This window comes from Pseudomonas sp. GW821-FHT09C09 (genome assembly GCF_059418105.1).
On record NZ_JBWKPF010000004.1, the window covers coordinates 114264 to 229606 of the forward strand.

97 protein-coding genes and 2 tRNA genes (2 of these 99 cut by a window edge) are annotated in these 115343 nt (G+C 61.0%); 37 read left to right on the top strand and 62 right to left on the bottom strand.

The annotated features are described in order from the left end of the window. The 6 genes from AC07NR_RS14075 to ureC form a co-directional block, all read left to right on the top strand. Positions 1-299, top strand: the final stretch of a protein-coding gene (locus AC07NR_RS14075; protein WP_248738490.1) for an urease accessory protein UreD. It extends 541 nt beyond the left edge of the window; 299 of the gene's 840 nt are visible here — the last part of the coding sequence; its start codon lies off the left edge, out of view; it ends in the stop codon at positions 297-299. A 33-nt stretch (positions 300-332) separates the two neighbouring features. Then, on the top strand, positions 333-635 hold the full coding sequence (ureA, locus tag AC07NR_RS14080; RefSeq protein WP_248738491.1) for an urease subunit gamma: 303 nt from the start codon (positions 333-335) through the stop codon (positions 633-635). A 9-nt stretch (positions 636-644) separates the two neighbouring features. Then, positions 645-1178, top strand: a complete 534-nt coding sequence (locus AC07NR_RS14085; protein ID WP_495078797.1) for a GNAT family N-acetyltransferase — start codon at positions 645-647, stop codon at positions 1176-1178. A 5-nt stretch (positions 1179-1183) separates the two neighbouring features. After that, positions 1184-1717 carry a GNAT family N-acetyltransferase gene (locus AC07NR_RS14090; protein ID WP_119429414.1) on the top strand — a complete coding sequence of 178 codons (534 nt, stop codon included), beginning with the start codon at positions 1184-1186 and terminating at the stop codon, positions 1715-1717. Continuing rightward, positions 1717-2022 carry an urease subunit beta gene (locus tag AC07NR_RS14095; protein WP_495078798.1) on the top strand — a complete coding sequence of 102 codons (306 nt, stop codon included), beginning with the start codon at positions 1717-1719 and terminating at the stop codon, positions 2020-2022. Before AC07NR_RS14090 ends, AC07NR_RS14095 begins: the two co-directional genes overlap by 1 nt. A 149-nt stretch (positions 2023-2171) precedes the next feature. Continuing rightward, entirely contained in the window at positions 2172-3872 is a 1701-nt protein-coding gene (ureC, locus tag AC07NR_RS14100; RefSeq protein WP_248738495.1) for an urease subunit alpha, read from the top strand. A gap of 49 nt (positions 3873-3921) precedes the next feature. Here ureC and AC07NR_RS14105 read toward each other — a convergent pair whose 3' ends face one another. Continuing rightward, entirely contained in the window at positions 3922-10962 is a 7041-nt protein-coding gene (locus AC07NR_RS14105; RefSeq protein ID WP_495078799.1) for an NEL-type E3 ubiquitin ligase domain-containing protein, read from the bottom strand. Positions 10963-11140: 178 nt separating this feature from the next. On the opposite strand from AC07NR_RS14105, the gene AC07NR_RS14110 reads away from it, so the two are divergent. Next, positions 11141-12268: a sensor histidine kinase gene (locus tag AC07NR_RS14110; protein ID WP_248738497.1), complete on the top strand. Its 1128-nt coding sequence runs from the start codon at positions 11141-11143 to the stop codon at positions 12266-12268. A gap of 5 nt (positions 12269-12273) precedes the next feature. On the opposite strand, the gene AC07NR_RS14115 is transcribed toward AC07NR_RS14110, so the two are convergent. Together AC07NR_RS14115 and AC07NR_RS14120 are read right to left on the bottom strand one after the other, a co-directional pair. After that, on the bottom strand, positions 12274-12579 hold the full coding sequence (locus AC07NR_RS14115; RefSeq protein WP_119429418.1) for a chaperone modulator CbpM: 306 nt from the start codon (positions 12577-12579) through the stop codon (positions 12274-12276). Positions 12580-12602: 23 nt separating this feature from the next. After that, entirely contained in the window at positions 12603-13553 is a 951-nt protein-coding gene (locus AC07NR_RS14120; RefSeq protein ID WP_248738498.1) for a DnaJ C-terminal domain-containing protein, read from the bottom strand. 292 nt (positions 13554-13845) lie between these two features. Here AC07NR_RS14120 and AC07NR_RS14125 point away from each other — a divergent pair, with 292 nt between their 5' ends. Next, positions 13846-15120, top strand: a complete 1275-nt coding sequence (locus tag AC07NR_RS14125; RefSeq protein ID WP_495078800.1) for an Hsp70 family protein — start codon at positions 13846-13848, stop codon at positions 15118-15120. Between the two features lie 61 nt (positions 15121-15181). Here AC07NR_RS14125 and AC07NR_RS14130 read toward each other — a convergent pair whose 3' ends face one another. From AC07NR_RS14130 to AC07NR_RS14140, 3 genes are all read right to left on the bottom strand, one after another. Continuing rightward, positions 15182-16195: an AI-2E family transporter gene (locus AC07NR_RS14130; RefSeq protein ID WP_085711192.1), complete on the bottom strand. Its 1014-nt coding sequence runs from the start codon at positions 16193-16195 to the stop codon at positions 15182-15184. Positions 16196-16293: 98 nt separating this feature from the next. Continuing rightward, positions 16294-16599: a PsiF family protein gene (locus AC07NR_RS14135; RefSeq protein ID WP_065258819.1), complete on the bottom strand. Its 306-nt coding sequence runs from the start codon at positions 16597-16599 to the stop codon at positions 16294-16296. A 63-nt stretch (positions 16600-16662) separates the two neighbouring features. After that, positions 16663-17457, bottom strand: coding sequence for an AraC family transcriptional regulator (locus AC07NR_RS14140; RefSeq protein WP_085711295.1), 795 nt, complete (start codon positions 17455-17457; stop codon positions 16663-16665). Positions 17458-17555: 98 nt separating this feature from the next. Here AC07NR_RS14140 and AC07NR_RS14145 point away from each other — a divergent pair, with 98 nt between their 5' ends. Further along, positions 17556-18449 (top strand): DMT family transporter, encoded by an 894-nt coding sequence (locus tag AC07NR_RS14145; RefSeq protein ID WP_248743049.1) that lies wholly within the window; start codon positions 17556-17558, stop codon positions 18447-18449. Here AC07NR_RS14145 and AC07NR_RS14150 read toward each other — a convergent pair. From AC07NR_RS14150 to AC07NR_RS14160, 3 genes are all read right to left on the bottom strand, one after another. After that, on the bottom strand, positions 18446-19336 hold the full coding sequence (locus AC07NR_RS14150) for an alpha/beta fold hydrolase (protein WP_495078801.1): 891 nt from the start codon (positions 19334-19336) through the stop codon (positions 18446-18448). The two genes, AC07NR_RS14145 and AC07NR_RS14150, sit on opposite strands and share 4 nt — an antisense overlap. 91 nt (positions 19337-19427) lie before the next feature. After that, a complete protein-coding gene (locus AC07NR_RS14155; protein WP_011332220.1) occupies positions 19428-19733 on the bottom strand; it encodes a DMT family transporter in 306 nt (101 codons plus the stop codon). Next, a complete protein-coding gene (locus tag AC07NR_RS14160; protein ID WP_495078802.1) occupies positions 19734-20372 on the bottom strand; it encodes an FMN-dependent NADH-azoreductase in 639 nt (212 codons plus the stop codon). 108 nt (positions 20373-20480) lie between these two features. Between AC07NR_RS14160 and AC07NR_RS14165 the strand changes: the two genes are divergently transcribed. Both AC07NR_RS14165 and AC07NR_RS14170 read left to right on the top strand, forming a co-directional pair. Next, positions 20481-21410: a LysR substrate-binding domain-containing protein gene (locus AC07NR_RS14165; RefSeq protein ID WP_432218422.1), complete on the top strand. Its 930-nt coding sequence runs from the start codon at positions 20481-20483 to the stop codon at positions 21408-21410. Positions 21411-21501: 91 nt separating this feature from the next. Further along, positions 21502-22032 (top strand): ferritin-like domain-containing protein, encoded by a 531-nt coding sequence (locus tag AC07NR_RS14170; RefSeq protein ID WP_085711185.1) that lies wholly within the window; start codon positions 21502-21504, stop codon positions 22030-22032. 101 nt (positions 22033-22133) lie between these two features. On the opposite strand, the gene AC07NR_RS14175 is transcribed toward AC07NR_RS14170, so the two are convergent. After that, positions 22134-24209 (bottom strand): AsmA family protein, encoded by a 2076-nt coding sequence (locus AC07NR_RS14175; protein ID WP_085711184.1) that lies wholly within the window; start codon positions 24207-24209, stop codon positions 22134-22136. A 375-nt stretch (positions 24210-24584) separates the two neighbouring features. Between AC07NR_RS14175 and AC07NR_RS14180 the strand changes: the two genes are divergently transcribed. The 7 genes from AC07NR_RS14180 (at position 24585) to AC07NR_RS14210 (ending at position 29703) form a co-directional block, all read left to right on the top strand. After that, positions 24585-25049: a hypothetical protein gene (locus AC07NR_RS14180; protein ID WP_114881238.1), complete on the top strand. Its 465-nt coding sequence runs from the start codon at positions 24585-24587 to the stop codon at positions 25047-25049. Between the two features lie 174 nt (positions 25050-25223). Beyond that, the gene (locus tag AC07NR_RS14185; RefSeq protein WP_007950628.1) at positions 25224-25856 is read left to right on the top strand and encodes a TetR family transcriptional regulator; all 633 of its coding nucleotides are present in this window, start codon (positions 25224-25226) and stop codon (positions 25854-25856) included. Positions 25857-26059: 203 nt separating this feature from the next. Beyond that, entirely contained in the window at positions 26060-26560 is a 501-nt protein-coding gene (ureE, locus tag AC07NR_RS14190) for an urease accessory protein UreE (protein WP_085711182.1), read from the top strand. Then, positions 26557-27231: an urease accessory protein UreF gene (locus tag AC07NR_RS14195; RefSeq protein WP_495078803.1), complete on the top strand. Its 675-nt coding sequence runs from the start codon at positions 26557-26559 to the stop codon at positions 27229-27231. Before ureE ends, AC07NR_RS14195 begins: the two co-directional genes overlap by 4 nt. Positions 27232-27254: 23 nt before the next feature. Next, positions 27255-27869 carry an urease accessory protein UreG gene (ureG, locus tag AC07NR_RS14200; protein ID WP_007950645.1) on the top strand — a complete coding sequence of 205 codons (615 nt, stop codon included), beginning with the start codon at positions 27255-27257 and terminating at the stop codon, positions 27867-27869. A 27-nt stretch (positions 27870-27896) separates the two neighbouring features. Beyond that, positions 27897-28469: a HupE/UreJ family protein gene (locus AC07NR_RS14205; protein ID WP_495078804.1), complete on the top strand. Its 573-nt coding sequence runs from the start codon at positions 27897-27899 to the stop codon at positions 28467-28469. Positions 28470-28569: 100 nt separating this feature from the next. Then, positions 28570-29703, top strand: a complete 1134-nt coding sequence (locus AC07NR_RS14210) for an AGE family epimerase/isomerase (RefSeq protein ID WP_495078805.1) — start codon at positions 28570-28572, stop codon at positions 29701-29703. A 39-nt stretch (positions 29704-29742) separates the two neighbouring features. On the opposite strand, the gene AC07NR_RS14215 is transcribed toward AC07NR_RS14210, so the two are convergent. The 10 genes from AC07NR_RS14215 to AC07NR_RS14260 all read right to left on the bottom strand — a co-directional run bounded on the left by AC07NR_RS14215 (position 29743) and on the right by AC07NR_RS14260 (position 40761). Further along, the gene (locus AC07NR_RS14215) at positions 29743-30648 is read right to left on the bottom strand and encodes a cation diffusion facilitator family transporter (RefSeq protein ID WP_495078806.1); all 906 of its coding nucleotides are present in this window, start codon (positions 30646-30648) and stop codon (positions 29743-29745) included. Between the two features lie 130 nt (positions 30649-30778). Next, entirely contained in the window at positions 30779-31543 is a 765-nt protein-coding gene (locus AC07NR_RS14220; RefSeq protein ID WP_007950653.1) for an SDR family oxidoreductase, read from the bottom strand. Positions 31544-32290: 747 nt separating this feature from the next. Further along, positions 32291-33007, bottom strand: coding sequence for an ABC transporter ATP-binding protein (locus tag AC07NR_RS14225; RefSeq protein ID WP_007950655.1), 717 nt, complete (start codon positions 33005-33007; stop codon positions 32291-32293). Next, a complete protein-coding gene (locus AC07NR_RS14230) occupies positions 33004-33876 on the bottom strand; it encodes an ATP-binding cassette domain-containing protein (protein ID WP_065258801.1) in 873 nt (290 codons plus the stop codon). The genes AC07NR_RS14225 and AC07NR_RS14230 overlap by 4 nt, the downstream gene beginning before the upstream one ends. Continuing rightward, positions 33873-35174 (bottom strand): high-affinity branched-chain amino acid ABC transporter permease LivM, encoded by a 1302-nt coding sequence (livM, locus tag AC07NR_RS14235; protein ID WP_114881230.1) that lies wholly within the window; start codon positions 35172-35174, stop codon positions 33873-33875. Before livM ends, AC07NR_RS14230 begins: the two co-directional genes overlap by 4 nt. A gap of 3 nt (positions 35175-35177) precedes the next feature. Beyond that, a complete protein-coding gene (locus tag AC07NR_RS14240) occupies positions 35178-36092 on the bottom strand; it encodes an ABC transporter permease subunit (RefSeq protein ID WP_007950661.1) in 915 nt (304 codons plus the stop codon). A gap of 145 nt (positions 36093-36237) precedes the next feature. Further along, positions 36238-37371: a branched-chain amino acid ABC transporter substrate-binding protein gene (locus AC07NR_RS14245; RefSeq protein WP_248738512.1), complete on the bottom strand. Its 1134-nt coding sequence runs from the start codon at positions 37369-37371 to the stop codon at positions 36238-36240. A gap of 364 nt (positions 37372-37735) precedes the next feature. Next, on the bottom strand, positions 37736-39019 hold the full coding sequence (gene amaA / locus AC07NR_RS14250; protein ID WP_495078807.1) for an L-pipecolate oxidase: 1284 nt from the start codon (positions 39017-39019) through the stop codon (positions 37736-37738). An 88-nt stretch (positions 39020-39107) separates the two neighbouring features. Then, on the bottom strand, positions 39108-40598 hold the full coding sequence (gene amaB, locus AC07NR_RS14255) for an L-piperidine-6-carboxylate dehydrogenase (protein ID WP_475274627.1): 1491 nt from the start codon (positions 40596-40598) through the stop codon (positions 39108-39110). A gap of 10 nt (positions 40599-40608) precedes the next feature. Then, positions 40609-40761, bottom strand: a complete 153-nt coding sequence (locus AC07NR_RS14260; RefSeq protein ID WP_170931610.1) for a hypothetical protein — start codon at positions 40759-40761, stop codon at positions 40609-40611. Between AC07NR_RS14260 and AC07NR_RS14265 the strand changes: the two genes are divergently transcribed. After that, complete coding sequence (locus AC07NR_RS14265) at positions 40760-41665, top strand: LysR family transcriptional regulator (RefSeq protein ID WP_495078808.1); 906 nt, start codon at positions 40760-40762, stop codon at positions 41663-41665. The genes AC07NR_RS14260 and AC07NR_RS14265 overlap by 2 nt on opposite strands. Positions 41666-41707: 42 nt before the next feature. On the opposite strand, the gene AC07NR_RS14270 is transcribed toward AC07NR_RS14265, so the two are convergent. Next, the gene (locus tag AC07NR_RS14270; protein WP_495078809.1) at positions 41708-42517 is read right to left on the bottom strand and encodes a helix-turn-helix domain-containing protein; all 810 of its coding nucleotides are present in this window, start codon (positions 42515-42517) and stop codon (positions 41708-41710) included. A 176-nt stretch (positions 42518-42693) separates the two neighbouring features. Here AC07NR_RS14270 and AC07NR_RS14275 point away from each other — a divergent pair, with 176 nt between their 5' ends. From AC07NR_RS14275 to nadE, 5 genes are all read left to right on the top strand, one after another. Beyond that, positions 42694-44154 carry an alanine/glycine:cation symporter family protein gene (locus AC07NR_RS14275; protein WP_495078810.1) on the top strand — a complete coding sequence of 487 codons (1461 nt, stop codon included), beginning with the start codon at positions 42694-42696 and terminating at the stop codon, positions 44152-44154. Positions 44155-44290: 136 nt separating this feature from the next. Then, the gene (locus AC07NR_RS14280; protein WP_495078811.1) at positions 44291-44560 is read left to right on the top strand and encodes a hypothetical protein; all 270 of its coding nucleotides are present in this window, start codon (positions 44291-44293) and stop codon (positions 44558-44560) included. Continuing rightward, positions 44553-44783, top strand: coding sequence for a hypothetical protein (locus AC07NR_RS14285; protein ID WP_495078812.1), 231 nt, complete (start codon positions 44553-44555; stop codon positions 44781-44783). The genes AC07NR_RS14280 and AC07NR_RS14285 overlap by 8 nt, the downstream gene beginning before the upstream one ends. A 79-nt stretch (positions 44784-44862) precedes the next feature. Beyond that, entirely contained in the window at positions 44863-46086 is a 1224-nt protein-coding gene (gene pncB, locus AC07NR_RS14290) for a nicotinate phosphoribosyltransferase (RefSeq protein ID WP_495078813.1), read from the top strand. Between the two features lie 4 nt (positions 46087-46090). Beyond that, entirely contained in the window at positions 46091-46918 is an 828-nt protein-coding gene (nadE, locus tag AC07NR_RS14295) for an NAD(+) synthase (RefSeq protein WP_007950678.1), read from the top strand. 56 nt (positions 46919-46974) lie between these two features. Here the strand turns inward: nadE and azu are convergent, their stop codons facing one another. Then, a complete protein-coding gene (azu, locus tag AC07NR_RS14300; protein WP_065258792.1) occupies positions 46975-47421 on the bottom strand; it encodes an azurin in 447 nt (148 codons plus the stop codon). A 339-nt stretch (positions 47422-47760) separates the two neighbouring features. Here azu and AC07NR_RS14305 point away from each other — a divergent pair, with 339 nt between their 5' ends. Then, positions 47761-48348, top strand: a complete 588-nt coding sequence (locus AC07NR_RS14305) for a cytokinin riboside 5'-monophosphate phosphoribohydrolase (RefSeq protein ID WP_085711171.1) — start codon at positions 47761-47763, stop codon at positions 48346-48348. A gap of 68 nt (positions 48349-48416) precedes the next feature. Continuing rightward, on the top strand, positions 48417-48596 hold the full coding sequence (locus AC07NR_RS14310; protein WP_085701299.1) for a hypothetical protein: 180 nt from the start codon (positions 48417-48419) through the stop codon (positions 48594-48596). 69 nt (positions 48597-48665) lie between these two features. On the opposite strand, the gene AC07NR_RS14315 is transcribed toward AC07NR_RS14310, so the two are convergent. The 11 genes from AC07NR_RS14315 to rnr form a co-directional block, all read right to left on the bottom strand. Beyond that, the gene (locus AC07NR_RS14315; RefSeq protein WP_495078814.1) at positions 48666-49559 is read right to left on the bottom strand and encodes a transglutaminase family protein; all 894 of its coding nucleotides are present in this window, start codon (positions 49557-49559) and stop codon (positions 48666-48668) included. Continuing rightward, positions 49559-52045 (bottom strand): circularly permuted type 2 ATP-grasp protein, encoded by a 2487-nt coding sequence (locus tag AC07NR_RS14320; protein WP_495078815.1) that lies wholly within the window; start codon positions 52043-52045, stop codon positions 49559-49561. Before AC07NR_RS14320 ends, AC07NR_RS14315 begins: the two co-directional genes overlap by 1 nt. 88 nt (positions 52046-52133) lie before the next feature. After that, positions 52134-55409 carry a transglutaminase family protein gene (locus AC07NR_RS14325; protein ID WP_495078816.1) on the bottom strand — a complete coding sequence of 1092 codons (3276 nt, stop codon included), beginning with the start codon at positions 55407-55409 and terminating at the stop codon, positions 52134-52136. Between the two features lie 210 nt (positions 55410-55619). Next, positions 55620-57932 (bottom strand): YgiQ family radical SAM protein, encoded by a 2313-nt coding sequence (locus AC07NR_RS14330; RefSeq protein ID WP_495078817.1) that lies wholly within the window; start codon positions 57930-57932, stop codon positions 55620-55622. Positions 57933-58044: 112 nt separating this feature from the next. Beyond that, positions 58045-59442 carry a replicative DNA helicase gene (gene dnaB / locus AC07NR_RS14335; RefSeq protein WP_495078818.1) on the bottom strand — a complete coding sequence of 466 codons (1398 nt, stop codon included), beginning with the start codon at positions 59440-59442 and terminating at the stop codon, positions 58045-58047. A 120-nt stretch (positions 59443-59562) separates the two neighbouring features. Next, positions 59563-60009, bottom strand: coding sequence for a 50S ribosomal protein L9 (gene rplI, locus AC07NR_RS14340; protein WP_003186385.1), 447 nt, complete (start codon positions 60007-60009; stop codon positions 59563-59565). Positions 60010-60028: 19 nt separating this feature from the next. Then, the gene (locus tag AC07NR_RS14345) at positions 60029-60919 is read right to left on the bottom strand and encodes a YybS family protein (protein WP_085711164.1); all 891 of its coding nucleotides are present in this window, start codon (positions 60917-60919) and stop codon (positions 60029-60031) included. A gap of 37 nt (positions 60920-60956) precedes the next feature. After that, complete coding sequence (gene rpsR, locus AC07NR_RS14350) at positions 60957-61187, bottom strand: 30S ribosomal protein S18 (protein WP_002551829.1); 231 nt, start codon at positions 61185-61187, stop codon at positions 60957-60959. Between the two features lie 28 nt (positions 61188-61215). Further along, positions 61216-61644, bottom strand: coding sequence for a 30S ribosomal protein S6 (gene rpsF / locus AC07NR_RS14355; RefSeq protein WP_007950702.1), 429 nt, complete (start codon positions 61642-61644; stop codon positions 61216-61218). A gap of 307 nt (positions 61645-61951) precedes the next feature. Further along, on the bottom strand, positions 61952-62719 hold the full coding sequence (rlmB, locus tag AC07NR_RS14360) for a 23S rRNA (guanosine(2251)-2'-O)-methyltransferase RlmB (protein ID WP_007967448.1): 768 nt from the start codon (positions 62717-62719) through the stop codon (positions 61952-61954). Next, the gene (gene rnr, locus AC07NR_RS14365; protein ID WP_495078819.1) at positions 62716-65346 is read right to left on the bottom strand and encodes a ribonuclease R; all 2631 of its coding nucleotides are present in this window, start codon (positions 65344-65346) and stop codon (positions 62716-62718) included. The genes rlmB and rnr overlap by 4 nt, the downstream gene beginning before the upstream one ends. Positions 65347-65571: 225 nt before the next feature. Here rnr and AC07NR_RS14370 point away from each other — a divergent pair. The 4 genes from AC07NR_RS14370 to AC07NR_RS14385 all read left to right on the top strand — a co-directional run bounded on the left by AC07NR_RS14370 (position 65572) and on the right by AC07NR_RS14385 (position 68691). Then, positions 65572-65658, top strand: a tRNA-Leu gene (locus AC07NR_RS14370). A gap of 182 nt (positions 65659-65840) precedes the next feature. Further along, positions 65841-65927, top strand: a tRNA-Leu gene (locus AC07NR_RS14375). Positions 65928-66115: 188 nt separating this feature from the next. Next, positions 66116-67126 carry an extracellular solute-binding protein gene (locus AC07NR_RS14380; protein WP_423204786.1) on the top strand — a complete coding sequence of 337 codons (1011 nt, stop codon included), beginning with the start codon at positions 66116-66118 and terminating at the stop codon, positions 67124-67126. Next, complete coding sequence (locus AC07NR_RS14385) at positions 67126-68691, top strand: ABC transporter permease (protein ID WP_495078820.1); 1566 nt, start codon at positions 67126-67128, stop codon at positions 68689-68691. Before AC07NR_RS14380 ends, AC07NR_RS14385 begins: the two co-directional genes overlap by 1 nt. 41 nt (positions 68692-68732) lie before the next feature. On the opposite strand, the gene AC07NR_RS14390 is transcribed toward AC07NR_RS14385, so the two are convergent. From AC07NR_RS14390 to AC07NR_RS14445, 12 genes are all read right to left on the bottom strand, one after another. Next, positions 68733-70667: a methyl-accepting chemotaxis protein gene (locus tag AC07NR_RS14390; RefSeq protein ID WP_495078821.1), complete on the bottom strand. Its 1935-nt coding sequence runs from the start codon at positions 70665-70667 to the stop codon at positions 68733-68735. Positions 70668-70807: 140 nt separating this feature from the next. Further along, positions 70808-72097: an adenylosuccinate synthase gene (locus AC07NR_RS14395; RefSeq protein ID WP_085711159.1), complete on the bottom strand. Its 1290-nt coding sequence runs from the start codon at positions 72095-72097 to the stop codon at positions 70808-70810. A 54-nt stretch (positions 72098-72151) separates the two neighbouring features. Next, the gene (locus tag AC07NR_RS14400; protein WP_114881212.1) at positions 72152-73339 is read right to left on the bottom strand and encodes an ATP phosphoribosyltransferase regulatory subunit; all 1188 of its coding nucleotides are present in this window, start codon (positions 73337-73339) and stop codon (positions 72152-72154) included. A 313-nt stretch (positions 73340-73652) separates the two neighbouring features. Further along, entirely contained in the window at positions 73653-74522 is an 870-nt protein-coding gene (gene hflC, locus AC07NR_RS14405) for a protease modulator HflC (RefSeq protein ID WP_027611416.1), read from the bottom strand. Then, complete coding sequence (gene hflK, locus AC07NR_RS14410; RefSeq protein WP_085711157.1) at positions 74522-75694, bottom strand: FtsH protease activity modulator HflK; 1173 nt, start codon at positions 75692-75694, stop codon at positions 74522-74524. The genes hflC and hflK overlap by 1 nt, the downstream gene beginning before the upstream one ends. Before the next feature lie 96 nt (positions 75695-75790). Next, a complete protein-coding gene (gene hflX / locus AC07NR_RS14415) occupies positions 75791-77092 on the bottom strand; it encodes a ribosome rescue GTPase HflX (protein WP_064379099.1) in 1302 nt (433 codons plus the stop codon). A 12-nt stretch (positions 77093-77104) separates the two neighbouring features. Further along, complete coding sequence (hfq, locus tag AC07NR_RS14420; RefSeq protein WP_007902656.1) at positions 77105-77365, bottom strand: RNA chaperone Hfq; 261 nt, start codon at positions 77363-77365, stop codon at positions 77105-77107. 93 nt (positions 77366-77458) lie between these two features. Beyond that, on the bottom strand, positions 77459-78430 hold the full coding sequence (gene miaA / locus AC07NR_RS14425) for a tRNA (adenosine(37)-N6)-dimethylallyltransferase MiaA (protein WP_495078822.1): 972 nt from the start codon (positions 78428-78430) through the stop codon (positions 77459-77461). After that, positions 78430-80337 carry a DNA mismatch repair endonuclease MutL gene (gene mutL, locus AC07NR_RS14430; RefSeq protein WP_408986443.1) on the bottom strand — a complete coding sequence of 636 codons (1908 nt, stop codon included), beginning with the start codon at positions 80335-80337 and terminating at the stop codon, positions 78430-78432. Before mutL ends, miaA begins: the two co-directional genes overlap by 1 nt. After that, positions 80334-81719, bottom strand: coding sequence for an N-acetylmuramoyl-L-alanine amidase (locus AC07NR_RS14435; RefSeq protein ID WP_371320912.1), 1386 nt, complete (start codon positions 81717-81719; stop codon positions 80334-80336). The genes mutL and AC07NR_RS14435 overlap by 4 nt, the downstream gene beginning before the upstream one ends. A gap of 51 nt (positions 81720-81770) precedes the next feature. After that, positions 81771-82241 carry a tRNA (adenosine(37)-N6)-threonylcarbamoyltransferase complex ATPase subunit type 1 TsaE gene (gene tsaE / locus AC07NR_RS14440; RefSeq protein WP_119429449.1) on the bottom strand — a complete coding sequence of 157 codons (471 nt, stop codon included), beginning with the start codon at positions 82239-82241 and terminating at the stop codon, positions 81771-81773. Beyond that, the gene (locus tag AC07NR_RS14445; protein WP_495078823.1) at positions 82229-83728 is read right to left on the bottom strand and encodes an NAD(P)H-hydrate dehydratase; all 1500 of its coding nucleotides are present in this window, start codon (positions 83726-83728) and stop codon (positions 82229-82231) included. Before AC07NR_RS14445 ends, tsaE begins: the two co-directional genes overlap by 13 nt. A 63-nt stretch (positions 83729-83791) precedes the next feature. Between AC07NR_RS14445 and queG the strand changes: the two genes are divergently transcribed. Next, positions 83792-84874 carry a tRNA epoxyqueuosine(34) reductase QueG gene (gene queG, locus AC07NR_RS14450; protein ID WP_248738528.1) on the top strand — a complete coding sequence of 361 codons (1083 nt, stop codon included), beginning with the start codon at positions 83792-83794 and terminating at the stop codon, positions 84872-84874. Positions 84875-84896: 22 nt separating this feature from the next. Here queG and AC07NR_RS14455 read toward each other — a convergent pair whose 3' ends face one another. The 6 genes from AC07NR_RS14455 to orn all read right to left on the bottom strand — a co-directional run bounded on the left by AC07NR_RS14455 (position 84897) and on the right by orn (position 95161). Then, on the bottom strand, positions 84897-89615 hold the full coding sequence (locus tag AC07NR_RS14455; RefSeq protein WP_495078824.1) for an RHS repeat-associated core domain-containing protein: 4719 nt from the start codon (positions 89613-89615) through the stop codon (positions 84897-84899). Between the two features lie 119 nt (positions 89616-89734). Continuing rightward, positions 89735-90682: a hypothetical protein gene (locus AC07NR_RS14460; protein WP_248738530.1), complete on the bottom strand. Its 948-nt coding sequence runs from the start codon at positions 90680-90682 to the stop codon at positions 89735-89737. A gap of 288 nt (positions 90683-90970) precedes the next feature. Then, positions 90971-92341: a leucine-rich repeat domain-containing protein gene (locus AC07NR_RS14465; RefSeq protein ID WP_495078825.1), complete on the bottom strand. Its 1371-nt coding sequence runs from the start codon at positions 92339-92341 to the stop codon at positions 90971-90973. Between the two features lie 364 nt (positions 92342-92705). Next, complete coding sequence (locus tag AC07NR_RS14470; protein WP_248738532.1) at positions 92706-93737, bottom strand: hypothetical protein; 1032 nt, start codon at positions 93735-93737, stop codon at positions 92706-92708. Positions 93738-93861: 124 nt separating this feature from the next. Then, a complete protein-coding gene (locus AC07NR_RS14475) occupies positions 93862-94473 on the bottom strand; it encodes a trimeric intracellular cation channel family protein (RefSeq protein ID WP_064379088.1) in 612 nt (203 codons plus the stop codon). Between the two features lie 145 nt (positions 94474-94618). Continuing rightward, positions 94619-95161: an oligoribonuclease gene (gene orn, locus AC07NR_RS14480; protein ID WP_423204780.1), complete on the bottom strand. Its 543-nt coding sequence runs from the start codon at positions 95159-95161 to the stop codon at positions 94619-94621. A 107-nt stretch (positions 95162-95268) separates the two neighbouring features. Here orn and rsgA point away from each other — a divergent pair, with 107 nt between their 5' ends. Then, on the top strand, positions 95269-96300 hold the full coding sequence (gene rsgA / locus AC07NR_RS14485; RefSeq protein WP_085711151.1) for a small ribosomal subunit biogenesis GTPase RsgA: 1032 nt from the start codon (positions 95269-95271) through the stop codon (positions 96298-96300). A gap of 48 nt (positions 96301-96348) precedes the next feature. Here the strand turns inward: rsgA and motB are convergent, their stop codons facing one another. Both motB and motA read right to left on the bottom strand, forming a co-directional pair. Then, complete coding sequence (gene motB / locus AC07NR_RS14490; protein ID WP_495078826.1) at positions 96349-97425, bottom strand: flagellar motor protein MotB; 1077 nt, start codon at positions 97423-97425, stop codon at positions 96349-96351. 3 nt (positions 97426-97428) lie between these two features. Next, positions 97429-98280, bottom strand: a complete 852-nt coding sequence (gene motA, locus AC07NR_RS14495; protein WP_169428596.1) for a flagellar motor stator protein MotA — start codon at positions 98278-98280, stop codon at positions 97429-97431. A 166-nt stretch (positions 98281-98446) separates the two neighbouring features. On the opposite strand from motA, the gene AC07NR_RS14500 reads away from it, so the two are divergent. From AC07NR_RS14500 to asd, 3 genes are read left to right on the top strand one after another with little or no spacing between them, the layout of a single operon-like run. Next, on the top strand, positions 98447-99985 hold the full coding sequence (locus tag AC07NR_RS14500; RefSeq protein WP_495078827.1) for an HDOD domain-containing protein: 1539 nt from the start codon (positions 98447-98449) through the stop codon (positions 99983-99985). 39 nt (positions 99986-100024) lie between these two features. Next, positions 100025-100840 (top strand): rhodanese-like domain-containing protein, encoded by an 816-nt coding sequence (locus AC07NR_RS14505; RefSeq protein ID WP_495078828.1) that lies wholly within the window; start codon positions 100025-100027, stop codon positions 100838-100840. A gap of 18 nt (positions 100841-100858) precedes the next feature. Next, positions 100859-101719, top strand: coding sequence for an archaetidylserine decarboxylase (gene asd / locus AC07NR_RS14510; RefSeq protein ID WP_495078829.1), 861 nt, complete (start codon positions 100859-100861; stop codon positions 101717-101719). Positions 101720-101779: 60 nt separating this feature from the next. Here the strand turns inward: asd and AC07NR_RS14515 are convergent, their stop codons facing one another. Continuing rightward, positions 101780-102181: a lectin OAA family protein gene (locus tag AC07NR_RS14515; protein ID WP_495078830.1), complete on the bottom strand. Its 402-nt coding sequence runs from the start codon at positions 102179-102181 to the stop codon at positions 101780-101782. Between the two features lie 221 nt (positions 102182-102402). Between AC07NR_RS14515 and AC07NR_RS14520 the strand changes: the two genes are divergently transcribed. Next, entirely contained in the window at positions 102403-104157 is a 1755-nt protein-coding gene (locus AC07NR_RS14520; protein WP_495078831.1) for a cyclic-di-GMP receptor FimW-related protein, read from the top strand. Between the two features lie 39 nt (positions 104158-104196). Here AC07NR_RS14520 and serB read toward each other — a convergent pair whose 3' ends face one another. Then, positions 104197-105411 (bottom strand): phosphoserine phosphatase SerB, encoded by a 1215-nt coding sequence (gene serB, locus AC07NR_RS14525; protein ID WP_495078832.1) that lies wholly within the window; start codon positions 105409-105411, stop codon positions 104197-104199. 134 nt (positions 105412-105545) lie between these two features. Between serB and AC07NR_RS14530 the strand changes: the two genes are divergently transcribed. After that, positions 105546-107057, top strand: a complete 1512-nt coding sequence (locus AC07NR_RS14530; protein ID WP_495078833.1) for an AhpA/YtjB family protein — start codon at positions 105546-105548, stop codon at positions 107055-107057. Between the two features lie 237 nt (positions 107058-107294). On the opposite strand, the gene AC07NR_RS14535 is transcribed toward AC07NR_RS14530, so the two are convergent. From AC07NR_RS14535 to cpdA, 7 genes are all read right to left on the bottom strand, one after another. Beyond that, positions 107295-108005, bottom strand: a complete 711-nt coding sequence (locus AC07NR_RS14535) for a PqiC family protein (RefSeq protein WP_085711143.1) — start codon at positions 108003-108005, stop codon at positions 107295-107297. A gap of 231 nt (positions 108006-108236) precedes the next feature. Further along, on the bottom strand, positions 108237-110501 hold the full coding sequence (gene parC / locus AC07NR_RS14540; RefSeq protein ID WP_085732649.1) for a DNA topoisomerase IV subunit A: 2265 nt from the start codon (positions 110499-110501) through the stop codon (positions 108237-108239). A 7-nt stretch (positions 110502-110508) separates the two neighbouring features. Then, a complete protein-coding gene (locus tag AC07NR_RS14545) occupies positions 110509-111033 on the bottom strand; it encodes a retropepsin-like aspartic protease family protein (protein ID WP_134825277.1) in 525 nt (174 codons plus the stop codon). After that, positions 111030-112019, bottom strand: coding sequence for an esterase-like activity of phytase family protein (locus tag AC07NR_RS14550; RefSeq protein WP_495078834.1), 990 nt, complete (start codon positions 112017-112019; stop codon positions 111030-111032). The genes AC07NR_RS14545 and AC07NR_RS14550 overlap by 4 nt, the downstream gene beginning before the upstream one ends. Then, positions 112019-113926: a DNA topoisomerase IV subunit B gene (gene parE / locus AC07NR_RS14555; protein ID WP_114881197.1), complete on the bottom strand. Its 1908-nt coding sequence runs from the start codon at positions 113924-113926 to the stop codon at positions 112019-112021. Before parE ends, AC07NR_RS14550 begins: the two co-directional genes overlap by 1 nt. Before the next feature lie 51 nt (positions 113927-113977). Then, on the bottom strand, positions 113978-114586 hold the full coding sequence (locus AC07NR_RS14560) for a YqiA/YcfP family alpha/beta fold hydrolase (protein ID WP_085711138.1): 609 nt from the start codon (positions 114584-114586) through the stop codon (positions 113978-113980). 96 nt (positions 114587-114682) lie between these two features. Further along, positions 114683-115343, bottom strand: partial view of a 3',5'-cyclic-AMP phosphodiesterase gene (gene cpdA / locus AC07NR_RS14565; RefSeq protein ID WP_305833221.1) — the 3' portion only. It continues 155 nt past the right edge of the window; 661 of the gene's 816 nt are visible here — the last part of the coding sequence; its start codon lies off the right edge, out of view; the stop codon is at positions 114683-114685.

Sequence of the window (115343 nt, forward strand, 5' to 3'; positions counted from 1 at the left end):
AACGCCAGCGCATCGTCGGCGCTGACGGCTTGCTTGATTCGCCGATCGGACTGGACGGCCATCCGGTGTTTGCGACGTTGCTGGTCACCGGCGAGATTGATGCTGAATTGCTGGAGCGCTGCCGCTCGCTGGGGCATGAAGTGCGCGGGGATCTGACGCAATTGCCGGGGTTGCTGGTTGCGCGTTGTCTGGCCAGTGAAGCGTTGCTGGCGCGGGCCTGGCTGATCGAACTCTGGCGATTACTCAGGCCTGCGCTGCTTGGCCGCGAAACCCTGCCTCCCCGAATCTGGAACACCTGATTTTCTTCAACTGCCGACAATGGATTTCAAACGATGGACCTGACCCCACGCGAAAAAGACAAGCTGCTGATCTTCACCGCCGGCCTCGTGGCCGAGCGGCGACTGGCCCGCGGCGTGAAGCTCAACTACCCGGAAGCGATGGCCTACATCTCCGCGGCGCTGCTCGAAGGCGCCCGCGACGGCCAGACCGTGGCCGAGCTGATGCACTACGGCACCACCCTGCTGGCCCGCGAGCAGGTAATGGAAGGCATCCCGGAAATGATCCCGGAGATCCAGGTCGAAGCGACGTTTCCCGACGGCACCAAACTGGTCACCGTCCACCAACCGATCGTCTGAGGCCGCGCCATGACTTACACCATCCGCGATGCCCTGCACGCCGACCTGCCGGCGATCCGCGACATCTACAACGACGCCGTGCTCAACACCACGGCGATCTGGAATGAATCCGCCGTCGATCTCGGCAATCGTCAGGCGTGGTTCAGCGCCCGCCTGGCTCAGGCTTATCCGATCCTGGTGATCGTCGACGCCGACAACACCACCCTCGGCTACGCTTCGTTCGGTGACTGGCGGCCGTTCGACGGTTTCCGTCACACCGTCGAGCATTCGGTCTACGTGCGCAGCGACCAGCGCGGTAACGGCCTCGGCCCGCAATTGATGACCGCGTTGATCGAACGCGCAAAAACCTGTGGCAAGCACGTCATGGTCGCCGCCATCGAAAGCGGCAACGCGGCGTCGATCCGCCTGCACGAGCGCGCCGGTTTCATCACCACCGGGCAGATGCCGCAGGTCGGCACCAAGTTCGGCCGCTGGCTCGACCTGACCTTCATGCAACTGACCCTCAATCCTGGCGCGGAGCCGCCGCCCGCCAACAAGGAGTGACACCGATGAACCCCGCCCAACTGCGACGCGTCAATGCTGAAAGTTTTGCGCACTATCGTCAGGGCCTGATCGAGCTGCTGCTGGACGCTGTGGGTTATGGCGCCAGCGTCGGCTTCATGGCCGATCTCGATGCCGCGCAGGCCCGCGCCTATTTCGATGAAGTGCAGGACAACCTGAACAAGGGCAACGTCTTGCTGTGGGTGGTGGTCAAGGACGAACAGGTGCAGGCCAGCGTACAACTGGGTCTGTGCCAGAAGGCCAACGGCCTGAACCGCGCCGAAGTGCAGAAACTGCTGGTGCGCGAACAGGCCCGCCGGCGCGGCCTCGGCCAGCAGTTGATGGAAGCGCTGGAACTGACGGCCCGCCAGTACAAGCGCGGCATGCTCTACCTCGACACCGAGGCCGGCTCCCCCGCCGAAGATTTCTACAAGGCCCTGGGTTACACCCGCGCCGGGGAAATCCCCGATTACGCCTGCGACCCGAACGGTACCTATCGCCCGACGGCCCTCTATTACAAAGTCCTGCAAGGAGCGAACTGATGATTCCCGGCGAATACCGGATCCAGCCCGGCGACATCGAACTCAACGTCGGTCGCCGCACGATCAGCCTGAAAGTGGCGAACAGCGGCGACCGACCGATCCAGGTCGGCTCGCACTACCACTTTTTCGAAACCAACGACGCCCTGACCTTCGACCGCGACGCCAGCCGCGGCATGCGCCTGAACATCCCGGCGGGCACCGCCGTGCGCTTCGAGCCGGGCCAGAGTCGCGAGGTGGAACTGGTTGATTACGCCGGGCATCGCCGGGTGTTCGGGTTTGCCGGGCGGGTCATGGGTGACCTCTGAATTTTGCAGTGCCCCCATCGCGAGCAGGCTCGCTCCCACATTAAACCGAGTTCCTCCAGCTGGAATCCGATCCCCTGTGGGAGCGAGCCTGCTCGCGAAAGTGAGCGCAGCGAACGATCTCAAAACCAATTGAATTCCAAGGCGAACACATGAAGATCTCGCGTCAAGCCTACGCCGACATGTTCGGCCCCACCGTCGGCGACAAGGTGCGCCTGGCCGACACCGAGCTGTGGATCGAGGTCGAACAGGACTTCACCACCTACGGCGAAGAAGTGAAATTCGGCGGCGGCAAAGTGATCCGCGACGGCCAGGGCCAGAGCCAGTTGCTGGCCGCCGAAGTGGTCGACACGCTGATCACCAACGCGCTGATCATCGACCACTGGGGTATCGTCAAGGCCGACGTCGGCCTCAAGGACGGGCGCATCGCCGCCATCGGCAAGGCCGGCAACCCGGACGTGCAGCCCGGCGTGACCATCGCCATTGGCGCCAGCACCGAAGTGATTGCCGGCGAAGGCATGATCCTCACCGCCGGCGGCATCGACACCCACATCCACTTCATCTGCCCGCAGCAGATCGAAGAAGCGCTGATGAGCGGTGTCACCACCATGATCGGCGGCGGCACCGGGCCGGCCACCGGCACCAATGCAACGACCTGCACTTCCGGGCCGTGGCATCTGGCACGGATGCTTCAGGCGGCGGATGCGTTCCCGATGAACATCGGCCTCACCGGCAAGGGCAACGCCAGCCTGCCGGAGCCGCTGATCGAACAGGTCAAGGCCGGCGCCATCGGCCTCAAGCTGCACGAAGACTGGGGCACCACCCCGGCGAGTATCGACAATTGCCTGAGCGTCGCCGACCAGTACGACGTGCAGGTAGCGATCCACACCGACACCCTCAACGAATCCGGTTTCGTCGAAACCACCCTCGGCGCGTTCAAGGGCCGCACCATCCACACCTATCACACCGAAGGTGCCGGTGGCGGCCATGCGCCGGACATCATCAAGGCCTGCGGTTTCGCCAACGTGCTGCCGAGTTCGACCAACCCGACCCGGCCGTTCACCCGCAACACTATCGACGAACACCTCGACATGCTGATGGTCTGCCACCACCTCGACCCGAGCATCGCCGAAGACGTGGCGTTCGCCGAAAGCCGCATCCGCCGTGAAACCATTGCCGCCGAAGACATCCTCCACGACCTCGGCGCGTTCTCGATGATCAGCTCCGACAGCCAGGCCATGGGCCGCGTCGGCGAAGTCATCACGCGCACCTGGCAGACCGCCGACAAGATGAAAAAACAGCGCGGCCCTCTGCCTCAGGACGGAGAAGACAACGACAACTTCCGCGCCAAACGCTACATCGCCAAGTACACGATCAACCCGGCGATCACCCATGGCATCAGCCATGAAGTGGGTTCGGTGGAAGTCGGCAAATGGGCGGATCTGGTGCTGTGGCGCCCGGCGTTCTTCGGCGTGAAACCGACGCTGATCCTCAAGGGCGGCGCCATTGCCGCGAGCCTGATGGGCGACGCCAACGCCTCGATCCCGACCCCGCAACCGGTGCACTACCGTCCGATGTTCGCCAGTTACGGCGGCTCGCTGCACGCCACCAGCCTGACCTTCATCAGCCAGGCGGCTCAGGAATCCGGGCTGCCCGAAGCACTGGGCCTGAAGAAGAAAATCGCCGTGGTCAAAGGTTGCCGCGACGTGCAGAAAACCGACTTGATCCACAACGATTACCTGCCGAACATCGATGTCGACCCGCAGACCTACCAGGTCAAGGCCGACGGCGTATTGCTCTGGTGTGAACCGGCCGAAACCCTGCCGATGGCCCAGCGTTACTTTCTGTTCTGATGTCTGGCCCCGGTCTTCGAGCCTTTCGACGACCGGGGCTGCCAACGCCTCAGCGGGTTGAAGTGTCCATCGAGTACCGCGAAGTTCCGGGCCGCTCATCGTCGAGCCCGACCATCACCGGCTCGCCTGTTTCCAGGCGCGACAGGGCAATCAGTTGCTGGTTGCGCTCAATACTGCGCTCAACCTCAAGTATCTGTACCGCCTCCTGGTACGCCATGCTGGTCACGTCTTCGTATTCATCCTCGAGTCGTTGCAGCTTTTCATCCGCGTTGCGCTTGAGCGCGTCAAGTTCAGCCGGGTATTTCTCGGTCAGGTACTGAACCCAGTAATCACGGCTGATCAGTTCTTCATAAAACTGCTCACTCGTTTCGGCTCGCATGACCGCCGCGCGGGCCGCTACCAGATCATCGCCCCTGAGCGGCCGGGCAAACCGCATGTGACTGGGTTGCCCCGGCAGTTGCAGACCGTCCTCCCAGCCTGACGTCAGACCGATTCGATACTGCAGACGCACTTCCGCCGGATCGGCGTGACGGCCCATGCGGCGGGCCGCGAGTTTTTCCACCTGCCCCAGGCGAAACAGTTGACGCGACAAATCGAGCAACGCCCGACCTTTCGCTGCAAGACCTGGCTGCAGGTGCCGCAAGGCGTTGTACTCATACACCTTGACCTCGATCTCGCTGAGCGCCAGGGTTCGCCCGTCGACACAGGTCGTGTGCGTGGTCGCCATGGAAAACAGCGTGTCACGCAGCTCCTGACTGTCAGCGGCCGCCTCGACGATTCCCCAGACCCGTCGGGTCAGATCGGCGCGAAAAACCCGGAACTCTTCGGTGTCCGGCATCCGGGAAAGCAGATGGAAGAAGGCTTCGTTGTCGGGTTCGGCAGCCAACCGCTGCCACATCGCCCGATAACGCCCGGCGTCCTCCTCGGGGAGGTTTTCAATCCACGGAGTCACTTGCTGCTCAAGGACCGTTTCGGCCAGTGCCGGAAGGACCTCATCAGGTTCGCTTTCGACCTCCAGCTCTTCGGCATCGCTTTCGGTGGTGCTGTCCATGTCATCGATCATCCGGTCGATGTCGGCATACGTCAGGCCCAGCACGTCACGCCGTCCATGGGCATCGGCGTATTCACGCAGCCTGAGCAGACTTTGTTGCGATATCTCGTAGTTTTCCGCCAGGTTGCTTCCGGCCAATAAAGCCGCATGGCTGCCGTCATACAACGCTGTGGGGATCGATGCGATTTCATTGTTGCTCAAGTCGAGCATTTGCAAGCGTGGGGCTTGCAATAAGCCCTCCGGCCAGGCGGTAAGCAGGTTATCGCTCAGATCCAGCCGCTCCAGCTGCCCGAACCCCGTGACACTGAAGGAACGCAGGCTGTTGTGGCTCAGGTCCAGCCACTGCAACTGTGTAAGCGTCTCCAGCGCCAGCCCCGCAGCAGCGGAGTCCGCAAGGCCGGTGAGCGACAGTTCCAGCTGCTCCAGCTGAAGCATTTGTGTCACCGGCTCGGGCACCGCCGGCAGGTGATTGCCGCTGAGGCTGAGGCGGCGCAGGTGAGTGAATGCCCTGAGAAAACCGCTGGAGCCTTGCGAAGTAAGTTTGACACCCCCGAGATTCAGGCTATTCACCGCCGCGAACGTTGCGCCCGGCTCGGGCAGGTTGCCCACCTGCAGACCGTTGAGGTCCAGCTCGCGATCCGCAACACCATTCCAGTCGACCGTGCCTTCGCGCCAGCATTCCATGATGCGCTGTGCGGCAAGTTGGCGGGTGCGCGATGACACGACCCAATCCATGCCCCGGGTTTCATGGGTGAACAGCCAATCGTTCAGACGCCGCGTCAGGGACTCGAAGTCGCGGTCCCATGCGTCGATTTGCTCACCAATCTGCACCTCGGTCAGTCCCGCGACCTGCATCCGCTCGATGGCCTGTTGCGCCCGGGCGCTGTCGTACTGCGGGCGCAGGCGCTGGACGCGTGCGACCCAGCCCGCCGGGCCTTCGACTCCCAGCGACGGCGGTAACGGCAGCAATCGTCGGGCAATGACCGAGCCACTTTCGGTGGGCGGTGTACGGTGACGCGTCTCTTCCAGCGCAAAACGCTGCAATGAACCGGGAACCAGGCCTCGATTCTCTTCAATCCTCTGCCGCGCAGTGGCAAGAGCTGCTTTGGCTTGCGGATTCAACGGAGTGCCGGTCAGGCTGGTATCGAGCAGTAATGCATCACGCGCCAGCAGCGCATCCGGCAGCGAGGTCAACCGGCTGTCACTGAGGTCCAGCCAGGTCAGTTCCGGCAGCTCCTCGATACCGCTCGGCCATTCGCGCAGGGCCGTGGCACTCAAGTCCAGCGCCATCAGGCGATTCATCCCGCGTACGTCGATCCTGCTCAACGGGTTGTCATGCAGATTCAACGTTTCAAGCGCCGGCAGATCACCAGGCTCCAGTGGCAGCGCCGACAAATCGCAATGGCTCAGGTCCAGGGTATCGACATTGCGAAACGTACGGATGAACCCGCGCAGTTGATCAACCGGAGCCTGCAATCCTGCCAGGTGCAAGCTTCTGACGTGGGTGAAACCTTCAGCGGACAAGGTCGGCAGGCTCTCCACCGGCGAGCCGAGAATATCCAGCACCGAGGCATCATTGGGCAGGCTCACATACAAGTTGTAGAACAGGCTTTCGGTGCGCGCGCCATAGCGCTGGAACAACCCGCTGCGCCAACTGCTTCTCAACGCCTCGGCCACCGCCGAGCGTGCTGCACCGCCATTTGACACTGTCGGCTCGGAGCCGACCCATTCCTGAAGCCGGTTCAGCTCACTGAATTGCTCACTCAAGGTTTCGATCGCGGCGAAACGACTGCCGACGTCCGTCCACTGCGCCTTGAACCCGGTACTCAAGACATCGAACAGGCTCGGTTCCATGCCGACAAAACGCTTGAGTTCGCCGCGACAGTAGTCGGCGACCATTTCATCCAGGTCGAGCAGATGCCGAGGCTGATTCCGGACAAACTCATAGATCGGCTTGAACACCCGACGCGGAAATTTCGACCAGTCCAGTGACAGACCGGACAACAGTCGTTGATGGCCTTCATAGATTTCCATCGGCAGGGTATTGATCGCGGTCGATCGCAGATTCAGGCGCTCCAGTCGCGGCAGATCGAGAACCCCCTGCGGCCATTGGTGCATCTGCGGACTGCCGACTACGAGCCGGCGCAACTGCCGCATGCCGCCGACATCGAGTGTCATCGGCACCACCGGATTCACTCCGCTGGCGGTACAGCGCAGTTCCAGTTCTTCCAGCCGGGTCAGCTCCCGCACACGCGACGCCACCTGGCCGGTAATCGGCGTGGAGAGTTTCAGGCGGGTCATGTGTCGCAGTGTTTTCAATGTCGCGAGCACTTTGTCGAACTCCGCCACACTCGCGCTCAGGGCGAGTTTCTCGACATTGGGAAACGCTGCAAGCGTATCGCCGACCAGCGGGGTATGCAGTGTCAGTTCACGAACGTGGGTAAAGTCCGCCGTCAATGACGGCAGAGGTGCGTCACTGACCAGCGTCAGGCGGGCCGCGTGCGGACTGTGTTCGGCCAGCGGTGCATTGCGCCAGCAGTCCTTGATGCTTTGCACCACGTTGACGAACTCGTCACGGGTAGTGCGCAAACGCAGGTTCTGCGCCATCAACCATTGATCGAGTGTTGTCTCCAGCTCCCGCCACTCGCTCAACCGGTTGTTGAGCAGATGAAAAATCTGTTGATCACTCCTGCCCGCCCGCCATTGTTCAAGAATGAAACCTCGGGCCTGGGCGTCATTCAAGCCCGGATAAACGTTCTGCACGTGAACGGTCAACGCCTGACTCGGCCCCGGGCCGTCGCCACTGGCGGGATAACCGAGCACGCCGGGTGCGATGCGTCGCGGTGGTTTGAACCATGGTTTGTCGACGCTGCCCACCCGTAGAGTCCGGGCCGACTGGCTGCGTTCGGCGAGCGCCCGTTCGATGATCGTGCGTTGCAGATCGTTGCCCTGCCAGGCATTCGGCAGGCCCAGCCCATGACGTGCCTCATCGGGCAAGGCATGCATCAACGAAGCGTAAAAATTGTCGCCTTTGTGCGGGATGCTGTTGAGCGGCTCGTCACGTTCATTGACAGCCTGATAGGCATCTCCGTACTTGACCAGGTACTTGCGAGTCGAGGCGGTTTCGCTGCCGATGGCGTCCAGCATCGGGCCGTTGATGCTGCCCTCACGGATTTCCAGACGCACATCATTGGACCAGCCTGGCAGTCGTCCCAACGTCTGCAACGCGAGATGGCGGCTGTCGGCAGAAGCCATGGTTTCACTGCGCAACCCGGCCAGAGCCCGGGTCAGGCGACCTGTCTGGCCATACCAGCGACCGAGCTCCTGCAAATGCAACGGAATCTTCGCGGTGCTGTCCAGCCTCGCCAGCTCTCCTGCGCTCGCCTGACGCAGGACAGCGGATGCCCCTTGCTCGGTCAGGGCGGGGAAAATCCGTTGCAGCTTTGCCGTCCGGGCTGACACCGGAGCAGCACCTTTGAGCAGGCTGTCGAACAACGCAGGCTGACGGGCGCTGGCAAAGTCGGCAATTTGTCCGGCGAGTTCCTGCGTCCGAGCCGCCCGAACGCGTGCAGGCTCGCCACCCAACAGACGAACCGTCTCGGCTTCATCCAGCGCCGCGAGAATTCGCGCCGGCAACGCACCGCTCAGCACCTCGGCCCGGCTGATCCGGATCGGTGCCTTGCCCCCGCGCTTCACCCCGTAGCCGTGCGCAGTGCCCGACAGATCGGCAGCATCGTAGACCTTCAACTGCCGCCCCCACGGCCAGCGTGGCATGTCGGGCAGCAGCGGCAGCACCTGCAGATAGCGATCATCAATGGGTTGTCGTCCTGAAATCTGCTCGACGATCAGTCCGGCATCCCGCTCGGTGTTGAACAGGCGCATGGCCTCCACCAGCTCCGGGGGTGGCAAGGCATTGTCCAGGTGCATCTTGCGCAGGGCGCCATCGCTGACACCGGCCATATCGGCAAGGGTCAGCAACTGCTCGTCAGCGAAAACATCAGTGCTGTGGCCGATGCGCCGCAGGAGTGTCAGCCGGTCCCACTCCTGCGGACGCTCGAGCGTATGTCGCCAGGCGCCGGCGCCGTTGTGGGCCAGCGGCGGTTGATAAGCCTGCGGATCGTCCGGGTGATTGATTCGCCATGCCTTGAGCGACTCGTCGTAAGTCTGCCGGTACGTCTTGCCTTCAAGCCGAATGTAGTGGTTTTGCCCGACCCGGTACTGCCCCAGTGCGTTTGGTGCCGCACGCGAGTCCAGAGTGACCGGACTGTCGTAGCCGTGCAGGTCAGGCTTCCACAATCGGGTCGTGCCGTCTGGCATCTGTACCTGATGCAGGTTCTCGATGACCGGTGTCGATCTGGCAGCAGTCAGCCGGGCAAGCCCCTTGCCGGCCCCCGCCATCAAGGCAATCAACGCGAGGTTTTGCGCGACATCGATCAGGTGTCCCTTTGCAGCCTTGCGATCCCCCTCACTCCACTCGATGGCGCCTTCAAAGGTTTCTTCGAGCAGTTGCCCGGTCATCACCACCATCATCACTTCGCCCAATACCGGCACGAACATCGAAATGCCGGTCAGCACCAGCATGCCGATGTTCAGCAGCGCGGCGAGCTTTTCCGAGCGCACTCTGGCATCGACATCCGCCGTGGGTACCGCATGGCTGCGAGCATCGGCAATCAGGCGCTCACGATGCTGGTCGAACAGGTAATTCCACAGATCGACATTATCCGCCCAGATCCCGTGGCCCTTGCGGGACAGGTCCACCGGATTCAGATATGGATCCACATTCGGCACCTGCGCGACCGGTGACGCCGGCGGCAACTCACGAATCCCGGTAAGCGCCGCGTTGATCGGGTTGAGGGCCTTGAAAATCTCATTGAACAGCGGAGCGTGGGGCTCCAGTCTCTGTGCGAATGTCCGGTCGGGCGTGTCGTCGGTGAACTGACTGAAAAAGCGTGGCCGGTCAGCATAGGCGACGAACTGGCTGAAAAAGCGCTGGTAGGCATTCGGCTCTGCGGGATGTGCCTGACTGGCGTCTTGCGCGGTGAAGCGCTGCTTGAACATCGCCTCCATCTCCCGGCCCTTGTAGCGTTTGAGCGGGTGGAAAGGATCGCTCGGGACATAGAGGATCGAGTCGTCGCTGTAGCGGTACTTTTCGCAGATCGTGAACAGTACGCAGCCGGTCATGCGCCGGCCCATCAGTCCCAGATCACGAAACCAGATCTGCCGATGACCCTGACGGGGCGACAGCTCGCCATTGAGGACCGAGCGAATCGAAGCGTAGTCTTCGCGCCCGATGTCGCCCTTGACCAGGGCCAGTTCGGAAGCCGCACGCAGGGCGGTCTTGTGCGCGTCGATGAATTTGTCGCGCAGCACATGTTCGGCCACCGCATCCCTGGGGTGCAGGAAGTCCTTGAGATACGCCTGATACTTCGCCCCGATGTCCAGTGAACGGCACAAGCCGGTGAACTGTTCGACCGTGAGACGGGTACTCAACGGTTCCAGGGTTCCTGGTGTCGAGGTTTCGAGGCGAAATCCCGATGTGCGATGAAAGGCCCCGTTTTTACATTCACGGGCTTCGAAGTTATGCAGGGCTGCCTGTAGCAAGGGCAGCTTCAAGACTTCGAAAAAATCGATTTCAATGGCGAAAATGCCCATCTCCACCGGTTTGTTCAGGACCAGCCAGGTCTTGTTGACATCCAGCGTCACGTTGAAACGGTCCTTGAGCGCCTGGGTCAGCAATGGCGCGGCGAAGCTGTCGATGTCCTGAAAGGTCGACATGGCCTTGTCCAGGCGCGACCGGGCGGCGAGGCTGGCGGCCGCAGCATCACCCACGGCCTTGCGTTGCTCGCGGGAGGCGCGCCTGGACCATTCCGGCGGGACGGCGTCGGCATTCTTCAATGCCTCGCGCTGACGCATAGGTGCATTGATCAGCCACTCGGGGCTGGACTGCTGAAGCCAGCCGGCGTGCAGGCTTTGCGTCACGAACGGACCCGGCGGTGCAAGATTGTCCGGAGAAGGTGAAGCGGCGGGGATTTCGGACATGGTTTCGCTCCTTGAAATGGAGCGAAAGCAGACCATGGAGAACCGCCGGGGCTGAGGTACATATGTCTTGTCGCAAGACGTCTTGTCAGCGGAAATTTCAGACCCGAGCGGCGCTTTCATTCCCGCGCAAAGGGGCTAATATTCGAACGCCCCGCCTTGAATTTCCAGGAACCCGGACATGCGTTTATCCGAATTCATCCGGCAACACGCGGATCACATCGTCGAGGAATGGGAACAGTTCGCCAGGACCATCACTCCGGCGGCCGACACTCTGGACCAGGCGGCGCTGCGCGACCATGCCCGGGCGATTCTGCTGGCCGCCGCACGCGACATGGAAACCGCACAGACCGCCAGCGAGCAGCTCGCCAAGGCCAAGGGCGAAGGGCCGGAGAAAACCCCGAGCCTCGACGAGGCCGGCGCCAGCCACGGTGAGCTGCGCCATACCGTGGGCTTCGACCTGGTGCAGATGACTTCGGAATTCCGCCACCTGCGCGCCTGCGTGATCCGCTTGTGGGTCGGCACGTTGCAGTCGCCGGACATGGCGTACTTCCAGGACATGATCCGCTTCAACGAAGCCATCGACGAAGCCCTCGCCGAATCGACCGCCGCCTACGCCGAGCAGGTCAACCGCTCGCGCGACATTTTTCTCGCGATCCTCGGCCACGACCTGCGCGCACCGCTGCAAGCGGTCAGCATGTCGACCGAGCTGCTGATGCGCAAAACCACTCTGGAAGGCGATGCGCTGACCTGCGCATTGAATATCAAACACGGCGCGCGGCACATGGCGGCGATGGTCAGCGATCTGCTGGAACTGGTGCGCAGCCGCCTCGGCAAGAGCCTGCCCATCGAACCGGCGCCGATGGATCTGGCCGACACGGTGCGAGCGGCCATCGCCGAAGCCTGCGCCGGTAATCCCGAATGCGATCCGACCCTGAAGATCGACGGCGATACCCGAGGTGTCTGGGATGCCGGGCGGCTGGATCAGTTGCTGCAGAATCTGATCGGCAACGCCCTGCAGCATGGTTCGAATCCGCGAGAAGTGATCGTGACCCTGCGCGGCGAGAACGACGCGGTGCATCTGTCGGTGCACAACTATGGCGAGCCGATCCCGGATGAAGCCATCGGCACGATTTTCGATCCGCTGGTACGCAGCGCCGACGAAGAACTTGGCCAGCCATCGACCAGCCTCGGTCTGGGGCTGTTCATCGTCAAGGAAGTGGTGACCGCCCACGGCGGGACGATCGAAGTCAGCTCAAGCGAAACCGAAGGGACGCTGTTCAGCGTAATGCTGCCAAGGAAGACCTGAAGCGGTCACTCGACCACCAGCCGCCCCAACCGCTGACGGAGCATGCGGTTCTCGGCCCGCAGTTCCTGCACTTCTTCCAGCAGGTCCAGCGCCAGGGCGACGCCTTCCCATTCCAGCTCCAGGTCGCGCCGCAGCTTGGCGGCGCGTTTGGCCAGGGCCAGTTCGTAATCGGTGAAGCGCCATTCCCGGGGCTGTGCGCCCTGAGGTTCGAGGATGCCGTGTTCGACGATTTCGATCACGTAGACGTCCGACAGATCGGCCGCCTCACAGAATTCTGCCATGTCCAGTTGAACGATCAGGGGGCTGCTCATGATGGGCTACTCCGTCGTCAGTATCAGAAGTTCTCTCGCGGATTGAAGGCGGCCTTCTTCGCCAGTTCCTGCCACAGCGCCTTGACGTCATCGCCGGCGGCCTTCGGCATCACGGCCTTGAGCTGGACGAACAAGTAACCGCGTTCGCCGGCCTTGTTCTGCAGACCGTGGCCCTTGGCGCGCATGCGCTGACCGTTCTGGCTGCCGGCCGGCACCTTGAGGTTGATCTTGCCGGTCAGGGTCGGCACGGCCACTTCGGTGCCCAGCGCCAGTTCCCACGGAGCCAGCGGCAAGGTGATGATCAGGTTTTCGCCTTCGACATCGAATTTCGGGTGCGGCGCAAAACGGATGGTCAGGTACAGATCGCCATTGGCGCCGCCACCGATGCCCGGTGCGCCCTGGCCCTTGAGGCGGATGCGCTCGCCGTCGGTCACGCCCGCCGGGATCTTCACGTTCAGGCTCTTGCTGGTGTTGCTGACGTGCTGGCCGCTGGCGTTGTATTGCGGCACCTGGAAGCTGATCTTTTTCGATTCGTTCGACAGGGTTTCTTCCAGGAAAATCGGCAGTTCCAGTTCCACGTCTTGCCCTCGGCGCCCGGCGCTGCGGGATTGCCGGCCAGCGCCGCCACCGAAACCGGGGCCGCGATTGCCAAAGATCGAACTGAAGAAGTCCGAGAAATCACCCGTTTCGCCACCACCGCCACCGAAGCCGCCACGGCTCTGCCAGCCCGGCGGGCCCTGGAACGGCTGACCGTGCTGGCCGTAGCGACGCAGGTCGTCGTATTCGGCGCGCTTGTCGGCACTTTTCAGCGCTTCATAGGCTTCCGAGGCGTCCTTGAACTTGGCCTCGGCGTCTTTTTCCTTGCTGACATCGGGGTGGTATTTGCGCGCGAGCTTGCGATAGGCAGCCTTGATTGCCTTGTCGTCAGCCGTCGGCTCCACGCCGAGTATCTTGTAATAGTCTTTGAAGTCCATCGAAGGAATCACCATCCGTTATCGATTTCGCGCCGTTGCCAGCATGCGCCGATTCGCGCAAGGCTGGTTGACCGATCTCAAGGTTGTGACCGGGTGGCGCAGCAGAAGTTTATCGGCAGTGGACGGCGGTTCTTGCGACCGCCGGTGTGTCTGCCGGCCCATGCCAGCAAGTTTGGGGCAAAGCGCCGACTTTCAAGCAAGCTTAGACGCGAAATAGCGGATGACCGGCCTTCGAATCTGTCGCGCACTGACATACACTGCGCGGCCGTTTTTTTGACCGGAACCGAAAGACATGAAAGACGCCTCTCCAGCCCGTGCCTGCGGCATCGACTTTGGCACGTCCAACTCCACCGTCGGCTGGCTGCGCCCCGGCATGGAAACGATGATCGCGCTGGAAGACGACAAGATCACCCTGCCGTCGGTGGTCTTCTTCAACATCGAGGAACGCCGCCCGGTCTACGGTCGCCTGGCGCTGCACGAATACCTGGAAGGCTACGAAGGCCGGCTGATGCGCTCGCTCAAGAGCCTGCTCGGTTCCAAGCTGATCAAGCACGACACCAGCGTCCTCGGCACCGCGATGCCGTTCAAGGACCTGCTCGGGCTGTTCATCGGCCAGCTCAAGAGCCGTGCCGAAGCCGCCGCCGGTCGTGAGTTCGAGCAGGTGGTGCTGGGCCGCCCGGTGTTCTTCGTCGACGACGATCCGCTGGCCGACCAGGAAGCCGAAGACACCCTGGTGGAAGTGGCGCGCAAGCTCGGTTTCAAGGACGTGTCCTTCCAGTACGAGCCGATTGCCGCGGCCTTCGACTACGAGTCGACCATCGAAAAGGAAGAACTGGTACTGATCGTCGACATCGGCGGTGGTACGTCGGACTTCTCGCTGGTGCGCCTGTCACCCGAGCGTCGGGGCATGGATAACCGTCACGACGACATTCTCGCCACCGGCGGCGTGCACATCGGCGGGACCGACTTCGACAAGCAACTGAGCCTGCAGGGCCTGATGCCGCTGTTCGGCTACGGCAGCCGCATGAAGAGCGGCGCATTCATGCCGACCAGCCACCACATGAACCTGGCGACCTGGCACACCATCAACTCGGTGTATTCGCAGAAATCGACCCTGGCCCTGGGCAGCATGCGCTACGACATCGAGGACACCGGCGGCATCGACCGTCTGTTCAAGCTGATCGAACAGCGCGCCGGGCACTGGCTGGCGATGGAAGTGGAAGAAACCAAGATTCATCTGACCCACAACGACAGCCGCCACGTGCCGCTGGACCGGATCGAGTCCGGGCTGAACGTAGAGTTGACCCGCGCCCTGTTCGAGTCGGCCATCGAGGCGCAGCTTGAGCGGGTGCGCGGCAGCGTCACGCAATTGCTGGCGGACGCCGATGTGGCGGTGGGTCAGGTCGATACGGTGTTCTTCACCGGCGGTTCCAGCGGTATCCCGGCGCTGCGCAACAGCGTTTCGGCGATGTTGCCGAACGCGCGGCATGTGGAAGGGAACATATTCGGCAGCATCGGCAGCGGTCTGGCAATTGAAGCCATGAAGCGTTATGGCTCGATGAACTGACACCACGCTGAGGGTTCCCACGCTCTGCGTGGGAACCATCTGACAAGGATCTTCGCTGTCCTTAAACCATCCCGCCCAGCTTCAACTCACTCTTCAGATACGCGTAATAGATCGGCCCCGCCACCACCCCCGGCAGGCCGAACGCGGCCTCGAACACCAGCATCGCCAGCAGCAACTCCCAGGACTTGGCACTGATCTGCCCGCCGACGATGCGCGCGTTGAGGAAGTATTCGAGCTTGTGGATAAAGATCAGATAACCCAGCGCGGCAACCGCCACCCAGATCGACAGCGACAGGCCGACGATGGTGATCAGCGTGTTCGACATCAGATTGCCGATCACCGGCAGCAGACCGAGCAGGAACGTCAGCACGATCAGGGTCTTGGTCAGCGGCAGCTTGATCCCGAACAGCGGCAGGATCACCGCCAGGAAGATCCCGGTGAAGAAGGTGTTGAGCAGGGAAATCTTGATCTGTGCGAAGACGATGTTGCGAAACGCCTGAACCAGCAGGTGCAGACGGTCGAACAGTGCGGCCGCCAGCGGCTTGCGCTTGGTGACGTCCGGCACACGCTGCAAGGCAATGATTGCGCCGAGCACCATGCCGATCAGCAGGGTCACGAACATATGCGCCGCGTCCTTGCCCACCAGTTGCAGCTCGGACAGATGCTTGCTCGCCCATTCACCGATGGCCACGCGGAACTCGGCGGCGCTGGCGGGCAGGTAGCTGTCAAGGAACGGCGGTAGTTGCCCGCGCGCACGGTCAACCACACCCATGAATTTGTCGAGGGAAGCCCCGGGATTTTCCGCCTCGTGCAGCAGGAAACTGATGGCCCCGGCAAAGATCAGCGCCAGCACACTCACCACCAGCGTGCCCAGCAATGCCACTGCCAGCCAGCGCGCACGGCGGCCTTCGATCAGCCGTTGCAGTTGCGGAGTGAGCATGTTGACCAGCTCGAACACCAACAACCCGGCCAACAGACTGGGCAACAAGCGCAGCGGCAATACCAGCAGCAAACCGCCGAAAATGATGATGCAACTGACCCAGAACACAACATGACGCTCAGAAAACGTTGGCATACAGCCTCAAAACGAACGGCGTAAAAGGATTGGCAGTCTGCCAGCGATCCGGCGCCGAAGCGAGCGGATGCCCTGCCGCTCGCTGCGATCTGTCGATCTTATTTTTTCTTCAGGCAATCACTCATGAATGCCTTGCGCGCGTCGCCGGTCAGCGCCTTGGTCTTGGCGTCGGCATTACAGGTCTTCATCTTTTCCTGCTGCGGGGTCAGGGTCTTGGCGTCATTGGCCGCCGGCGCTGCCTTCAGGCAAGTGCTCATGAAGGCTTTGCGCTCGTCGCCCTTGAGGCTCTTGGCCGTGGCGTCGGCGTTGCAGGTGGTCATCTTGTTCTGTTGCGCCGTGGCGGCGAAACCCTGGGAGCACAGCAGCAGACCGATCATCAACAAAGGGACACGCAGCATCTTCATGGAGTTTTCTCCTTGTCGCCGCATCGATGGATACGGCCTCCGGCTGAGTGTAGTCAAAGCTTGTTACACCTTCCTGCTCTCCAGGTGACTGCGCCGGTATTGCTCCGGCGTGCACCCGGCCTGACGGGCGAACATGGCGATGAACGCCGAGCCGCTGCTGTAACCGAGATCGAAGGCGATTTCCTGCACGCTGCGCGAACTCTCCAGTGCCTCGATGGCGGCGAGATAGCGCAAGCGCTGGCGCCATTCGCCGAAACTCATCCCCAGCTCCCGCACGAATTGCCGGGCCAGGGTGCGCTCGCTGACATGCACCTGCGCCGCCCAGTGCGCCAGCGGCTCGTTGTTGCCGGGCTCGGCCTGCAGGGTTTCGAGGATGGTCAGCAGCCCGGGGCTGCTGGCGTACGGCAGATAACACTGATGAACCGGCGCCTGGCGCAGTTGATCCACCAGCACCTGGGCCAGACGCTGGTCGGCGTCGAACGCGGGGATCTTCACATCCCGGGCGGCGAAGTCCTTGAGGATGGCCTTGAGAATATCGCTGATCGCCAGCGTGCAAGCCTGCGCCGGCAAGTCCGCGCAGACCTCGGGCGCCAGGCACACCGCCCGATAATTCACCGGCTGATGACTGTAGAAACTGTGCTCGACCTGCGGCGGCACCCACACCGCATATTGCGGCGGCGACATGAAGCGGCTGCCGTCGACATCCATGTGCAGCACGCCGTGGGCCGCGTATTCCAGCGTGCCCCACGGGTGGCGGTGCGGCGCGGCGTATTCGTGGGCGTTGAAGTCGGCATAGCGGAAATACACCGCCGACGGCAATTCGCTGAAATCCAGCAGATCGATGTGTTTACTGTTCATGCTGTCCGGAATCAGGGGCGGGTTGTCAGGTTCGCAGTATAGGCCTGCATCCAGACAGGGGATAATCACCGTTCATCAACGTACTGGTTTCTCCTCCCATGCAATACGCGTTTCCCCTGCTGGCGATTTTCATCTGGGCCGGCAACACCGTGATCAACAAGCTGGCCGTCGGTGCGATCTTCCCCGCCGAAATCGGCTTCTACCGCTGGCTGCTCGCCGGGCTGCTGTTCACCCCGTTCATGCTGAAAAAGGTAATTGCACACTGGCCGCAGATCCGCCCGAACCTGGGCAAGATTTTCATCCTCGGCGTGCTGGGCATGGCGGTCTATCAGAGCCTGGCTTACTTCGCGGCGACCATGACCAGCGCCACCAACATGGGCATCATCCTGTCGTTGATGCCGTTGATGTCGCTGGCCATGGCAATCATAAGTCTCGGCCAGCGCCTGACCGCCGGCGCGCTGGTCGGTGCGGTGCTGTCATTTGCCGGTGTGCTGGTGGTGGTGTCGTCCGGCAGCCTCGGCGCATTGCTGCAACACGGGGTGAACCTGGGTGACGCGATGATGCTGATCGCCACCCTCGCCTACGCGATCTACAGCACGCTGCTGAAAAAATGGCAGCTGCGCCTGCCGCCGCTGGTGTTGCTGTACCTTCAGGTGCTGGTGGCGGTGGTGGTGCTGTTTCCGCTGTATGCCGTGTCGCCGAAAACCGGCCTGACCCTGCAGAACATTCCGCTGGTGCTGTACGCGTGCCTGCTGGCCTCGATGCTCGCGCCGCTGGCGTGGATGCAGGCCGTGCAGCGTTTGGGGCCGAGCCGGACCACGCTGTTCTTCAACCTGTTGCCGTTGATCACCGCGCTGATTGCTGCGGTGGTGCTGAAGGAACAACTGGCGATGTATCACCTGGTGGGCGGCTTGCTGACCTTGGGCGGGGTGATTCTTTCCGAGCGCTGGACCACCGTCCTCGGCCGCTCCCGCACTCCAAGCGCCGCCTAGACCCCGGCGGCTTTCAACCGCGCCGCGTGCTCAACGAACAGCCGCACCGGGTCCGCGCCTTTGCCGACCAGTCCCAGTGACTGGTTGACGATGTCGAAGTGATCCATCGGGTAGTCATCACCGATGACCGTACCGAGGTGCGAGCTGAAGCGTCCGACCATGCCGTCGCACTGTCCCGGCTCGCGCACGAAGGTTTTGGCGAACAACCGGCAACTGCGGTTGGTGCCGTCGAACAGGTTGCCGCCACGGTCGGTCTTGCCCGGCTGCAAGGTGCCGGACCACGAGTAATAGCGCACGCCGTTGACCTCTTCCGGCCCGTGCCCGCCCCACGTTTCCGGCAAGCCCTGTGGATAACGCTGGTTGAACAGCGCCACCCCTTCAGTGGTCAGGGAGTTGTGCGAAGCATGGATATCCACCGGCAGTTTCGGTCCGTGGTAACCGGTTTCCATAATCGCCATCAGCCAGCCGACAAAACGCAACAGCGCCTCAAGAATGCGGCCCCGGGCGCTGTCTGCCGGATAGTGTTTCGCCAGATAGTCGGCCAGTTCCGAACCGTGATTGGGCCCCGCCACCGAAGTCACCGATGCCACCAGATCCGGGCGCTTCGCCGCCGCATAACGCGCCGTCAGCGAACCCTGGCTATGGCCGAACAGATTGACCTTCGCTGCACCCGTCTCGCGCAGGATTTCATCGATCCGCGCCAGCAGCTGCTCGCCGCGCACCTCGGTGGAATTGAGCGGCGACACCTGCACCGCAATCACTGTCGCCCCACCCCGGCGCAACGCTTTGATGATCCCGTACCAGTACGGGTACAGCACCAGACGGATGAAACCGAGCATTCCCGGCACCAGCACCAGTGGATAACGTGTGGCCGAATCCTGCGACATGGGCAGACATCCCTGTGGTCGGTGGGTGGATGCATGACTTGCAAAACGCCCGCCAAGCATCCTCCTCGATGATGACAAGTCCACGACCAGCCTACTTCAGCCCCACCACCCCCGCCACAATCAGCCCCACCGACAGCAACTTCACCAGCGTCAGGCTCTCGCCCAACAGCGCGAAACCGAGAAACACCGTGCCGAGCGAGCCGATGGCAGTCCAGATCGGATAGGCGATGCTCACCGGCAGCTCGCGCATGGCCAGGGTCAGGAAATAAACCCCGCCCACCGCCGCGACCACGGTAATCAGCGACGGCCAGAGCCGGGTGAAACCTTCGGCGTATTTCATGCCCATGGCGAAGGTGACTTCGAACCCGGCGGCGATCAGCAGAAACAGCCAGGCCACCTAGAACTCCCGGGCCAGGTCGAGCAAGCGCTGCTCGGCCTCGGCCACCGACACCGCAAAGGTGCGTTCGGCGGATTCTTCGCCCTCGGCCGCGACCACCGTGACGTCGTTGATGCCGATGAATCCCAGCGCCGTGCGCAGCCACGGATCGGCGTGGTTCAACGCTTCCAGCTCGCCACCCGGGCCAAAACCGAAGCCACCGCGACTGGTGACAATCAGCGCTCTCTTGCCCTTCAGCAGCGGCGTGTACTGGGCCACGCCGTTGTCCAGGGTGTGGTCGAACGTCAGACCCAGACGCACGATCTGATCCACCCAGGCCTTGAGGCCGCTGGGCACGTTGAAGTTGTACATCGGCGTGGAAATCAGCAGCAGGTCGTGATCGAACAACTCGCCCACCAGTTGATCGCTGAGGGCCAGGTCGGCCAGCATCGACAGCGGCCGCGCCTCGGGCTCCGGATAAAACGCTGCGGCGACAAACGCCTCGTTGACCGCCGGAATCAGTGCCCTGCCCACTTCACGGCGAGTGACTTGCGCCTGCGGATGACGGACTTGCCAGGCGCTGAGAAAACTTTCCGCCAGGCGCCGCGAATGGGAACGCTCACCGCGTGGGCTGGCATGGATCGCAAGAATCTTGCTCATCTGAAACTCCTTGGGACTAGACTTGAGTGACTGTGTGGCGCCAGATTGCAGGCATCACCCCTTCACTTCAAATGAGCAATAATCAGTCTGGATGAATTGATTTCATCCGTGGAGTTTTCCATGTTCGCCTCACTGCCACTGACTGCCCTGCGCGCCTTCGAATCCGCCTCACGCCTGTTGAGCTTCAAGGCGGCCGCCGAAGAACTGGCGGTGACGCCGACGGCGATTTCCCATCAGATCCGCTCGCTGGAGGACTGGCTCGGCGTGGCGCTGTTCGAACGCCTGCCGCGTCAGGTGCGCCTGACCGAGGGCGGCGAGCGGCTGTTCCGCAGCCTGCACGGCGCGCTATTGGAAGTGGCACAAAGCGTCGACACCCTGCGCCCGCAGCGCAGCGGCAGCAGCCTGACGCTGTCGACCACAGCGGCGTTCGCCGCCCTGTGGCTGGTGCCGCGACTGGGGCGGTTTTACGCGAAACACCCGAACATCAACGTGCGTCTGGACACCCACTGCGAAGTGATCGACCTGCATCAGGACGCCAGTGTCGATCTGGTGTTGCGCTACAGCCTCGACGATTACCCGAACCTCTACGGACTGTGTCTGTTCGATGAATCGTTCGGCGTTTACGGCTCGCCGGAGCAGGTGGCGCTGGCCGCCCGTCGCACGCCATCGCTGATCAGCGTGCACTGGCACAACTCGAAGCTGTACGCCCATGGCTGGGAAGCCTGGTGCGGCAAGTCCGGGGAGAATTGGATGAATCAGCATCCGGTGATCCGTGAATACGACGAAGAGCACTACGCCCTGCAAGCGGCCATCGCTGGGCAAGGGCTGGTGCTGGCGAGCAATATTCTGGTGTCGGAGAGCGTCGCCAGCGGTTTGCTGGTGCCGTACAAGGGCGAGGTGCAGGTCGATGGCGCGGGCTACAGCGCACTGTGCGTGCCGGGGCGCGAGCGGCATCCGCCGGTGCGGGCGTTCTTCGCCTGGCTGCAGGAAGAAGCGCAGTTGTCCGGACTGTCGCCGAGATCGCCGAAAAATACATAAAACTTTTTGCAGCGCGCATCACTCACAACCTGGGTAGCGATCACGTCGGCAGAACGTGGCGCCAAATCGGATTAGCCTCCAGGAGACTGAAATGAGTGACCTGCATTTGTCTGATGTTCAAACCCTGCGCGAGCGCGCACGACAACACGTCGAAAACGGCGCGGTGACCGAAAGCTACAGCGCCAATCGAGAAGAAGTGCTGCGTCTGCTCAATGAATCGCTGGCCACTGAACTGGTCTGCGTCTTGCGCTACAAGCGCCACTACTTCATGGCCAACGGCTTGAAGGCCAACGTCGCCGCCGATGAATTTCTCGAGCACGCCACTCAGGAAGCGGCTCACGCCGACCGCCTTGCCGAGCGCATCGTGCAACTGGGCGGCGAGCCCGAGTTCAATCCGGATCTGCTGTCGAAGATGTCCCACGCGCAATACGTGGCCGGCAAAACCCTGAAGGAAATGGTCTACGAAGACCTGGTGGCCGAGCGGATCGCCATCGACAGCTATCGCGAGATCATCCAGTACATTGGCGAAAAGGATCCGACCACCCGGCGGATCTTCGAAGATATTCTGGCCCAGGAAGAAGAGCATGCCGATGACATGGCGGACATTCTGAAAGACCTCTGATTCTCCAGATCCAATCGCGGGCAAGCCCGCTCCCACAGGGTTTTCACTGAACCTGTGGGAGCAGGCTTGCACGCGATAGCTTTCTGATAAACGCTAAAGAATCATTTGGTTGGTTTGACGGTCACGGGTGCCTTGCCCGCCTTCATCTGCTCCAGCAACGGCGCGCACTGGTTCGGCTCGCCACCGCTCGGCGCCACCAGCGCCAGCAGCCCCGCCGCCGGTGCAGCGATCACACCCAGCGCCACCATCCCGGCCCCTCGCAGCATCAGCGGCACCGCTTTGACCCCGGCATCCGGCTTGATGAACTTGCCGCGTACGTACAGCGGTGAACGCAGGGAAATCAGACGCCAACCCTTGGATTCCGGCGTCACGGTCAGGTCCAGTTGCTCGGTGGCCATGTTCGCCGTGCCGTCGATGTAGATGATCGCGTTCTCGGTATCGAACACGAACAGCCGCGTGGTCGCCAGGCCGGTCTTGATATCAAAATCCGCCGCCGCGCAATTGATCTTCACTTCCTTGTCGCCAAAGACCTTGCCAACCACGTAGTTGCCGACGTTGAGTCCCGCCAGTTCCATCAACTCACGGCTGATTGCGCCGTCGTTGATCAGCATCTTCAGGTTGCCGTTGGCGCCACCCAGCAGCTTGGCCACCGAGTTGCCGCGACCGCTGATGTCGGCATCGCCGTTGAGCTCGCCGAAACTGGTCTTCATCGGCTCGAAGGTCGGGAACAGCTGCTTGAGCTTGAACTTGCGCGCGGTCAATTTCGCCCGGCCTTCCAAAGGTTCGGTGCGGCCGTTGAGGCGGATCTGCGCATCGAGATTGCCGCCGGCCACGCCGAAGCGCAGCGGTTCCAGGCTCAGTTCGCCGTCGTTGAGCTTGAGGTGGGTATAGAGGTCGGTGAACGGCAGCTTCTCACTGTGGACGATGCGTTTGCCGGTAAATTCGACGTCGGCGTCCATCGCCCGCCAACGGTCAGTCTTGAACTCCTCCACCGGCAGAACCTTGTCCGCCGGTTGTTTGCTTTCACCGCCGCGAGCCTTTTGCTTGTCGTTGGAATCCGCGCCAATCAGCGGCGCGAGGTCAGCAAACAGCAGCTGATTGGACAGCAGCGCCCCGCTGAGTTTGGGCCGTGGCTGGCTGGCGACGTAGGCCAGGTCGCCGTGAATGTCGCTGCCGCCGATCTTGCCGTTGAACTGCTCGTAGCGGAACTGCGCGCCGTCCGGCTCATGCAGCTTGGCGATCAGATGACCGTCGGTGGAGTACGGCGGCGTGTCCGGCAGGGTCACGCCGGTCAGCGGATAGAGATTGCCAAGGCTGGCGCCCGCCAGTTTCAGGCGCAGGTCGAGGGCGCCGAGGTTCAGCGGATCGGTCAGTGTGCCGGCGAGCTCGATGCTGGTATCGCCGATCTTCGCCTGAGCCTGCAGCGGGAACGGCTTGGCCGCATCCTGCAGGGCCAGCAGGCCGCCGACCTTGCCTTGTCCGGTGAGTTTCTGACCGTGGTATTGGCCGGTGACTTTCAGTGCAAAAGCGTAATCCTGCGGCGCGCCGCCCTTTTCCAGCGCGGTTTTCGCCGCTTTGTCGCCGACGATTTCGCTGAAGGGAATCGGTTTGCCCAGCGGATCGATCAACAGATCGAGATTGGTCTTGAGGGTCTGGTCGTCCAGGGTGACGTGCCCCTTGTCGAAACCGATGGCGCCGATGTCCACCACCCAGTTCGAGGGTTCGGCATTCGGGTCCTTGGGATCGAATTTGAACGTCCAGTTGGCCCGGCCATCGGCCAGACGCTGCAATTGGGCGTTGGGTTCGGTCAGGTCGATGCGCGGGATCGTCACCCGTTGCGCCAGCAAGGCCAGCGGCGAAATGCGCAACTCGACCTTTTTGAGGGTGACCATCTGCGGCTGTTTGGACCAGTCCGGGTTACCCAGTGTCAGGTCTTCAGCCACCACGTGCGGCCACGGCACCCAGGCACGCCAGCCGCCCTCGTCCGGCTCGCGCTGCCAGACTACGGCGAGGTTGCCATTGATGGCGAACGCTCGGTGCAGTTCTTCCGAAACTTTGGCGTTGAGCGGCGGTTTGATCCGGTTCCAGTCGAAGAACACGATGATCAGGACCAGCACCGCCAGCAACAGCACGAGGGTGGCGAAGGTCCAGGCGAAGATTTTACGGGTGCGCGTCATGCACAAAACTCCTGAAAACGACTGCGGATCGACGCCGCTGATACAACGGGCCTTGCAAGGCCCTCATGAAGTCTACGACTGACAAACCGCCCGCAGGTTTAATCGAAAGCCCCATCGGGGCCAAAAAACGGTGGCCATTCTGACCGATCGGTCGAATCGGCGTTACCGGCCCCGCACTTTTGCGGGGCGCAAGTGGGTGGAAAATACCCACCGCAGTGCAAAACCGCCCGCCTGAAACGCCCGAGCTAGAGCCTCCCAAGCGAACAATCAATTCTGTTGATTATTACCATTGTGTTTATGAACTTTTATATCGACTTATCGAGAGTAGCATTGGCTTCGTACCCACTTTATCGCCCTCCCAAGGAGCAACCCATCATGAAACGCCAACTTCTGTTCAGTCTTACCCTCTCGATGCTGGCCAGCACCGCTTTCGCTCTGCCAGCTGCCGATCAGGCTACCCCGCAAGTGAAATCCAGCCACTCGGTGTTCAGCCAGACTGTCGCGGCTGACGGTTCGGACCGCACTCCACAAGGCCAGACCCTGGCTGAAAACGGTCGTAACCGTCTGGAAGAAAAAGGTCTGGTTCAAGATGGCTACGACAAAACCCCACAAGGTCAAACCTTAGCCGAAGGTGGCCGTGATCGTCTGGAAGAGAAAGGTCTGGTTCAGGACGGTTATGACAAGACTCCACAAGGTCAAACCCTGGCCTCCGATGGTTACGACAAGACCCCACAAGGTCAGACCCTGGCTTCCGACGGCTACGACAAGACCCCACAAGGCCAAACCCTGGCCGAAGGTGGTGGTGACCGCGTGATCGAACGCAACAGCGCTTTGAGCTAAGCCCGTGGCGGCCTGGAAAAAAAGCCCAATCCCCGGATTGGGCTTTTGACTTTTCAGCAGCCTGTATAAAGAAGTCGCGATTTCCCGCTTCCAACTCCCCCGCTGCCGTTCGACGCCGACAAAGCCGATTTGCTAGAGTGCGGCGCTTGTCTTGCCTAAGAACACACCCTTGCGATGCTGCCCCGCGCCGAACAGAAACAACAGACCCGCAATGCCCTGATGGACGCTGCCCGCCATTTGATGGAAAGCGGCCGAGGATTCGGCAGCCTGAGCCTGCGTGAAGTGACGAAAACCGCCGGCATCGTGCCCACCGGTTTCTACCGGCATTTCGCCGACATGGACGAACTCGGTCTGGTACTGGTCAGCGAAGTCGGCCAGACCTTTCGCGAAACCATCCGCCTGGTGCGCCACAACGAATTCGTCATGGGCGGCATCATCGATGCCTCGGTGCGGATCTTCCTCGACGTGGTCAGCGCCAACCGTTCGCAGTTTCTGTTCCTGGCCCGCGAGCAATACGGTGGATCGTTGCCGGTACGTCAGGCGATTGGCCGTTTGCGGGAGGACATCAGTTCCGACCTGGCGGCGGACCTGGCCCTGATGCCCAAGCTCCAGCACCTCAATCGCGAGGGTTTGAGCGTGATGGCCGACCTGATCGTCAAATCGGTGTTCGCCACCCTGCCGGACATCATCGACCCGCCCGCCGAAGCCCTGCCCGAACATCTGACGCCCCAGGCGAAGATCACCCAGCAGTTGCGCTTCATCTTTATCGGGTTGAAGCACTGGCAAGGGCTCGGCAGTACCGAGTGAGTCAGCAAAAAATCGCAGCCAAGGCTGCGATTTTTTTTGCGCCGCAAATTGGTGCATGTAAAAAACTTCATGCACCAAAACACCTCACAATCCTGCAACATCTTGAAACATCCGCTAGTCTCCGACAGGGTTTTCCTACGTCTCGTCCGATTGGCAAGCCCCTTGCTCTAGCCTGAGCATTGTTCTTAGCAGGAAGCTTTCCGATGCTGGTGATTCATCGCAGAATCGATCCCCAACCCGTCTGGGCCGCCGAGTTGCACCTGACCTTCGAGGCCAGGAGCAAAAGCCGTCTGCGCTGTTTCAGTGCCGACGGCGAAGACGTCGGACTGTTTCTGGAGCGCGGCCAGCCGCCGCTACATGACGGCGAATGCCTGCAGGCTGAAGATGGCCGGATCGTCCGGGTCTGCGCCCGCCCCGAACAACTGTTGCACGTCACCTGCGCCAACGCCTTCGAACTGACCCGCGCGGCCTATCACCTGGGCAATCGCCATGTAGCGCTGCAAGTCGGTGACGGCTGGTTGCGCCTGCTCGACGACTACGTGCTCAAGGCCATGCTCGAACAACTGGGTGCGCAGGTCGAATCCATCGAAGCACCGTTCCAGCCGGAACACGGCGCCTACGGTGGCGGCCATCACCATTCGCGGCACGGTGAAGAAGACTTCAACTACGCGCCGAAACTCCACCAGTTCGGCGTCCGTTTGTGAACCCGGCCTGGGCGCTGCTGCGCCTGGCCAGTCCGCAACTGCCGATTGGCGGCTACAGCTATTCCCAGGGTCTGGAGATGGCTGTGGATAACGGCCGAGTGAATAACCCGGACAGCGCCCGGTGCTGGATCAGCGATCAATTGCTGCTCAACCTCGCGCGGTTCGAGGCTCCCCTGCTGCTCGCCCATTGCCAGGCCGCCGCGGACGAACACTGGGGTGAATTGCGCAAGCTCTGCGAGAGCCACCGCGCCAGCCGCGAAACCCGCGAGCTGCATCTGGAGAGCCGGCAGATGGGCTACTCGTTGCAGCAGTTGCTCAACGGCTTGCCCGAACTCGATCAGGCCGCGCGGGACTTTCTCGAACACTGCGCGGAACCGCACCTTGCCCTGTGCTGGGCACTGGCCGCCCGTGCCTGGCAAATCAGCCCACAGGACGCCCTCGCCGCGTGGCTGTGGAGCTGGCTGGAAAACCAGCTCGCGGTCTTGATGAAAACCCTGCCGCTGGGCCAGCAAGCCGCCCAGCGCCTGACCAGCGAACTGCTGCCGCTGTTGCAACAAGCCCAGCAGGACACCACCCGAATCAATCCCGAACACCTCGGCAGCGCCGCGTTCGGTCTGTCCCTGGCGTGCATGGCCCATGAGCGCCAGTACAGCCGCCTGTTCCGTTCCTAGGGCCTTTCAGTCTGGAGAATCACATGAACACACAACCCCTGCGCGTCGGCATCGGCGGCCCGGTCGGTTCCGGCAAAACCGCGTTGACCCTGGCCCTGTGCCTGGCGCTGCGCGAGCGCTACAACCTCGCCGTGGTCACCAACGACATCTACACCCGCGAAGACGCCGACTTTCTGGTGCGCAATGAAGCGCTGGCACCGGAACGCATCATCGGCGTGGAAACCGGCGGCTGCCCGCACACGGCGATTCGCGAAGACGCGTCGATCAACCTCGAAGCGGTGGATCAACTGAACCGGCGTTTTCCGGGGCTGGACCTGATTCTGGTGGAGTCCGGTGGCGACAACCTTTCCGCGACCTTCAGCCCGGAACTGTCCGACCTGACTATCTATGTGATCGACGTTTCGGCCGGCGACAAGCTGCCGCGCAAGGGCGGGCCCGGCATCTGCAAATCCGACCTGCTGGTGATCAACAAGATCGACCTCGCACCGCTGGTCGGCGCCTCGCTGGAGATGATGAACAGCGACACCCAACGCATGCGCAACGGCAAGCCGTTCGTGTTCAGCAACCAGAAAACCGGTCAGGGCCTGGAAGACATCATCGCCTTCATCGAACGCCAGGGCCTGCTGACTGCAGCCTGATTCACAGATCAACAAGGAAGCTTCTCCATGACACTCAAACGTATTCTCGGCGCCATCGCACTCCTGCTGACACCGGCACTGGCCTTCGCTCACCCCGGCCACGGCGACTCTGGCCTCGTCGCAGGTATCAGCCACCCGATCGGCGGCCTCGACCATTTGCTGGCGATGGTGGCCGTCGGCCTGTGGGCGGCGCAGCAGCAAGGCGCGGCGCGCTGGGCGCTGCCGTGCACCTTTGTCGGCACCATGCTGATCGGCGGCCTGCTCGGCTTTGAAGGGCTGGAGTTGCCGGCGCTGGAAAGCGGGATTGCCGCGTCGGTGCTGGCGCTGGGCCTGGCGGTAGCGCTGGCGGTGCGTCCGCCGTTGGTGATGGCAGTGGCGGCGACGGCGTTGTTTGCACTGTTCCATGGCGTGGCCCATGGTCTGGAGTTGCCGGACATGTCGAGCCCGTGGGCGTATGCCGCCGGTTTCGTGGTCGCGACAGCTGCACTGCATGCGGCGGGTTATGCGGTCGTGCGTTTTCTGCCTCAGGCTGCCGCGCCGCTGGTGCGATTGGCCGGAGCCGCTTCGGCGGTGACCGGCGCGTGGTTGCTGGCCGGCTGATTTGTACCTCTGATCGTTCCTGCGCATGGCGCGGGAACGATCGGTCGCCACTCTCTGCTACCATGTCGCGCAATCGCCCCTGCCGTGACGACGTCCGCCCATGCCCCACGCTTCCCGCTCCGCCTCCCTGCCTGAATTGACCACCCTGTTCGGTGAAGTGCAACAGCACTTTCTGGACGTGATCGTGCCCCTCTGGCAAGGACCGGGCTGGAACGCCGACATGGCACTGCCTTACGAGGCGCTGGACGCCGCGCATCAGCCGCTGCCACCGCAGCGCTATCGGGCCATGGCCTGTGCACGGCAGCTGTATCTGTTTTCCAGCCTGATCGGGGTTGTGGATAACGCCGAAACTCGGGCGGCCGCACTGTTCCGTTCCCTGCAACGGCACTTCCACGATGCCGAGTACGGAGGCTGGTTCTACAGCATCGATCCCCAGGGCAAACCGCTGGATCAGCGCAAAGACCTCTACACCCACGCCTTCATCCTGTTCGCTTGCGCGCATTACTGGGAAAAGTCCCGCGAGCCCTTGGTCGAATCGACCCTGAACGCTGCGCTGGAAGTCATCGGCCGGCGTTTCGCCACCGGTGACGGCCTCTATGAAGCCTGCCTCGACCGTGACTGGATTACCCTGGAAACCGGCCCGCTGCAAAACCCATTGATGCACCTGGCCGAAGCCTTCCTAGCCACCCTGGCAGTGCGCGAAGATGCGCAGGTCAAGCAGGCGTTGAGCGAGTTATGCACAGCCATGCACAAGCGTTTCGTCGATCCGCAGGCCGGTGTGCTGATGGAGAAACCACTGGGGGCTGTGGATAACTGGTATGAGCCGGGCCATCAGTTCGAATGGTATTTCCTGCTGGAGTCCTCGCCCCTGCTGCGCGGTTCGAAACTGCATGCCGCGCTGGACCGGGCCTTTGCGTTCACCGAGCAGTACGGCGTGGTGCAATCGTCCGGTGCGGTGCGGGCCATGCTCGATCTGAATATGGACGGACGCCCGAAAGATTCGACCCAGCGCATCTGGGCCCAGGCCGAGTACCTGCGTGCCCTGACCTTGCGCCCGGACAGCGAAGCCGCCGTGTTGCGCCAGTTGCAGGCGTTGCAGCAGCGCTTCCTGCATGCGGGTGGCTGGCATGAATGCCGCGACGAGCAGGGCGAGGTCAGCCGCAAGGACATGCCGTCGACCACGCCGTATCACTTGGCGACCTGCTATCGCGGCCTCACCGACTATCTGAGCTGACAGCCGTGGCGAGGGAGCAAACTCCCTCGCCACGCAACATCAGGCAATCCACTTCCTGTCGCCGGTGAAGCTGATGGTCAGCCAGCGCGCCGCGTCCGGTTTGCCCAGCTTCGCGGAAATCTGCTCGCGCAGCCCATCCAGCTGGCCGACGCTCTGCAACCGGTAATCCGCCGGCAACACCACATGAATCTCGATGAACCGCGCCCGCCCGTGCTTCTGCACGTAGGACACGTAATCGTCGAAACCATGCTCGACCTTCGCCGCCTCCATCACCTCGCGCACCTGCTCATCCAGCGTGTCCGGCGCAATGCCGAGTACGTCACGCAGCGCCGGACCAAGGATCTTGAACGCCGGAGGCAGCATGGTCAGGGCCAGTACGATGAGAATCAGCGGGTCGACGAACCTTGCCCACTCGCCATAGCCCTGGGACTTGAGCAGCAGCGCCGCGAGGAAACTGATCAACAGGCCCACGGACAGCATCGCGTCCACCAGCCAGCTGATGTTGTCGAACTGGATCAGGCTCGATTTGAGCTTGCGATTGCGGTGGCGCACGTAGAAGAAGTAGGCGAACTCGACGACGGTGAACACTGCCGCGTAGATGATCACCAGACCCAGTTCGATTTCACGACCGCCATTGATGATGCCGAACACGCCGTTGAGAAACGCGTAGATAGCGATCAGCAACAGGAAGCTGCCCTCGATCAGCAGCACCATCGGCTCCAGGTGCCAGAAACCGAACTGGAAACGCTGGTTGCTTTGCTTGGCGATCAGCTTCGCGGTGATCAGCATCAGCACTTTGATGAACGTGGCAATCAGCGAAAAAAAGCCATCGAACAGGATGGACTGGGAACCCGAAACAAAACCGGTGGCGATCCCGGCGATCGACACGGCGAACATCAGGATGGTCGATTGTTTGAGCAGCGACTGCTCACCTCGGTTACTCACTTTGACTCCTCGAAAAACCTTGATAACCGCAGGGTGCGGTTGGGTTGTTGAGGGATGAGTCTACCTTACTGCCAGATTCTGGCCGATTTGCCCTCTTCGCCGGCTGGCTGGCGAAGAGGGCAAAACCGTATCAAGCCTTGTTGCGCTCGATGGCAAAACCCGCCCAGGTCTGGCTCACCGGCATCAGCTCCAGGCTGTTGATGTTGATGTGCGCCGGGGCATTCAGCACCCAGAAGATCGTCTCGGCGATGTCCTGCGGCTGGATCGGCTCGGCACCGGCGTAGGTCGCGTCGTAACGCGCCTGGTCACCAGCGAAACGCACCAGCGAGAACTCGCTCTCGCACAGGCCCGGCTCGATGTTGCTGACGCGCACGCCGGTGCCCTGCAAGTCGCAACGCAGGTTCAGCGAGAACTGTTTGACGAACGCCTTGGTCGCGCCATAAACGTGGCTGCCCGGATACGGGTAGTTACCGGCGATGGAACCCAGATTGACGATGCCGGCGCCGCGACCATGGGCGATCAGGCGTGGCAGCAACAGGCGAGTGCTGTACATCAGGCCTTTGACGTTGGTGTCGACCATGGTGTCCCAATCGTCGAGGTCGCACTTCGGTGCAGGGTCTACGCCCAGCGCCAGCCCGGCGTTGTTGATAAGTCCACGCAGTTTGGCGAAGGATGGCGGCAGGTTGGCAATCGCCTCCTCCATTGCCTTGCGATCACGCACGTCCAGCACCAGGCCATGTACTTCAGTCTGCTTCGACAGCTCGGCGCACAGCGCGTTGAGGCGTTCTTCACGACGACCGGTCAGCACCAGTTTCCAGCCAGCCTCGGCAAAACGACGGGCACAGGCTTCACCAAAACCGGACGTCGCGCCGGTGATAAACAGGGTGTTGGACATCGTGTTCTCCTTGCTTCGGCCACCCGGGGCAGCCATTGGAATAGAAAATCAGCAGGCAGCATGCCCGGCCCTGCTTTAACCGGCAACCACCGAACCCTGCTCATTAATTGATCAATGGCCGCTACGCCATACGCACCGTGGCCTGTAGCCACATGCACGCACGTTATCCACAAGCCCTTCCACAGTTTCCGGGGGCAAGTGGAAAAGCGCAAAGCCGCGCCACACAAGGCTTTGCGCGACAAAAGCAAAGTTTTTCGCTTGACCCTGATCCGCCGATTGTGCCGGGCAAGGCATTTTGCACGACCGACCGGTCACCACCGTGATTGCGCAGGGCCAGTAATCACGGCCCTCAGCGCAGTCTTTCCAGAGTTTAATCACAGACTTATCCACAGGCTTGCCCACATGTATTCGCCTGTTTTGCCATGGCCATAAAAGGGTTGACAAACGGGTCTCCAGCAACCGGCAAAAACCCTGATCAAAAAACAATCACACGCCTGCAAGCCACGGTTTGAAAGGCTCTCAGCCAGCTACTCCCACGTTATTCACAGCCGGCTCCACAGCAAACGGGGACAAGTCAAAACTTTGGAAAAACAGCGATTTGCAGCGTCTATATGTCGCGCTTTGGCAGGTTGGTGATTTTGTTTTCCACAATTTCGGGAATGGCGTGGATCGTGATCGATTCTGGATACAAAAAAGCCCCGGGACTCGCGTCTCGGGGCTCTTTATCGCTGTGGAAAACCTGAGAACTCAGTGCCCGCCAAGATAGGCGTTACGCACCTCCTCGTTCACCAGCAATTCCTTGCCGGTGCCGGTCAGGCGGATCTCGCCGTTGACCATCACGTAGGCCCGGTCGGACAGCTTCAACGCATGGTTGGCGTTCTGCTCGACGAGGAAAATAGTCATGCCGGTTTTCGCCAGTTCCCGCAGGGTGGCGAAGATCTGTTTCACCACGATCGGCGCCAGCCCCAGGCTCGGCTCATCCAGCAGCAACAGCTTGGGTCGGCTCATCAGGGCCCGGGCGATGGCGAGCATTTGCTGTTCGCCGCCGGACATGGTCATGGCGCGCTGGGTGCGACGCTCTTCGAGCCGCGGGAACAGCTCGAACATGCGCTGCATGTCCTCCTTGGCGTACTTGTCGCCAATCGGGATGGTGCCCATCAGCAGGTTTTCCTCGACGGTCATGTCGGGGAACACCCGCCGCCCTTCCGGCGACTGCGCGATGCCGTTGGAAGCGATGTAGTGCGATGACTTGTGGGTAATGTCCACGCCCTGATAGAGGATCTGCCCGCCCGCCGCCCGTGGCTGGCCGAAGATCGACATCAGCAGCGTCGACTTGCCGGCACCGTTGGAGCCGATCAGGCTGACGGTTTCCCCTTCGTTGATCTGCAGCGAGACGCCCTTTAGGGCCTGGATCGGGCCGTAGAACACGTCCAGATCCTTGAGTTCGAGGATGGGTTGCGTCATACGACTTCCTCTTCGTCGGCGCCCAGGTAAGCCGCAATCACCTTCGGATCGTGGCGGATATCGTCCGGACCGCCCTCGGCGATGACGATGCCGTGGTCCAGCACCACGATGTGATCGGAAATGCTCATTACCATGCCCATGTCGTGTTCGATCAGCACCACGGTCAGATCGTGCTCGTCGCGCAGCAGCCGGATCATCGCGCTCAGCGCTTCGGTTTCCTGAGGGTTGAGGCCGGCGGCCGGTTCGTCGAGGCAGATGATCTGCGGCCGCGTGCACATGGCCCGGGCGATCTCCAGACGGCGTTGCTGGCCGTAGGACAGTTCACCGGCCAGACGGTTGGCGCAGTCCACCAGATCCACCACTTCCAGCCAGTAGAACGCGCAGTCCAGCGCGTCGCTTTCGGCCTTGCGATAGCCCTTGGTGTTGAGGATGCCGGCCAGCATGTTGCGGTTGACCCACATGTGCTGGGCCACCAGCAGGTTTTCCAGCACCGACATTTCCTTGAACAGGCGAATGTTCTGGAACGTCCGGGCCAGGCCCGCGCGGTTCACCAGGTGGGTGCCGCCGAACATCTTGTAATACAGGCGACTGGCGAAGTTTTTCGGCGAGACGAAGTCGGTCGGCTTGAACGACTCGCCCAGCAGCTTGATGACATTGGTCTGCTGGCCGCGCACGTTGAGTTCGATCTTGCCGCCGGAGGCCTTGTAGAACCCGGTCAGGCAGTTGAACACCGTGGTCTTGCCGGCGCCGTTGGGGCCGATCAGGGCGAAGATCGAGTTGCGTTTGACCTTCAGGCTGACGTCGCTCAAGGCCTTGATGCCGCCGAAGTGCATCATCAGCTTTTCAACAGAGAGTACGACTTCACTCATGGCGCAGTCCTCTCATAGTGAATGGCACCTTTGCGTGGAGTGACCCCGGTACGGCTGATGCGGATCAGTCCGCGAGGTCGCCAGATCATCATCAACACCATCAGGATCCCGAACAGCAGCACGCGGTATTCGGCGAAGCCGCGCAGCAGTTCCGGGGCGACGGTCAGCACGAACGCTGCGATCACCACGCCGATGGTCGAGCCCATGCCACCGAGCACGACGATGGCGAGGATCAATGCCGATTCGAAGAAGGTGAACGAGGTCGGGTTGACGAAGCCTTGATAGGTGGCGAAGAACACACCCGCCAGACCCGCCGTTGACGCACCGATGGTGAACGCCGAGAGCTTGACCAGCACGTGGTTCAGGCCCATCGAGCGGCAGGCGATCTCGTCTTCACGCAGGGCTTCCCAGGCGCGGCCGACCGGCATTTTCACCAGACGGTGCTTGATGTACAGCACGGCCAGCACCACCAGGAACAGCACCGCGTAGATGAAGTAATACTTCACGTCCGGGTTGTAGGCGATGCCGAAGAACTCGTGGAACGGCACCCCGCCATCCTTCGCCCGCTTGCCGAACTCCAGGCCGAAGAACGTCGGCAGAGGTGCCGGCATGCCGTTCGGACCGCCAGTCAGCGACAACCAGTTGTTGAGGATCAGACGGATGATTTCACCGAAACCGAGGGTCACGATCGCCAGGTAGTCACCGTGCAGACGCAGCACCGGGAAACCGAGGATGCAACCGGCAAGGCCAGCGGTGATCGCCGCCAGCGGCAGCACCGTCCAGAAACCCAGCCCGAGGTACTGATAACCGAGCGCCAGACCGTAGGCGCCGATGGCGTAGAACGCCACGTAACCGAGGTCGAGCAGGCCGGCCAGACCGACCACGATGTTCAGCCCCAGCCCCAGCAGCACGTAGATCAGTCCGAGGATGACCACGCCCAGCAGGTAGGAATTGGAAACGAAAGGCACGATCACCGCCAGCACGATCAGCAGCGGGATGATCCAGCGCAGCCTGGACTTGTGATCGGCGGGCAGCACATGCACGCCGGAACCGGTGCTCTCGAAACCTTCGAGGATTTTCAGGCCCTTGGGGGTTTGCAGGAACAGGCTCAGGGCAAAGCGGCCGGCCATGACGATGGCAATGATCCACGCCACGCGGGTCGGTTCGAGGTTGAAGCTGTAGCCGTCGAGTACCACGCCGACAATCGGCCCGAACACGATCAGGGCAATCAGACCGGCGAGAATCGCCTCAACCAGGCTTTTTTTGACATCAATGGATTTTGTAGTGGTTGAAGACATCGCTTACACCTTCGACACAAGAGGACGGCCCAGCAGGCCCTGAGGCCGGAAGACCAGAACAAGTACGAGCAGCGAGAAGCTGAACACGTCTTTGTAGTCGGAGTTGACCAGGCCCGAGAACAGCGACTCGGAGATCCCGAGGATGATCCCGCCCAACATGGCGCCAGGCAGCGAGCCGATCCCGCCGAGCACCGCGGCGGTGAACGCCTTGATGCCGATGACGAAGCCTGCGTAGAAGTCGAACGTGCCGTAGTTCATGGTGATCAGCACGCCGGCCAGGGCCGCCATCGCTGCACCGATGATGAACACATAGGAAATCACCCGGTCGGTGTTGATCCCCAGGATCGAGGCCATCTTGCGGTCTTGCTGGGTCGCGCGGCACATGCGGCCGAGCTTGGTGTACTTGATCACATAGGTCAGCAGGCCCATCCCGACGAACGCCGCGACGAGAATGAAGATCTTGGTGTAGGTCAGCTGGACGAAGCCCGAGCCGACGTCGATGCGCCAGGCGCCGGTAAGCAGCGTCGGAACACCCTGTTGGCGGGCGCCCTGGCTGATCTGGGCATAGTTTTGCAGGATCAGGGAGATACCGATGGCGCTGATCAGCGGAGCCAGTCGGGTGGAGTTGCGCAGTGGTTTGTAGGCGATGCGTTCGATGACCCAGCCATACACCCCCGTGACGACGATGGTGAAGACCAGTGTGCCGAGCATCAGCAGCGGGAAGGATTCGATACCGAAGTAAGCCAGCAGAGCCAGACTGATTGCCGCGAGGTAAGCGGAAATCATGTAAACCTCGCCGTGGGCGAAGTTGATCATGCCGATGATGCCGTAGACCATTGTGTAGCCGATGGCGATCAGGCCATAGACCGACCCGAGGGTCAGGCCGTTGACCAGTTGCTGCAGGAAAATACCATCCATAACGCAATCTCACGCAGTGAGAACCTGCACACCCGGGGGCGCGCGGTTCTTCTAGGAAAAATACAGATTTACGTCGGAGCAGTGTCAGCCACGACCGGACTGCCCCCACAGAAGTTCTGCGGAGGTCAGCCGATCGCGTCAGCCCTTACTTCTGTTTTTCCAGCTGGTGATATTTGCCGGTCGCGTCCCACTGGTAGACCACGTAGTCGGAGACTTTCAGGTCGCCCTTGGCGTCCCAGGTCTTCTCGCCCATCACGGTTTTCACAGGGTTGGCTTTCAGCCATTTGGCAGCGTCTTCGCCCTTGTTGGACTTGGCGCCGTTGAAGCCGGCGGCCAGGGCCTGGATCGAGGCGTAGGCGTACAGGGTGTAGCCTTCAGGCTCGGTGCCGGATTTGCGGAACTGCTCGACCACAGTCTTGCTTTCCGGCAGCAGGCGCGGGTCGGCGCCGAAGGTCATCAGCACGCCGTCGACGTATTGCGGGCCGCCGGCGGTGGTCACCAGTTCGTCAGTCACGATGCCGTCGTCAGACATGAACTTCACGTCTTTCAGGCCTTCGGTACGCAGTTGCTTGACCAGTGGACCGGCTTCCGGGTGCAGGCCGCCGAAGTAGACCACGTCGGCACCGGCCGCGCGGATCTTGGTGACCACGGCGCTGAAGTCTTTCTCGCCACGGGTCAGGCCTTCGTACAGCACCGGCTTCACGCCGCGTTTTTCCAGCTGTGCCTTGGTCGCATCGGCCAGGCCCTGACCGTAGGTGTCCTTGTCGTGCAGCACGGCCACTTTCTTGCCCTTGAGCACGTCGACGATGTAGTCGCCGGCGACGATGCCTTGCTGATCGTCACGGCCGCACATACGGAACATGGCGCTCAGACCGCGCTCGGTCACTTGCGGGTTGGTGGAACCCGGGGTGATCGCGATGATGCCGGCTTCGTCGTAGATCTCGGACGCAGGAATGGTGGAGGAAGAGCAGAAGTGGCCGACCACACCGGCGACTTTCTGGTTGGTGAGGTCCTTGGCGACCGTCACCGCCTGTTTCGGTTCGCAAGCGTCATCGCCCTTGACCAGAACGATTTTCTCCCCGTTGACGCCGCCCGCCGCGTTGACCGCGTCGGCCGCCGCTTGTGCCCCTTTCATGTACTGTTCGCCAAATGCCGCGTTGGCGCCCGTCATGGGGCCCGCCACACCGATTTTCACATCAGCTTGTGCAAACGCAGAAACACCCAGCGCAGTAGCCACTGCGAGGGCCAGAAAGCCTTTCTTGTAAAACGTCTGGGACATGAGGTGGTGCTCCAAGGTTTTTTTTAGTTGGCACTGCGACTTCACTGGATTGCTCAGAGCAAGGGCCGTGCCATCGGTTTTTTATTCTTCAAAAAGTCGCTGCTTTCTTGTTATTTCGACTGTTTCGTTCCCATTTTCATTGGGCGTGCAACCGTCTAAACCGCGGAAGGTGAAACCATTTGTTTTTTCAGGCGCAACCCGCACGCGCCATCATTGCAACCGCGGCGCCAAACGACGTGCAACCAGCCTGTAACAGCCCGCGTCACCGAACTGCACACTGCTGGTGCGGGACTGCTACAACCCGCACCATTACAGGCTAGTCGCTACGCGCAAAAGCGCCGCGTTACGCAACAATTTTCAACATTCAGATGACGATGCGCAGGCACTGGCCCGCGTGATACAGCGAGAACCCGGCCTCGTACAGGCAACTGCGCAAACCCACGCCCGCCAGGGGCTGCATCGGTGCAAAGGGAATCGGCAAGGCCTGAGGATTTCCGTTACACAGGTAGTCGGCGAAGGCTTTGCCGACAACGGTGCCGGTGGTCACGCCACGGCCGTTGTAACCGGTGACGGCCACCAGTCCCGGCGCCGGCTCGAACAGGCGCATCAAATGATCGGGAGTAAAAGCGATGCGCCCGGTCCAGGTGCATTCCCACTCCACGGGTTTGAGGTTGGGGAAGTAATGCTGCTGCACCCGGTCGGCCCAGGCCTTGAGGAACCAGGTCGGCTTCTGATTACCGTTACCGAGGCTGCCCAGCAACAGACGCCCGTCCTTGTCGCGGCGGATGCTGCTCAGCACCTGGCGGGTATCCCACGAGCCCTGCCCGCCCGGCAGGATTTCCTGGGCAGCGTCTTCGGTGAGCGGCACCGAAGCGACCTGATAGTAGTAACCGGGGAAGAAATTGCGTTTGAGTTCGGTCCAGTCGCCTTCGGTGTAGGCGTTGGAGGCGATCACCACTTGCTCGGCTTGCACCGAACCCTGCCCGGTCTGCACCGACCAATGCTGGCCCTGACGTTCAAGGCGCGTGACCGGGGAATGATCGAACATTTGCCCGCCGAGCCCCGCCACGGCTTTCGCCAGCCCGGTGACATACGCCATCGGATTGAGCGTGCCGGCACGTCGGTCGAGCAGCGCGGCGGCAATCTTTTGCGTACCGGTCGCCTGTTCACAGGCCTTGCCGGTCAGCAGTTCGACCGGTGCGCCGCGGCGTTTCCATTGTTCTTCGCGACTGCGCAGATCCGCCTCACCCTTGGCGTTGTGCGCCATGTGCAGGGTGCCTTCGCGGCGTAACTGGCAATCGATGTTGTATTTATCCACAAGGCTGAACACCAGCGCCGGCGCCGCACCGAGCATGCGGTTGAGCTGGCTGCCGACGGCCTCGCCAAACCCGGCCTCGATTTCGTCCGGCGGAATCCACATCCCGGCGTTGACCAGTCCGACATTGCGCCCGGAGCCACCCTGCCCGGCGCGATGGGCTTCGAGCACGCAGACGCTTTTGCCCTTCTCCAACAGATGCAGCGCCGCCGACAACCCGGTAAACCCGGCGCCGATCACACAGACATCGACTTTGACCTCGCCCCTGAGCGCCGTGTTATCCGGTCGTTGCGGCGTGAGCTTTTCCCACAGACATTCTTCGCGTAACGGCATTGCCAGACTCCAACAGAAACCTGCCAAACACACTTAAAAGATCATTCCCACGAGTGCGTGGGAATGATCGATAGCTTTGAGAAAACTGTCAGTCGAACGTGATGCCCTGCGCCAGCGGCAACTCCAGCGAGTAGTTCACGGTGTTGGTCTGCCGGCGCATGTAAGCGCGCCACGCATCCGAACCGGACTCACGACCACCACCGGTTTCTTTTTCACCGCCAAACGCACCGCCAATCTCCGCGCCGCTCGGGCCAATGTTGACGTTGGCGATGCCGCAGTCACTGCCGACTGCCGACATGAATTTCTCGGCCTCGCGCACATCGGTGGTGAAGATGCACGACGACAGGCCTTGCGGCACGGCGTTGTTCAGGCGCAGCGCCTCATCGAAATCGCTGTAGCCGACCACGTACAGGATCGGTGCGAAGGTTTCGCTGCACACCACGTCGCTCTGCTCCGGCATTTCAACGATGGCTGGCGACACGTAGTAGGCGTTGGGGAATTTATCTTCCAGTTGCCGCTTGCCGCCGAACACCCGGCCGCCCTCGCTCAGCGCCTGTTCCAGGGCGTCCTGCATGTTTTCGAAGCTGTGCTTGTCGATCAGCGGGCCGATCAGGTTGCCTTCCAGCGGGTGACCGATGCGCACCTTGGAATAGGCAGCCTTGAGGCGGGTGACGATTTCTTCTTTCACCGATTCATGAGCGATCAGGCGACGCAACGTGGTGCAACGCTGACCGGCAGTGCCGACGGCGCTGAACAGAATGGCACGCACCGCCATGTCCAGATCGGCGCTCGGGCCGAGGATCATCGCGTTGTTGCCGCCCAGCTCAAGGATGCTGCGGGCGAAGCGTGCGGCGACTTTCGGCGCCACTTCGCGGCCCATGCGGGTGCTGCCGGTGGCGCTGATCAGCGCGACACGCGGGTCATCCACCAGCGCTTCGCCGGCATCGCGGCCACCGATGATCACCTGGCTCAAGTGCGCCGGGGCATCGCTGAATTTCTTCAGTACGCGCTCGAACAGCGCCTGACAGGCCAGTGCGGTCAGCGGGGTTTTCTCCGACGGTTTCCACACCACCGGGTTGCCGCAGACCAGCGCCAGCGTGGTGTTCCACGCCCACACCGCGACCGGGAAGTTGAACGCGCTGATCACGCCGACCACGCCCAGCGGGTGCCAGGTTTCACGCATGTGGTGGCCCGGGCGCTCGGAGGCGATGGTCAAACCGTACAACTGACGGGACAGGCCGACGGCAAAGTCGCAGATGTCGATCATCTCCTGCACTTCACCGAGACCTTCCTGGGTGATCTTGCCCGCTTCCCACGAAACCAGCTCGCCGAGGTCGGCCTTGTATTCCCGCAGCACTTCGCCGAACTGACGCACCAGCTCGCCGCGACGGGGGGCCGGTACCTTGCGCCATTGTTCGAACGCATGATCTGCGCGACTGATGTGCTGCTCGACTTCGGCCGGGCCTTCCCAGTTCACGGCGCCGATGCGGCTGCCGTCAATGGGCGAATGCACCGGCACTTTGCCGTTCTGGTACAGGGCCGGATTCACACCAAGACGATCAAGCAATGCGGCAACCATGGGTCACTCCTCAAGCAAAAAACTGAATGTGTGCGGTCGCGTTTTCACGACCGGGCAGGCCTTTAGTTGTAGCTTCAGGAAGGCCATGCAACAAACGACCTTTACGCGAGATATCATTCCGTTTATTCATGCTGCGCAGAAAGACAAGAAAAGGATCGCCCATGCTGAACAAACGCCACTTGCCGTCGATCACCGCGCTGCAGTGCTTCGAGGCCGTGACCCGGCACCTGAGTTTCACCCGGGCCGCCGAGGAACTGAACCTGACTCAGAGCGCTGTCAGCAAGCAGGTGGCGCAGCTCGAAGAATTGCTGCAGCACTTGTTGTTCCGTCGGGTCCGCCGCCGTTTGCAGATGACACCGGCCGGCGATCTGTACCTGGTGGAAGTCAGAAAAATCCTGACCCAGGTCGAGATGTCGACCCATTACCTGCGTTCCTACGGCGGCGAAACCGAAGTCCTGCGCGTCTCCACACCTTCGACCTTCGGCGCCCGCTGGCTGGTGCCGCGCCTCAAAGGCTGGCGCCTGCGGCATCCATCGATTCATCTGGATCTGTGCAACGAGCAGGAAGCCGATGACCTGCTGCAAGGGCGCAGCGACCTGGCGTTCTATTTCGGCCAGGGCTCACGTCCCGGCACCGAATGCCTGAAGCTGTTCGGCGAAGAACTGGTGCCGGTCTGCGCGCCCGGCAGCCTGCCGGAGACTCCGTTGTCTGATCCAACGCAACTCACCGATCTGGTGCTGCTGCAGAATGCTTCGCGCCCGCAAGCGTGGCACGACTGGTTCGACAGCCAGGGCTACCAGACCGAGCACAGCTACCACGGCCCGCGCTTCGAAACCTTTTATATGTGCATCCGCGCGGCGCAGGTCGGCTGCGGCGTAGCGCTATTGCCGAGGTTTCTGGTGGAAGAGGAATTGGCCGACGGCAAACTGGTCACTCCCTGGCAGCATGCAATGCCCAGTACCGACGCGTATTACCTGGCCTACCCGGAACACGCGGCGGAAGTGCCCAAGGTGCGGGATTTCGTGAAATGGATGCTGGAGCAGATCGACAGTACTAATGCCGACTGACCTGAGTGACAACGCGTTGTATTGCGCCGGCTCGGCGAATCGTCACGCAATTACAAACAGGCCATCAACAAACTTGGTTTGAGTGAGTCGCGCACGCAGGTCGTCATCGATAACCGGATCATCAACGTCATAAAGACGCACCCGGCGATAGGCATCGATCCGATTGATTTCCGGTCCCAGATACTCCCAAACGACCCGCGAACAAGCCGGAGCACGATGGTCAGCGGCGGACACACCCATTTTCAGACCGTTGAGCCGTGTGATGCAGCTTTTGAAGCTAGGTATGAGAATGGTTTGGCTGATCTCGTTCGAGGTCAGCGACTCGTAGTCGATAAGAAACAGGCGATCTCTCAGGTAGTAAGCGAACCCAACGTATCGATACCGTTCAAATTCGCCTTCAGCACCCGCAATCTGTAAGCGCTCGTTTCGCTCATAGACAATGTCTGACCCATCTTCTCGGACGTGCACCAGCGAACACAAAATCGAGCCAGGCTCTGTCATAGCGTGGTAGTACTCATAGTAATAGCCGATGTGCGCCTTGAGCTCCGGCGAGGACCGTTGACGCAAGTGCCCTAGCATTCTCTGCGGTGCCGTTTGTTCATCGACGGTGCTGGCTTTCCTCGATTTCACGCCAATCAGTGTGATGAATTGCTCGGTTGGAAGAGCGATTTCAAACTCCTCAACCCCGAAAAAATCGCAGATTCTTTTCAGGTTGAAGGCTGTAGGAATGCTGTTACCGCAAAGATATTTATTGAATTGCCCACGATTAATCCGAATCTTCCTACAGACTTCTGCGACAGATCTGTAGTGACTGCACAGAAGTCTTAAATTAGCTGGAAGAAACTCCCACATAAATATCCTTGAAACAGTTTTAGAAGGCGCAACCATAGCAGCAACTCGCATCACTTTTAAGCAAGTTGCGAAATTGCGCCCAGCGAAATATGGCTGGATATTACGAGCCCTGAAAGGTTTCAGGACTTAACCAGCCAATAAAAAACGCCAGCACTTTCAATAGCAAGGAGCTTTGAATGCTAGACATCATCAACGACTTTCTTACGGGAAAGGTTTTGATCCCTGTAGTCCTTGGACTGGGTAGCTATTTCACCATCCGATCACGGTTCGTCCAGTTCAGATACTTCCTGCACATGTTTACCGTTCTACTGGGCAGTTGGCGCAGCGGCAGCCACCATCTGAGTTCGTTTCAGGCATTGACCCTCAGCCTCGCCGGGCGGGTGGGCACGGGGAATATCGTCGGGGTCGGGATTGCTGTGAGCATGGGAGGCCCAGGCGCAGTTTTCTGGATGTGGATGACAGCCTTGCTCGGCATGTCGAGTAGCGTCTTCGAATGCACACTGGGCCAACTCTACAAACGTAGCGATGGGAATGGCCTGTTTCGAGGCGGACCCTCTTGGTACATCGAGCACGGTCTGGACAAACGCTGGCTCGGAACAATTGCAGCGCTTCTACTGCTAGTGACGTTTGGATTTTCAATCAATGGTCTCGAATCGCATGCAGTCTCACATTCGCTGAAAGACGCTTTCGATCTGGCGCCCATGTGGTCAGGACTCACATTGTCCCTGCTGCTCGGGGCAGTTTTTATTGGTGGGATAAAACGAATAGCTGCCGTAGCCGACTTGTTGGTGCCGTTGAAGGTTCTCGCTTACATCGGCGTGACGAGTTACGTGATCGTGCTGCAGTTCGATCAGGTTCCACCAATGCTGATGACTATCATCCGAAGCGCGTTCGGTTTGGATCAAGCCTTTGGTGGATTGATCGGCAGTGCAATCGTCATGGGTGTGAGACGTGGTGTGTTTTCCAATGAAGCGGGACTGGGCAGCGCTCCCAATGTCGCGTCAGTGGCGAAAGTCGACCATCCGGTGGCACAAGGCGTCGTGCAGGCATTCAGCGTTTTCATCGATACGTTCGTGATTTGTACCTGCACGGCATTACTCATTTTGCTTTCGGGTTTCTACGCGCCAGGCTTTGAGGGCGACGGCGTTGCGCTGGCACAAAACTCGTTGGCAGCCGTGGTCGGTGAATGGGGGCGAATGTTCATCAGCGTGGTGCTGGCGCTATTTGTCTTCACTGCGATGCTCTACAACTACTACCTGGGGGAAAACAGCCTTCGGTTTATGTTTGGCGAACCTCGAAAAACGCTGATTATCTACCGTTCGCTGGTATTGGTTTTGGTGTTCTGGGGGGCGGTAGAGGACCTTTCGACCGTGCTTGCTTTCGCCGACATCACCATGACGTTGCTGGCGCTGGTCAACCTCGTAGCCATGGCACTGCTGTTTAAAGTTTGTCTCCGGATCTTGCGAGATTACGACGAGCAGCGTCGTTTCGGAATCAAGACGCCCATTTTCGACTCCAGCAAGTTTCTTGATCTTGATCTCGACCCGCAGGCCTGGCCGCCGCAGCCAGGAGAACTACACACGATGATTCGCAGTTCGCCATCGGAGTCCAGCGAAGCAAGTACACAATCCGCTTAAAGAATTAAGCCGAATGCTGAGCTATTCGACTTCGTAATGGCTCAGCAACCTAGTACATAAAACACCCCATCAAATCTGCTTGAAGAACAAACAGCTCTTTGAGCCATACAGACAAAAATTATCAGGACGCCCCCCGATGACTCGTTACTTTCCACTTAAAGCCAATGCGACCAACAGTCCAACTTACTTAATAGATACACATGCCACATCCGGCCAGTTATTCGAAGATGCCTGCTTCAGAATCCGCGCTGCTGTCAGCCTTCTGGAGGCCCTGACATCCGTAACCATCAAGGACATCAATGACTCAGATCTGTACCGACTGATACTTCCTGTTTATGTATTACTTCAAGATGGCGTTGACACACTCGACCAGGTTTCCTTCAAGGGAGACTTCACTCATGGCTGAAAAAGCAACCTATGCAATGCTCAGGGCAGCAATGATCAAAGCGGTTGAAACAAACCTCATCCCTAGGCATTCGCGTCTCGCAGAGTACATAAAAAGTTGGGAACGACTTGAGCTGGTCATTCAAGCCGCGCTCGATGTGTATCCCGAACAAAAAGCTGCTTCAGGGGAAAAAAAGCAAAAGCCGTCAAAAACAAAAGCAAGCCACCGAACAAAAAATCGCTAGCAATCTTCATCCAGGATATGCGCCACTAGCGCCATTGATTGATACCGCGCCAACGCGCGGCCCGCCTGGAGACCCCGTTATGAGCGAGAGTGTGTTTGCCGATCGCATCGTGCAGAACCTGCTCGACACCGACTTCTACAAACTGACGATGATGCAGGCGGTGCTGCACAACTACCCCAACGTCGAAGTCGAATGGGAGTTCCGTTGCCGTAACAGTGAAGATCTGCGCCCGTATCTGGCGGAGATCCGCTTCCAGGTCGAGCGTCTGGCCGAACTGAGCCTGAGCGCCGATCAGTTGAGTTTCCTCGAGCGCATCAGCTTCCTCAAACCTGACTTTCTGCGCTTCCTCGGTCTGTTCCGCTTCAACCTGCGCTACCTGCACACCGGCATCGAGAACGGCGAGCTGTTCATCCGCCTGCGCGGGCCGTGGCTGCATGTGATTCTGTTCGAAGTGCCGCTGCTGGCGATCGTCAGCGAAGTGCGCAACCGCTATCGCTACCGCGAAACCGTGCTGGAACAGGCTCGCGAGCAGCTGTACCGCAAGTTCGACTGGCTGACCGCCAACGCCTCGCCTGACGAGTTGTCGCAGTTGCAGGTCGCCGATTTCGGCACGCGCCGCAGGTTTTCCTATCGCGTGCAGGAAGAAGTGGTGAACGTGCTCAAGCACGATTTCCCGGGGCGTTTCGTCGGCACCAGCAATGTGCACCTGTCCCGCGAACTGGACATGAAACCCCTGGGCACCATGGCCCACGAATGGATCATGGCGCACCAGCAACTCGGCCCGCGACTGATCGACAGTCAGATCGCCGCCCTCGATTGCTGGGTCCGCGAGTACCGCGGCCTGCTGGGGATCGCCCTGACCGACTGCATCACCACCGACGCGTTCCTCGGCGATTTCGATCTGTTCTTCGCCAAGCTGTTCGACGGTTTGCGTCATGACTCCGGGGATCCGGTGCAGTGGGGCGAAAAATGCATCGCTCACTATCACAAGCTCGGCATCGACCCGATGAGCAAGACCCTGGTGTTCTCCGACAGCCTGACGCTGCCCAAGTCGCTGGAGATCTTCCGGGCGCTGCGGGGTCGGATCAATGTCAGCTTCGGCATCGGCACCAACCTGACCTGTGACATTCCGGGTGTCGAACCGATGAGCATCGTGCTTAAAATGACCGCCTGCAACGGCCAACCGGTGGCGAAGATCTCCGACGAGCCGGGCAAGACCCACTGCAAAGACCCGAATTTCGTCGCCTATTTGCGACACGTTTTCCAGGTTCCTGCCGTTTCCAGCCTTTCTAGCAAGGAGTGAATTCATGCAAGCCGTACAGCGTGAGATTGCTGAACAGCTCAACGTTCAGCCGCCGTTCGCCGATTACCAGGCCCTCGAAGCGGAAGTCGCCCGACGCATCACCTTTATCCAGGATTGCCTGACCAGTTCCGGCCTCAAGACCCTGGTGCTGGGCATCAGCGGCGGCGTCGACTCGCTGACCGCAGGCCTTTTGGCCCAGCGCGCCATGCGTGAACTGCGCGAGCGCACCGGTGACGAGGCCTACAAGTTCATCGCCGTGCGCCTGCCGTACGACGTGCAGTTCGATGAACACGACGCCCAGGCCTCGGTGGACTTCATCGCCCCGGACGAGCGCCACACCGTCAACATCGGCCCGGCGGTGAAATCCCTGGCCAGCGAAGTCGCAGCCTTCGAAGGCAAGCACGCGGTGTCGGTGGATTTCGTGCTCGGCAACACCAAGGCGCGGATGCGCATGGTCGCCCAGTACACCATCGCCGGCGCGGCCCATGGCCTGGTGATCGGCACCGACCACGCGGCGGAAGCGGTGATGGGTTTCTTCACCAAGTTCGGTGACGGCGCCTGCGATCTGGCACCACTGAGCGGCCTGGTGAAAAACCAGGTCCGGGCCATCGCCCGCAGCTTCGGCGCACCGGAATCACTGGTGGAAAAAGTGCCGACGGCGGATCTGGAAGACCTGTCGCCGGGCAAACCGGACGAAGCGTCCCACGGCGTGACCTACGCCGAGATCGACGCTTTCCTGCACGGTGAGCCGGTGCGTCAGGAAGCGTTCGACATCATCGTCAACACCTACAAAAAGACCCATCACAAGCGGGTCATGCCGTTTGCGCCTTGAATTCAAGGCATGAAAAAAGCGTCCCTCGGGACGCTTTTTTTTGGACTGCGGTTTTCTTACTTCACAACCACTGTGCCTTTCATCATCGAGATGTGGCCAGGGAACGAGCAGAAGAAGCCGTAATCGGTGCCGGCTGCCAGTTTCGATACGTCGATGGTCAGCGAGTCTTTTTCGCCGGCGCCGATGATCTTGGTGTGGGCGATGACGCGCTCGTCGCCGTCCTTCAGGTAGTTCTTGTCGATGCCGGCGGCCAGGCCGTCGGTGGCGATCGGTTGCATGTCAGCAGTCTTGCTGACCACCAGGTTGTGGCCCATGACGTTCTTCGGCAGGCTGCCGGAGTGGGTCAGTTCGACGGTGAAGGTCTTGCAGCTCTTGTCGATCACGATCTCCTTGGTGTTGAAGGACATCTGGTCGGTGGAGTCAACGGTGGTTTTGCACTCGGCAGCCATCAATTGGCTGCTGGCCAGCGCCAGCAGGGATACCGCAACAACTTTGGAAAACATGGTGAATCTCCAAGGCAGGGTTAACAAAAACACGAATGGTGGAAAGACTGCCTGAAATCTTCGCAAGTTCCTATGACTTGAGTCAAAAATTGTATACAACTTTCAGGCTATGACACTCATCGAAACAATCTAACAGCCAGACGTTTGGCCGGGACGTATCTTCAGGGCTCAACTCAACTGGAGCATCAGTCATGTCCTTCAACAGCCTGTTGTGCAGTCTGCTCGCCGCCTACGCCTGTGGCGCCAGCGGCACCTGTGAAACCCCGAAACGCGAAGTCTAGCCCTTGGATCGAGGCGTGCCAGCCATTACCCTGTGACGGATTGACCCAGGAGGAAGGCATGTCTCTCACATCCGTTTGTGTATTTTGCGGTGCCAACGCCGGCACCACCCCGGCGTACACCGAAGCCGCCATCGCCCTCGGCACCGCCATTGCCGAGCGCAAGCTGAAGCTGGTCTACGGCGGTGGCGCCGTGGGGTTGATGGGGATTGTCGCGGACGCCGCGCTGGCCGCCGGCGGTGAAGTGATCGGCATCATTCCGCAGAGCCTGATGGACAAGGAAATCGGTCACAAAAGCCTGACGCGCCTGGAAGTGGTCGACGGCATGCACGCGCGCAAGGCGCGGATGGCCGAACTCAGCGATGCGTTCATCGCCCTGCCCGGCGGCCTCGGCACCCTGGAAGAACTGTTCGAAGTCTGGACCTGGGGCCAGCTCGGCTACCACGGCAAGCCGCTGGGCCTGCTGGAAGTGAATGGTTTCTACAGCAAACTCACGGCATTTCTCGATCACATCGTCGGCGAAGGCTTCGTTCGCGCACCGCACCGTGACATGCTGCAAGTGAGTGAATCGCCGCAATCGTTGCTCGATGCTCTCGACCAGTGGCAGCCGACCGTCACGCCAAAGTGGGTCGACCAGAAACCCGGTTAACCCCCGGGCACCGATACAGGGCAGAATACGCGCCGCTCAACCTCACCTTCGACCCCAGAGGATCGCCCATGGCCAAACCCAATTACTCCTTCGCCAAGCGTCAACGTGACCTGGCCAAGGAACAGAAGAAAGAGGAAAAGCTTCAGCGCAAGAAACAGATGGCTGAAGAAGCGGCACTGAACCCTGACGGTGAAGTGGCGACCGATGATGATGTTGAGGCACCGAAAGACCAGGCACCCGAGGCCTGAGCAATACCGCAGGACCACTGAACGCAAAACCGGCAGGAACGGGCTTGCCCGCCCCTGCCGTGTGCTTCGTCACTCATTCAGTGGCATCACCGTGACCCGGACCTCGGGATCATGGCTCCCCCCTCCCAGAATTACCCCGCGCAACGGCGACACATCGGAAAAATCCCGGCCCCAGGCCAGGGTGATGTGCTCCAGTGCCGGTTGCACATTGTTGGTCGGATCGAAATCCACCCAGCCGAGCACCGGACAAAACACCGAAACCCACGCATGGGACGCATCGGCGCCGATCAATCGCGGTTGCCCCGGTGGTGGCCGTGTCAGCAGATAGCCGCTGATGTAGCGCGCCGCCAGCCCTCGGGAACGCACGCAGGCCAGCATCAGGTGGGCGAAGTCCTGACAGACCCCGCGCCGCCGCTCCAGCACTTCCACTAACGGCGTCGCGACTTGCGTGGCCTCGGCATCGAAGGTGAACTCGTCGAAGATCTTTTCCATCAACGCCTGCACGCCCAGCAGCAACGGTCGCCCGGGTGGAAAACAACTTTCGGAGAACTCGACGAAACTGCGCTTCAAGTGAACGTAGGGTGATTGAAACCGGTAACGGCTGGCCTCCAGCAATTCGGCAGACAACGGCTGACTGCTGTAGGTCAGCGCATTACGGGTCAATTCCCAGGCCGGGGACAGATTGAAATCCAGCGCCGGCCGCGCCAGCACCTCGACCGTCAGCCGTGCGTTGACCTGCAATTCATCGTGAGGCCGTTCGAACGCCAGGCGCGTCAGCGGATTGCCGAACACGTCCTGCTCGTCACGACGCGTGGTCGGATCCGGGCTGATCAGCAATTGCTGTTCAGTGCAGCGCTGCCAGGCGCATTCGCGAGGCCACAGATGCGCCAGCTGCTGCGCCAGCGAGACCGGGCTGTCGTAGTGATAGCAGGTGTCGTGAAGGATCTGGTAATGGGCATTCATCAGACGGACACCGTGCGCTGGCTGACATCATCGACATGGGCGAAATGGCGCAGGGCCAGACGATCGGACACCTGGCCGCTGGCGTCGGCGATGTCTTGCAGCAGATCCGCCAGCCCGTCGAGGGCGGCATGCACGCTGGACTCGCCGAACAACGGATTTTCCAGGCAACCCAGATCGAAGCGCGCCAGACGTTCGACCAGTTGCGGCAACCCGGCCTCCCTCGGCACACCAAAATCATCGTTCAGACGCTTTAGGGTGCGCGTCACCAGTTTCAACTGGAACAACACCGCATGGGGGTTCTGCTCGTCCAGCAGCAACAGGTCGAGCACCGGGATCAACTGCGCCACCGCCAGATAACGCGAGCGATAGGTGATGCTGCTGTTGCCCAGTTCCAGCAACCATTCCAGCCCTGCCTGATCGAACGCCCCGGCGCCACGCAGGAAACCGGCGAGACTGCTGCTGAGAAACTGCAGGCGTTCGATGCGTCGGCCGATCATCAGGAAGCGCCAGCCTTCGTCGCGGGTCATGTCGTCGAGGGCAAACCCGGACAGCGCCGCCAGCGACATCACCAGCCGGTTGAGAAAATCCAGCAGCTCACCAAAGTCCGGTTCGTCGGTGTCCAGCTCCGTCGCCTCGCGCTGCAACTCCACCAGCGCCTGCCAGTTTTCCCGCGAGAGCTTGCCGCGCACCTGCGACGCCGCCCACTGCAAGCGTTGCAGGTTGGAGCGCAGGCTGAACGACCAGTCCTCGCCGAGCAACGCTGCGAGCAAGCGCTCTGGCAGATCGCCTTCGTCCGGCAGCAGCATCAGCCGCTCGCCGAGCGCCACGGCAGCCTGCAGGGCCTGCGGGTCATCACCGTCGACGTAGCGCGCCAGCATGATACGCAACAGCCGCGCGCTGTCGTCGCAGCGCTCGCAGTAACGGCCGAACCAGAACAGGTTTTCCACCACCCGCGACGGCAGGTACGGATCGCGGCGCACCAGATCGTGTACGCCGATATTGCGCTGGGTCTTCCATTGTTCGCCGCTTGGCGGTCGGTCGCCCAGCACCCAGGTGTCCTTGCTCGCACCACCGCGCTGCATCGATACCACTTCGGCATCGGCCTCGGCCGCCACCCGGGTCAGGCCGCCGGGCAACACCCGATAACCGTCATGACTGGCCACCGCATACATGCGCATGCCGATGGCTCGCGGCTGTAACTGGCCGTCCTCGGGTTGCCAGATCGGTGCGTGGGACAGTTGCGCAAGTTCTTGCGCGACATAGGCATAAGGCCGGGCCTGCATGCGTTCGGCGAGACTCTGGCGCTGTTTTTCACTCAGATCACGCCCGAAAACGGGGGCGAAGCTCTGGGATGGAAAGGCCGGTTTGATCAGCAACTCCGGCAGTTTCTCCAACGCTTGGGCCAGCACCGGCGCCTCACCGCACCACCAGGTAGCGATGGAAGGCAGGATCAGCTCTTCACCGAACAGGTACTGATTGATCTTCGGCAAAAAGCCCAACAGTCCCGGCGACTCCAGCACGCCGCTGCCCAGCGCATTGGCCACCAGCACCCGGCCCTGACGCACCGCTTCCAGCAATCCCGGAACACCCAGTGCCGAATCCGTACGCAGTTCCAGCGGATCGCAGAAATCATCGTCGAGCCGACGCATGATCGCGTGGACACGACGCAGGCCGCTGAGGGTTTTCAGGTAAACCGTGGCATCTCGCACCGTCAGGTCACCGCCCTCCACCAGCGGATAACCGAGCTGGCGCGCCAGATAGAGATGTTCGAAATAGCTTTCGTTGAAACGTCCCGGGGTCAGCAACACCACCAGCGGCGCGTCATCGTCGCAAGGTGCCTGACGGGCCAGGGTTTCCTGCAAGGTGCGGAAAAAACCGGCCAGGTGCTGCACCTTCAGATCCCGATACAACTCGGGGAAGGCCCGGGACACGATGGTGCGGTTTTCCAGTGCATAACCGGCACCCGACGGTGCCTGGGTACGATCCGCCGTCACCCACCAGCGCCCGTCCGGCGTGCGCGCCAGATCCACGGCATACAGATGCAGAAAGGCCCCGTCCGGGGGCGCAATGCCCTGACAGGGCCAGAGAAAGTTGTTGTGACCGAACACCAGCTCTGCCGGCAGCAGCCCTTCGCTGATCAGCCGCTGCGGCCCGTACAGATCCGCCAGCACCGCATTGAGCAACCGCGCACGCTGGGTGATCCCGGCCGACAGGTGTTGCCACTCGTCGGCGGCGATCACATGGGGCAGCAGATCCAGCTCCCACGGACGATCCGCACCCTTGGGGTCGGCATACACGTTGTAGGTGACACCGTTTTCCTGAATCTGCCGGGTCAGCAGCGCCTGACGCTGCACCAGTTGCGCCGGGGTGCTGCGCTGCAATTGGTCGAACAGTCGCTGCCAGTGCGGACGCACCGCTCCGCCGGCGTCGAGCAGTTCGTGATAGGTGCCCGCCGTCAGCGGGTAGCGGTCAAGCAGGTCAGGCATGGAAAGCTCGGCAGCCAGCAAGGAACGGTCAGACTAACGCAGGCACATGACGCCCGGATATACGAAAAATCCGGGGGTCGTGTACGAATCAAAAGCGTCGTAAATCGAGAGTCATCGGGAGCTCGTCGGAGATAGTCAGATTCGGTATCGGAAGTTTCCCCGGCGTGTGTCCGATGCGGAAGAAACGCGCCATTCGCCGGCTCTCCGCTTCATTGGCATTGACCGGCAACGTCTCGTAATTGCGCCCGCCCGGATGGGCGACGTGGTACTGGCAGCCGCCCAGCGAGCGCTGCATCCAGGTGTCGAGCAAGTCGAACACCAGCGGTGCGTGCACCGGGATCGTCGGTTGCAGGCAATTGGCCGGTTGCCAGGCACGGAAACGCACACCCGCGACAAACTCGCCCACCCGCCCGGTCGGTTGCAGCGGCACCGGGATACCGTTGCAGGTCAGCAGGTAACGCTGCGGCGGCAACCCCGTGAGCTTGACCTGCAAACGCTCCAGCGATGAGTCGACGTAACGCACCGTACCGCCCGCCGCGCCCTCCTCGCCCAGCACATGCCAGGGTTCAAGGGCCTGACGCAATTCCAGCTCGATGCCGTTGACCGTGTAATCACCAACCTTGGGAAAGCGAAACTCAAGATGCGCCGCAAACCATTCAGCGCGCAGCGGATAACCGGCATTGTTGAGTTCGACGATGACGTCGGCAAAGTCCTGCTCGATGAAGTGCGGCAGCAGGAAACGGTCATGCAACTCGGTGCCCCAGCGCGCCAGTTTCGGCGGTGCATAGGGCTCGCGCCAGAACCGCGCGACCAGCGCCCGCAACAACAACTGCTGGGCCAGGCTCATGCGCGCATGGGGCGGCATTTCGAACGCACGCAACTCCAGCAGACCGAGACGCCCGGTGGCGCCGTCCGGTGAATACAGCTTGTCGATGCAGAACTCGGCACGATGGGTGTTGCCGGTGACATCGATCAGCAGATTGCGCAGCAACCGGTCCACTCGCCATGGCGGGCATTCTTCTCCCGGCGCCGGCATCTGCGCGAAAGCGATTTCCAGTTCATACAGCGCATCGTTGCGCGCTTCATCGACGCGCGGAGCCTGAGAAGTCGGGCCGATGAACAGACCGGAAAACAGGTAGGACAGCGAAGGATGGTTGTGCCAGTAGCTGATCAGGCTGCGCAGCAGATCCGGGCGACGCAGGAACGGAGAGTCCGCCGGTGTCGCCCCGCCGAGCACGAAATGGTTGCCGCCACCGGTGCCGGTGTGGCGTCCGTCGATCATGAACTTCTCGGTGGACAGTCGCGTCTGGCGCGCCTCTTCGTACAGAAACTCCGTGCGCTCGACCAGTTCGTCCCATGTCGCGGAGGGCTGGACGTTGACCTCGATCACGCCGGGATCCGGGGTAATGCGGAAGTTACTCAGGCGCGGATCGCTCGGCGGCTCGTAACCTTCCAGCAACACCGGGCAATGCAGTTCCTCGGCGGTGGCTTCGATGGCGGCCACCAGCTCCAGATAATCCTCGACCCGCTCCAGCGGTGGCATGAACAGATACAACCGTCCTTCCCGGGCCTCGGCGCAGAGCGCGGTGCGGGTCAGCCAGTCGGCGGACTCGTCGATTTTCGGCATCCGTTCAGCCGCCGCAGCCGGCGCGTCGTGACGATTGAGTTGATCTGTATCGGGTAGCTCGGGGAAGTCCTGATTCGGATCGTTCGGATGAATGAACGGATACTCCGCCGCCTTCACCCAGGGCTGCGAACCCAACGGCAGGCGATAGCCCAGCGGTGAGTCCCCCGGCACCAATCGGCAATGCTCGTCACGCAGATACCAGCGTCCGCTCTGCCATTGGTCGCCCTTGGCGGTACGTGCCAGCGGCAGCACCTGACCGATGACCTTGTCCAGGCCCTGACTGAACACCTTGCGCAGCCGCGCACGTTCCAGCGGCTCCTCCAGACGCGAGTCTTCGGCGCTGACATTGCTCGGCAATGCGCCCTCGCGCCAGAGGTAGTAGAAATTGTCTTCGTAGGCCGGGAACACAAAGCGTGTCGGCAGTTTCAGGCGTTCGGCGACGCTGGCCAGAAAACGGCCGGCCAGTTCACCCGTGGCGCCGTAATCCTGCTGCTCGTCGGCGATCAATGCGTTGTTGTGCCAGATCGGCACACCGTCGCGCCGCCAGTAGCAATTCAGCGACCAGCGTGGCAGTTGCTCGCCCGGATACCACTTGCCCTGACCGAAATGCACCAGCCCTTTTGGCGCGTAGTGCTTGCGCATGCGCTGGAACAGCTCGGCGGAGAGTCGGCGCTTGTCCGGGCCCAGCGCGGCGGTGTTCCATTCGGCGCCGTCGGGGTCGTCGATGGAGACGAAGGTCGGTTCGCCGCCCATGGTCAGGCGCACATCACCTTCCAGCAGGTCGGCATCGATCTGCCGGCCAAGGGCCTGGATCGCCAGCCACTGTTCATCGGTGTAGGGCTTGGTCACCCGTGGCGCTTCCCAGATCCGCTCCACCGACATTTCGTGGCTGAACTCGCACTCGCAGGGCTCCACCAGACCACTGATCGGCGCCGCCGAGGACGGATCGGGACTGCAGGCCAACGGAATATGCCCTTCACCGGCGAACAGTCCGGAGGTCGCGTCGAGCCCGATCCAACCGGCACCCGGCAGATAAACCTCGCACCACGCGTGCAGATCGGTGAAGTCCACTTCGGTACCGGACGGGCCGTCGAGGCTTTTCACATCGGCGGTCAGTTGAATCAGGTAACCGGAGACGAAACGCGCTGCCAGCCCGAGGTTGCGCAGCAGTTGCACCAGCAGCCATGCCGAATCGCGGCAGGAGCCGGAGACTTGTTCAAGCGTGTGCTCCGGGGTCTGTACGCCCGGCTCCATGCGGATCAGGTAATTGATGTCTTCGCTCAGGCGCTGGTTGAGCGCCACCAGAAAATCCACCGCCGGCAGCGGCGTGCGGTCGATGGCGTCCAGATAGGCCTTGAATTTAGGCGTCAGCGGCAGGGTTTCGAGGTACGGCGCCAGCTCCTTGCGTTCATCGGCGGCGTAGGCAAAGGGGATTTTCTCGGCGTAGGGCTCGAGGAAAAAATCGAACGGATTGAACACCGCCATCTCGGCCAGCAGGTCGACCTCAATCCGCAGTTCGGCGGTTTTCTCGGGAAACACCAGTCGGGCGAGGTAGTTGCCCTGGGGATCCTGCTGCCAGTTGATGAAGTGCTGCTCGGGCGAGACTTTCAGCGAATAAGACAGAATCCGCGTGCGGCTGTGGGCAGCCGGGCGCAGGCGCACGATCTGCGGGCCGAGTTCGACAGCGCGGTCGTAGCGGTAATGCGTGACGTGATGCAATGCGACATGAATCGACACGGCGTGCCTCCTGCGAGCCCAAGCGTATTCGAAAGCGCGCAAGACTTATGCCATGCAGGGACCTCGGCGCTTTCCCGGAATGCTCAGGGCAGTACAGCACCAAAATCGGGCGACGCGGTGAAATGCTTTGGCACAGTTGCACGCAAATGTTGCGAAGCACAATGCAAAACGCCAACCCGAAGGTTGGCGTTCTGTTCACTCAAGTGCGTTTCAGCGCGGTACGACCGGCTTGCGAGCCGGCTTCGGCCCTTTGCCTTTCGCCGCTTCCTTGCGCTCCTTGGCGGCCTGCTGGTTGCGGGCGAATGCCGCGGCCTTGGCCTGTTCACGCTTGTCCCACGGATTGCCGCCGTCGCTGGCGCGCGGTGGCAGACCGTTGTGCTGGGTGAGGATCTTGGTGGTCTTCTCTTTCACGTCCTTCGCCACTTTATGGCTGCCAGCCGGCGTCGAGTTCTTGCGACGGGCACTCTGGTAGCTGTCGGTGGCCGGCTGATGCGTCGGGATCAACTGGTTCTTGCCCGGCCCGATCAGGTCGGCGCGGCCCATGCGGATCAGCGCTTCACGCAGCATCGGCCAGCCTTTCGGGTCGTGGTAACGCAGGAACGCCTTGTGCAGACGACGCTGCTCCTCGCTCTTGACGATGGTCACGCCGTCGCTCTTGTAGGTGACCTTGCGCAACGGGTTCTTGCCCGAGTGGTACATCGCGGTGGCGGTGGCCATCGGCGACGGATAGAACGCCTGCACCTGGTCGGCGCGGAAGCCGTTGCCCTTGAGCCACAGAGCCAGGTTCATCATGTCTTCGTCGGTGGTGCCCGGGTGCGCGGCGATGAAGTACGGAATCAGGTACTGCTCTTTCCCCGCCTCCTTGGTGTACTTCTCGAACATGCGCTTGAAGCGATCGTAGGTGCCGATCCCCGGCTTCATCATCTGGTTGAGCGGACCTTCCTCGGTGTGTTCCGGGGCGATCTTCAGGTAACCACCGACGTGGTGGGTCACCAGTTCCTTGACGTACTCCGGCGACTCGACCGCGAGGTCGTAACGCAGGCCGGAGGCGATCAGGATCTTCTTCACACCCGGCAAGGCACGGGCGCTGCGGTACAGCTGAATCAGCGACGAGTGGTCGGTGTTCAGGTTCGGGCAGATGCCCGGGAACACGCAGGACGGCTTGCGGCACGCGGATTCGATTTCCGGGCTCTTGCAGGCGATGCGGTACATGTTCGCGGTCGGGCCGCCGAGGTCGGAAATGACGCCGGTGAAACCCGGCACCTTGTCGCGGATCTCTTCGATTTCGCGAATGATCGACTCTTCGGAACGGTTCTGGATGATCCGGCCTTCGTGCTCGGTGATCGAGCAGAAGGTGCAGCCGCCGAAGCAGCCACGCATGATGTTCACCGAGAAACGGATCATGTCGTAGGCCGGGATCTTTTCCTTGCCGTACGCAGGATGCGGAACACGTGCGTAAGGCATGCCGAACACGTAGTCCATTTCTTCAGTGGTCATCGGAATCGGCGGCGGGTTGAACCAGACGTCGATCTCGCCATGCTTCTGCACCAGCGCACGGGCGTTGCCCGGGTTGGTTTCCAGGTGCAGCACGCGGTTGGCGTGGGCGTACAGGACCGGGTCGTTACGCACCTTTTCCATCGACGGCAGGCGGATCACGGTCTTGTCGCGCGTCATCTTCGGGCTGGCCAGGATCTGCACGACCTTGGCTTCTTCCGGATCTTCAACCGGACCTTTCTCCTGCTCGATCGCACAAGCCTGAGTGTCCTGGGTGTTGACGTACGGGTTGATGATCTTGTCGATCTTGCCCGGACGGTCGATGCGTGTGGAATCGACTTCGTACCAGCCCGCCGGCGTGTCACGACGGATGAACGCGGTGCCGCGTACATCGGTGATGTCTTCGATCTTGTGACCGTAAGACAGACGCTGGGCGACTTCGACGATCGCGCGCTCGGCGTTGCCGTACAGCAGGATGTCGGCACTGGCGTCGATCAGGATCGAATTGCGCACACGATCCTGCCAGTAGTCGTAGTGGGCGATGCGGCGCAGGGAGGCTTCGATGCCGCCGAGCACGATCGGCACATGCTTGTAGGCTTCCTTGCAGCGCTGGCTGTAGACCAGGCTCGCGCGATCCGGACGCTTGCCGGCCATGCCACCCGGGGTGTAGGCGTCGTCGGAACGGATTTTCTTGTCCGCGGTGTAGCGGTTGATCATCGAGTCCATGTTGCCGGCCGCGACGCCGAAGAACAGGTTCGGCTCGCCGAGCTTCATGAAGTCGTCTTTGGACTGCCAGTTCGGCTGGGCAATGATCCCGACGCGGAAGCCCTGGGACTCCAGCAGCCGGCCGATGATCGCCATGCCGAACGACGGGTGATCGACGTAGGCATCACCCGTGACAATGATGATGTCGCAGGAATCCCAGCCGAGCTGATCCATCTCCTCCCTGCTCATCGGCAGGAATGGCGCTGGCCCGAAACATTCGGCCCAGTATTTTGGATAGTCAAATAACGGCTTGGCTGCTTGCATGTCGATGACCGGTGTTGAGGTGCAAAATCGCGGGCGCGGAATATAGCACAAAAAATGACCAATTCCGACGGCTGTGGTCGGAAATATCAGGGGCTGTCAGACGAGGACGGACTTACTCGTCGTCGTCGAAGTTATAGCTGCCCGGCGCGAGGTTTTCGAAGCGTGTGTACTTGCCGATGAAGGCCAGGCGGATAAAGCCGATCGGGCCGTTCCGCTGTTTGCCGATGATGATTTCGGCGATGCCTTTGTGCTCGGTTTCCGGGTGATACACCTCGTCCCGGTACACGAACATGATCACGTCGGCGTCCTGCTCGATCGCTCCGGATTCCCGCAAGTCGGAGTTCACCGGGCGCTTGTTGGGACGTTGTTCCAGGGAACGGTTGAGCTGCGACAGAGCCACCACCGGGCAGTTGAATTCCTTGGCCAGGGCTTTCAGGGATCGGGAGATCTCGGAAATCTCGTTGGTCCGGTTGTCACCGCTGGAACCCGGGATCTGCATCAGCTGCAGGTAGTCGATCATGATCAGGCCGATGTCACCGTGCTCGCGCACCAGACGCCGGGTCCGGGCACGCATCTCCGACGGGCTGATGCCGGCGGTGTCATCGATGAACAGCTTGCGGTCGTTGAGCAGGTTGACCGCCGAGGTCAGGCGCGGCCAGTCGTCGTCTTCCAGCTGACCGGAACGCACCTTGGTCTGGTCGATGCGGCCGAGGGACGACAGCATACGCATGATCAGCGATTCGCCTGGCATCTCGAGGGAGTACACCAGCACCACCTTGTCGCTGCGCAACACGGCATTTTCCACCAGGTTCATCGCAAAAGTCGTCTTACCCATCGACGGACGACCGGCGACGATGATCAGGTCAGACGGTTGCAAGCCGCTGGTCTTCTCGTCGAGATCGGTGTAACCAGTGGACAGGCCCGTGATCGCGTCAGCGGTGTTGAACAGGGTGTCGATACGGTCGATGGCCTTGGTCAGCAGGTCATTCACACCCACCGGGCCGCCGGTTTTTGGCCGGGCCTCGGCAATCGCGAAAATCTGCCGTTCGGCTTCGTCGAGGATTTCCTCGGCGGTGCGACCTTCAGGGTTGAAGGCGCTGTCGGCAATTTCGGTGCTGATGCCGATCAACTGACGCAACGTCGCACGCTGGCGGACGATCTGCGCATAGGCCTTGATGTTGGCGACGGACGGCGTGTTTTTCGCCAGTTCGCCGAGGTATCCGAGGCCGCCGACTTGCGAGGTCTGACCTTCCTTGTCCAGTTGCTCGGCAAGGGTCACGACGTCGATCGGCGAGTTCTGATCGGCCAGTTTGGCGATCGCGCGGAAAATCAGACGGTGGTCATGCCGGTAGAAATCGCCGTCGGAGACTTGATCGAGCACGCGTTCCCAGGCGTTGTTGTCCAGCATCAGACCACCGAGCACGGCCTGTTCGGCCTCGATGGAATGCGGCGGCACCTTCAGCGCGGCGGTTTGCAGATCGTATTGCTCGGGAGCGGAGATTTCGTTCATGGCCACTTTTTATTCAGGAAAAGCAGGGATTGCAGAAAGACAAAGGGCACGACCTGTAGACAGGATCGTGCCCGATGTTAACCGTCTGACGGACAAGCCGCCAGTCGATCAGGGTGTTGCTTAAGCTGCTACCACGACAACGCGTACGGTGGCTTCAACTTCGGCGTGCAGGTGCACAGCCACGTCGAATTCACCCACGTTGCGGATGGTGCCGTTCGGCAGACGAACTTCGCTTTTTGCAACTTCAACGCCGGAGGCGGTCAGTGCGTCAGCGATGTCGTGAGTACCGATCGAACCGAACAGCTTGCCTTCGTCGCCAGCGGTGGCAGTGATGGTCACTTCCAGCTCGGCCAGTTGGGCAGCACGGCTTTCAGCCGATGCTTTACGGTCGGCAGCGGCTTTTTCCAGCTCAGCACGACGCTCTTCGAACGCAGCCAGGTTGGCAGCGGTCGCAGCGGTGGCTTTGCCGAAAGGCAGCAGGTAGTTACGGCCGTAACCGGCCTTAACGTTTACTTTGTCGCCCAGGTTGCCCAGGTTGGCGATTTTTTCCAGAAGGATCAGTTGCATGTGGAAATCCTCTTAACTTTTAACCTTCACCGTTCGCGTTATCGGTGTCTTTCGACACGTGACGACCGCGAAAATCAATCAGGCTGTCGACAATGGCCAAAACCACAAGCAACGGACCGAGCAAGTGCATGAAAGGCACGAGCGTGACGTATATCCCCACCAGCCAGAAGCCGGCCAGCCGTTTCTGCGCCACCAGCCCGTGAACCAGGGCCAGACCGGCGAAGAACAGCGGCACGCTGCACAACGGCAACAGAACCAGTGCGTGCAGACCGAAGAACGGTGCCACACACATGACGGCCAGAAGCGACAGCGCAACGCCTTTCGGCAGTCGGATGGCGCGAAACTCGCGACCGAAACCGCCGGGGTTATACAACAACGCCTGCCAGTAGCGCCCAAGAATCAGGCACAGCACGCTAAAGACCTGCAACGACACCGCTGTCGAAATGATCGACAGTGGAACCGCCAATCCCGTGAGAATCGCCTTCTGGTCTGCCGAGAATTTCTCGTAGACCTCACCCATCGCCAGCGGCAAGACTTGTTCAAACGTCTGCGCCAGCGCTTCGGTGAAGGAACCGAAAACGGTCCCCAGGCTCACGGCAATCAACAATCCCACGGCCACGCTGACCAGCAGCACGCGATTCCAGGTGTGTTCGGCGCGTAAAACCAGCGCCAGACCGCAAGCCCCGAGCAGCACAATCAGTGCCGTCGGGTCTTTGAGGTAGTGCCAGCTCACCAACGCTGACAACACTCCCACACCCAGGACGCTCAAGGCGTCCGAACCGCGCCGCAGGAGCACAAGGCAACCTGCAGCGGCACTCAACCAGAACAACAGCGGCAATGCCGCAGATCCGGCCACGACCAGCGTGGCCTGCATACGCCCCCGCATGATGAATTCAGCCAAGGCACGCATGCATTCGATCCCTTACTTACTTGTCGACTACCCGGTCTCAGCGGCCGTGGCTGTCGGTGTAGGCCAGCAGGGCCAGGAAGCGGGCGCGCTTGATAGCGGTGGCCAGCTGACGCTGATAACGAGCTTTGGTACCGGTGATGCGGCTTGGAACGATTTTGCCGGTCTCGGATACGTAGGCTTTCAGAGTGTTGAGATCTTTGTAGTCGATCTCCTTCACGTCTTCAGCGGTGAAGCGGCAGAATTTACGACGACGGAAGAAACGTGCCATTTGATAGGCTCCTTAAAAGGTCCGTGGATTACTCGTCAGCGTTATCGCTGTTGTCGCTGTCGCTATCGCTGTCATCGCCATCGGCGCTGCCATCGTGCTCAGGACGTTCGCGACGCTCACGGCGCTCACTGCGGTTTTCTTCAGCCTTGAGCATCTCGGACTGGCCGGTAACGGCTTCGTCGCGACGGATGACCAGGTTACGGATCACAGCATCGTTGTAGCGGAAGTTGTCTTCCAGCTCGGCCAGGGCCTTGCCGGTGCACTCAACGTTCAGCATCACGTAGTGAGCCTTGTGAACATTGTTGATTGCGTAGGCCAGTTGACGACGGCCCCAGTCTTCCAGACGGTGGATTTTGCCGCCGTCTTCTTCGATCAGCTTGGTGTAACGCTCAACCATGCCGCCGACTTGCTCGCTCTGGTCAGGGTGGACCAGAAAGATGATTTCGTAATGACGCATGAATGCTCCTTACGGGTTGTAGCCTGCCGCTCAAAAACGGTCAGACAAGGAGTGAATGACACTTATGGACTTGCCGGCGCGGGGCACATGGGTGCCTGCCGTCACAGCAAGGGGCGCAATTGTAGAGAAGGGACAGAAGAGGTGCAAGGCAATTGGTGATTATTTGAACAGCCACACTTTCTGCCACACCAGAAAACACTGTGGGAGCGAGCCTGCTCGCGATGGCGGCTTAACATCCAACAATGATGCTGAATGTAACTCCGCTATCGCGAGCAGGCTCGCTCCCACATTTTGGACTGCGCGAGGCTTAAGCCTTTTTGGCAGCCGCCTTGGCCTTGGCACCGCGCTGGCGCTGGGCCTCGAACAGGCACACGCCTGTTGCCACGGAAACGTTGAGACTGCTGACGCTACCGGCCATCGGCAGGTTCACCAGGTAGTCGCAATGTTCACGGGTCAGGCGACGCATGCCTTTGCCTTCGGCGCCCATGATCAGGATGGTCGGGCCGGTCAGGTCCTGGTCATAGATGCTGACCTCGGCCTCACCTGCCGTGCCGACAACCCACAGACCACGTTGCTGAAGCTTTTCCAGGGTGCGCGCAAGGTTGGTCACGGCCACCAGTGGAATCACTTCCGCCGCGCCGCAGGCCACTTTACGCACGACCGGCGTCAGCGTGGCCGACTTGTCTTTCGGCACGATGACCGCCAGCGCACCGGCAGCGTCCGCCGAACGCAGGCAGGCGCCGAGGTTGTGCGGATCGGTCACGCCGTCGAGCACCAGCAGCAGTGGCGCGCCTTCGGTGCGATCGAGCAGCTCGTCGAGCATCGCTTCGCCCCAGACCTGGCTCGGACTGACGTCCGCCACCACGCCCTGGTGCACGCCTTCGACCCAGGCGTCCATTTCGCGGCGCTCGGCCTGACCGATCTGGACCCGGTTTTCGTTGGCCAGCTCGATCAGCGTCTGCACCCGTGGATCGTTGCGGCTTTCAGCCAGCCAGATCTGCTTGACGCGTTTAGGGTGGTGACGCAGCAACGCTTCTACCGCGTGAACGCCGTAGATTTTTTCCAACTGACTCATGACTTCGCCTTCGGTTTACGTGCTCCGCCGCTTTTGGCTGGAGCGGAACCCGCTTTTGGCGGGCCCTTGCGGTGTTTGCTCGGTTTGCCTGGCTTGCTGCCGGAGGCCTTTTCAGGCGCCGACCGTCCGGTCTTTCCCCCGGACGCCGCTTTACCACCGTTTTTGGCGTCGGCCAGCAAGGCCTTCTTCATTTCACGGCTTTTGCGCAACTCGGCGTTTTTCGCCACGGCATCGCTCGGGCGATAGGCCTCGGCGACCTTTTCCTTGGCCGGACGACGGCTGGCGGTTTTGGCCGGAGTCTTTTCTTCCACAGCCTTGGCCGCTGGGGCAGCGGTTTCGGCACCACGCTTCTTGCGGCCGATTGGCGCGCTGATGGTTTTTTCCGCCATCTCGAAGTCGATCTTGCGCTCGTCGAGATCGACGCGCATGACGCGCACTTCAACGGTATCGCCAAGACGGAAGCTGCGGCCGGTGCGCTCGCCCGCCAGGCGGTGATGCACAGGGTCGAAGTGATAGTAGTCGCCCGGCAGCGCCGTCACGTGCACCAGACCTTCGACATAGATATCGGTCAGTTCGACGAACAGGCCGAAACCGGTCACGGCAGTGATCACGCCCGGGAACGATTCGCCTACGCGGTCTTTCATGAACTCGCACTTGAGCCAGTTCACCACGTCGCGGGTCGCTTCGTCGGCACGACGCTCGCTCATCGAGCACTGCTCGCCGAGTTGCTCCAGCGCCGCCTCATCGTACGGATAGATGCGCGCCTTCGGAATGGTCATCGCGCCGGCACGGCGAACGTGCGGGGTGTCCTGTTTCGAATGGATCACGCTGCGGATCGCGCGGTGCGTGAGCAGGTCCGGGTAACGACGGATCGGCGAGGTGAAGTGGGTATAGGCTTCGTAATTCAGGCCGAAGTGGCCTTCGTTCTGGGCGCTGTACACCGCCTGGCTCAGGGAGCGCAGCATCACGGTCTGGATCAGATGGAAATCCGGACGGTCCTTGATGCTGGCCAGCAGGGCCTGATAGTCCTTCGGCGTCGGGCCGTCCTTGCCTTTATGCAGGGACAGGCCGAGTTCACCCAGGAACGCACGCAGTTTTTCCAGACGCTCCGGCGGCGGACCATCGTGAACACGGTACAGCGCAGGGATTTCGTGCTTCTTCAGGAATTCGGCGGTAGCCACGTTGGCCGCCAGCATGCATTCCTCGATCAGCTTGTGCGCGTCATTACGGGTGGTCGGACGGATTTCGGCAATCTTGCGCTCGGAACCGAATATGATCCGGGTTTCCTGCGTTTCGAAATCGATCGCGCCACGCACGTGACGGGCAGCCAGCAATACCTTGTACAACGCGTAGAGCTGTTTGAGGTGCGGCAGGACGTCGGTGTATTCGCCGCGAAGCTTGCGAGCTTCAGTCGCTTTCGGCGTTTCCAGCATCGCGCTGACCTTGTTGTAGGTCAGACGGGCGTGGGAGTGGATCACCGCTTCATAGAAGCAGTAGTCGGTCATTTCGCCGGATTTGGAGATGGTCATCTCGCAAACCATGGCCAGACGGTCAACGTGCGGGTTCAGCGAGCACAGGCCGTTGGAGAGTTGCTCCGGCAGCATCGGCACCACGCGCTCGGGGAAATACACCGAGTTGCCGCGCACCTGGGCTTCGTTGTCCAGGGCCGAGCCGATCTTCACGTAGCTGGAAACGTCGGCAATCGCCACGTACAACTTCCAGCCGCCGGAGAACAGACGCAACTTGCCTGGCTTGGATTCGCAGTAGACCGCGTCGTCGAAGTCGCGGGCATCTTCACCGTCGATGGTGACGAACGGCAGATGGCGCAGGTCGACGCGTTTCTCTTTGTCTTTCTCTTCGACTTCCGGCTTGAGCTTGCCGGCTTCCTTCAGAACGGCTTCAGGCCAGACGTGCGGAATGTCGTAGGTGCGCAGGGCGACATCGATTTCCATGCCCGGCGCCATGTAGTTGCCGACGACTTCGATCACATCGCCTTGCGGCTGGAAGCGCGGAGTCGGCCAGTGGGTGATTTTCACCTCGACGAACTGACCGATCTGGGCGTTGGCGTTGCGACCCGGGGTCACCAGCACTTCCTGCTGGATCTTCGGATTGTCCGCGACCACGAAGCCGATGCCGCCCTCTTCGAAGTAACGGCCAACGATGCTTTCGTGGGCACGGGACACCACTTCGACGATCACGCCTTCGCGGCGACCGCGACGGTCCAGGCCAGACACACGAGCCAGGGCCCGGTCACCGTCGAACACCAGACGCATCTGCGCCGGGCTCATGAACAGGTCGTCGGAGCCGTCGTCCGGCACCAGGAAGCCGAAGCCGTCGCGGTGACCGCTGATGCGGCCGAGGATCAGGTCGAGCTTGTCCACCGGTGCATAAGTACCACGGCGGGTGTAGATCAGTTGAGCGTCGCGCTCCATGGCGCGCAGGCGGCGGCGCAGGGCTTCGACCTGGTCTTCTGTGGTCAGACCAAATTCTTCGACCAGTTGCTCGCGGGCAGCAGGCGAACCCCGATCAGCAAGGTGCTGAAGGATCAGTTCGCGGCTGGGAATAGGGTTTTCATATTTTTCCGCTTCACGAGCGGCCTCGGGATCGAGGGACTGCCAATCGGCCATTAGAGAGTTTTCACCTTGTCTATATGCGGGTTAGTTTGGCATAGGCGCCATCAAACGGGAAATTTCCGACTCTATAAGGCGCGTCTGGAGCCTTGTATCGACGTCTGAAAGGCGTTTTGAACACCGCTGGTAAAAAAAACCAATTTTTTTGCTGGCAGGGGTTTACAGTTAAAAAGACGCTCCGTATAGTGCGCGCCATCGACGACGTACAGACACTGTCGAGATGCCCAGGTGGTGAAATTGGTAGACACGCCAGCTTCAGGTGCTGGTGACCTTACGGTCGTGGAAGTTCGAGTCTTCTCCTGGGCACCAATTTCGAGTTTGAGACTAGATCAGTTTCAAGACTCACACAAAAACCCGCGAAAGCGGGTTTTTTGCATTCTGCGTCCCGACTTTTTTCTGAAATTGATTTATTAAAATCAAATCAGGGGTTTACAGATCAAAAGGCGCTCCGTATAGTGCGCCACATCAACAGCGGCAACGCTGAAGATGAAGCCCAGATGGTGAAATTGGTAGACACGCCAGCTTCAGGTGCTGGTGACCTTACGGTCGTGGAAGTTCGAGTCTTCTTCTGGGCACCAATTCAAATTCAAGGTTACGATCTTGAATCTCACAAAAACCCGCGAAAGCGGGTTTTTGCGTTTCTGGCTTCCTGAAAAACTCAAGCAGCCCTACCAAACCCTTATCCTGCTCGCAATGAGCATTTGAGAAACGATATCGTTTATCATTGTTGCAAGTTTTTGCAATGCGACAGTGAGGAACCCTGCGAATGATGTTTCGAAATACCCTGCGCCGCGGCTTGACCTTCACCCTGCTCGGCCTGGCACTCGCCACTCCCCTCACCCAGGCTGCCGATGCGGTTTCCCTGACTCTCTACAACGGTCAACACAAGGAAGTCGGCGACGCGATCGCCAAGGCTTTCGAAGCCAAGACCGGTATTCACGTCAATGTACGCAAGGGCAGCAGCAACCAGCTTGCCAGCCAGATCATCGAAGAAGGCGACCGCTCCCCCGCCGACGTGATCTACACCGAAGAATCCCCGCCACTGAACAACCTCGGTGAACTCGGCCTGCTGGCCAAGAGCGACGATGCCACTCTGGCAGTCCTGCCGAAAAAATACGTCGCCGGCAATGGCACCTGGATCGGCGTCACCGCACGGGTTCGCGTAGTCGCCTTCAACCCGAAACTGGTCGATGAAAAAGACCTGCCCAAGTCGGTGCTGGATTTCGCCGATCCGCAGTGGCAAGGCAAGGTCGGCTTCGTGCCCACCAGCGGTGCCTTCCAGGAACAAGCCGTCGCCATCATCAAAAAGCATGGTCGTGAAGCCGCCGAAGAATGGCTGACCGGCCTGCGCGCCTTCGGCAAGACCTACAGCAACAATATGGTCGCCCTCAAGGCTGTGGAAAACGGCGAAGTCGCCACCGTATTGGTGAACAACTACTACTGGTTCGCCCTGCAGCGGGAGAAAGGCAAGCTCGACTCCAAACTGCATTACTTCACCGGCGGCGACGTGGGCGGCTTGATCACCGTCTCCAGCGCCGCGGTGCTGAAGTCCAGCAAACATCCAAAAGAAGCCCAGCAATTTCTCGCCTACATGGCCAGCGAGGAAGGCCAGCGCGTGATCACCCAGACCACCGCCGAGTATCCGTTGCACAACGGCATGGAGTCGGATCGCGGCCTCAAGCCTTTCAGTGAACTGGAAGCGCCGGACGTCACGCCGGCTGATCTCGGCAACGCCGAAGAAGCGCTGGATCTGGAACGCGAAGTTGGCCTGAACTGATGAGCGCCTCGTTATCCGCCCCCGCCACGCGCGGGGGTTACGTGCCACGGCGCAAGCGGCCTTCGATCTGGCTGGTCCTGCCGGTATTGCTGCTGGTAGTGATGAGCCTGTTGCCGCTGGCCTATGTCGGCCTCAAAGCCTGGCAGGCGGGCTGGTCCGAGGCGCTGCATTTGCTGTGGCGCCCTTACGTGTTCGGCCTGCTGCGCAACACACTGGCACTGATGGTCGGCGTAACCGTGACTTGCGGCGTGATCGGCCTGTCGCTGGCATGGTTGCTGGAGCGCAGCAACCTGCCGGGCCGGCGTTTGTGGGGCGTGATTCTGTGTTTGCCGTTTGCGGTACCGGCATTCGTCAGCAGCTTTACCTGGGTATCGCTCAGCGCGCAGTTCGAAGGACTCGGCGGGGCGATCCTGGTGATGAGTCTGTCTAAATATCCTCTGATCTTTCTTCCGGTGGCAGCCACTCTGCGCAATCTCGACCCTTCCCTTGAAGAGTCGGCAAGGACACTGGGACAGAATCGCTGGGGCGTGTTTTTCCGCGTCACCTTGCCCCTGCTCTGGCCTTCGCTGCTGGCCGGTTCGCTGCTGATTGCGTTGCACATGCTGGTGGAATTCGGCGCACTGTCGATCATTGGCCTGCAAACCTTCACCACCGCGATCTATCAGCAATTCGAGCTGGAATTCAGCAATGCCAACGCAGCGATGCTGTCGGCGGTGCTGCTGGCGCTGTGTTTGATGCTGCTGTGGCTGGAACTGCGGGTGCGTGGCAAGGGACGTCACGTGCGAACCGGCCAGGGTGCGGCGCGTCGGGCCGAGCAAGTGCAACTCGGACCGTGGGCAATTGCCGGTCAGCTTTATTGCCTGACGTTGGCGATTGTTGGCAGCGGGATTCCGCTGGGGATGCTGGCGTATTGGCTCGCAGTGGGATCTTCAGCGGCATTCCCCGTTGCAGCGATCACCGAAGCCTTGCTGTCTTCGCTTGCGCTGTCGCTGGGTGGCGCGGGATTGTGTCTGCTACTGGCGGTACCGGTCGGATTGCTGGTGGTGCGCTACAAAGGCCAACTGGCGATCTGGGCCGAACGTCTGCCCTATCTGCTGCATGCGCTGCCGGGGCTGGTGATTGCGCTGACGCTGGTGTATTTCGCCCTGCATTACGTGCCGGCGCTGTATCAGACGTCCATGTTGTTGCTGATCGCGTATGCGCTGCTGTTCCTGCCACTGGCTCAGGCGCCGATCCGCACAGCGCTGAACAAGGCAGCCCCCCAACTGGAAGAAGCCGCCCGCACTCTGGGCGCGTCGTCGTTCACGGCGTTCTGCCGAGTGACCCTGCCGATCATCTTCCCCGCACTGGGCGCGGCGTTCGCACTGGTGTTTCTGGATGCCATGAAGGAACTGACGGCGACGCTGCTGCTGAGTCCGACCGGGCTCAACACCTTGGCGACCGAAGTCTGGGCACACACCGCGAATGTCGAGTTCGCAGCAGCGGCGCCTTATGCCGCGTTGTTGATCGTGGTGTCGGGACTACCCGTCTACCTGCTGACAACCCGGATGTATTTGAGCCGATAAAAAAATCGCAGCCGAAGCTGCGATTTTTTTTGCCCGTGATATCAGGCCCGGAACTGCCCCAGGCTGGCTTTGAGCTGCGCCGCCAGACCGTCCAGCACCTTGCCGCTGGCCGTGGTCTCGACCACCGCCTGAGCGGCCTTCTCCGCCTGGGCATGAATCGTCTCGACCCGACCGCGCACGGCCTGCGCCCCCTGCGCCTGATGCGCCGCTGCCTGAGTCGCCAGACCAATCGCCGCATGCACCTGCTCGACCGACGCCTGCACCGACTGCTGCAACCGCGCGCTGTCACGCAGCACCAGCAAACCTTCGCTGGCCTGACGCCCGGCCTGACCAATCGCCTCAACCGCCTCACGGGCGCCCTGCTGCAAGGCCACGATGTGCGCCTGAATGTCGCCGGTAGAGCTTTGAGTCTTGCTCGCCAGCGCCCGGACTTCGTCCGCCACCACCGCAAAACCGCGACCGGTTTCACCGGCCCGGGCCGCTTCGATGGCGGCGTTGAGCGCCAGCAAGTTGGTCTGCTCGGCGATACCGTGAATCACGGTCAGCACCACTTCGATCTGCTCACTCTGCTGTGCCAGCCGCTCAATGACTTTCGCCCCGGTATCGACCTGCCCCGCCAAAGCCTCGATCAGGCTGCCGACCTTGGCCGACGTGCGGGTGTTCTCATCGGTGGCCTGACGAATATCCACCACCTGCTTCAGCGCCGCCTGCATCGCATGGCTTTCCGACTGCGCCTCATCAGCCATTTGCGACAGCGCGCGCAGACTTTCGGCGACTTCATCACGCTGCATCCCGGCAGCCGCATCGGCACCGGCATTGCGCAGCGTCATCGCGCCGATTTCCACACCCGTGCGCTGAGCCACATCTCCGGCCTCGCGCACGATCGGCTGCAACTTATCCACAAAGCGGTTGACCGCCGAAGCCATGTCACCGATTTCGTCCTTGCTGTTGATCTGCACCCGCTTGGTCAGGTCACCCTCGCCTGCCGCCAGGTCATCCATGGCGGCGTTGAGCATCTTCAAGCGATTGACCACGCGGTGGCCGAGAACCACCGCCAGCAGCAACAGCACGCCAGCGCCGACCAGCGCCAGCCCCATGCCGATACGCCAGCGCAGCGTGGCTGCGGCGTCCTGTACGGTGTTGGTCGTGTTGGCTTTCATCTCTGCAGCCGTGGATTGCGCCGACTGCAGGCGCGCACGCATGGCCGTGGCGCTGTCGGCGGCGGCGCCCTTGAGGCTGTCGCCGACCAGTTGATCACTGCTGGCGATCAGTGCCGAGAAGCGCTGATCGAGTGCCGCCAGATCGGTGTCCACCGAGGCCGTCGAGACGCCCATCAGCACCTTGCCGATCTCCACGCCGTTGGGATTGATCGAGGCTTCGAGGTAGTAGACCGACGGATCGTTCTTCGCCGCATCCAGCACCTTATCCAGCGCCCGCTCGCCCTGGCCTTTTTCCAGAAGGGCCTTGTTGATCGGGTTTTCGCGGTTGAGATAGCGGGTCAGATGCTGGCCGGTGGCGTCGTCGTAAACCACGAACAGCACGTTGGGATTGCGCTGGGCCCGGCGGGCGAATTCGGACAGGGTGGGCACGTCGCTGTCCCACATGGCGCGAGGCGCTACGGAGGCGAGCAACTGAGCCATGTCGTTGGCCGAGTCTTTCAGGTCTTTTTCCAGGGTCGCACGCAGTTGTGCCTGCTCGTCCTTCAGACGCGAGGACAGGCCGGCAGTCAAACGCTGGCGAGTATTGGTGGATAAGGTATCGAGGCTCGAGGTGACTTCACGCCCGGCCTGCTCCAGCTCACCGGAGAGCTTCTGGCTGTCGGCGCCCAGGCGAGTGCCCAGGTCGGCTTCCAGCGCGGTGACGGTGCTCCGCGTCAGGGCAACGGCCACCAACACCTGCACCAAAAGGGCGATACCAAGGGTAACGAATACGGGCCGCAACAAACGGCTTTGTAACAGTGAGAGAACGGCCGACACTGTGAATCCCTCTACTTCTGACGCCATTAATTTGATGGCACTCTTGTAGACAGATTCACAGCAAAGGTCATGCCGTCCAACAGGCATAAACGACAAAGGCCCCGATGAAGGGGCCTTTGTGTTTTTACATCAACGACTTATCAAGCGAACGGATGACGCAGAACGATGGTTTCGTTGCGGTCCGGGCCCGTCGAAATAATGTCGATCGGCGCGCCGATCAACTCTTCAACGCGTTTGATGTAGGCGCGAGCGTTGGCTGGCAGCTCTTCCAGGGTCTTGGCACCCACGGTCGACTCGGTCCAGCCTGGCACTTCTTCGTACACAGGCTGCAGGCCTACGTAGCTGTCAGCGTCAGTCGGCGCTACGGCGTTGCCTTGCGCATCTTTGTAGCCGGTGCAGATGTTGATGGTTTCCAGGCCGTCGAGTACGTCCAGCTTGGTCAGGCAGATGCCCGAGATGCTGTTCACATCGATAGCGCGACGCAGGATAACGGCGTCGAACCAGCCGCAACGACGGGCACGGCCGGTGGTCGCACCGAACTCGTGACCCTGCTTGGCCAGGTGCGCACCGACTTCGTCGAACAGCTCGGTCGGGAATGGACCGGAACCTACGCGAGTGGTGTAAGCCTTGGTGATGCCCAGGATATAGTCCAGGAACATCGGGCCAACGCCCGAACCGGTCGCCACGCCACCGGCGGTGGTGTTGGAGCTGGTCACGTACGGATAGGTACCGTGGTCGATGTCGAGCAACGAGCCTTGGGCACCTTCGAACATGATGTCTTTGCCGGCGCGACGCAGGTCGTGCAGCTCGGCAGTGACGTCCAGCATCAGCGGCTTCAACAGCTCGGCGTACTCCTTGCACTCGGCCAGGGTCTTTTCGAACTCGATGGCCGGCTCTTTGTAGTAACCGACCAGCATGAAGTTGTGGTAGTCCACCAGTTCACGCAGCTTGTCTTCGAAGCGCGGCATGTTGAGCAGGTCGCCCACACGCAGGCCACGACGTGCAACCTTGTCTTCGTAAGCCGGGCCGATGCCGCGACCGGTGGTACCGATCTTCAACTCGCCACGGGCCTTTTCACGGGCCTGGTCCAGCGCCACGTGGAAGGACAGGATCAGCGGGCAGGACGGGCTGATACGCAGACGCTCGCGCACCGGTACGCCTTTCTCTTCCAGCTTGGTGATCTCGCGCAGCAGGGCGTCAGGTGCAACCACCACGCCGTTGCCGATCAGGCACTGCACGCCTTCGCGCAGCACGCCCGACGGGATCAGGTGCAGGACGGTTTTCTCACCGTCGATCACCAGTGTGTGGCCAGCGTTGTGGCCACCTTGGTAGCGCACTACGGCGGCAGCATGTTCGGTCAGCAGATCAACGATCTTGCCTTTGCCCTCATCACCCCACTGGGTGCCCAGGACTACGACATTCTTACCCATAACACTTGTCCTCATTCGCGCAAACTTGGTGCCGGCGGTGGCCGGCAGGAAAACTCAAGAAGCCAGTGGCGATACTTGCCAAAGCCCGTTCTGCTGGATCAATTGCCGGTCGCAGTCCGCATCACGGGCGGCGGCCAAAGGTTGTCCAGGCAATGCCTGAACGACACGCTGACCCTCACTGCGCAACTGGCAAACCTGCTGCCAGAGTGCCGCATCCGTACTGTCAGGCATCCAGATACCGCCAGACGGTAGCTCGACCTCAGCACGCCCCAGGGTCACCAGGGTTTTCAAATCGGTGGAAAAGCCGGTTGCCGGACGGGCGCGACCGAAGTCGGCGCCGATGTCGTCGTAGCGACCGCCCTGAGCAATGGACTGGCCGACACCCGGCACGAACACGGCGAACACCACACCGGTGTGGTAGTGGTAACCGCGCAGCTCGCCCAGATCGAAGTACAGCGGCAGCTCCGGGAAGCGCGCCGACAGTCGCTCGGCGATCGCCAGCAAATCTTCCAGTGCCGCCAGTACCGGCGCCGGCGCATTGGCCAGACGCTCGCGGGCAGCGCTCAATACTTCACGGCCGCCGCACAGGTCGACCAGCGCACGCAGCATGCCGGACAGATCGGCCGGCAGGCCCTCGGTCAGGGTAATGACCTCGTCGATGGCCTTGCGTTGCAACGCATCGAACAGCTGCTGCTCGACTTCACCCGACAGACCGGCCGCCTGGGCCAGACCACGGTAGATGCCGACATGCCCCAGATCCATGTGCACGTCCGGCACATCGGCCAGTTGCAGCATGGCCAGCATCAGGCTGATGACTTCAACGTCGCTGCTCGGGCTCGCATCGCCGTACAACTCGGCGCCCAACTGGATCGGGCTGCGCGAGGACGACAAGGCACGCGGCTGGGCATGCAACACGCTGCCGGCGTAGCACAGACGGCTCGGGCCTTCGCGACGCAGGGTGTGCGCATCGATGCGCGCCACTTGCGGCGTGATGTCGGCACGGAAACCCATCTGCCGGCCCGATTGCGGGTCGATGACCTTGAAGGTACGCAGATCCAGGTCCTGGCCCGCGCCGGTCAGCAGGGATTCCAGGTACTCGATATGGGGAGTCACGACAAACTCGTAACCCCAGCTCTGGAACAGATCCAACACCTGACGACGCGCGACTTCAATGCGCGCCGCTTCCGGTGGCAGTACTTCTTCGATGCCATCTGGCAGCAGCCAGCGGTCTACCGTTGCCATTACGCCATTCCCCTTAGATCCGGGCGGCCAGCCCGAGGGCGAGCCTTGAGTGAAGCAGAAAATGACCGGCCCGTTCAAAACGCACGCGCATGAACGACGCGGCGAAAGGCCTGTTACCGGCTTCGCCCATCACTTTCCTCGAAAAACTGTCGGGCCATTCAACCCGATCTTCTGCAACAAAAACAGCAATCAAACGTGCAGACGCAAAAAAGCCGGGAATTTCCCGGCTGCCGCATCATACACACGTTTTCCGAAAGGATCACCCCGCCCGAGGTTTTAGCCGCCGGGCGGAATGATTCAGGTCAACGTCGTATCAAGGCTTGGACTTTTCCAGATAACGGAAGAAGTCGCTGCTTGGGTCGAGGACCATGACGTCGGATTTGTTCGCGAAGCTTTCACGGTAGGCGCGCAGGCTGCGGTAGAAACCGTAGAACTCCTGATCCTGACCGTAAGCCTTGGAGTAGATCGCAGCGGCCTGGGCATCGCCGTCACCGCGAATCTCTTCGGATTCACGATAGGCTTCAGCCAGCAGCACGCGGCGTTGACGATCGGCGTCGGCACGGATGCCTTCGGCCAGCTCGTTACCCTTGGCGCGGTGCTCGCGAGCTTCACGCTCACGCTCGGTGCTCATACGTTCGAACACGCTGCGGTTCACTTCCTTCGGCAGGTCGATGGCCTTGACCCGGACATCGACCACTTCGATACCCAGCTCTTTTTCCGCCATCTTGTTCAGCGACGCCGTGATGTCGGCCATCAGCGCATCGCGCTCACCGGACACCACTTCGTGCAAAGTACGTTTACCGAACTGGTCACGCAGGCCCGATTCCAGACGACGGGACAGACGCTCGTCGGCGATCTGCTTGAGGCCGGAAGTCGCGGTGTAGAAGCGCTCGGCATCTTTCACGCGCCACTTGGCGTAGGCATCGACCATCACGGCTTTCTTTTCCAGGGTCAGGAAGCGTTGTGTCGGTGCATCCAGCGTCATCAGACGTGCGTCGAATTTACGCACCTGGTTAACGTAAGGCACCTTCACATGCAGACCCGGCTGAACGTCAGCCTGAACCACGCGACCGAACTGCAGCAGCACCGCACGCTCGGTCTGAGCCACGATGTAGAAGCAGTTCCAGCCAACCAGTACCACAACAACGCCAACGATCAGGGCGATCAGCGATTTATTGCTCATCAGCGGGTCTCCCTTGTACGTGTCTGCGGCAGGTCAGTGACATGCGGCACGACATCCGTGTTGTTGCTGGCGGCGGCTGAACCGGTGACCGGTGCACTGCTGCCCGAACTGTTCTGAATCATCTTGTCCAGCGGCAGGTAAAGCAGGTTGCTCTGGCCGTTCTTGTTGCCGGTCACGAGAACCTTGCTGGTGCTGCTGAAGACTTCCTGCATGGTGTCCAGGTACAGACGCTGACGAGTGACCTCGGGCGCCTTGCGATACTCGGCAACCAGCTTGGTGAAGCGATCAGCCTCACCCTTGGCGCGGGAGACCGTTTCGTCGCGGTAACCGTTGGCATCTTCGAGGATGCGCTGGGCCTGACCACGGGCTTCCGGCACCACACCGTTGGCGTAGGTTTCAGCCTGGTTGCGCGAACGCTGCTCGTCTTCACGGGCGCGGATCACGTCATCGAAGGCTTCCTGTACTTCACGCGGTGCGGCTGCGCTCTGCACGTTGACCTGGGTTACGGTGATACCGGTGCGATAGGTATCGAGGAAACGTTGCAGACGCTCCTTGATCTCGCTGGCCATCAGCTCACGACCTTCGGTCAGCACCTGGTCCATCGCGGTGGAACCCACCACATGGCGCAGCGCACTGTCGGTCGCGTGTTGCAGGCTGATTTCCGGCTGGTCGACGTTCAGCACGAAGTCCTGCAGGTTGCTGATCTTGTACTGCACGGTCAGCGGCACTTCGACGATGTTCTCGTCTTCGGTCAGCATCTGGCCCTGCTTGGTGTAGGCACGCTCGCGCGTGACGTTTTCCATGTACTTCTTGTCGATCGGCGGGAAGTAGATGTTCAGGCCCGGGCCGACGGTCTCGTAGTACTTGCCGAAGCGCAGCACCACGGCCTGCTCCTGCTCGTCCACCACGTACACCGCGCTGTACAGCCACACGGCCGCCAGCACGACGAGGCCGATGCCGAGCAGGCCGCCGAAGCCGCCACTCTTGCCCGAACCGCCACCGTCATCACCACCCCGTTTCTTTCCACCACCGAACAACCCGTTCAGGCTTTCCTGCAGCTTTCGGAAGGCCTCGTCGAGATCTGGTGGTCCCTTGCGGTCGCCGTTATTGCGGCGCTTGCCACCCCAAGGATCCTGATTGTTCGAGTTGCCACCCGGCTCATTCCAAGCCATAGCGCTCTCCATCTGATAAAGCAAAGACGCACCCACGGCGCGCCGACCAATGCTACAGAATGCCTGCCGTTGCGGCACAACCGCTTTTTCAGGCTTTTATTGCAAAGTGTGTTGCTCGATGAACTCCGTCGGCACAACGCCTTCACGACTGACCAGTCGATTGAGCTCCGAGCGCGGCAATCGAATGGCCAGCAAGCTGACACCTTCTTCGTCGTATTCTTCTTTCTGTACCGCGCCCAGTTCGAAGAACTGTGCACGCAGACGCGCAAACCGCTGGGGCAGACGCAAGGTTCCGACAAACAAATCACTGCCCAGCAATTCGGCAATGGCTTGCTCAAGCAATTCCAGACCAGTGCCATCACGCGCCGACAACCAGACCCGTTGAGGCTTGCCGTTCTCGTCACGCTGGATTTGTGGCTCAACGCCTTCAAGCAAATCGAGTTTGTTATAGACCTCGAGGATCGGCAAGTCCTGGGCACCAATCTCGCCCAGCACCACCATTACCTGCTCGATCTGCAACATGCGATCCGGTTCGGCCGCATCGATCACGTGCAACAGCAGGTCGGAATTGCTCGACTCTTCGAGCGTAGACCGAAATGCCTCGACCAGCTTGTGCGGCAAATGACGAATGAAGCCCACGGTGTCGGCCAGAACGATCGGCCCCAGGTCGTCCAGTTCCAGGCGGCGCAGGGTCGGGTCCAGCGTGGCGAACAACTGGTCGGCCGCATAGACCTCGGACTTCGTCACGTTATTGAACAGCGTGGATTTACCGGCGTTGGTGTATCCCACCAGAGACACGGTAGGGATATCCGCGCGTGAACGGCCGCGACGCGACTGTTCGCGCTGACTGCGCACTTTTTCCAGCCGGCCCTTGATCTGGCGCAGGCGAACCCGCAGCAGGCGTCGGTCGGTTTCCAGCTGGGTTTCACCCGGACCGCGCATGCCGATACCGCCACCCTGACGCTCAAGGTGAGTCCAGCCGCGGACCAGCCGGGTGCTCATGTGGTCAAGCTGGGCCAGTTCTACCTGGAGCTTGCCCTCATGGGTACGGGCGCGTTGGGCGAAAATATCGAGAATCAGACCGGTACGGTCGATCACGCGACACTCGAACACACGTTCGAGGTTACGTTCCTGACTGGGCGTAAGGGTGTGATTGAAGATGACCAGATCGGCTTCTTCGGCGTGTACCAGGTCGCGCAGTTCCTCGACCTTGCCGCTGCCGATCAGGTATTTGGCGGTTGGCCGATGACGCGGTACGTTGAAAAACGCAACGGTCTCGGCGCCTGCCGAATTTGCCAGTTCCTGAAACTCCTGCGGATCTTCGCGCGCCTCAGGGTCCTGTCCATCCAAGTGAACGAGGATGACTCGCTCACCACCACCGTGGCGCTCAAAGAACAAAGGAGACTCCTATCAGGCGTTACCTGGCTCAGCGTCACCTGCTTCGGATTCGGTTGCGCTTGGCAGACGAATTGGACGAACCGGCACGACTGTAGAGATAGCGTGTTTGTAAACCATCTGGCTGACGGTGTTCTTCAGCAGGATAACGAACTGGTCGAACGATTCGATCGTGCCTTGCAGTTTGATACCGTTGACCAGGTAGATGGAAACCCCAACTTTCTCTTTACGTAAAGTATTCAAGTAAGGGTCTTGTAGCGAATGCCCTTTTGACATGTGCCGCACTCCTTTAAGGATTCAATATAAAAAATAGGTAATCAGATGGCTTTTGCCGCCACACCCCCAAGGATAGACGGCAATTGCAAGGACTCAGCTCAATATGGAGATGGTCCCAAGGTATTTCAAGGTGCGTGGCAGATTGTCGCAATCCAGACTGTCGAGCCAGTGCAAATCGTCCCAGCTGCGCAGCCAGGTAAACTGGCGTTTGGCCAATTGGCGCGTGGCGATGATGCCCCGCTCCTGCATTTCGGCCGCCGTCAGCTTGCCATCCAGGTAATCCCAGACTTGGCGGTAGCCTACCGCACGTATAGACGGCAACCCGGCATGCAGGTCACTTCTATTACGCAGGGCTACGACCTCGTCGATGAATCCCTGTTCCAGCATATTTGTGAATCTTTGTTTAATGCGGTCATGCAGTACCTGACGATTTGCCGGAGCAATGGCCAAGTTCGCGACAGTATAGGGCAATTGTTGCCGTCCCGATGCCGCCGCTTCGGTACTTTGTACAGATTGTTTCAGCCGCAGTTCAGTCATGCTCTGACCGCTGACCCGATAAACTTCCAGCGCACGACTCAGGCGTTGCGGATCGTTCGGGTGAATACGCGCCGCCGATTCCGGGTCGATTGCTGCCAGTTGATCGTGCAGGGCTTGCCAGCCAAGGCGTGCAGCCTCTTCTTCGATCTGCGCACGAACCTCGGGATCCGCCGCTGGCATGTCCGCCAGACCTTCGACCAAAGCCTTGTAATAGAGCATCGTGCCGCCCACCAGCAGCGGAATTTTTCCGCGCGCGGTGATTTCGGCCATGGCTTGCAGGGCATCGCGGCGGAAATCCGCAGCCGAATAAGCCTCGGCCGGGTCGAGAATGTCGATCAGGCGGTGCGGATACTCGGCCAGCAGTTCTTTCGATGGTTTGGCGGTGCCGATGTCCATGCCGCAATAGACCAGCGCCGAATCGACACTGATCAGCTCGCACGGCAGCACCTTGGTCAGCTCGATGGCCAGGTCGGTCTTGCCCGCAGCGGTCGGGCCCATCAGGAAAATCGCTGGAGGAAGCTGGCTCATCAGCGACCGCGCAGGAACAGTTTGTCGAGATCGTCCAGGCCCAGTTGGGTCCAGGTCGGTCGGCCATGGTTGCATTGACCGCTACGCTCGGTGTTTTCCATGTCGCGCAACAGGCCGTTCATTTCCGGCAAGGCCAGGCGGCGATTGGCGCGGATCGCGCCGTGGCAGGCCATGGTGCCGAGCAGTTCGTTCAGGTGTGCCTGGATCCGGTCGCTGGTGCCGTACTCCATCAGGTCCGACAGCACGTCGCCCACCAGACGGTTGGCCTCGGCCTGTTTGAGCAGGGCCGGAATCTGCCGGATCGCCAGGGTTTCCGGGCCCAGACGCTGCAATTCGAATCCGAGACGCTGGAACCACGCCGCGTGTTCTTCAGCGCAATCGGCCTCGCGCTGACTGACCGCCAGCGACTCCGGCACCAGCAAAGGCTGGCCACTCAGGCCTTCGCTGGCCATGGCGATCTTCAGGCGCTCATACATGATCCGCTCGTGAGCCGCGTGCATGTCCACCAAAACCAGGCCATGGGCGTTCTCGGACAGAATGTAGATGCCCTTCAGCTGCGCCAGTGCGTAGCCCAGCGGCGGAATGTCTTCCTGACCGGCCGGCAGCGCGTTGGCATTTGCCTCGGGCAGCGGCGCGAAAAACTCGCGATACGCGGCCTGGGCCTCGGCAGCCGGGACGGCAGGTTGCGGACGTGGCGTGTATTGATACTGATAGGCGCCGCCAGTGCTCGCGCCCGACGAGGTATTGAACGCCGGTTGCGCTTGCGGCTGCTCCAGCAACGCATTGGCCGCCAGGCGCATTTCGCCCTGCGGGCCGAACTCGCCGGCCTCGAGACCGGTTGGTCGCACGATGGCAGTAGTGACCGAACCGGCAAGCTGATCTTCCGGTCGTACATCGCCCAGCGCACGGTGCAGCGTGCCATAAAGGAAGTCATGCACCATGCGTCCGTCACGGAAGCGCACTTCGTGCTTGGTCGGGTGCACGTTGACGTCGACCGCTGCCGGATCGACCTCGAAAAACAGCGCGAACGTCGGATGCCGGCCGTTGAACAGCACATCGCGATAAGCCTGACGCACCGCGTGGGCCACCAGTTTGTCGCGCACCGCACGGCCGTTGACGAAGAAATACTGCAAATCCGCCTGACTGCGGTTGAAGGTCGGCAGACCGACCCAACCCCACAGGTGCAAGCCATTGCGTTCGATCTCGATCGGCAGCGCCTGCTCCAGGAAGCCCGAACCGCAGATCGCCGCCACACGCCGGGCGCGGGCCGCATCATCGTGGGCCTCGTGCAGACTGAGGATGGTCTTGCCGTTGTGGCGCAAATGGAACGCCACGTCGAAACGCGCCAGCGCCAGACGCTTGATCACTTCCTGCAGGTGATCGAATTCGGTTTTTTCGGTCTTGAGGAATTTGCGCCGCGCCGGAGTATTGAAGAACAGGTCACGGACTTCCACCGAGGTGCCGACCGGATGCGCCGCCGGCTGCACGCGGGGCGCCATGTCGCGGCCTTCGGTCTCGACCTGCCAGGCCTGATCGGCATCGCGGGTACGCGAAGTCAGAGTCAAACGTGCCACGGAGCTGATCGACGCCAGTGCCTCGCCCCGGAAGCCCAGGCTCATCACCTGTTCGAGGTCTTCGAGGTTGCGGATCTTGCTGGTGGCGTGACGGGCCAGAGCCAGCGGAAGGTCATCGGCAGAAATGCCGCTGCCATCATCGCGGACCCGCAGCAGCTTGACGCCGCCCTGCTCGACATCGACATCGATTCGTCTGGCGCCGGAGTCGAGGCTGTTTTCCAGCAACTCCTTGATCACCGAAGCCGGGCGCTCGACCACCTCGCCGGCGGCGATCTGGTTCGCCAGCCGCGGACTGAGCAGTTCGATGCGCGCTGCGTTCAGAACCTGATTCATTCTTTGGACGCCAGTTCGGTGCCCGGAATGGTCAGGTGCTGACCGACTTTCAGCTCATCGCTGCTCAGGTTATTGGCGCTGCGCAATGTAGCGGCCGACACCTGATAACGCACCGCGATCATCGCCAGGGTCTCACCCGGGCTAACCCGGTGATCACGTGGCCCTTGGGCGATCTTGCCCGAATCACGCAGCCACGCAATGTAAGTGCCCGGTGGCGGGTTCTGCTGGAAGAACTGACGCACGCCGCTGCTGATCGAACGCGCCAGCGCTTGCTGGTGGCTCGAGGCCGAGAGTTTGTTCGCTTCGTTGGCGTTGGAGATGAAGCCGGTTTCCACCAGGATCGACGGAATGTCCGGCGACTTCAGCACCATGAACCCGGCCTGTTCCACGCGTTGCTTGTGCAGCGGCGTGACGCGGCCGATGTTGGTCAGGACCTTCTGGCCGACGTTGAGGCTGGAAGTCAGCGAGGCAGTCATCGACAGATCGAGCAGAACGCCGGCGAGCATCCGGTCCTTGTCGTCGAGGCTGACGTTGCCGGCACCGCCGATCAGGTCGGAACGGTTTTCGCTGTCGGCCAGCCAACGGGCGGTCTCCGACGTTGCGCCACGGTCGGACAAGGCAAACACCGAAGCCCCGAAAGCCGCCGCAGACGGCGCAGCGTCGGCGTGGATCGAGACGAACAGGTCGGCGCCTTTCTTGCGGGCGATTTCGGTACGGCCGCGCAGCGGGATGAAGTAGTCGCCGGTACGGGTCAGTTCGGCGCGGAAGCCTTTCATGCCGTTGACCTGACGCTGCAATTCACGGGCGATCTGCAGCACCACGTCTTTCTCGCGCTGACCGCGTGAGCCGGACGCCCCCGGGTCTTCGCCGCCGTGACCGGCGTCGATCACCACAATGATGTCGCGCTTGCCGGCCGGGGCCGGAGGCAGTTTGATCGCAGGCTCGGCCGGGGTTACCGGAACGGCCGGAACGGTGGCGACCGTCGGTGCTGGCGCAGGGGTTGGCGGCGGCGCGGCATCGGCCGGGTTATCGAACAGGTCGACCACCAGGCGGTTGCCATACTGCGCGTTCGGCGCCAGCGAGAAGCTTTTCGGGGTGACGGCTTTCTTCAGGTCGATGACCACCCGCAGGTCGGTCGGCGTACGCTGGGCCGAGCGCATGGCGGTGATCGGTGTGTTGGCGGTGGAGACTTTCAACGGCGCGCCAAGGGTGGCGCCATTGATGTCGATCACCAGTCGATCCGGTGCCGTGAGGGTGAAGACGCTGTGCTGCACCGGCCCGGTCAGGTCGAACACCAGGCGCGTGTTGTCCGGCGCCCGCCACAGGCGCACGCTGTTGACCTTCGTTTCGGCCACAGCGTTGACGGTTACTGCCATCAACATCAGTCCAGCGGCAGCCACCAACGCGCGAAAGCGCATACCTAACCCCATCATTTATTTGGATTCCAACGCCAATGCGGCACACCAGGCCTCGCCACGCGAGCCCTGGGACAAAATAGTCAGCGAACGCCCGCTGTCTTGCGGGCTAATGGTAATGGTCAGGTCAGGCTTTGGCAAAAAGCCTGCACCTTTATCGGGCCATTCGATCAGGCACAGGGCATCGTCTTCGAAATAGTCGCGGATGCCGAGAAACTCCAGCTCCTCCGGATCCACCAGGCGGTACAGATCGAAGTGGAAGGCGCGGACGTCGCCGATCTCGTAGGGTTCGACCAGGGTGAAGGTCGGACTTTTCACCGCACCCACGTGCCCCAGCCCGCGAATGATGCCCCGCGACAGCGTGGTTTTGCCCATGCCGAGGTTGCCTTCGAGGAAGATCAGGCCATGCCCCCCGGTTACGCGGGCGATCCGTGCGCCAAAGTCGCTCATTGCCTGTTCATCGGCCAGGTACAGGGTTACTTCAGACACGGTGCATGCTCCTCCAACAACTGACGAATGGCTGGAATCAGATCACTGGCCGCCAGCCCACGGCCGAATTTACCTTGTTGCGCCCCGGCGTTGGCGTGCAGCCAGACCGCCAGGCACGCTGCGTCGAACCCATTCATGCCCTGAGCCAGCAATGCGCCGACCAGACCGGCCAGCACATCGCCGAGGCCCGCAGTGGCCATGGCCGGATGGCCTTGATGACACAACGCCAGACGCCCGTCGGGATGAGCGATCAGACTGCCGGCGCCCTTGAGCACCACCACTGCTGTGTATTTTTTGCTCAATGCCAGCGCGGCGGCCGGCCGGTCAGCCTGCACCTCGGCGGTGCTGATCCCCAACAGTCGCGCTGCCTCCCCCGGATGCGGCGTGATCACGCAATCCTTGGGCAAACTGACGAAACCGGACGCCAGCAGATTCAACGCATCGGCATCCCAGACTTGCGGCAGCGGTGCATTGGCGGTGGCCGACAGCAGCGCCCGCCCCCAACTCGCCTGTCCAAGCCCCGGGCCGACCACCAGTACGGACACCTTATCCAGCAGCCCCATCAGTTGATTGGCCGACGATGTGCCCAACGCCATGGCTTCCGGCACGCGGCTCAATGCGGCCGGGACATGTTCCGGACGAGTCGCCAGTGACACCATTCCAGCCCCGCTGCGCAACGCACTTTCAGTGCTGAGCAGAATCGCCCCGCCAAAGCCGTGATCACCGCCTATCAGCAGGACATGGCCAAAACGCCCCTTGTGCGCGGCCGGTGCCCGGGCCGGCAGACGCGGCAGATTCGCGACGTTGAGCCGGCGCGCGGCGACGGCAATGTCACTGTAAGTTTCGGCCGGTGCTTGCAGATTGTTGAACAGCAGGTCGCCGACGTGATCCGCCGCGTCCCCGGTAAACAGGCCAAGCTTGAGACCGATGAAGGTCACCGTAAGATCGGCGCGTACCGCGCTGCCCAGCACATTGCCGGTATCGGCACACAAACCGGAAGGAATATCGACCGCCACCACCGGCAGGCCGCTGGCATTGATTGCCCCGATCGCAGACAAGTACGGCTCGCGCACCTCACCGTTCAAGCCGGTGCCAAGCAACGCATCGACAAGAGTTCCGCGCAATTCACCAGAAGCAGTCCACGCAGCAATCGCAACCCCTTCGGCCACCGCCTCGGCATGCGCCAGGGCCGCATCGCCCTGCAAACGCTGCGGATCGCCGACGGCCAGCACCCGCACCACCCAGCCTGCACGATGGGCCAGCGCAGCGATCAGATAACCATCGCCGGCGTTGTTACCGTGCCCGGCCAGCACCGTCATTTCATTCGCCGAAGGCCATTGGCGCACCAGTGCGCGCCATGTCGCATGGGCCGCACGCCGCATCAATTCGAAGCCCGGCGTGCCGGCGGCGATCAGCCGTGCGTCGAGTGCCCGCACCTGCGCGGCGCGGTACAGCGCGTCGGGTAATTGATCTTTAGTGTGCGGCATGCGTCTTCGGGCTCCGATGTCTGGCAGAATTATACGCACCTCAGCTCCGGTTTCTCTCGCCTCATGTCCGCCATCACCACAGATCTTCCCGCCCTCGCCCAATCCATCAAGGACTGGGGCCGCGAGCTGGGCTTCCAGCAAGTCGGCATCAGCGGTCTGGACCTGGCCGAGCATGAACAGCATCTGCAACGCTGGCTCGAGGCCGGCTACCACGGCGAAATGGATTACATGGGCGCCCACGGCAGCAAACGTTCGCACCCCGAAGAGCTGGTGCCGGGCACTTTGCGCGTGGTGTCCCTGCGCATGGACTACCTGCCGGGCGACACACAAATGGCGCAATTGCTGGCCAAACCGGAAAAGGCCTACATTTCGCGTTATGCCTTGGGCCGCGATTATCACAAGTTGATCCGCAAACGCGTGCAACAACTCGCGGACAAGATTCAATCGGAAATCGGCCCGTTCGGCTTCCGCGCCTTCGTCGACAGCGCCCCGGTGCTGGAAAAAGCCATCGCCGAGCAGGCCGGCCTGGGCTGGATCGGCAAAAACACCCTGGTCCTGAACCGCAAGGCCGGCAGTTATTTCTTTCTCAGCGAACTGTTCGTCGACTTGCCGCTGCCGGTGGATGAGCCCCACAGCACCGAACACTGCGGGCGCTGCACCGCATGTCTCGACATCTGCCCGACCAATGCTTTCGTCGGCCCGTATGTGCTGGATGCACGACGCTGCATTTCCTACCTGACCATCGAACTGAAGAATGCCATCCCCGAAGACCTGCGACCACTGATCGGCAACCGGGTGTTCGGCTGCGACGATTGCCAGATCTGCTGCCCGTGGAACCGCTTCGCCCGCCCCTCCGGTGAAAGCGATTTCAAGCCACGGCACAATCTGGATAACGCCGAACTGGCCGAGCTGTTTTTATGGGATGAAGAAAAGTTCTTGAGCAGCACCGAAGGCTCGCCTCTGCGCCGGGCTGGTTACGAGCGTTGGCTGCGTAATCTGGCGGTCGGATTGGGGAATGCGCCGTCAACGATCCCGGTGCTGGAAGCGTTGAAGGCGCGACGGGATTATCCGTCAGAGCTGGTTCGTGAACACGTGGAGTGGGCACTCAAGCAACACTCGGGTCGCGACCTCCAGAATCACCAATAGCCCGACGAGTGGGTGCTATCCGCTACCAGGCAGGATCATGACTACCCACCTGTTTGATAATGACGTGCCGGGTGTCATTGTTGGTCAGGAAAAACACCCGGTCCGCTTGCGAGAGGCGGGTATGTGCATGCTCATAACCTGCAAAAGGCTTCGCCGGCGCATAGTTGGGGTAAGGATCGAATTTACTGCCGGGGTAACTCTTGGCAGCGTCATAAGGCGATTTGTTGTTGACCGCAATGTCATCTCTGAACTCCGCATATTTGGCCCGCGCAACGTTGCCCGGCTTGCCGTTGGGCAGGTAATCGTGTGCAGCGTAATCTTCAGTCAACGTCCACTTCGGAGGGGGTTCCGCACTGCCTCCCGCCTTCCCTTTGGCCATCTCCTTGGCAGCCTTTTTTGCCCCTTTTCCGGCAAGTCCCGGTCGGAATGCCGACTCGAGCTTTCTGCCAGTCTGAATTGCTGCTTTTGCCCCGGCTGCCAGCCCGGCGCCCAGTGACACGATCCCCAGCCCAAGACTCACCCAGCCAAGTAATGATCCCACCTCCGATTCCGGTGCCAGTTCACTGACCACTTCCCCGGCAATTCCCGCCAGCCCGGAAGCTAGCCCCAGGCCTAGCCCCACGAGAGCCAGCGTGCCGACACCGAGAGTCGCAAAGCTGAGCGCAATCCCCGCAACCCCAAGCGCAATCCCCAGAATCGACTGCCAGGAAAAATGCCCCGTCGGATCGACACGGTTGACCGGATCACCCAGGCAATACGCATAGGCATTCACCCCTCCAGCCCCGAACGGACTCATGCTGTCGGGTGACATGAAGCGCATCAGGGTCGGGCTGTAGGCCCGATAGCCATTGCCCAGCAGATACAGACCGGCGACGGGATCAAACTGCTCGCCATTGAAACCTGGCAGACTGAAAAAACCGCCTTCAGCCTCCCGATGCCCAAACGGGCTGTAGGCGATATCGGTAAGCCGGCCATTCTGCAGTTGTGTCAGCACGCTTTGTTGCTGATCCGTGCCGAACATCCTCACACCCGCATCCACTCCGACCTGGTGCTGTCCCAGCAACAGACCTTCGTGGCGCACGACACTGCACGAATCGCTGCCACACACATCGTTGATGGCATGTCCACCGCGATAGTAACGCTGAGTGTCTGCGCTACCCGGCTGCGACAGCGCCATCAGCCGGTCGAAACCGTCGTGCTGATAGCCCCGTACCCTCTGCCCCTGCGCATTACTGACACCGGTCAGACGCCCAAGCGTGTCGTAGGTCAACGTACGGCCCTGGTCATCCTTGATCATCCGGCCATTAGCGTCGTATTGCAGAGTGACCGGTTGCGGGTAATCAGCGTGGGAATGACTGATGTCCGTGAGCTGGGTGAAATCGACCTTGCTATAGCTGAAAGTCGTCAGATTGACGCCTTGGGGGAAACGGGTTTGCAGCGTGAGGAGGTTGTCCAGCGCATCGAAGGTGAATGTCTGTTCGACGATTTCCTTACCGTAGGGATCCCGTGGCCGTTGCGTGCCTTCACAGCTGTAATGGCTCAGTCGCCCACGCATGTCATAGGTAAAGCGCTCAGCGCGCAGTACTTGATTGCCGCGCTTCAAGACTTTCTGCGCCAGCTTGCCTGAGAGGGTGTAACTCGAGGTCAGTGTCTGACTTGCCTGACCCTCGACTTCAAACCGGCGGGTCGTTTCACGTCCGATATCGTCGTAGCTCAGATGCGTCTTCATGCGCAGGGCGGTTGATGTATCCCGGGCATCGATCAGCGCCAGCAATCCTGCGGTGTCATAGGTGTATTCGAACCGCAAGCTGCCTTGGGTGAAAGCAGACTTGCGCCCCCAACTGTCATATTCAGACTTGTGTTCGTTGCCAAGTCCATCGATGAAAATCAGCGGCCGCCCACCCAGCGACCAGGTGTGGGATGTTGTCTGGCGATGTTCACCGTACACGGTCGTTTCGGACTTCAAGCGCCCGGAAGGATAGTAGGCGAAACGATGCTCGCGCCCCTGCTCGATGCAGGTTTCAGGCTTGCCATGCAAGGCGTCGTAGGTGAAGCGCGCAAGCAATCCGTCAGCCTCGCGCTCAGCCAGCCTGCTCACTCCCTGCGACCAGGTGAATTCGACTTTTTTACCGTCAGCCCCCATTTGCCATCCGGCCTGGCTGGAGCCCGACACATACCCCGTTATGGATGTGCGCCCGCCTACCGTACTTTCAGTCAGGCGATCCAGCCCGTCGAATACCTGTCGGCCCAACTCCAGCGTGTCGACCTTGATCCTTGTCGGCAATGTTTCGGCGCTGTGATCGGCATATTCAGTCTCGACCGCATGCCCGTCCGGCAATTCGCTGCGAACCAATCGATCAAAGACGTCGTAGTGGTAGAGCGTCTCGTTGTCTTCCTGATCGGTCCGGCTAAGGGTTCTGCCGTAACCGTCATACTCAAGGACCGACTTGCCCAGGCTCTCCCCCTTCCGATCAAGCATCTCGATACTTTTCGGCTTGCCGAAAGCATTGAAGACCGAGACCGTCTTGCCCATTCCCTCCTGCCAGAGGGTTTCCCGGAGAGCGACCGGATCGAATTCGCGATGCTCTACGCGCCCGTCAGCATGATGCGTCTGTTTCACTTGCCCCCAACTGTCATAGACCAGTCGAGTAATGGCCGGACGGGCAACGCCATCCCACCAGTCTGTGCGGGTCTGCTTCACCAGATGCCCCGCCTTGTCGTGAAGTGCGGAGTACACCGTGCGCATAAGACTTTCTTGCGACGCTCCCTCATCGGGGTTGTCGCAATCAAGCTCCTTGATGCCGATCACACGTCCCAAACCGTCGTGGGTGACCGCTTGCACACCTCCCGCCGGATCCGTGACGGTCACGGTCGCTGGCGAAGTGCCGCTTGCCTCCTGATAAACCCAGGTCGTCGAAGCCGCATGGGCGGCGTCCGGGGAGAGCGTCTTGCGCACGCATCGACCAATGGCGTCGTACTCATAGTCGATCCGGCCACCGTCCTTGTCGGTCTCTGACAAGGTCAATCCGCTGTGTGTCGACAGGACTTGCGTCGTGCTTTGCGAAGTACCATCGAAACCGTGAACAGTGTGGGTCAGATGAAGGCGAGCACCTTCCAGCCGAGAGGAAAACGCCGTTCGGGTGGTGCGACAGTTCCGGGTAATGCGCTGCTCCTGCAATGCACCATGTCGGAGCCGGTCCGCCGGTGTATCGAAATAACTGTGCTCGACCTTTGAACGAAGAACCTCCTCGTCTTCCACCTTTTCGAAGAACTTTTCTTCGATGACCACGACGCTGGCCAGCGTCGAGCCTTGCAATGCCGGGTGCAAGGCATGGCGAAAACGGGTGCAGGTCGAGGCCCCGCCGCCGGGTGCGGCGATGACCGTCCTTTGCTTCTCGAAACGGACAAAGCCGAGCGGATCCACCGGGCAGTCCGGCGACTCGACCGCCGGATAGAACTCGGACAGCGTCGTGACACCGTCGGGCCCCACATGCCTGAGCAGGTTACCCACCGCATCAAACTCGGTGATCGTCGTCTCCTCGCGTTGCTTTTTGCCGAGACGGTTTTCGAACTTCAGTCTCTGGACCCGGGGCAGACGAAAGTGTGCCGGTTGTTCATTGAAAGGCTTTCCTGTTGCGAGGTGATACTCGGTGAACTGCGAAGTGACCGCCTCCCCGCACGTCGTCACCTGCGCAACCAGCAAATGGAATTTGTTGTACGTCCGTTTGATGTGACTGTGCACCTTGCCATCGACCACCAGGCGTTCCTCGGACGTGTACTGGTAACTCCAGGGTGCCGAGTAGAGCGGGTCACCGTCGTTGGATGGTTCCACCGACAAACCATGCCCAAGGAAATTACGGTCCGAAAACGTGTAGGTTCTGCTCGTTTTCGGCTGACCGTGACCCGGATAAATGTCATGGGCCATGACATGAGGCAGCGTCGCCGTCGCACCGGCGTCGCTGGCGGGCAGCAGATGCCCCTGCTCCTTGTAGCGAATGATTTCGACGGCCCCCAAGGGTGTCACGACCCGTTTCAGGTAGCCGATTTCATCGATGAGCGAATATTCAAGATCCCAGCCACGGCCCTCTGGCAAACCTATCTCCACGACCCGGTCGTTGCTATCGAGCTTCATTGTGAAGTCAGCCGCGGATGCCGTATCCGGGTTCTGGCTCAACGTAACCAGAGTGCCCTTGCGGGAGATTTTCAGCAGCGTCCGCTGGTCATCCCTGACTTCGATCAGCTCCGGATATTGATTGACCACTTTGTACATCAGTGTGATGCCTGCGCCGTTGGCCGCGACGATCCGCGTCGGGACTGCGACCAGACTGCCACTCTGCACCGTCAACTCTTCCCGATGTCCGTCCTTGTAACGAACATCAAAACGTCCGGCACCGGTTTTCACGACCTTGACGCTTTCCAGCTTCATTTCTCTGAACTGCAGACCCGCGACCGTTTCGACGGCCTTGTAACGTTCACCACTGAACAGGGTCATCATCTTGCTGCGCGTGTCGTAACGGGTCGTGGCCAGCGACCAGCCCAGCCCGAATCCGGTGTTTCGAGTATCAAGCGGGTTGAAACCCAGGGCGAGTCCGAACGAAGGTCCGTTGAGACCCGCAGATCGAACAGCTCCCAAAGACAAGGAGCAGGTATACAAGCCTGTCCGAGGATCAACACCGCCCGTAACAAACTCACCAAAATTGAATGCATTGGAATGCACGGAGACCGGAGATTTGTTCTCCATATATAAATTCCTTTTTTCACCACACAAGAACCAACTCACTCGACGAACTTCGAAGTTCAAGCCGACTGGATTGAAACCAAACAAAATAAGCCCGCGAAAATCTGCAGGAAAATCGCTGTTCAAACCAACTTGAATGCGCGTGCGGAAAAATCCGGTTTTATACGAAGCCAGTGCGCCGTACCGAACTCATCGAATACCGTCAGTTCAAAAACCTGATCCCGAACTGGTTGACGCTGATAGTCGGGAGAGAGATAGCTCAATACCGTCAGATTACCCGGCTGCTGATTGACTGGCGTCCCGACATATCCTTTCGGACCGCGAATGGTCACACTGGCACCATAGACCGGCGCCATGTAGCCGCAATAAGTTCTCCCCCCCGGGTGGGAATCAGCAATATTTCCGGAAGCAAAGAACAACGTCGCGTATTCGTCATCCTTTTGTACTTGCGTGCTGGTCCAGTCCAGAAGATGAATGGAACGGCGGTCAGCATAAAGACCCAGGCTGTATCGATGAACCGCGTCGAAACGATCAATGACGCTTTCACTGACCTTTTCCAGCGAAAAGTGGCTCACGGGATACTTGACCGGCGATATCGCCTCCAACGTCACGCTGCTGTCGCCCCCCAGTTGCCCGTTGCTGCGAACCACTTCATCGCCCAGGGTGATTTCGGCGGCGATTTGCAACGAGCCCGGCCTGGAGCTGCTGACCCAGAACTCATAGACCTGAACAGGTTCGGCAGGGTCGGTAATGCGGTTATGCGCAGCCGGGACCAGTGGAGTGGCCCGGGCGATGCCGCCCGCCATGTCATGGGCGTAGCGATTTTCCCGGGTCTCGACGTTCCAGCCCCCCGAGAGCGGCTGTGCGCCGTTATAGGAGATCAGGCGAAGGGTCTGCATAGCCGGATGTCCGTGAAGAGACACCTCGTTGGCCTGGGCATCGCCACCCGAAATCAAGACCAGCACCCGTACTTGCATCCGACCGTTGGCGTAGAGTTGCTTATGGCGAAGTGTGGGTGCTGAATCAAACTTGACTTCGAGCCTCTGAATACTGACGACTTCTTCAAACATCGATAACTTCCTGTATAAATATCAATTGACCCTTTCTTCAGAAAAATCAGGGAACGATCAAATATTAAACACATCACCAAAGCCTATAACAGCAGCAATAGCTGACAACATGTAAACAGAGCACTCGGAAGCACCAACCTGAAACACAAACTATAAAACCAGCCCTCTAAAACATAAAAAACACAACAAAAAGCCCACTTCCTCAACGCCAAAAAGACAAAGAAAAAAGTGGGCCATCTATTTTTTTACAACCAGACTTATTGCAAGACAACGACCGCTCAGTGTTTGTCAGGTGTCGGATTCCACCCCGCTATCAGAACTGTCGCTTGATTCGGAAGAATCATCGACATCAAGACCGTCCTCATCCGAGCGAATCTGCACTTTACGATCGAGACTGGCATTTTCCAGATAGTGGATGATTCGCTGCCGAGCCACTACGCCGAGCGGGTTATCCCTCAAATCCAGGTGAAGATTCTGCGTATCCGGAATGTCGAACAACTCATCGCCGATGATGGCAATGTCGTTCTCTCGCAAATCCACGCGAGTCAATGCGGGCAACCGCTCCATCCCGGACGGAAGCTCGTCGATCGCACAATCGCGCAGAAACAACTCTCGCAACCCCTGCATGAATCCCACAGGCGGGGCAATGCCCAATGGGTTCTCCCTCAAATCCAGTAACGTGAGGGTTTCGATCCGGGACAGGCCCTCGGTACTGCTCTCGGAAAGTCGAAGTGAATTTCCGTTCAATATCAGGTGTTGCAAATCCCGCATCTGGAAGATCGCCGGAGAAAATTCCTCCATTCGCACAGACTCCAGAATCAGGTAGCGAACGTTGGGAAAACTGTCTAAAAACCGACCCAACGATACATCGATATTGCGCGCGGTCAGCACCAGCTCTGTCACCCATTCAAACCGGGCGGACAAGTGCGGCAATTCCCCGGAGAATTCGATGAACGTCGAAAAGCCATGATCGGAAAAACCCTGATCCGGCACCGACTCACGCCGCCAGATCGCTAGCAGATCCTGACTGAATTTTTCACGCTTCTGTCGTTGGCTGGCGAGGACTTCAGCACTCAATCCGGACTCAGTGCCGGGATTAGTTGAACGCGCACTCCCTAGCCAGTCCTTCAGTTCTTCACGCAACGCTACAGACTCTTTTTCCAGTCGAACAAGAACGGAGTGCGGATCACTGTGTAAACGATCTCCGATGAAAGCCGTCACTTCGTCGTCCGCAAGTCCGGGATACAGCGCTCGCACTCGACGCTCGACAGATGCCTGCGAAATCAGGCGGCCTGAGAGTGCCGAGGAAGGTCCCGGCGCGAAAGTTTCAACATCGGCTTCGTCCACACCGGCAAGCTTTTGCACCCCGTTGCTGTCTTTCGGGTGCCAGTACCGGCGGTGTTGATCAGGCAACAGAAACGGCCCGGAAGGAACAAGCTCACTTCCCAGCATTGCTCGCCAATCTCCCGTAACGGGATCCCTGGCAACCTGGACAAAATGCCCGTCGGTCAATTCGATGTACCGGCGCTGCTTGATTATTCTGAATCCCTGAGCATCGGGTTCGGGCAGTTTAGCTGCAGCGCTGATCCAGAAATCGGCCAACACCGGGGGCATCGCTGCGGTTGCAGGCACCCGGGATGCGGATTCGGAAACAATCATGCTGTTCTCGACGACAGGCGAGGGAAGGGCATCCTGCCTGCCTGAATGGCCAGGGTCTGTTGTCGCAGGTGGCAATGCAGCGCGACGTGACACATCTGGCAGGTCGACATCCGCTCGCGGCGGTGCTTCATGACTTGGAGTGCGGGAAGTAGGTGGGTTCGGGGAGGGTGCAGGAGCAAAACCCTTTGGCGGCTTTTTGAGCATCAATTCTCATCCTTGAGCGATATTAAGTCAGCCCCATTTCGGTAAGGAACTGACGGACAATAGTGGTCCCTGCCGAAATGCCGGCAGGGATCATCGATATCACAGCTTACTGACTTATTCTTTTACAGTGAGTTTATATATCTATTGCCCTGTTGCAGGCTCACCCCCGTTCAAGAATGAACACACCTTCCGTAGCGTCGGTTCGAATGGCCAGTTTGTGTTCAGACCCGTATTGATCAATCGCGGAAAAATGAAACGCCTCATCCACCGTATACTTGGCGTAGCTGTACGTATACTCGGAAATGGCCTGCACAATAGTCAACTCACCGTGACGATCGTTTACCCGCACAAGATACTCCTGACTCACCTCTGAAGAGACACTGGCAGGCCCTGAAAATATGACGTCTAAAAAAGTGTTGTCATTGACCGGCAACTTTACAGTGACATCAGCCTGATCAGGACTTGCCAGAATACCTTTCAGATAATTGGTCGCAGGTGCTCCCAGCCAGTTACCGTGAGCAAAAATCAAGTTGCCTGTACCCCGCGACGCCACCCAGTCCACCAGTTTTATTTGCTGCCCCTGATGATTGAGTCCGAGGTAGTAATTCGAGATCCGGTTACCTGGCGCTTCATTCCCGCGCCGTACGCTTTTCAAGTGAAACTGCTCAAGCGAATAGCTGATCGGCAACTGCGCATCCAGCGTGATACTGCTGTCCTGACGATCGAGCAGACCAGTACCGTTGCTTTGAATAACGGTTCCGTTCAGTAAAATACGCGCCGCGATCTGCGTGGTACCGACCCCCGCCGAAGAAACCCAGAAGGTGCGCACATGAGGATGGGCGTGGTATTGCGACTCATCGTCCGATGCGTCCACCAAATCTGCAGAGACAGGAGCCTCCAGCGTATACCGTCCCTGTTCGGCACTGGCTTTCCAGCCGTCCCGCAATGTCCTCCCGGTATTGTAATGAATAAGTTCTACTGTATTCAGTACATCAGCCGGTACAGGAACATGATGACCGTTTTCATCGAAACCGGAGACCAGCACCTGCACTTTCACTTGCATACGCCCGTTGCCAAACAATACCTTGCTTCGCGTCGCGACCCCTGAATCGAACTTCACCTTCAACTCAATACTTTCAAGGGAAGCCGAATTATTCGAGCGTTCTGCAGACAGCTCATTAAACTCACTCATTCCTTCACTCCTGTGATTGACATCAGATCCAATGCACCCGCACTTTATTGGGCGGAGCCGGATATCAATATCACGCCATTCAAAAGCGAACTTGAAATCAAGTGTAAGAAGCTGTAGCCAGTTCTCAATGCTCGTCGTTATAAACGAACTTCGGCATTTCCCAATGGAAGCGGATCGCCAACAACCGCAGCAGAAAGCCACCGAACAGGGTGATCAGAATGGCCTGTTCGCTCGGCACATTCAGATACAGACAAAGCATGTAACACCACGCGGCGGCGAACGAGACACTGGCGTAGAGTTCGCGGCGGAAGATCAGCGGGATGTCGTTGCAGAAGATGTCGCGCAGGATGCCGCCGAACACCCCGGTGATCACGCCGCTGACCGAAGCCACCAGCATGCCGTGGCCCATTTCCAGAGCGGTCATGCAGCCGATCAGGGTGAACGCCACCAGACCGACGGCATCGAGCACCAGAAACAGCGAGCGCAGATGGCGCATCCAGCGTGCCGTGAACACGGTGATCATCGCTGCGACCGTGGTCAGCACCAGGTATTCCGGGTGTTTGACCCAGGTCAGCGGGTAGTGCCCGAGCAACACATCGCGTACCGAACCGCCACCCAATGCGGTGACGCAGGCAATCAGCACCACGCCGAACCAGTCCATGCCGCGACGGCCCGCAGACAGAGCGCCGGTCATGGCTTCGGCAGTAATGGCGACGAGGTAGAGCATCAGCAACATGGTGGCGATCCTGGCAGGAAGGCGCGCAGTCTAGCCATTTCAGAGCTGCATCAGAAGTGCGTTTTGCTGAACGTCTGCGACGAGGGGATCTGGCTGCTGCGCAGCCAGGCGGGAGCAAGCTCCCTCGCCACAAAGGTCGCCGATCTCAGAACCTGATGAAATGCTTGCGGTAGTGCTGCAGCTCGGCGATGGACTCACGGATATCGTCCAGTGCCAGGTGAGTGCTGCCCTTCTTGAAGCTGTCGCGCACGTCCGGCGCCCAGCGCGCCGCCAGTTCCTTGAGGGTGGAAACGTCGAGGTTGCGGTAGTGAAAGTAGCTTTCCAGCGACTTCATGTGGGTATAAAGGAAGCGACGATCCTGGCAGATGCTGTTGCCACAGATCGGCGACTTGCCCTTCGGCACCCACTGCTCGAGGAAAGCGATGGTTTCGGCTTCGGCTTCGGCCATGCTGACGCGGCTGTCACGCACGCGCTGGGTCAGGCCCGAGTTGCCGTGAGTGCGGGTGTTCCACTCGTCCATGCGGGCCAGGACTTCGTCGCTGTGGTGGATGGCGATCACCGGGCCTTCGGCCAGAGTGTTCAGGTCACTGTCGGTGACGATGGTGGCCATTTCGATGATGACGTCGTTTTCCGGATCCAGACCGGTCATTTCCAGGTCGATCCAGATCAGGTTCTGCGGGTTTTGCATAATTCGGCTCCTAGGCAATGCCGCGCAGTTTAGCCTAGGCCGGTGCCCGGGCGTGCTAAACTCGCGGCCGTTTTACCTAATCGCTGCATTCTTCAGACGGAACACCCATGGCCAAACGCCAACTCAATCGTCGTCAAAACTGGCGCATCGAAAAGATTCAGGGCGAGCGCGCCGCCCGCGCCGCCAAACGCGAGTCCTCGGCTGTCGAGGCGCTCGAAGGCGGCGACCTGGGCCCGGAACAGCACGGTCTGGTGATCGCCCACTTCGGTGTGCAGGTCGAGGTCGAGGCCGTTGACGGCGAACTGGCCGGCCAGGTCTTCCGTTGCCACTTGCGGGCCAACCTGCCCGCACTGGTGACCGGTGACCGGGTGGTCTGGCGCGCCGGCAACCAGGGCATTGGTGTGATCGTCGCGCAACTGCCGCGCACCACCGAACTGTGCCGCCCGGACAGCCGAGGCCAGCTCAAACCGGTGGCCGCCAACGTCGACATGATCGTCATCGTCTTCGCCCCGCTGCCCGAGCCCCATGCGAACCTGATCGACCGCTATCTGGTCGCAGCCGAGCACGCCGGCATCCGTCCGTTGCTGCTGTTGAACAAATTCGACCTGATCGACGAACAGAACGCCCCGGCGCTGAACGCACTTCTGGCGGTGTATCGCACCCTGGGTTATCCGGTGCTGGAAGTGTCGGCGCACCACGGCAACGGCATGGAGCAATTGCAAACGCTGCTCGACGGACGCATCAGCGTGTTCGTCGGTCAGTCCGGTGTCGGCAAGTCGTCGCTGGTCAACAGCCTGCTGCCGGACGTCGAAACCCGAGTCGGCCCGCTGTCCGAATGGTCGGGCCAGGGCACTCACACCACGACCACTGCGCGACTGTTCCACTTCCCCGGCGGCGGTGAACTGATCGACTCCCCGGGTATCCGTGAATTCGGTCTGGGCCACGTCAGCCGTGCCGATGTCGAGGCGGGGTTCATCGAGTTCGACGACCTGCTCGGCACCTGCCGCTTCCGCGACTGCAAGCACGATCGCGAACCGGGATGCGCCTTGCTCAAGGCCCTTGAAGACGGGCGCATCCAGCAGCAGCGGATGAACAGCTACCGCTCGATCATCGCCAGCCTTCCCGAAAACGGGTACTAAGCAGCCAGACACAAAAAAGCCGCGATCATCTCGCGGCTTTTTTGTGGGTCACTGTTTCGGCGCAGGCGCCGGTACAGTGGCCGGTGCAGCAGGCGCCGGGGCTGGCGCTGCGCTGCCCGGCTCGGCCGGTTTCGGCAGCGGGTCGTCGAACAGGTTCAGCCGTTCGCGCAACTCGTGGGCCGGCACCGGCTGCTGATCCGCCGGCAAGGCGTTCGGGTCGACCGGTTTGGCCGGATCGGCGCCGTTCTGCCCTTCGGCCGGTTTCGCCGGCTCAGCTCCTTGCGAACCTTCGATGGCGGCCTGGGCCTTCTTGGTCAGCACCACGATGTCGATACGGCGGTTGACCGGGTTGAACGGGTTCTCCTTGTCGAACAGCGCCGACGAGGCGTAACCCACCACGCGAGCCACTTGCCCGTCCGGATAGCTGCCCGCCACCAGCGCACGCCGGGCGGCGTTGGCACGGTTGGCCGAAAGCTCCCAGTTACCGAAGTCGCCGGTGCCGGTGTACGGCTTGGCATCGGTATGACCGCTGATGCTGATCTTGTTCGGCACCGCCTTGATGGTGTCGGCCATGGCCAGCAGGATGTCTTCGAAGTACGGCTTCAGGCGTGCGGAACCGGAGTCGAACATCGGCCGGTTCTCGGCGTCCATGATCTGGATGCGCAAGCCGTTCGGCGTGATCTCGAACAGGATCTGATCCTTGAACTTCTGCAGTTGCGGGTTCTCGTCGACCTTGTTCTGTAGTTCCTGCAGCAACAGTTCCAGACGTTCCTTCTCGACCTGCTCCGCCATGCCTTCAACCTGATCGGTGTCGACCGTGACCTTGTCCGGTTGCGGCTGCGACTTCACTTCAGGGTTGAGGGTGTTTTCCGGCGCCAGGGTCGGCGTACCGCCCAGGTCAATGATGTAAGGCGTGCCGCTCTCGGAGAAGCCGACCGGGTCCTTGAAGTAGCCGGCAATGGCGATCTTCTGTTCCGGGGTCGCGGTGGACAGCAGCCACAACACCAGGAAGAACGCCATCATCGCCGTCGCGAAGTCGGCGAAGGCGATCTTCCACGCCCCGCCGTGATGCCCGCCGGCGATGCGCTTGACGCGCTTGATGATTATCGGCTGGTTATTTTCCATGACTTAACGACCGCGAACGGCTTGTTCCAGCTCGGCAAAGCTTGGACGGTGAGCCGGGTACAGAACCTTGCGACCGAACTCCACGGCCAGCGATGGCGGCATGCCGGAAGCCGAAGCCACCAGCGAGGCCTTGATGGCTTCGTAGACGTTCAGCTCTTCCTTGGCATCGTGCGCCAGGGAGTGCGCCAGCGGGCCGAAGAAACCGTACGCCGCGAGAATACCGAAGAAGGTACCCACGAGTGCCGCACCTACGTGCAGACCGATGGACTTCTGATCGCCTTCACCCAGGGAGGCCATGGTCACCACGATACCCAGTACCGCCGCGACGATACCGAAACCCGGCATGGCGTCGGCGATGCCGTTCACCGCGTGGGACGGATGCTCGAGGTCTTCCTTGAGGCTGTACAGTTCCATGTCGAACAAGCCTTCCAGCTCGTGCGGCGCCATGTTGCCGGACGACATGATGCGCAGGTAATCGCAGATGAACGCGGTCATGCGTTCGTCTTTCAGCACCGCCGGGTACTTGGCGAAGATAGGGCTTGCAGCGGCATCTTCGATGTCGCCTTCGATGGCCATCATGCCTTCACGGCGGCTCTTGTTGAGGATTTCGTAGATCAGGCCAAGCACTTCCAGATAGAACGTGTGGCTGAAACGCGAGCTGAACATGCCCAGGGATTTCTTGAGCACGTGCATGGTCATGTAACCGGGGTTGGCCTGGAGGAATGCTCCGAGTGCCGCACCGCCGATGATCATCACCTCGAAGGGCTGGATCAGGGCGGCAATCTTGCCGTGGGAGAGCACGTATCCGCCGAGCACGCTCGCGAATACGACGATGATGCCGATAATTTTAGCCATAGGTAGAAAGTACTTATTTAAGTCGGGTTCAAGGTCATATTCGGAAGTTAAAAAATCTCTTCTTCTACTTATCGGCAAAACTGCGCCAGACTATAGCCAGTTCAGGCGAAAAGCCAATTTAGCCCATGCCGGGCGCGTCTACAGTCAGTGAAGATCTCGTCCAGACATGGCTAATGAAACGAACGTCCCACACGTAAAACCCACCACACTCGATGGCTGGGTGAAGCTGCTCGATGGCGTGCGCCTGCCGGTGCCGCAAGAGGCCCACGACAAGGTCTGCCGGGCGATCCGCGACAATCGCAGCTCGTTGCGCGACATTGCCGACCTGATGCAGGACAGCCCGGCGCTGGCCCTGAGCATCATCCGCGAAGCCAACCGCCATACCCAGGGCAGCCTGACCGCACCGGCGGAAAATCTCGAGGTGGCGATCAATCGCCTGGGGCTCGCCCGCACCGAAGAACTACTGGCACGCCTGCCCGCCGAACCGCAGGCGCAAATTCCCCAGGCCCTGCGCCAGATTCAGATGATCAGCCAGCACGCCACGCAGCAGGCCAACGGTTTTTTTGCCAGTCGCCTGGCGCGGCTGTGGCAGGACATTCACTGGGGCAGCCTGTTGTTTCTGTCGCCGCTGTGGCCGCTGGCGCTGACCTTTCCCAAACTGCTCGAAGAATGGGAAGTACGGGTCATCCACAAGGGCGAATCGGCCCGCGACGTGGAAAAACAATTGTTCGGCGTGCGCCTGCTGAAGATCGGTGCGGCACTGGTCGAAGCCTGGCGCCTGCCGATCTGGGTACAGCAGGGGTATCGATTGCTGCTCACCGAGCAACGCGAACTGGTCAAGGTTCTGCGGATCGCCCGCGACGTCGATCACCCGTTGCGCCAACAGAACCGCCTCGATGACGACCCGACCCTGCGCCACTGGCTCAATCAGCCAGCCAACACCGTGCTGCTGGCCAATGGTCTGGCGCTGTCGGCGCAACAAGCCTGGGACAGTCCGCACAGCGAGCGCTGGCAGTACCTGACCAGCCTTTATCTGCAAATCTCGATGGACGAGGTGCAACAACAGTTGCACCAGCAGGCCGCCAACAGCGCCCGCCGGCATTCGATGCCGGATCTGTGGCACCCGGCGGTTTCCCTGCTGTGGCCGTGGGGCACCCATCGCCTGCCCGCCGGCCTGTTGCCGGCCGCTGCACCCAATGCCGACGACCTCGCCAAATGGCGCCGGCAATGCGCCGAACTGCTGGCCGAACCGAGCCGTTTCACCAACGCCATGCACCTGACCATCGCCGCCCGCGACGCGCTGGTGGCCAGCGGCATGCGCCGGGTGATGATCCTGATGGCCGACCGCGCCCAGTCCAGTCTGCGGGTGCATCAGATTTCCGGTTTGCCGAAGGAAGCCGCTGCGCTGAACTTCGTCGTCAGCCAAAGCACCGTGTTGCAACGCTTGCTCGCGCAGCAGGCACAAGTGCGGATCACTCCGGAGAACAACGCCCAATTTTCCGCCCTGCTGCCGCCGTCCCTGCGTACGCTGTTCCGTGGCGAGCATCTGTTTCTGCGCTCGCTGGTCCATAACGGCCGGGTGATCATGATTGTGGTCGCCGACCAGGGTGGCGGACCGTTCGCCGACATCACCGTGCAAGCCTTCGGCAAAACCGCGCAGTGCATCGAGAAAGCCCTGCACAGCTTTAGCCAGCGCGGCCAATGACAGCTACAATCCTTCCCCTTTGTGCTCTGGAGACCTCACATGTCTGACTTCTCTGGCCTGGCGCTGGTGATCGAGCCGAGCGACCTGCTCCCGCGCCTCGACGCCCGCAACCTGATTCTGGTGGATCTGACCAGCGCCGCCCGCTATGCCGAGGGTCATATTCCCGGCGCACGCTTCGTCGATCCGAAGCGCACCCAGCTGGGCCAGGCACCGGCTCCGGGCCTGCTGCCGACAAAAGAAAAACTCGAGGAACTGTTCGGTGAACTGGGCCACAACAAGGACGCAGTCTACGTGGTCTATGACGACGAAGGCGGCGGTTGGGCCGGGCGCTTCATCTGGCTGCTCGACGTGATCGGTCACGACCAGTACCACTACCTCGACGGCGGTCTGCCGGCATGGCTGGCGGAAGGTTCGCCGATGTCGATCCAGATCCCTCCTGCAGTCGGCGGTCCGGTGGCCCTGACCCTGCGCGACGAACCGACCGCCACCCGCGAATACCTGCAAAGCCGCCTCGGTGCTGCTGATCTGGCGATCTGGGATGCTCGCGGGCCACTGGAGTATTCCGGCGAGAAAGTCTTGGCGGCCAAGGGTGGACACATCCCCGGCGCAGTCAATTTCGAATGGACGGCAGGTATGGATCAGTCGCGCCAGTTGCGCATCCGTACCGACATGCCGCAGATCCTCGAAAACCTCGGGATCACCAGGGACAAAGAAATCATCACTCACTGCCAGACCCACCACCGGTCCGGTTTCACTTATCTGGTGGCCAAGGCCCTCGGTTATCCGCGGGTCAAGGGCTACGCCGGTTCCTGGGGCGAATGGGGCAACCACCCCGACACCCCCGTCGAGCTTTAAGGATTTTTAAGGACAGTCATGAAAGAGCGTTTGTTTATCATCAGCCAGTACCTGCTGCCTCACCATTTGCTGTCGCGCCTGGCCGGCTGCATCGCCGAGTGCCGTGTGCGCTGGTTCAAGAATGCCTTCACCACCTGGTTCGCCAAGCGTTATCAGGTGGACATGTCCCAGGCGCTGGTTGAAGACGTGACCGCTTACGAGCACTTCAACGCGTTCTTCACCCGCGCACTGAAAGACGGCGCACGTCCGCTGGACCAAACGCCGGGCGCGATTCTCAGCCCGGCCGACGGTGCGATCAGCCAGCTCGGCCCGATCGAGCACGGCCGCATCTTCCAGGCCAAGGGCCACAGCTTTAGCGTGCTGGAACTGCTGGGTGGCGATGCAGCCAATGCCGCGCCGTTCATGGGCGGCGAATTCGCCACTGTCTACCTGTCGCCGAAGGACTACCACCGCGTGCACATGCCGCTGGCCGGCACCCTGCGCGAAATGGTCTACATCCCGGGCCGGATCTTCTCGGTCAACCAGACCACCGCTGAAAACGTTCCGGAACTGTTCGCCCGCAACGAGCGCGTAGCGTGCATCTTCGACACCGAGCGCGGGCCGATGGCCGTGGTGCTGGTGGGCGCGATGATCGTGGCTTCGATCGAAACCGTGTGGGCTGGCCCGGTCACGCCGCCAAAGCGTGAGCTGAAAACCTTCCGCTACGACGAAGCTGCCCGCGCACCGATTCATCTGGAAAAAGGCGCCGAACTGGGTCGTTTCAAGCTGGGTTCGACCGCGATCGTGCTGTTCGGGCCGGATCAGGTGAAGTGGGTTGAAGAACTGAAAGCCGGCTCGCCGGTACAGATGGGTCAGGCCCTGGCACTGTCGAACGCCTGAACCTGCTAATCCGCCCCTGCGCACGTCTGCGAAGGGGCGGACACGACCTGAACGGCGCCGTTACTCTATCTGCCCACGGAAGCCGATCGGCCCTTCGTTGGCGTAGGTATTGGTGCCGCTGAGGTTTTTCCCGCCGTCACTCGAGCTGACATTCAACGCGATAACGTTCTGGTTATCCCGACCGCCGATCACCCATTTGCCACCTGGATGCCATGGGGCATCGTTGCCACCCCACTGGTTCTCGACGTTGTACTGGTTCTGACCAGTGCGCTGAGCCTTGAAGCCAATAGGGCCTTCGCCGGCGTAGGTCATGGTGCCATTGAAGGTTTTGCCGCCGTCGCCGGACTTGATGTCGATGGCGACGACTTTCTGGTTGTCCCGCGCGCCCAGAACCCAGGTTCCACCCGGATGCCAAGGTGCCGAACTACCGCCCCACTGGTTTGCCACTGCGTATTTAGACATGAACCTCATCTCCTTGAAGTTTTTCAGAGACCTGCCCGACGTTGGCGGCAAGCCGTGCAACCGTGCGTTTCCGATCGCACGCCAGAGAGCCTAGTAGCGCCTGCCGAAATGGCATCAGGCCAGCAGACCAACGGTAAAAAAGCCCGACAAGCGCCTGCGAAACGGACCACAACTGCTAGAGTTTTGGCATTGCCCTATTCGCCGCCGGAGCTGGTCACGGCATGAGTGAGCCTCGATTCCAACCGCATCTGAGCGCACCGACGCCAACGCAGTTGCGCCTGTCTTTCTGTGAAGCGACCCCGCGCGATCTCAAGCGCTGGATCGCCGGCCTGCCGAAAGCCAACATCGGCGAAACCGCGCGCCAGCTCTATCAGGGCCTCGGCGAACTCAATCAATTGCTGACGCCCAGCGACAACCGCCTGCACCTGCTGGAGTTGTTGCGGCCCGAGGTGTACTTCGTTTGCCAACACCTTGAGCGGCACTTTCTGCATCAGGCGATCATGCTCGACGAGCGATCGCGCAAGATCAGCAACCTCTGTCAGGCGCTGCAAAGCCATCTGGCCATCGGTTACAAGCAGATCATTCTGCGCATCGCGCCCAAATACTCAAAAGACCGGGCCGCCCTGCTGAGCGAGGCGCTACAACGCGCCGTTCATGCACTGAAAGGGCAACTGGTGCGCGCCACGCAGTTGTACAGCCCGGCGCCAGAGCAGCTGTGGTTTGAGCTGCACCAGTTGTTTCGCTGTGCCTGCGACTTGCAGTTGCAACACCGTCGGGTCCGTGACGATCTGGCCAGCCTCGCCGGCGAACTGAGTGTCGAACAGACCTATATCGCCGCCCTGCTGCTGGGCAGCGCCCGTTGCAATCAGTTGCGGCAGAACCCGATCGCCCAACTCGCGCAGGTGCTTGAACCCTGGAGCGCCTGGCTGAAACTGCATCCCGGTGCCTCGGGCGAAGGGCTGTTCGCGATTTCTGCGGAGATCGACGCCGGCCCGCGTTATCGCAGCAAATTTCGCAGCGAACAGCAGTCGGGGCTGCTCGGCTTCGATCCGCAACCACTGGTGAATGCCATCGAAGCTCACCTGCTGCATCAGGACACGTCGACACCGCTGCCGGTGCCGGCCGGCCTGACCCTCGACACCCTGCAACACCTGCATGCCACCTGGGGCGAGGCCGCCGAACGCAGCTTTCAGCGCACCGTCGGCCAGGGCAACCTGACCGTGTGTGTCGGCATGAGCGCCCTGCACTTCTATCTCGGCGGTGAACGCACATTCAGCGAATTGCTCAAGCATCCCGGTTCACGCGCCGCAAACTTCAGCCGCGCAGTGGTCCAAGGCGAAAAGGACAGCTGGAGCCAGGCCTTCGACGCCGCTCCGCAAAGCAAAACCGACGAATTCCTGCCCTACGAGGAAATCCGCTACGAACCGCTGGCCGACGACGAGGGCGACGCCGACAGCCCGCCGCATTACCCGACTTATGCGTTGCCGGTCATCAACCACAGTCCCGGCGGTTACTGCCTGGCGTGGCCAAAAGAAGTGCCTGCCGAATTGCAGACCGGGGAAATGATCGGCATCCAGGACACCACGAATCAGGGCTGGAGCATTGCCGTGGTGCGCTGGATCCGTCAGGTGCGCGGCGCCGGGACACAAATGGGCATCGAACTGGTAGCGCCACACGCCCAGCCCTGCGGACTGCAACTGGTGCGCACCCGGGACGATCACAGTCATTACCTGAGAGGTTTGCTGTTGCCGGAAATCAGCGCCATCGACTTGCCCGCAACGCTATTGGCGCCGCGATTGCCGTTTCAGGAAGGCAACAAAGTGCTGATCAACACCCAGGGTGAAGAGCACCGCGCCGGGCTGGATCGGCGGGTGGCAAGCACACACAGTTTCAATCAGTTTGCCTATCGTTCGCTGGAGGCCGCGCAGAATGGCGGGAGCGAGGAGGATTTCGACTCGTTGTGGAAATCCCTTTGAGCCAGGATCGCAGCCGAGGGCCGCGATCCTTTGCCTATGTCAGAGCTGCCCGTCGCGATCCCGGAAGCCCAGCAGATACAGCACGCCATCCAGCCCGAGGGTGGAAATGGCCTGCTTCGCCGACTGCTTGACCAGCGGCTTGGCGCGGAACGCCACGCCCAGACCGGCAATCGCCAGCATCGGCAGATCGTTGGCGCCGTCGCCCACGGCGATGGTCTGTTCCAGGCGCAAGCCTTCTTTTTCAGCCAGTTGTTTCAGCAGATCGGCCTTGCGCTGGGCATCGACGATGGGCTCGATTGCCACGCCGGTGCACTTGCCGTCGACCACTTCCAGTTCGTTGGCGAACACATAGTCGATGCCGAGCTTGGCCTGCAGTTGCTTGGCGAAGTAAGTGAAGCCGCCGGACAGGATCGCGGTCTTGTAGCCCAGACGCTTGAGTTCGGCGAACAGGGTTTCGGCGCCTTCGGTCAGGCGCAGGGAGGCGCCGATCGAATCCAGCACGCTGACATCCAGCCCCTTGAGCAACGCCAGACGCTCCTTGAAGCTGGCGCGGAAATCCAGCTCGCCGGCCATTGCCCGCTCGGTGATTTCCGACACATGGTCGCCCACACCGGCGGCCTTGGCCAGCTCGTCGATGACTTCGGCTTCGATCAGGGTCGAGTCCATGTCGAACACCGCCAGGCGACGGTTGCGACGGAACAGCGAGTCTTCCTGGAAGGCGATGTCGACATTCAGTTCCTGGGCCACGCTGAGGAATTCGGCGCGCAGGGCCTGCGGATCGGCCGCTTCGCCACGTACGGAGAACTCGATGCAGCCCTTGCCCTTGTCGGCCGGCGTGTCCAGCGGCATGCGACCCGACAGACGGTCGATATGGTCGATGTTCAGGCCATATTTGGCGGTGATCGAGCTCACGGCCTGCAACTGGCCGGCGGTGACCTTGCGGGTCAGCAGGGTGACGATGTGGCGCTTCTTGCCCTGATTGCCCACCCATTGCTGGTAATCCTCTTCGGACACCGGGGTGAAACGCACCTGCTGGTCGAGCTCGTAGCCCTTGAACAGGATGTCCTTGAGCACCGACTTGCCTTGCTCGGAGTCGGGAATTTCGACGAGGATGCCGAACGACAGCATGTCGTGGATCACCGCCTGACCGATGTCGAGGATATTCACACCACCCTGGGCCAGAACACCAGTAATGGCCGCCGTCAGACCCGGACGGTCGACTCCCGTGATGTTAATCAGGACGATTTCGCGCAACGCGCACCCCCGCAACTGGAAAAAAACCGCATTCTACCCACTTTCAGTGACCATCGGGCACCGCCAGCGCTTTGCCGGTCTAGGGCCTGTCGCTATACTGCGCGTCAACTTCACGGACAAAAGAGCCGAGCTCAGTGAACCGGCCCACGCCAGTTAAAACCGATAACTTCTTCCTGCTGATCTTCCGTGCACTGCGCCACCGCCGTGTACCGATTGCATTGCGCATTGCCAGCCATAACGTGATCCTGGTCGCCCTGGCCCTGTTGATCTATGCCTGCGTGATGGGTTTGCAGTTCAAGCAGGCCATGCACGAGCAGGCCGATGCGCTGGGCGAAAGCCTGACCACGCAGACCGCCACTTCCGCGACCGAGCTGCTGGTGTCCAACGACATCCTCAGTCTCAACGTGCTGCTCAACAACCTGACCAAGAACAAGCTGGTGGCCCACGCCGCCATCTACAGCGTGGACAACCGCATCCTCGCCGAATCCGGTCAGCGGCCCAAGCACAGCCTGCTGGGCGAGGCCGAGGGCATGTACGAGAGCAAGATCACCTTCCAGGACGTGACTGCCGGGCAACTGCGCATCAGCCTGGACATGGATCAGTTCCAGCAGCCGATGACCATCAGCCTGCAGAGCATGGGCATTCTGAGTGCGATCCTGCTGGCGCTGTCTCTGGCCCTGAGCTTGCGTCTTGGCCGGCACATCTCCACGCCGCTGCTGCAACTGCGGGTCTGGCTGCGCCGGATCGACGAATACACGCCGGGGACCGAGCGTCAGGACGAGATCGGCGATCTTGCCCGTCAACTGCACGCCAACTTTGCCCCGGAGCCCGCCCCCAAGCCTGAGCCGGAGCCCGAGTTCGAGGACGATGACGTCGAGCCGGAATTCGAAGTGCGCAACCTGCGTGATCCGAGCTTTGACGAAACCCGCCCGATGGCCGCACAGAAACCTGCGCCACGCCATGTGGTCAGCACCGTTGAAGACGACGATGACGAGGATCCGTTTGCTGACCTGCGTGACGAGTCGCTGAACGAAACCGCACCACCTGCCGTTCGCCAGCCAACCCCGAGCGTGCCGCAACACACTGCGGTGCTGGCCGTGCAACTGGGTTCGCAAGAGCAATTGCGCCGTTTGCCACGGGCACGCCTGGAAGAGTTGCAGGAGCGCTATCGTGACTGCCTGGAGCAGGCTGCTTCGTTGTATCAGGGTGAAATCGAAACCCTGAACGACGGCAGCACGCTGATGCTGTTCCACACCGAAGACAGCGGCGACGATTACCTGACCAACGCCATCTGCTGCGGCGAACTGCTGCGAGCCCTGGGTCACCAGTTGCAGATCGAAGTCGCCGACAGCGGCATCACCCTGCAATTGCAGCTGGGTCTGACTCTCGGTGATGAGCTGTTCGGGCTGAGCCAGATCGACCTGCTGCTGACCGATTCCGCCCAGGACGCCCTGGCCCTGTCGCAACACAGCCGCAACCTGCTGCTGGTGGAGCGCAAGATCGGTGACGACGCGCTGATCCGCCAGCGTGCGCGGATCCGGCCGATTGCCAGCCCTGAAGGCGCGTGCTGTGTTGAGCGCTTGATGGAGCCTTATCCGTCGATGCTCGAGCGGCAACTGGCGCGGATGCATGAGCGTCGGGCCTGAGGCCTTGATGTGAAGAAGCCCGCAGATGAGTGATTGTCTGCGGGCTTTTTTGTGTGTGGTGGTTTCGTGATTGCGCCTAGCCTTGAAGAGCCCCTCACCCTCTCCCTCCGGGCGGTCCGACGTTTCGGGAGGGCTGGGCGGGCGGCGTTTCCGATGAGGGCGCTTTTGGTCTTCTACTCAGCCCCCAGACACAAAAAAGCCCGCACAAGGCGGGCTCTGTCCTGACTCGTTCCAGCCTCAGAAGCGGAACACTTCCATATCCGTACGAATCGGCGAAGCCATCGGGATCTTCGGCTGTTTCTCGGCTTCCGCCGCCGGCGCGGCCGGTTTTGGTGCCGGTTTGCGCGGTGCTTCGGCAACCGGTGGCTGGTTGGCCAGCGGTTTGAGCGCGACCGAGAGCTGCTCGGCCAGACGCTGCAACAGGATGCCCTGGGCCTGAACCTGCGAAGCCGTGCCGCCACTGTGCAGTTCCTGCAGGTGAACGATGCGGTTGTCCCGCACCTGGCCACGACGGTCGATCAGGCGCCACTGCGCGTCGAGAATCGCCGGTTGCTTGGCACCGGAGTCCAGACGCGTGATGGTCAACAGCACCTGCACATCCGGAGTGAACCCGGTGGTGGCCGGTGCCAGCACTACACGTTGACTGTCCAGATGACCGGCAACCTGACGCAGCAGCAATTGATCGATATCCGACGAAAGGCTGCCGGCCCAGCGGCCATCGACCGCAGCCTGCAGGCTGCCGTCCGGCTGACGTTGCAACAGGGTTTCACGTTGCAGGTAATCGGCAACGGTCACAGGGCCCAGCAAAACCGCCATGCCCGCGCTTTGCGCAGGCTGAGCCGGACTTCCGCTGTCCAGCTGATACAGCGACACCGGCTGGTGGACGCTGCAACCCGCCAGGCCAAGAACGCCGGCGAGCAGGAAAATAAGGGGGCGCAGAGAAGTCATCATCCCGTCCAGGTGGCCGCCACAAGGCTGACCACAGTGAAAATACTCAAAAAATATGAAGAACGCTCGGCCACGCCGGCGCTTGGAAAGGCCATATCATCCGTGAATATGCGTTCCGACTCCAGCGCCAAAGCGCCGATCTACGGGTTAAATCGAAGATCGGACGCTCTAGAGAGGCGTTCTCACTCATTTTCTCCGTCGGAGAAATCAGTGCGAATGCCCCCTGGCCGCTTAATTGAGGTTTTCGACGAGCAGCGCGTCCACCCGCTGGAAGCCCCGTGGCAGTTTATTGCCACGACGACCACGCTCACCCTTGTAGTGTTCGAGGTCGTCGGCTTTCAGCGACAGGGTACGTTTTCCGGCCTGCAGCACCAGCGTGGCGCCTTCCGGCAGAACGGCGATGTCCGTGACATATTCTTCGCGACTGGCCACACGCTCACCGGAAATACCGATGATCTTGTTGCCTTTGCCCTTCCCTAATTGTGGCAGATCGCTGATTTTGAAGATCAGCAGGCGACCCTCGGTCGTGACCGAGGCCAGCCAGTTCTGCTCGCGGTCGGCCACCGGACGCGGCGCGATCACCTTGGCGTTGTTCGGCAGGCTCAACAGGGCCTTGCCGGCCTTGTTCTTGGCTTGCAGGTCTTCGCCTTTCACCACGAAACCGTAGCCGGCGTCAGAGGCGATCACGTACAGCGCGTCGTCCTCCGGCATCAGCACGCATTCGAACGTGGCGCCGGGCGGTGGCGTCAGACGGCCGGTCAGCGGCTCGCCCTGGCCCCGTGCAGAAGGCAAGGTGTGCGCGGCCACCGAATAACTGCGACCGGTGGAGTCGATGACCACGGCTGACTGGTTGGAACGCCCCGCCGCCGAAGTCTTGAAGCCGTCGCCAGCCTTGTACGACAGGCCGGTGGCGTCGATCTCGTGGCCCTTGGCCGAACGAATCCAGCCTTTTTCCGACAGCACGACGGTGACTTTCTCGTTCGGCAGCAGATCGTGTTCGGTCAGTGCCTTGGCTTCGGCGCGCTCGACGATTGGCGAACGGCGGTCATCGCCGTAGGTTTCAGCGTCTTTCAACAGCTCGCTGCGAACCAGCTTCTTCAGCTTGGCTTCACTGCTCAACAGCGCTTGCAGCTTGGCTTGTTCCTTGAGCAGTTCGTCCTGTTCATCGCGCAGCTTCATCTCTTCCAGTCGCGCCAACTGACGCAGACGGGTGTCGAGGATGTAATCGGCCTGGATCTCGCTGAGGGCGAAGCGCTCGATCAGTTTGGCTTTCGGCTGATCCTCGGTGCGGATGATGTGGATCACTTCATCCAGGTTGAGGTAAGCGATCAGCAAACCGTCCAACAGGTGCAGGCGACGCTCGACCTTGTCGAGGCGGAATTGCAGGCGACGACGCACGGTCAGCACGCGGAATTCCAGCCACTCCACCAGCAACGCCCGGAGGTTTTTCAGCTGCGGCTTGCCGTCCAGACCGATGATGTTGACGTTGACCCGATAGGTCGACTCCAGCTCGGTGCTGGCGAACAGGTGCTGCATCAGCGCTTCGTGATCGACGCGGCTGTTGACCGGAATGATCACGATGCGGCAAGGGTTTTCGTGGTCGGATTCGTCGCGCAGATCGGCGATCTGCGGCGCTTTCGACGGTTTGGCCTGCATCAGCGCGGCGATCTGTTCCAGCACCTTGGCCCCGGAGACCTGGTGCGGCAGCGCGGTGACGATGATGTCGCCGTCCTCGACGTGGTACACGGCGCGCATGCGCACCGAACCCTTGCCGGTTTCGTACATTTTCAGCAGGTCGGCGCGCGGGGTGATGATTTCCGCTTCGGTCGGGTAGTCCGGGCCCTGAATGTGTTCGCAGAGCTGTTCGACCGTTGCTTTCGGCTCATCGAGCAGGCGCACGCAGGCGGTGGCGACTTCGCGCAGGTTGTGCGGCGGCACGTCGGTGGCCATGCCCACGGCGATACCGGTGGTGCCGTTGAGCAGGATGTTCGGAAGGCGCGCAGGGAGAACCAGCGGTTCCTGCAGGGTACCGTCGAAGTTCGGGCCCCAGTCCGCAGTGCCCTGGCCCAGCTCGCTGAGCAGCACTTCGGAATAACGCGACAGGCGCGCTTCGGTGTAACGCATGGCGGCGAAGGATTTCGGATCGTCCGGCGCACCCCAGTTACCCTGGCCGTCCACCAGCGTGTAGCGATAGCTGAACGGCTGGGCCATCAGCACCATTGCTTCGTAGCACGCCGAGTCGCCGTGGGGGTGGAACTTGCCGAGCACGTCGCCGACGGTACGCGCCGACTTCTTGTGCTTGGAATCGGCGTCCAGCCCCAGCTCGCTCATGGCGTAGACGATACGCCGCTGTACCGGTTTCAGACCGTCGCCGATATGCGGCAGGGCACGGTCCATGATCACGTACATGGAGTAGTTGAGGTAGGCATTTTCGGTGAAGTCAGCCAGTGACCGGCGTTCTACACCGTCCAGGCTGAGATCAAGGGAGTCGCTCATGCGGGCCTCATCGGTTCGTTGTCTGGCGCAGCAGCATGGTGCCACCGCGCTGGGTAAATTCAAGTTTGTTCAGGGCGCTCATACCGAGCAGCACCTGGTCGCCATGCAGCCCTGGCGCCACCAGTGCGCGGACGTCCCGCAGCACGATGTCGCCCAGTTGCAGGCGGTCGATACGGGTGCGATAGCCCTGGCTCAGGCCGTTGGCCGTGCTCAGGGTCACACCGAAACCTTCTTCCAGCCGCAGGTCTTTCGCGACCTCGGCCGGGATTGCCACGTCGGTCGCGCCGGTGTCGAGCATGAACTCCACCGGCCGGCCGTTGATCAGTCCGCTGGCGACGAAATGTCCCTGGGCGTTACCCGCCAGTTTCACTTCGATCACGCCGCCCACCTGCTCCGAACTGACCACCACGTTGGGATTACGCTGGCGCTCTTCCCACTGGCCGAAAAACCGCGTGGCCAGAAACAGCGCCGCGCACCAGGCCAGAATCATCAACACCCGACCGGCGCGTTTGCCCGGTGGCTGCTGGCTCAAGGCTTGGCACTCCAGCCACCCTCGGGGGCGGCGAAACGCCAGACGATCGGGCGGACTTCGCCATCGGCGCGAGGACCGAAGTTGTTGTCGACGCCGATCCAGGCACCCTCCGTATCAATCACCAACGCCTCTTCGAGCCCGAAGTTCTGGGCGTAGCGACGGTTGCCCTGCAACAGTTCGTCGGCATACGACCAGCAGCGCTCGACCTTGGCCGTCTGCGGATCGCGGCGACAGATCTGGTAGGCGTTGCGCTCAAGGGTGAACAGCTTGCCGTTGAACAATGACAGGTCGGAAAAGTCCCGGTTGACCGGTCTGGCTTTTGGAAACTGCGGCGGCTGCATTTCCATGCCGCCCTCGCTGAGCAGTACGCAGCGACCGTCACAGTCCCAGACCGTCTGCTGACGCTTGATCAGCAGCAAGCCACGGTTTTGCCGTTCGGCGGCCAACCACATCTGATCACCTGCCGGATTGATCGCCAGGCCTTCGAAGATCGCGTTGAATTGCAGCAGCATGCCGCTGGCCCGCGCCTCGCGAACCATCATCGGCGAGATTTTCAGCCACGATGAAGGGCCCTGTGGCGGCACTTGCAAGACGGCGGCGTGGCCTTCGCTGACAATGTAGCGATTGCCGGCGCTGTCGCAGGTGATCCCTTCGAAATCCAGATCGCCGCCACGGACGAACGAGGCCGCCCAAGTCCGCGATTTGATGCCCCACGGCAAGCCGCTGTCGGGCACTGGCGGGGGATCGATGCGCACGGCCGTGGCCTGCCAGACCGGATCGCGGGTATCGAGACGATAGATCTGATCATCGTCGCGGTCCGAGACCGTCCACAGCTCGTTGCCGCACATTGCCAGCCCCGAGAGGTTGCCGCCGCGCATGCCTTCGACCGGATGTTCGGAGAGCACGCGCAGTTCCTGCACGGGCTCCGCCGACACCGTCATCGAGCCCAGCAGCAACGCACCCGCCAGGGCCCAGCCGAAGCGCATCAGGCCAGGACCTCGGCAAGATTACCCTTGGATTCGAGCCAGGACTTGCGGTCGCCGGCGCGTTTCTTCGCCAGCAGCATGTCCATCATTTCCGAGGTCTGGGCGAAGTCTTCGCCGAGGGTCAGTTGCACCAGACGCCGGGTGTTCGGGTCCATGGTGGTTTCACGCAGCTGCGGCGGGTTCATTTCACCCAGGCCCTTGAATCGGGTGACCTGCGGTTTGCCACGTTTCTTCTCGGCCACCAGACGGTCGAGGATCCCGTCGCGCTCGGCTTCATCGAGGGCGTAGTAGATCTCTTTGCCCAGGTCGATGCGGTACAGCGGCGGCATCGCCACGTAGACGTGACCGGCATCCACCAGCGGACGGAAATGCTGGACGAACAAGGCGCAGAGCAAGGTGGCAATGTGCAGACCGTCGGAGTCGGCGTCGGCGAGGATGCAGATCTTGCCGTAGCGCAGCTGGCTCATGTCCTCGGCGCCCGGATCGACACCGATGGCTACCGCAATGTTGTGCACTTCCTGGCTGGCCAGCACTTCGCTGCCGTCGACTTCCCAGGTGTTGAGGATCTTGCCGCGCAACGGCAGGATCGCCTGGAATTCCTTGTCCCGCGCCTGCTTGGCCGAACCGCCGGCGGAATCACCTTCCACCAGGAACAGCTCGGAACGCATCGGGTCCTGCCCGGCGCAGTCCGCCAGTTTGCCCGGCAGCGCCGGCCCCTGGGTGATGCGCTTGCGTTCGACTTTCTTGCTGGCTTTCAGGCGCCGGCCAGCGTTGCTGATCGCCAGTTCCGCCAGCGCCAGACCGGTTTCCGGGTTGGCGTTGAGCCACAGGCTGAACGCGTCCTTGACCACGCCGGAGACGAACGCCGCCGCTTCACGGGACGACAGACGCTCCTTGGTCTGGCCGGAGAATTGCGGCTCCTGCATCTTCATCGACAGGACGAAGGCGATGCGTTCCCAGACGTCTTCCGGCGCCAGTTTCACGCCGCGCGGCAACAGGCTGCGGAATTCGCAGAATTCGCGCATTGCGTCGAGCAGGCCCTGACGCAGACCGTTGACGTGGGTGCCGCCCTGCTCCGTCGGGATCAGGTTGACGTAGCTTTCGGTGACCGAGGTGCCGCCTTCCGGCAGCCACAGCAGCGCCCACTCGACCGCTTCCTTGGTGCCGGCCAGATTGCCGCAGAACGGCGCGTCCGGCAGACGTTCGAATTCGCTGACCGCGTCTACCAGATAGGAACGCAGCCCATCTTCGTAATGCCACTCGACCTTTTCGCCAGTGCCTTTGTCTTCGAAGCTGATCAGCAGTCCCGGACACAAAACGGCCTTGGCCTTGAGCACGTGCTTGAGGCGGCTGATGGAGAATTTCGGCGAATCGAAGTATTTCGGGTCCGGCGCAAAGAACACGCTGGTCCCGGTATTGCGCTTGCCGACGGTGCCGATCACTTGCAGATCGGTGGCCTTGAAGCCGTCGGCGAAGGTCATTTCGTACTCGTTGCCGTCACGCTTGACCCGCACCCGCACCTGGGTCGACAAGGCGTTGACCACGGAAATACCCACCCCGTGCAGACCGCCGGAGAACTGGTAGTTCTTGTTGGAAAACTTGCCGCCCGCATGGAGCTTGGTGAGGATCAGCTCAACGCCCGACACACCCTCCTCCGGGTGGATGTCGACCGGCATGCCGCGACCGTCGTCGCAGACTTCCAGCGAGTGGTCGGCGTGGAGGATGACCTGGATCGATTTGGCGTGGCCGGCCAGGGCTTCGTCGACGCTGTTGTCGATGACTTCCTGGGCGAGGTGGTTCGGCCGACTGGTGTCGGTGTACATGCCGGGGCGTTTGCGCACCGGGTCGAGGCCCGAGAGGACTTCGATGGCGTCGGCGTTATAGGAGCTAGCGCTGGGAGTGGCCATAAGGTCTCGTCGTCAGTGTTCGGTGAATAAGAAAATTAAGGGGGCAACCGCTCACAGCGCGGTGAAATCGATTGCCTGAAACAAATCGGCGCCAATACCGGCAAAACTCAGCAACGCCGGCAACTGCCCGGCAAACCCCTGAAAACTGTGGTCGCCGCCGGCCTGAATGCGCAAGGCACAGGCCCGGTAATACTGCTGGGCATGGCGATAGTCCAGGGTTTCGTCCCCGGTCTGCAACCACACCTGATACCGCTGCGAATCCTGCGGCGCCGGCACTTCCAGTTCGGCCAGGGCCGTCACATGGTCGTGGGTCAATTCCCAGGTTTCGTCGGTGTACAGGTTTTTCTGCGTCCCCAGGTAGCCGTCGAACATCCGGTGCGGACTGACGGCCGGGTTGACCAGCAGGGCTTTCAGGCCATGGCGCTCGGCCAGGTGAGTCGCATAGTAGCCGCCGAGGGAGCTTCCCACCAGTAATGGCCGACCCAGCTCGGCGATTGCCTGCTCCAGCTGACCGATGGCTTCGCGCGGGTGGTGATGCAGCGCCGGGACCCTCAGTTGATCGCTCAAACCCAGACGCTCCATCACCTCGACCAGCTGACAGGCCTTCTTCGAGGCCGGCGCGCTGTTGAAACCGTGGATATAGAGGATCGAACCGGACATTTGAGCTCCCTGGGTGTCGGCTAAAGAAAGCGGAGTTTACAGGGAGTCAGGGGGTGTTGGGCCAGTACCCGAGGAAATCAGCGCCGCGCCCCTGAATCAGTAGCCGTTGGAGCCGTAATCGACCGTGAACCGGAAATCGGTGACACGTTCCACGCCCGTCTCGATCCGCCCATCCGGCAACAACCGCAACCAGCGATACCCCGGTGCCTGCTCGCCGACCTTGAAATCCTCGCTGCCCGGCTCGAATTGAATGCAGGTCGACGGCGAGGCGATCAGTCGCACGCCATTGCGCTCACGATCGATCTCTTGATGCACATGCCCCCACAACACGGCACGGGCCTGCGGGAAACGGTCAAGCACGTCGAAGAACGCTTCGGGATTGCGCAAGCCGATCGGCTCCATCCAGGCACAACCGATCGACACCGGGTGATGGTGGAAACACACCAGATGATGCCGATCCGGCGCCTCGCTCAGCGAACGCGCCAGCAATTGCAGTTGGTCATCCTGCAAATACCCCGGCACCGAGCCCGGCACCGCCGAGTCGAGCAGGGTCACGCGCCAGTTGCCGACATCCACCACCGGCTCAAGCAGCGCACTTTGCACGGCGGCCATTTGCATGATCTGCGGTTCGTCGTGGTTGCCGGGGATCCAGCGGGCTGGAGCATCGATCTGCGCGGTCAGCTGACGAAACTGCTGGTAGGACTCCAGCGTGCCGTCCTGGGAGAGGTCGCCCGTGGCAATCATCAGGTCGATCTGC

What these genes read in the sequence shown, in the direction of transcription:
- ureA (WP_248738491.1), top strand. Translation starts at nt 333, where the DNA reads ATGGACCTGACCCCACGCGAAAAAGACAAGCTGCTGATCTTCACCGCC.
- AC07NR_RS14085 (WP_495078797.1), top strand. Translation starts at nt 645, where the DNA reads ATGACTTACACCATCCGCGATGCCCTGCACGCCGACCTGCCGGCGATC.
- AC07NR_RS14090 (WP_119429414.1), top strand. Translation starts at nt 1,184, where the DNA reads ATGAACCCCGCCCAACTGCGACGCGTCAATGCTGAAAGTTTTGCGCAC.
- AC07NR_RS14095 (WP_495078798.1), top strand. Translation starts at nt 1,717, where the DNA reads ATGATTCCCGGCGAATACCGGATCCAGCCCGGCGACATCGAACTCAAC.
- ureC (WP_248738495.1), top strand. Translation starts at nt 2,172, where the DNA reads ATGAAGATCTCGCGTCAAGCCTACGCCGACATGTTCGGCCCCACCGTC.
- AC07NR_RS14105 (WP_495078799.1), bottom strand. Translation starts at nt 10,962, where the DNA reads ATGTCCGAAATCCCCGCCGCTTCACCTTCTCCGGACAATCTTGCACCG.
- AC07NR_RS14110 (WP_248738497.1), top strand. Translation starts at nt 11,141, where the DNA reads ATGCGTTTATCCGAATTCATCCGGCAACACGCGGATCACATCGTCGAG.
- AC07NR_RS14115 (WP_119429418.1), bottom strand. Translation starts at nt 12,579, where the DNA reads ATGAGCAGCCCCCTGATCGTTCAACTGGACATGGCAGAATTCTGTGAG.
- AC07NR_RS14120 (WP_248738498.1), bottom strand. Translation starts at nt 13,553, where the DNA reads ATGGACTTCAAAGACTATTACAAGATACTCGGCGTGGAGCCGACGGCT.
- AC07NR_RS14125 (WP_495078800.1), top strand. Translation starts at nt 13,846, where the DNA reads ATGAAAGACGCCTCTCCAGCCCGTGCCTGCGGCATCGACTTTGGCACG.
- AC07NR_RS14130 (WP_085711192.1), bottom strand. Translation starts at nt 16,195, where the DNA reads ATGCCAACGTTTTCTGAGCGTCATGTTGTGTTCTGGGTCAGTTGCATC.
- AC07NR_RS14135 (WP_065258819.1), bottom strand. Translation starts at nt 16,599, where the DNA reads ATGAAGATGCTGCGTGTCCCTTTGTTGATGATCGGTCTGCTGCTGTGC.
- AC07NR_RS14140 (WP_085711295.1), bottom strand. Translation starts at nt 17,457, where the DNA reads ATGAACAGTAAACACATCGATCTGCTGGATTTCAGCGAATTGCCGTCG.
- AC07NR_RS14145 (WP_248743049.1), top strand. Translation starts at nt 17,556, where the DNA reads ATGCAATACGCGTTTCCCCTGCTGGCGATTTTCATCTGGGCCGGCAAC.
- AC07NR_RS14150 (WP_495078801.1), bottom strand. Translation starts at nt 19,336, where the DNA reads ATGTCGCAGGATTCGGCCACACGTTATCCACTGGTGCTGGTGCCGGGA.
- AC07NR_RS14160 (WP_495078802.1), bottom strand. Translation starts at nt 20,372, where the DNA reads ATGAGCAAGATTCTTGCGATCCATGCCAGCCCACGCGGTGAGCGTTCC.
- AC07NR_RS14170 (WP_085711185.1), top strand. Translation starts at nt 21,502, where the DNA reads ATGAGTGACCTGCATTTGTCTGATGTTCAAACCCTGCGCGAGCGCGCA.
- AC07NR_RS14175 (WP_085711184.1), bottom strand. Translation starts at nt 24,209, where the DNA reads ATGACGCGCACCCGTAAAATCTTCGCCTGGACCTTCGCCACCCTCGTG.
- AC07NR_RS14180 (WP_114881238.1), top strand. Translation starts at nt 24,585, where the DNA reads ATGAAACGCCAACTTCTGTTCAGTCTTACCCTCTCGATGCTGGCCAGC.
- AC07NR_RS14185 (WP_007950628.1), top strand. Translation starts at nt 25,224, where the DNA reads ATGCTGCCCCGCGCCGAACAGAAACAACAGACCCGCAATGCCCTGATG.
- ureE (WP_085711182.1), top strand. Translation starts at nt 26,060, where the DNA reads ATGCTGGTGATTCATCGCAGAATCGATCCCCAACCCGTCTGGGCCGCC.
- ureG (WP_007950645.1), top strand. Translation starts at nt 27,255, where the DNA reads ATGAACACACAACCCCTGCGCGTCGGCATCGGCGGCCCGGTCGGTTCC.
- AC07NR_RS14205 (WP_495078804.1), top strand. Translation starts at nt 27,897, where the DNA reads ATGACACTCAAACGTATTCTCGGCGCCATCGCACTCCTGCTGACACCG.
- AC07NR_RS14210 (WP_495078805.1), top strand. Translation starts at nt 28,570, where the DNA reads ATGCCCCACGCTTCCCGCTCCGCCTCCCTGCCTGAATTGACCACCCTG.
- AC07NR_RS14220 (WP_007950653.1), bottom strand. Translation starts at nt 31,543, where the DNA reads ATGTCCAACACCCTGTTTATCACCGGCGCGACGTCCGGTTTTGGTGAA.
- AC07NR_RS14225 (WP_007950655.1), bottom strand. Translation starts at nt 33,007, where the DNA reads ATGACGCAACCCATCCTCGAACTCAAGGATCTGGACGTGTTCTACGGC.
- AC07NR_RS14230 (WP_065258801.1), bottom strand. Translation starts at nt 33,876, where the DNA reads ATGAGTGAAGTCGTACTCTCTGTTGAAAAGCTGATGATGCACTTCGGC.
- livM (WP_114881230.1), bottom strand. Translation starts at nt 35,174, where the DNA reads ATGTCTTCAACCACTACAAAATCCATTGATGTCAAAAAAAGCCTGGTT.
- AC07NR_RS14240 (WP_007950661.1), bottom strand. Translation starts at nt 36,092, where the DNA reads ATGGATGGTATTTTCCTGCAGCAACTGGTCAACGGCCTGACCCTCGGG.
- AC07NR_RS14245 (WP_248738512.1), bottom strand. Translation starts at nt 37,371, where the DNA reads ATGTCCCAGACGTTTTACAAGAAAGGCTTTCTGGCCCTCGCAGTGGCT.
- amaA (WP_495078807.1), bottom strand. Translation starts at nt 39,019, where the DNA reads ATGCCGTTACGCGAAGAATGTCTGTGGGAAAAGCTCACGCCGCAACGA.
- amaB (WP_475274627.1), bottom strand. Translation starts at nt 40,598, where the DNA reads ATGGTTGCCGCATTGCTTGATCGTCTTGGTGTGAATCCGGCCCTGTAC.
- AC07NR_RS14265 (WP_495078808.1), top strand. Translation starts at nt 40,760, where the DNA reads ATGCTGAACAAACGCCACTTGCCGTCGATCACCGCGCTGCAGTGCTTC.
- AC07NR_RS14260 (WP_170931610.1), bottom strand. Translation starts at nt 40,761, where the DNA reads ATGGGCGATCCTTTTCTTGTCTTTCTGCGCAGCATGAATAAACGGAAT.
- AC07NR_RS14270 (WP_495078809.1), bottom strand. Translation starts at nt 42,517, where the DNA reads ATGTGGGAGTTTCTTCCAGCTAATTTAAGACTTCTGTGCAGTCACTAC.
- AC07NR_RS14275 (WP_495078810.1), top strand. Translation starts at nt 42,694, where the DNA reads ATGCTAGACATCATCAACGACTTTCTTACGGGAAAGGTTTTGATCCCT.
- AC07NR_RS14280 (WP_495078811.1), top strand. Translation starts at nt 44,291, where the DNA reads ATGACTCGTTACTTTCCACTTAAAGCCAATGCGACCAACAGTCCAACT.
- AC07NR_RS14285 (WP_495078812.1), top strand. Translation starts at nt 44,553, where the DNA reads ATGGCTGAAAAAGCAACCTATGCAATGCTCAGGGCAGCAATGATCAAA.
- pncB (WP_495078813.1), top strand. Translation starts at nt 44,863, where the DNA reads ATGAGCGAGAGTGTGTTTGCCGATCGCATCGTGCAGAACCTGCTCGAC.
- nadE (WP_007950678.1), top strand. Translation starts at nt 46,091, where the DNA reads ATGCAAGCCGTACAGCGTGAGATTGCTGAACAGCTCAACGTTCAGCCG.
- azu (WP_065258792.1), bottom strand. Translation starts at nt 47,421, where the DNA reads ATGTTTTCCAAAGTTGTTGCGGTATCCCTGCTGGCGCTGGCCAGCAGC.
- AC07NR_RS14305 (WP_085711171.1), top strand. Translation starts at nt 47,761, where the DNA reads ATGTCTCTCACATCCGTTTGTGTATTTTGCGGTGCCAACGCCGGCACC.
- AC07NR_RS14310 (WP_085701299.1), top strand. Translation starts at nt 48,417, where the DNA reads ATGGCCAAACCCAATTACTCCTTCGCCAAGCGTCAACGTGACCTGGCC.
- AC07NR_RS14315 (WP_495078814.1), bottom strand. Translation starts at nt 49,559, where the DNA reads ATGAATGCCCATTACCAGATCCTTCACGACACCTGCTATCACTACGAC.
- AC07NR_RS14320 (WP_495078815.1), bottom strand. Translation starts at nt 52,045, where the DNA reads ATGCCTGACCTGCTTGACCGCTACCCGCTGACGGCGGGCACCTATCAC.
- AC07NR_RS14330 (WP_495078817.1), bottom strand. Translation starts at nt 57,932, where the DNA reads ATGCAAGCAGCCAAGCCGTTATTTGACTATCCAAAATACTGGGCCGAA.
- dnaB (WP_495078818.1), bottom strand. Translation starts at nt 59,442, where the DNA reads ATGAACGAAATCTCCGCTCCCGAGCAATACGATCTGCAAACCGCCGCG.
- rplI (WP_003186385.1), bottom strand. Translation starts at nt 60,009, where the DNA reads ATGCAACTGATCCTTCTGGAAAAAATCGCCAACCTGGGCAACCTGGGC.
- AC07NR_RS14345 (WP_085711164.1), bottom strand. Translation starts at nt 60,919, where the DNA reads ATGCGTGCCTTGGCTGAATTCATCATGCGGGGGCGTATGCAGGCCACG.
- rpsR (WP_002551829.1), bottom strand. Translation starts at nt 61,187, where the DNA reads ATGGCACGTTTCTTCCGTCGTCGTAAATTCTGCCGCTTCACCGCTGAA.
- rpsF (WP_007950702.1), bottom strand. Translation starts at nt 61,644, where the DNA reads ATGCGTCATTACGAAATCATCTTTCTGGTCCACCCTGACCAGAGCGAG.
- rlmB (WP_007967448.1), bottom strand. Translation starts at nt 62,719, where the DNA reads ATGAGTCAGTTGGAAAAAATCTACGGCGTTCACGCGGTAGAAGCGTTG.
- rnr (WP_495078819.1), bottom strand. Translation starts at nt 65,346, where the DNA reads ATGGCCGATTGGCAGTCCCTCGATCCCGAGGCCGCTCGTGAAGCGGAA.
- AC07NR_RS14380 (WP_423204786.1), top strand. Translation starts at nt 66,116, where the DNA reads ATGATGTTTCGAAATACCCTGCGCCGCGGCTTGACCTTCACCCTGCTC.
- AC07NR_RS14385 (WP_495078820.1), top strand. Translation starts at nt 67,126, where the DNA reads ATGAGCGCCTCGTTATCCGCCCCCGCCACGCGCGGGGGTTACGTGCCA.
- AC07NR_RS14395 (WP_085711159.1), bottom strand. Translation starts at nt 72,097, where the DNA reads ATGGGTAAGAATGTCGTAGTCCTGGGCACCCAGTGGGGTGATGAGGGC.
- AC07NR_RS14400 (WP_114881212.1), bottom strand. Translation starts at nt 73,339, where the DNA reads ATGGCAACGGTAGACCGCTGGCTGCTGCCAGATGGCATCGAAGAAGTA.
- hflC (WP_027611416.1), bottom strand. Translation starts at nt 74,522, where the DNA reads ATGAGCAATAAATCGCTGATCGCCCTGATCGTTGGCGTTGTTGTGGTA.
- hflK (WP_085711157.1), bottom strand. Translation starts at nt 75,694, where the DNA reads ATGGCTTGGAATGAGCCGGGTGGCAACTCGAACAATCAGGATCCTTGG.
- hfq (WP_007902656.1), bottom strand. Translation starts at nt 77,365, where the DNA reads ATGTCAAAAGGGCATTCGCTACAAGACCCTTACTTGAATACTTTACGT.
- miaA (WP_495078822.1), bottom strand. Translation starts at nt 78,430, where the DNA reads ATGAGCCAGCTTCCTCCAGCGATTTTCCTGATGGGCCCGACCGCTGCG.
- mutL (WP_408986443.1), bottom strand. Translation starts at nt 80,337, where the DNA reads ATGAATCAGGTTCTGAACGCAGCGCGCATCGAACTGCTCAGTCCGCGG.
- AC07NR_RS14435 (WP_371320912.1), bottom strand. Translation starts at nt 81,719, where the DNA reads ATGTTGATGGCAGTAACCGTCAACGCTGTGGCCGAAACGAAGGTCAAC.
- AC07NR_RS14445 (WP_495078823.1), bottom strand. Translation starts at nt 83,728, where the DNA reads ATGCCGCACACTAAAGATCAATTACCCGACGCGCTGTACCGCGCCGCG.
- queG (WP_248738528.1), top strand. Translation starts at nt 83,792, where the DNA reads ATGTCCGCCATCACCACAGATCTTCCCGCCCTCGCCCAATCCATCAAG.
- AC07NR_RS14455 (WP_495078824.1), bottom strand. Translation starts at nt 89,615, where the DNA reads ATGGAGAACAAATCTCCGGTCTCCGTGCATTCCAATGCATTCAATTTT.
- AC07NR_RS14460 (WP_248738530.1), bottom strand. Translation starts at nt 90,682, where the DNA reads ATGTTTGAAGAAGTCGTCAGTATTCAGAGGCTCGAAGTCAAGTTTGAT.
- AC07NR_RS14465 (WP_495078825.1), bottom strand. Translation starts at nt 92,341, where the DNA reads ATGATTGTTTCCGAATCCGCATCCCGGGTGCCTGCAACCGCAGCGATG.
- AC07NR_RS14470 (WP_248738532.1), bottom strand. Translation starts at nt 93,737, where the DNA reads ATGAGTGAGTTTAATGAGCTGTCTGCAGAACGCTCGAATAATTCGGCT.
- AC07NR_RS14475 (WP_064379088.1), bottom strand. Translation starts at nt 94,473, where the DNA reads ATGTTGCTGATGCTCTACCTCGTCGCCATTACTGCCGAAGCCATGACC.
- orn (WP_423204780.1), bottom strand. Translation starts at nt 95,161, where the DNA reads ATGCAAAACCCGCAGAACCTGATCTGGATCGACCTGGAAATGACCGGT.
- rsgA (WP_085711151.1), top strand. Translation starts at nt 95,269, where the DNA reads ATGGCCAAACGCCAACTCAATCGTCGTCAAAACTGGCGCATCGAAAAG.
- motB (WP_495078826.1), bottom strand. Translation starts at nt 97,425, where the DNA reads ATGGAAAATAACCAGCCGATAATCATCAAGCGCGTCAAGCGCATCGCC.
- motA (WP_169428596.1), bottom strand. Translation starts at nt 98,280, where the DNA reads ATGGCTAAAATTATCGGCATCATCGTCGTATTCGCGAGCGTGCTCGGC.
- AC07NR_RS14500 (WP_495078827.1), top strand. Translation starts at nt 98,447, where the DNA reads ATGGCTAATGAAACGAACGTCCCACACGTAAAACCCACCACACTCGAT.
- AC07NR_RS14505 (WP_495078828.1), top strand. Translation starts at nt 100,025, where the DNA reads ATGTCTGACTTCTCTGGCCTGGCGCTGGTGATCGAGCCGAGCGACCTG.
- asd (WP_495078829.1), top strand. Translation starts at nt 100,859, where the DNA reads ATGAAAGAGCGTTTGTTTATCATCAGCCAGTACCTGCTGCCTCACCAT.
- AC07NR_RS14515 (WP_495078830.1), bottom strand. Translation starts at nt 102,181, where the DNA reads ATGTCTAAATACGCAGTGGCAAACCAGTGGGGCGGTAGTTCGGCACCT.
- AC07NR_RS14520 (WP_495078831.1), top strand. Translation starts at nt 102,403, where the DNA reads ATGAGTGAGCCTCGATTCCAACCGCATCTGAGCGCACCGACGCCAACG.
- AC07NR_RS14535 (WP_085711143.1), bottom strand. Translation starts at nt 108,005, where the DNA reads ATGACTTCTCTGCGCCCCCTTATTTTCCTGCTCGCCGGCGTTCTTGGC.
- parC (WP_085732649.1), bottom strand. Translation starts at nt 110,501, where the DNA reads ATGAGCGACTCCCTTGATCTCAGCCTGGACGGTGTAGAACGCCGGTCA.
- AC07NR_RS14550 (WP_495078834.1), bottom strand. Translation starts at nt 112,019, where the DNA reads ATGCGCTTCGGCTGGGCCCTGGCGGGTGCGTTGCTGCTGGGCTCGATG.
- parE (WP_114881197.1), bottom strand. Translation starts at nt 113,926, where the DNA reads ATGGCCACTCCCAGCGCTAGCTCCTATAACGCCGACGCCATCGAAGTC.
- AC07NR_RS14560 (WP_085711138.1), bottom strand. Translation starts at nt 114,586, where the DNA reads ATGTCCGGTTCGATCCTCTATATCCACGGTTTCAACAGCGCGCCGGCC.